Source organism: Methylococcus sp. EFPC2, from assembly GCF_016925495.1.
Classification (GTDB): Bacteria; Pseudomonadota; Gammaproteobacteria; order Methylococcales; family Methylococcaceae; genus EFPC2.
Genome location: NZ_CP070491.1, coordinates 230,120 through 345,462, shown reverse-complemented (window position 1 = coordinate 345,462; position 115,343 = coordinate 230,120). Strand labels below are relative to the sequence as shown.

104 protein-coding genes, 1 tRNA gene, 2 pseudogenes, 1 CRISPR repeat array and 1 riboswitch (2 of these 109 running past the window's edge) are annotated in these 115,343 nt (G+C 61.0%); of the genes and pseudogenes, 54 read left to right on the top strand and 53 right to left on the bottom strand.

Translation table 11 applies throughout. The features are described from left to right. From csb2 to JWZ97_RS01480, 7 genes are all read left to right on the top strand, one after another. Positions 1–815, top strand: the 3' portion of a protein-coding gene (gene csb2 / locus JWZ97_RS01510; protein ID WP_205432937.1) for a type I-U CRISPR-associated protein Csb2. Its footprint begins 490 nt before the window's first position; only the last 815 of its 1,305 coding nucleotides appear in the window; its start codon lies beyond the left edge, outside the window; its stop codon occupies positions 813–815. Between the two features lie 142 nt (positions 816–957). Continuing rightward, a CRISPR array of direct repeats spans positions 958–1,277; the repeat unit is 36 nt; unit sequence GTTACCGCGCTCTCTTCGGGGAGCGCTGCGTTGAAG. An 86-nt stretch (positions 1,278–1,363) separates the two neighbouring features. Continuing rightward, positions 1,364–3,739 (top strand): type I-U CRISPR-associated helicase/endonuclease Cas3, encoded by a 2,376-nt coding sequence (gene cas3u, locus JWZ97_RS01505; RefSeq protein WP_205432936.1) that lies wholly within the window; start codon positions 1,364–1,366, stop codon positions 3,737–3,739. After that, positions 3,736–4,572: a hypothetical protein gene (locus tag JWZ97_RS01500; RefSeq protein ID WP_205432935.1), complete on the top strand. Its 837-nt coding sequence runs from the start codon at positions 3,736–3,738 to the stop codon at positions 4,570–4,572. Before cas3u ends, JWZ97_RS01500 begins: the two co-directional genes overlap by 4 nt. A 56-nt stretch (positions 4,573–4,628) precedes the next feature. Then, on the top strand, positions 4,629–5,894 hold the full coding sequence (waaA, locus tag JWZ97_RS01495; protein WP_205432934.1) for a lipid IV(A) 3-deoxy-D-manno-octulosonic acid transferase: 1,266 nt from the start codon (positions 4,629–4,631) through the stop codon (positions 5,892–5,894). Positions 5,895–5,995: 101 nt separating this feature from the next. Next, a complete protein-coding gene (locus JWZ97_RS01490) occupies positions 5,996–7,453 on the top strand; it encodes a mannose-1-phosphate guanylyltransferase/mannose-6-phosphate isomerase (RefSeq protein WP_205432933.1) in 1,458 nt (485 codons plus the stop codon). A 107-nt stretch (positions 7,454–7,560) separates the two neighbouring features. Continuing rightward, positions 7,561–8,652: a redox-regulated ATPase YchF gene (gene ychF / locus JWZ97_RS01485; protein ID WP_205432931.1), complete on the top strand. Its 1,092-nt coding sequence runs from the start codon at positions 7,561–7,563 to the stop codon at positions 8,650–8,652. 233 nt (positions 8,653–8,885) lie between these two features. Next, positions 8,886–10,160, top strand: coding sequence for an HD-GYP domain-containing protein (locus JWZ97_RS01480; RefSeq protein WP_205432929.1), 1,275 nt, complete (start codon positions 8,886–8,888; stop codon positions 10,158–10,160). Between the two features lie 5 nt (positions 10,161–10,165). Here JWZ97_RS01480 and JWZ97_RS01475 read toward each other — a convergent pair whose 3' ends face one another. Next, the gene (locus JWZ97_RS01475; protein ID WP_205432927.1) at positions 10,166–11,434 is read right to left on the bottom strand and encodes a dicarboxylate/amino acid:cation symporter; all 1,269 of its coding nucleotides are present in this window, start codon (positions 11,432–11,434) and stop codon (positions 10,166–10,168) included. Between the two features lie 335 nt (positions 11,435–11,769). Here JWZ97_RS01475 and JWZ97_RS01470 point away from each other — a divergent pair, with 335 nt between their 5' ends. Together JWZ97_RS01470 and JWZ97_RS01465 are read left to right on the top strand one after the other, a co-directional pair. Further along, a complete protein-coding gene (locus JWZ97_RS01470; protein WP_205432925.1) occupies positions 11,770–12,024 on the top strand; it encodes a SemiSWEET transporter in 255 nt (84 codons plus the stop codon). A gap of 97 nt (positions 12,025–12,121) precedes the next feature. After that, entirely contained in the window at positions 12,122–13,366 is a 1,245-nt protein-coding gene (locus JWZ97_RS01465) for an acyl-CoA dehydrogenase family protein (protein ID WP_205432923.1), read from the top strand. Here JWZ97_RS01465 and JWZ97_RS01460 read toward each other — a convergent pair. The 18 genes from JWZ97_RS01460 to JWZ97_RS01375 all read right to left on the bottom strand — a co-directional run bounded on the left by JWZ97_RS01460 (position 13,260) and on the right by JWZ97_RS01375 (position 36,582). Next, on the bottom strand, positions 13,260–16,691 hold the full coding sequence (locus JWZ97_RS01460) for an EAL domain-containing protein (protein WP_205432921.1): 3,432 nt from the start codon (positions 16,689–16,691) through the stop codon (positions 13,260–13,262). The two genes, JWZ97_RS01465 and JWZ97_RS01460, sit on opposite strands and share 107 nt — an antisense overlap. A 5-nt stretch (positions 16,692–16,696) precedes the next feature. Next, positions 16,697–17,128: a response regulator gene (locus JWZ97_RS01455; RefSeq protein ID WP_205432919.1), complete on the bottom strand. Its 432-nt coding sequence runs from the start codon at positions 17,126–17,128 to the stop codon at positions 16,697–16,699. After that, the gene (locus JWZ97_RS01450; RefSeq protein WP_205432917.1) at positions 17,125–19,479 is read right to left on the bottom strand and encodes an MASE3 domain-containing protein; all 2,355 of its coding nucleotides are present in this window, start codon (positions 19,477–19,479) and stop codon (positions 17,125–17,127) included. The genes JWZ97_RS01455 and JWZ97_RS01450 overlap by 4 nt, the downstream gene beginning before the upstream one ends. A gap of 213 nt (positions 19,480–19,692) precedes the next feature. Beyond that, positions 19,693–20,988 (bottom strand): APC family permease, encoded by a 1,296-nt coding sequence (locus tag JWZ97_RS01445; protein ID WP_205432916.1) that lies wholly within the window; start codon positions 20,986–20,988, stop codon positions 19,693–19,695. Then, positions 20,985–21,785: a protein-L-isoaspartate(D-aspartate) O-methyltransferase gene (locus JWZ97_RS01440; protein ID WP_240342425.1), complete on the bottom strand. Its 801-nt coding sequence runs from the start codon at positions 21,783–21,785 to the stop codon at positions 20,985–20,987. The genes JWZ97_RS01445 and JWZ97_RS01440 overlap by 4 nt, the downstream gene beginning before the upstream one ends. Positions 21,786–21,810: 25 nt before the next feature. After that, entirely contained in the window at positions 21,811–22,590 is a 780-nt protein-coding gene (locus tag JWZ97_RS01435; protein WP_205432915.1) for a Mut7-C ubiquitin/RNAse domain-containing protein, read from the bottom strand. Then, positions 22,583–22,804 (bottom strand): GDCCVxC domain-containing (seleno)protein, encoded by a 222-nt coding sequence (locus JWZ97_RS01430; RefSeq protein WP_205432914.1) that lies wholly within the window; start codon positions 22,802–22,804, stop codon positions 22,583–22,585. Before JWZ97_RS01430 ends, JWZ97_RS01435 begins: the two co-directional genes overlap by 8 nt. Positions 22,805–22,975: 171 nt before the next feature. Further along, a complete protein-coding gene (locus tag JWZ97_RS01425) occupies positions 22,976–25,099 on the bottom strand; it encodes a glycosyl hydrolase family 57 (protein ID WP_205432913.1) in 2,124 nt (707 codons plus the stop codon). Between the two features lie 432 nt (positions 25,100–25,531). Further along, the gene (locus JWZ97_RS01420; protein ID WP_205432912.1) at positions 25,532–27,139 is read right to left on the bottom strand and encodes a type I restriction-modification system subunit M; all 1,608 of its coding nucleotides are present in this window, start codon (positions 27,137–27,139) and stop codon (positions 25,532–25,534) included. After that, positions 27,136–28,062, bottom strand: a complete 927-nt coding sequence (locus tag JWZ97_RS01415; RefSeq protein WP_240342424.1) for a YhcG family protein — start codon at positions 28,060–28,062, stop codon at positions 27,136–27,138. The genes JWZ97_RS01420 and JWZ97_RS01415 overlap by 4 nt, the downstream gene beginning before the upstream one ends. Before the next feature lie 97 nt (positions 28,063–28,159). Continuing rightward, complete coding sequence (locus JWZ97_RS01410) at positions 28,160–28,534, bottom strand: DUF1016 N-terminal domain-containing protein (protein ID WP_205432911.1); 375 nt, start codon at positions 28,532–28,534, stop codon at positions 28,160–28,162. Then, positions 28,531–28,875 carry a hypothetical protein gene (locus JWZ97_RS01405; protein WP_205432910.1) on the bottom strand — a complete coding sequence of 115 codons (345 nt, stop codon included), beginning with the start codon at positions 28,873–28,875 and terminating at the stop codon, positions 28,531–28,533. The genes JWZ97_RS01410 and JWZ97_RS01405 overlap by 4 nt, the downstream gene beginning before the upstream one ends. Further along, positions 28,872–30,026, bottom strand: a complete 1,155-nt coding sequence (locus tag JWZ97_RS01400) for an AAA family ATPase (RefSeq protein WP_205432909.1) — start codon at positions 30,024–30,026, stop codon at positions 28,872–28,874. Before JWZ97_RS01400 ends, JWZ97_RS01405 begins: the two co-directional genes overlap by 4 nt. Next, positions 30,023–31,351: a restriction endonuclease subunit S gene (locus JWZ97_RS01395; RefSeq protein WP_205432907.1), complete on the bottom strand. Its 1,329-nt coding sequence runs from the start codon at positions 31,349–31,351 to the stop codon at positions 30,023–30,025. The genes JWZ97_RS01400 and JWZ97_RS01395 overlap by 4 nt, the downstream gene beginning before the upstream one ends. After that, positions 31,341–34,325 carry a type I restriction endonuclease subunit R gene (locus JWZ97_RS01390; protein WP_205432905.1) on the bottom strand — a complete coding sequence of 995 codons (2,985 nt, stop codon included), beginning with the start codon at positions 34,323–34,325 and terminating at the stop codon, positions 31,341–31,343. Before JWZ97_RS01390 ends, JWZ97_RS01395 begins: the two co-directional genes overlap by 11 nt. A 423-nt stretch (positions 34,326–34,748) precedes the next feature. Then, on the bottom strand, positions 34,749–34,988 hold the full coding sequence (locus JWZ97_RS01385) for a hypothetical protein (protein WP_205432903.1): 240 nt from the start codon (positions 34,986–34,988) through the stop codon (positions 34,749–34,751). Between the two features lie 9 nt (positions 34,989–34,997). Continuing rightward, positions 34,998–35,300: a phosphatidylinositol-specific phospholipase C domain-containing protein gene (locus JWZ97_RS01380; protein ID WP_205432901.1), complete on the bottom strand. Its 303-nt coding sequence runs from the start codon at positions 35,298–35,300 to the stop codon at positions 34,998–35,000. 427 nt (positions 35,301–35,727) lie between these two features. Continuing rightward, complete coding sequence (locus tag JWZ97_RS01375; protein ID WP_205432899.1) at positions 35,728–36,582, bottom strand: PA4780 family RIO1-like protein kinase; 855 nt, start codon at positions 36,580–36,582, stop codon at positions 35,728–35,730. A gap of 120 nt (positions 36,583–36,702) precedes the next feature. Between JWZ97_RS01375 and JWZ97_RS01370 the strand changes: the two genes are divergently transcribed. From JWZ97_RS01370 to JWZ97_RS01360, 3 genes are all read left to right on the top strand, one after another. Continuing rightward, positions 36,703–37,149, top strand: coding sequence for an archease (locus tag JWZ97_RS01370; protein WP_240342423.1), 447 nt, complete (start codon positions 36,703–36,705; stop codon positions 37,147–37,149). 21 nt (positions 37,150–37,170) lie between these two features. Further along, positions 37,171–38,601, top strand: coding sequence for an RtcB family protein (locus JWZ97_RS01365; RefSeq protein ID WP_205432897.1), 1,431 nt, complete (start codon positions 37,171–37,173; stop codon positions 38,599–38,601). Between the two features lie 237 nt (positions 38,602–38,838). Next, a complete protein-coding gene (locus tag JWZ97_RS01360; RefSeq protein WP_205432895.1) occupies positions 38,839–39,273 on the top strand; it encodes an NUDIX hydrolase in 435 nt (144 codons plus the stop codon). An 89-nt stretch (positions 39,274–39,362) separates the two neighbouring features. Here JWZ97_RS01360 and arsB read toward each other — a convergent pair whose 3' ends face one another. From arsB to JWZ97_RS01340, 4 genes are read right to left on the bottom strand one after another with little or no spacing between them, the layout of a single operon-like run. After that, positions 39,363–40,469, bottom strand: a complete 1,107-nt coding sequence (gene arsB, locus JWZ97_RS01355; RefSeq protein ID WP_205432893.1) for an ACR3 family arsenite efflux transporter — start codon at positions 40,467–40,469, stop codon at positions 39,363–39,365. Positions 40,470–40,489: 20 nt separating this feature from the next. Continuing rightward, complete coding sequence (locus JWZ97_RS01350) at positions 40,490–40,978, bottom strand: arsenate reductase ArsC (RefSeq protein WP_205432891.1); 489 nt, start codon at positions 40,976–40,978, stop codon at positions 40,490–40,492. Next, positions 40,975–41,418, bottom strand: a complete 444-nt coding sequence (locus JWZ97_RS01345; protein WP_205432888.1) for an ArsI/CadI family heavy metal resistance metalloenzyme — start codon at positions 41,416–41,418, stop codon at positions 40,975–40,977. The genes JWZ97_RS01350 and JWZ97_RS01345 overlap by 4 nt, the downstream gene beginning before the upstream one ends. A 41-nt stretch (positions 41,419–41,459) precedes the next feature. Next, positions 41,460–41,801, bottom strand: coding sequence for a helix-turn-helix transcriptional regulator (locus JWZ97_RS01340; protein WP_205432885.1), 342 nt, complete (start codon positions 41,799–41,801; stop codon positions 41,460–41,462). A gap of 711 nt (positions 41,802–42,512) precedes the next feature. Beyond that, positions 42,513–42,597, top strand: a riboswitch (cyclic di-GMP riboswitch). Positions 42,598–42,674: 77 nt separating this feature from the next. Here JWZ97_RS01340 and JWZ97_RS01335 point away from each other — a divergent pair. After that, positions 42,675–44,432: a S8 family serine peptidase gene (locus JWZ97_RS01335; protein ID WP_240342422.1), complete on the top strand. Its 1,758-nt coding sequence runs from the start codon at positions 42,675–42,677 to the stop codon at positions 44,430–44,432. Between the two features lie 282 nt (positions 44,433–44,714). Continuing rightward, positions 44,715–45,539: a choice-of-anchor N protein gene (locus tag JWZ97_RS01330; protein ID WP_205432882.1), complete on the top strand. Its 825-nt coding sequence runs from the start codon at positions 44,715–44,717 to the stop codon at positions 45,537–45,539. Positions 45,540–45,646: 107 nt separating this feature from the next. Here the strand turns inward: JWZ97_RS01330 and JWZ97_RS01325 are convergent, their stop codons facing one another. The 7 genes from JWZ97_RS01325 to JWZ97_RS01295 all read right to left on the bottom strand — a co-directional run bounded on the left by JWZ97_RS01325 (position 45,647) and on the right by JWZ97_RS01295 (position 52,956). Next, positions 45,647–46,921 (bottom strand): isoprenylcysteine carboxylmethyltransferase family protein, encoded by a 1,275-nt coding sequence (locus tag JWZ97_RS01325; protein ID WP_205432880.1) that lies wholly within the window; start codon positions 46,919–46,921, stop codon positions 45,647–45,649. A gap of 896 nt (positions 46,922–47,817) precedes the next feature. After that, positions 47,818–48,231, bottom strand: a complete 414-nt coding sequence (gene arfB / locus JWZ97_RS01320) for an alternative ribosome rescue aminoacyl-tRNA hydrolase ArfB (protein ID WP_205432878.1) — start codon at positions 48,229–48,231, stop codon at positions 47,818–47,820. A 119-nt stretch (positions 48,232–48,350) separates the two neighbouring features. Continuing rightward, a complete protein-coding gene (locus tag JWZ97_RS01315) occupies positions 48,351–48,734 on the bottom strand; it encodes a YajD family HNH nuclease (RefSeq protein WP_205432876.1) in 384 nt (127 codons plus the stop codon). A gap of 34 nt (positions 48,735–48,768) precedes the next feature. Then, a complete protein-coding gene (asd, locus tag JWZ97_RS01310; protein WP_205432874.1) occupies positions 48,769–49,632 on the bottom strand; it encodes an archaetidylserine decarboxylase in 864 nt (287 codons plus the stop codon). 176 nt (positions 49,633–49,808) lie between these two features. After that, positions 49,809–50,960 (bottom strand): alanine--glyoxylate aminotransferase family protein, encoded by a 1,152-nt coding sequence (locus JWZ97_RS01305; RefSeq protein WP_205432872.1) that lies wholly within the window; start codon positions 50,958–50,960, stop codon positions 49,809–49,811. A 46-nt stretch (positions 50,961–51,006) separates the two neighbouring features. Continuing rightward, positions 51,007–51,975 (bottom strand): hypothetical protein, encoded by a 969-nt coding sequence (locus JWZ97_RS01300; protein ID WP_240342614.1) that lies wholly within the window; start codon positions 51,973–51,975, stop codon positions 51,007–51,009. 9 nt (positions 51,976–51,984) lie between these two features. After that, positions 51,985–52,956 carry a D-glycerate dehydrogenase gene (locus JWZ97_RS01295; RefSeq protein WP_205432870.1) on the bottom strand — a complete coding sequence of 324 codons (972 nt, stop codon included), beginning with the start codon at positions 52,954–52,956 and terminating at the stop codon, positions 51,985–51,987. A gap of 404 nt (positions 52,957–53,360) precedes the next feature. Here JWZ97_RS01295 and JWZ97_RS01290 point away from each other — a divergent pair. Beyond that, positions 53,361–53,447, top strand: a tRNA-Leu gene (locus JWZ97_RS01290). A gap of 180 nt (positions 53,448–53,627) precedes the next feature. Then, a complete protein-coding gene (locus JWZ97_RS01285) occupies positions 53,628–54,848 on the top strand; it encodes an integrase arm-type DNA-binding domain-containing protein (RefSeq protein ID WP_205432866.1) in 1,221 nt (406 codons plus the stop codon). A gap of 7 nt (positions 54,849–54,855) precedes the next feature. Here JWZ97_RS01285 and JWZ97_RS01280 read toward each other — a convergent pair whose 3' ends face one another. Then, positions 54,856–55,056: a hypothetical protein gene (locus JWZ97_RS01280; RefSeq protein ID WP_205432860.1), complete on the bottom strand. Its 201-nt coding sequence runs from the start codon at positions 55,054–55,056 to the stop codon at positions 54,856–54,858. A 309-nt stretch (positions 55,057–55,365) separates the two neighbouring features. On the opposite strand from JWZ97_RS01280, the gene JWZ97_RS01275 reads away from it, so the two are divergent. From JWZ97_RS01275 to hsdR, 13 genes are all read left to right on the top strand, one after another. Continuing rightward, positions 55,366–55,986, top strand: coding sequence for a hypothetical protein (locus JWZ97_RS01275; protein ID WP_205432858.1), 621 nt, complete (start codon positions 55,366–55,368; stop codon positions 55,984–55,986). A gap of 145 nt (positions 55,987–56,131) precedes the next feature. Further along, the gene (locus tag JWZ97_RS01270; protein ID WP_205432856.1) at positions 56,132–56,470 is read left to right on the top strand and encodes an AlpA family transcriptional regulator; all 339 of its coding nucleotides are present in this window, start codon (positions 56,132–56,134) and stop codon (positions 56,468–56,470) included. Between the two features lie 296 nt (positions 56,471–56,766). Then, complete coding sequence (locus tag JWZ97_RS01265; protein WP_205432854.1) at positions 56,767–56,952, top strand: hypothetical protein; 186 nt, start codon at positions 56,767–56,769, stop codon at positions 56,950–56,952. Between the two features lie 72 nt (positions 56,953–57,024). Continuing rightward, positions 57,025–57,396, top strand: a complete 372-nt coding sequence (locus JWZ97_RS01260) for a hypothetical protein (RefSeq protein ID WP_205432852.1) — start codon at positions 57,025–57,027, stop codon at positions 57,394–57,396. Continuing rightward, positions 57,383–57,742: a hypothetical protein gene (locus JWZ97_RS01255; RefSeq protein WP_205432851.1), complete on the top strand. Its 360-nt coding sequence runs from the start codon at positions 57,383–57,385 to the stop codon at positions 57,740–57,742. The genes JWZ97_RS01260 and JWZ97_RS01255 overlap by 14 nt, the downstream gene beginning before the upstream one ends. Beyond that, positions 57,739–59,634 carry a hypothetical protein gene (locus tag JWZ97_RS01250; protein WP_205432849.1) on the top strand — a complete coding sequence of 632 codons (1,896 nt, stop codon included), beginning with the start codon at positions 57,739–57,741 and terminating at the stop codon, positions 59,632–59,634. Before JWZ97_RS01255 ends, JWZ97_RS01250 begins: the two co-directional genes overlap by 4 nt. 1,015 nt (positions 59,635–60,649) lie before the next feature. Beyond that, positions 60,650–60,955 carry a hypothetical protein gene (locus tag JWZ97_RS01245; protein ID WP_205432848.1) on the top strand — a complete coding sequence of 102 codons (306 nt, stop codon included), beginning with the start codon at positions 60,650–60,652 and terminating at the stop codon, positions 60,953–60,955. 15 nt (positions 60,956–60,970) lie between these two features. Beyond that, positions 60,971–61,207 carry a hypothetical protein gene (locus tag JWZ97_RS01240; protein WP_205432847.1) on the top strand — a complete coding sequence of 79 codons (237 nt, stop codon included), beginning with the start codon at positions 60,971–60,973 and terminating at the stop codon, positions 61,205–61,207. 23 nt (positions 61,208–61,230) lie between these two features. Then, positions 61,231–61,473 (top strand): AlpA family transcriptional regulator, encoded by a 243-nt coding sequence (locus JWZ97_RS01235; RefSeq protein ID WP_205432846.1) that lies wholly within the window; start codon positions 61,231–61,233, stop codon positions 61,471–61,473. 205 nt (positions 61,474–61,678) lie between these two features. Then, complete coding sequence (locus JWZ97_RS01230; RefSeq protein WP_205432845.1) at positions 61,679–65,131, top strand: hypothetical protein; 3,453 nt, start codon at positions 61,679–61,681, stop codon at positions 65,129–65,131. A gap of 53 nt (positions 65,132–65,184) precedes the next feature. Continuing rightward, the gene (locus JWZ97_RS01225) at positions 65,185–65,835 is read left to right on the top strand and encodes a PBECR2 nuclease fold domain-containing protein (protein WP_205432844.1); all 651 of its coding nucleotides are present in this window, start codon (positions 65,185–65,187) and stop codon (positions 65,833–65,835) included. 109 nt (positions 65,836–65,944) lie between these two features. Beyond that, positions 65,945–66,661 (top strand): hypothetical protein, encoded by a 717-nt coding sequence (locus JWZ97_RS01220; protein ID WP_205432843.1) that lies wholly within the window; start codon positions 65,945–65,947, stop codon positions 66,659–66,661. 211 nt (positions 66,662–66,872) lie between these two features. Next, complete coding sequence (gene hsdR, locus JWZ97_RS01215; protein WP_205432842.1) at positions 66,873–69,221, top strand: EcoAI/FtnUII family type I restriction enzme subunit R; 2,349 nt, start codon at positions 66,873–66,875, stop codon at positions 69,219–69,221. A gap of 79 nt (positions 69,222–69,300) precedes the next feature. Here the strand turns inward: hsdR and JWZ97_RS01210 are convergent, their stop codons facing one another. Then, positions 69,301–69,633: a GIY-YIG nuclease family protein gene (locus JWZ97_RS01210; RefSeq protein ID WP_205432841.1), complete on the bottom strand. Its 333-nt coding sequence runs from the start codon at positions 69,631–69,633 to the stop codon at positions 69,301–69,303. A 104-nt stretch (positions 69,634–69,737) separates the two neighbouring features. Between JWZ97_RS01210 and JWZ97_RS01205 the strand changes: the two genes are divergently transcribed. The 6 genes from JWZ97_RS01205 (at position 69,738) to JWZ97_RS01180 (ending at position 75,273) form a co-directional block, all read left to right on the top strand. Further along, entirely contained in the window at positions 69,738–71,228 is a 1,491-nt protein-coding gene (locus JWZ97_RS01205; protein ID WP_205432839.1) for a class I SAM-dependent DNA methyltransferase, read from the top strand. Between the two features lie 181 nt (positions 71,229–71,409). Continuing rightward, on the top strand, positions 71,410–71,598 hold the full coding sequence (locus tag JWZ97_RS01200; RefSeq protein WP_205432838.1) for a hypothetical protein: 189 nt from the start codon (positions 71,410–71,412) through the stop codon (positions 71,596–71,598). Between the two features lie 348 nt (positions 71,599–71,946). Then, the gene (locus tag JWZ97_RS01195) at positions 71,947–72,135 is read left to right on the top strand and encodes a hypothetical protein (RefSeq protein ID WP_205432835.1); all 189 of its coding nucleotides are present in this window, start codon (positions 71,947–71,949) and stop codon (positions 72,133–72,135) included. A gap of 181 nt (positions 72,136–72,316) precedes the next feature. Beyond that, positions 72,317–73,891 carry a restriction endonuclease subunit S gene (locus tag JWZ97_RS01190; protein WP_205432833.1) on the top strand — a complete coding sequence of 525 codons (1,575 nt, stop codon included), beginning with the start codon at positions 72,317–72,319 and terminating at the stop codon, positions 73,889–73,891. Beyond that, on the top strand, positions 73,881–74,153 hold the full coding sequence (locus tag JWZ97_RS01185; RefSeq protein WP_205432829.1) for a hypothetical protein: 273 nt from the start codon (positions 73,881–73,883) through the stop codon (positions 74,151–74,153). Before JWZ97_RS01190 ends, JWZ97_RS01185 begins: the two co-directional genes overlap by 11 nt. An 85-nt stretch (positions 74,154–74,238) precedes the next feature. Further along, the gene (locus JWZ97_RS01180) at positions 74,239–75,273 is read left to right on the top strand and encodes a hypothetical protein (RefSeq protein WP_205432827.1); all 1,035 of its coding nucleotides are present in this window, start codon (positions 74,239–74,241) and stop codon (positions 75,271–75,273) included. Here JWZ97_RS01180 and JWZ97_RS01175 read toward each other — a convergent pair. Then, positions 75,200–76,060, bottom strand: a complete 861-nt coding sequence (locus tag JWZ97_RS01175) for a LexA family transcriptional regulator (protein WP_240342421.1) — start codon at positions 76,058–76,060, stop codon at positions 75,200–75,202. The genes JWZ97_RS01180 and JWZ97_RS01175 overlap by 74 nt on opposite strands. A gap of 47 nt (positions 76,061–76,107) precedes the next feature. Here JWZ97_RS01175 and JWZ97_RS01170 point away from each other — a divergent pair, with 47 nt between their 5' ends. Then, positions 76,108–76,749 (top strand): SOS response-associated peptidase, encoded by a 642-nt coding sequence (locus JWZ97_RS01170; RefSeq protein WP_205432825.1) that lies wholly within the window; start codon positions 76,108–76,110, stop codon positions 76,747–76,749. 465 nt (positions 76,750–77,214) lie between these two features. Then, a complete protein-coding gene (locus JWZ97_RS01165; protein WP_205432823.1) occupies positions 77,215–78,435 on the top strand; it encodes an IS256 family transposase in 1,221 nt (406 codons plus the stop codon). 48 nt (positions 78,436–78,483) lie between these two features. Here JWZ97_RS01165 and JWZ97_RS01160 read toward each other — a convergent pair whose 3' ends face one another. From JWZ97_RS01160 to JWZ97_RS01110, 11 genes are all read right to left on the bottom strand, one after another. Beyond that, a complete protein-coding gene (locus tag JWZ97_RS01160) occupies positions 78,484–78,675 on the bottom strand; it encodes a hypothetical protein (RefSeq protein ID WP_205432821.1) in 192 nt (63 codons plus the stop codon). Positions 78,676–78,709: 34 nt separating this feature from the next. Beyond that, positions 78,710–79,981, bottom strand: a complete 1,272-nt coding sequence (locus JWZ97_RS01155; RefSeq protein ID WP_205432819.1) for a serine hydrolase — start codon at positions 79,979–79,981, stop codon at positions 78,710–78,712. A gap of 9 nt (positions 79,982–79,990) precedes the next feature. Further along, on the bottom strand, positions 79,991–81,136 hold the full coding sequence (locus JWZ97_RS01150) for a YbdK family carboxylate-amine ligase (RefSeq protein ID WP_205432817.1): 1,146 nt from the start codon (positions 81,134–81,136) through the stop codon (positions 79,991–79,993). Further along, positions 81,133–82,398 (bottom strand): cation:proton antiporter, encoded by a 1,266-nt coding sequence (locus JWZ97_RS01145; RefSeq protein WP_205432813.1) that lies wholly within the window; start codon positions 82,396–82,398, stop codon positions 81,133–81,135. Before JWZ97_RS01145 ends, JWZ97_RS01150 begins: the two co-directional genes overlap by 4 nt. A 57-nt stretch (positions 82,399–82,455) precedes the next feature. Beyond that, a complete protein-coding gene (locus tag JWZ97_RS01140) occupies positions 82,456–82,842 on the bottom strand; it encodes a hypothetical protein (RefSeq protein WP_205432809.1) in 387 nt (128 codons plus the stop codon). Between the two features lie 21 nt (positions 82,843–82,863). Continuing rightward, positions 82,864–85,254, bottom strand: a complete 2,391-nt coding sequence (locus tag JWZ97_RS01135; RefSeq protein ID WP_205432807.1) for a sucrose synthase — start codon at positions 85,252–85,254, stop codon at positions 82,864–82,866. Continuing rightward, positions 85,251–87,419 (bottom strand): HAD-IIB family hydrolase, encoded by a 2,169-nt coding sequence (locus JWZ97_RS01130; RefSeq protein WP_205432805.1) that lies wholly within the window; start codon positions 87,417–87,419, stop codon positions 85,251–85,253. Before JWZ97_RS01130 ends, JWZ97_RS01135 begins: the two co-directional genes overlap by 4 nt. An 83-nt stretch (positions 87,420–87,502) precedes the next feature. Continuing rightward, on the bottom strand, positions 87,503–87,868 hold the full coding sequence (locus JWZ97_RS01125; protein ID WP_205432804.1) for an STAS/SEC14 domain-containing protein: 366 nt from the start codon (positions 87,866–87,868) through the stop codon (positions 87,503–87,505). 45 nt (positions 87,869–87,913) lie between these two features. Further along, positions 87,914–89,083 (bottom strand): cation:proton antiporter, encoded by a 1,170-nt coding sequence (locus JWZ97_RS01120; RefSeq protein ID WP_205432802.1) that lies wholly within the window; start codon positions 89,081–89,083, stop codon positions 87,914–87,916. Between the two features lie 35 nt (positions 89,084–89,118). Next, complete coding sequence (gene clcA, locus JWZ97_RS01115; protein ID WP_205432800.1) at positions 89,119–90,582, bottom strand: H(+)/Cl(-) exchange transporter ClcA; 1,464 nt, start codon at positions 90,580–90,582, stop codon at positions 89,119–89,121. A 3-nt stretch (positions 90,583–90,585) separates the two neighbouring features. Beyond that, complete coding sequence (locus tag JWZ97_RS01110; protein WP_205432798.1) at positions 90,586–90,816, bottom strand: DUF2490 domain-containing protein; 231 nt, start codon at positions 90,814–90,816, stop codon at positions 90,586–90,588. Positions 90,817–91,260: 444 nt separating this feature from the next. Here JWZ97_RS01110 and JWZ97_RS01105 point away from each other — a divergent pair, with 444 nt between their 5' ends. The 7 genes from JWZ97_RS01105 (at position 91,261) to JWZ97_RS01075 (ending at position 97,977) form a co-directional block, all read left to right on the top strand. Then, complete coding sequence (locus tag JWZ97_RS01105; RefSeq protein WP_205432796.1) at positions 91,261–91,824, top strand: MarR family winged helix-turn-helix transcriptional regulator; 564 nt, start codon at positions 91,261–91,263, stop codon at positions 91,822–91,824. 304 nt (positions 91,825–92,128) lie between these two features. Then, positions 92,129–92,374, top strand: coding sequence for a hypothetical protein (locus JWZ97_RS01100; protein ID WP_240342420.1), 246 nt, complete (start codon positions 92,129–92,131; stop codon positions 92,372–92,374). A gap of 30 nt (positions 92,375–92,404) precedes the next feature. After that, on the top strand, positions 92,405–93,640 hold the full coding sequence (locus tag JWZ97_RS01095; protein ID WP_205432794.1) for a cation:proton antiporter: 1,236 nt from the start codon (positions 92,405–92,407) through the stop codon (positions 93,638–93,640). Positions 93,641–93,652: 12 nt separating this feature from the next. Next, the gene (gene nhaD, locus JWZ97_RS01090) at positions 93,653–95,098 is read left to right on the top strand and encodes a sodium:proton antiporter NhaD (protein ID WP_205432792.1); all 1,446 of its coding nucleotides are present in this window, start codon (positions 93,653–93,655) and stop codon (positions 95,096–95,098) included. A 68-nt stretch (positions 95,099–95,166) separates the two neighbouring features. Next, entirely contained in the window at positions 95,167–95,802 is a 636-nt protein-coding gene (locus JWZ97_RS01085; protein ID WP_205432786.1) for a DUF502 domain-containing protein, read from the top strand. A gap of 553 nt (positions 95,803–96,355) precedes the next feature. Further along, positions 96,356–97,609, top strand: a complete 1,254-nt coding sequence (locus tag JWZ97_RS01080; RefSeq protein WP_205432785.1) for a ferredoxin reductase family protein — start codon at positions 96,356–96,358, stop codon at positions 97,607–97,609. Further along, entirely contained in the window at positions 97,609–97,977 is a 369-nt protein-coding gene (locus JWZ97_RS01075; protein ID WP_205432782.1) for a cytochrome b5-like heme/steroid binding domain-containing protein, read from the top strand. Before JWZ97_RS01080 ends, JWZ97_RS01075 begins: the two co-directional genes overlap by 1 nt. Before the next feature lie 67 nt (positions 97,978–98,044). Here JWZ97_RS01075 and JWZ97_RS01070 read toward each other — a convergent pair whose 3' ends face one another. The 4 genes and pseudogenes from JWZ97_RS01070 to JWZ97_RS01060 all read right to left on the bottom strand — a co-directional run. Beyond that, the gene (locus JWZ97_RS01070) at positions 98,045–98,539 is read right to left on the bottom strand and encodes an SDR family NAD(P)-dependent oxidoreductase (protein ID WP_371822554.1); all 495 of its coding nucleotides are present in this window, start codon (positions 98,537–98,539) and stop codon (positions 98,045–98,047) included. A gap of 68 nt (positions 98,540–98,607) precedes the next feature. Next, positions 98,608–98,721: pseudogene (locus JWZ97_RS20280) on the bottom strand (glucose 1-dehydrogenase); the annotation flags it as partial. A 29-nt stretch (positions 98,722–98,750) separates the two neighbouring features. Then, on the bottom strand, positions 98,751–99,146 hold the full coding sequence (locus JWZ97_RS01065) for a cupin domain-containing protein (protein ID WP_205432780.1): 396 nt from the start codon (positions 99,144–99,146) through the stop codon (positions 98,751–98,753). Between the two features lie 203 nt (positions 99,147–99,349). Beyond that, positions 99,350–99,877 (bottom strand): annotated as a pseudogene (locus tag JWZ97_RS01060) (beta-class carbonic anhydrase); the annotation flags it as partial. Positions 99,878–101,083: 1,206 nt separating this feature from the next. On the opposite strand from JWZ97_RS01060, the gene JWZ97_RS01055 reads away from it, so the two are divergent. The 10 genes from JWZ97_RS01055 (at position 101,084) to JWZ97_RS01010 (ending at position 110,892) form a co-directional block, all read left to right on the top strand. Next, complete coding sequence (locus JWZ97_RS01055) at positions 101,084–101,398, top strand: PadR family transcriptional regulator (protein ID WP_205432778.1); 315 nt, start codon at positions 101,084–101,086, stop codon at positions 101,396–101,398. Further along, positions 101,395–102,000 (top strand): DUF1700 domain-containing protein, encoded by a 606-nt coding sequence (locus tag JWZ97_RS01050; RefSeq protein ID WP_205432776.1) that lies wholly within the window; start codon positions 101,395–101,397, stop codon positions 101,998–102,000. The genes JWZ97_RS01055 and JWZ97_RS01050 overlap by 4 nt, the downstream gene beginning before the upstream one ends. Before the next feature lie 10 nt (positions 102,001–102,010). After that, positions 102,011–102,859 (top strand): head GIN domain-containing protein, encoded by an 849-nt coding sequence (locus JWZ97_RS01045; RefSeq protein WP_205432775.1) that lies wholly within the window; start codon positions 102,011–102,013, stop codon positions 102,857–102,859. Positions 102,860–102,966: 107 nt separating this feature from the next. Beyond that, the gene (locus JWZ97_RS01040; protein ID WP_205432773.1) at positions 102,967–104,175 is read left to right on the top strand and encodes an efflux RND transporter periplasmic adaptor subunit; all 1,209 of its coding nucleotides are present in this window, start codon (positions 102,967–102,969) and stop codon (positions 104,173–104,175) included. After that, entirely contained in the window at positions 104,172–107,249 is a 3,078-nt protein-coding gene (locus JWZ97_RS01035; protein WP_205432772.1) for an efflux RND transporter permease subunit, read from the top strand. Before JWZ97_RS01040 ends, JWZ97_RS01035 begins: the two co-directional genes overlap by 4 nt. Positions 107,250–107,419: 170 nt before the next feature. Next, positions 107,420–108,754: a TolC family outer membrane protein gene (locus JWZ97_RS01030; protein ID WP_205432771.1), complete on the top strand. Its 1,335-nt coding sequence runs from the start codon at positions 107,420–107,422 to the stop codon at positions 108,752–108,754. Between the two features lie 12 nt (positions 108,755–108,766). Then, the gene (locus JWZ97_RS01025; RefSeq protein ID WP_205432770.1) at positions 108,767–109,123 is read left to right on the top strand and encodes a hypothetical protein; all 357 of its coding nucleotides are present in this window, start codon (positions 108,767–108,769) and stop codon (positions 109,121–109,123) included. Between the two features lie 3 nt (positions 109,124–109,126). Then, positions 109,127–109,666, top strand: coding sequence for a D-glycero-beta-D-manno-heptose 1,7-bisphosphate 7-phosphatase (gmhB, locus tag JWZ97_RS01020; protein WP_205432769.1), 540 nt, complete (start codon positions 109,127–109,129; stop codon positions 109,664–109,666). Beyond that, complete coding sequence (locus JWZ97_RS01015) at positions 109,629–110,414, top strand: 1-acyl-sn-glycerol-3-phosphate acyltransferase (RefSeq protein ID WP_205432768.1); 786 nt, start codon at positions 109,629–109,631, stop codon at positions 110,412–110,414. Before gmhB ends, JWZ97_RS01015 begins: the two co-directional genes overlap by 38 nt. Beyond that, complete coding sequence (locus JWZ97_RS01010; protein WP_205432767.1) at positions 110,401–110,892, top strand: phosphatidylglycerophosphatase A; 492 nt, start codon at positions 110,401–110,403, stop codon at positions 110,890–110,892. Before JWZ97_RS01015 ends, JWZ97_RS01010 begins: the two co-directional genes overlap by 14 nt. On the opposite strand, the gene JWZ97_RS01005 is transcribed toward JWZ97_RS01010, so the two are convergent. The 5 genes from JWZ97_RS01005 to mnmA all read right to left on the bottom strand — a co-directional run. Next, positions 110,880–111,503: a PilZ domain-containing protein gene (locus JWZ97_RS01005; RefSeq protein ID WP_205432765.1), complete on the bottom strand. Its 624-nt coding sequence runs from the start codon at positions 111,501–111,503 to the stop codon at positions 110,880–110,882. The two genes, JWZ97_RS01010 and JWZ97_RS01005, sit on opposite strands and share 13 nt — an antisense overlap. Positions 111,504–111,548: 45 nt before the next feature. Continuing rightward, positions 111,549–112,850 (bottom strand): replication-associated recombination protein A, encoded by a 1,302-nt coding sequence (locus JWZ97_RS01000; RefSeq protein ID WP_205432764.1) that lies wholly within the window; start codon positions 112,848–112,850, stop codon positions 111,549–111,551. A 6-nt stretch (positions 112,851–112,856) separates the two neighbouring features. Then, complete coding sequence (gene lolA / locus JWZ97_RS00995) at positions 112,857–113,480, bottom strand: outer membrane lipoprotein chaperone LolA (RefSeq protein ID WP_205432763.1); 624 nt, start codon at positions 113,478–113,480, stop codon at positions 112,857–112,859. A 97-nt stretch (positions 113,481–113,577) separates the two neighbouring features. After that, the gene (gene purB / locus JWZ97_RS00990) at positions 113,578–114,936 is read right to left on the bottom strand and encodes an adenylosuccinate lyase (RefSeq protein ID WP_240342419.1); all 1,359 of its coding nucleotides are present in this window, start codon (positions 114,934–114,936) and stop codon (positions 113,578–113,580) included. 23 nt (positions 114,937–114,959) lie between these two features. After that, positions 114,960–115,343: the 3' end of a tRNA 2-thiouridine(34) synthase MnmA gene (gene mnmA / locus JWZ97_RS00985; protein WP_205432761.1), read on the bottom strand. The gene runs 714 nt beyond the window's last position; 384 of the gene's 1,098 nt are visible here — the last part of the coding sequence; its start codon lies off the right edge, out of view; the stop codon is at positions 114,960–114,962.

The window sequence follows — 115,343 nt, the reverse complement described above, 5'->3', positions numbered from 1 at the left end:
TACCGACCGCGGGACGATATCAGACCCTGGAGCGGGACTACCTCCGCGGCCGTTGCTCCGCGAGTCTCGATCCCGCGCAGCCCTACCGCTGGCTAGCCGGCGACGCGCCGGCGACGGCGCAGACCGGTCCTTGGGGCAGGCTGATCGCCCTGCGCACCAAACCCTGCGACATCCGCAGCGCCGCCCACCTGGCCGAGGGTTTGCGCGCCGCCGTGCTGGCGCGGCTGGGGGACGACGCCCCCGCGCAAATCCACGGTCACGGCACGCACGATCACGTCGCCTGGCTGGCCCTGCCCCACATCGGCGGCGAGCACGGCGACGGCTCGGTGCTGGGCGTCGCCGCGCTGCTGCCTGCCAACATGGAACCGGAAGCGGAGCGCGCCTTGCTCACCGCGCTGGCCGGCTTGCGCGGGATACCCTTGCGCGGCCGGCGCATCCCGGTGAGCCTGCCGGCCCAAGCGCTGGCGACCCTGCAATCCGCCACCTGGTCCCGGCCGTCGCGCCTTTGGGCCAGCGCCACTCCGCTGGTGTTGGAACACCGGGTGGGCACCGATGCGCGCCGGGCCGTTGCCCAGGCCATCGCCCGCGCGGGCTATCCCCGGCCGATACGGGTGGAAAGCGGCGTGGTGCCTTATCTGCGGGGAGCCGTGCATGCCAGCGAGACTTATCCGCGCCGCGAACACGACTTGCCCCGGCGCCATGCCCTGGTCGAGTTCGCCGAGCCGGTCACCGGCCCCTTGCTGGCCGGCGGCGAGCGCTATTTCGGACTGGGCCTGTTCAAGCCCCTGCCCTTTGCGCGCACCGGGAATGACTGAAATAGGCGGGAAGTTTCGCGCAGTCCGAAATGCAGTCCGGGCGCGGCAGACCGCGGCCGGGTGATGGTCGGCAACCCTAATACGCCGGCTTCGCGAATCTGCGGCAAAATAACCAAGCTTTCGGAGCATTTGGACGATGCCGGTTACCGCGCTCTCTTCGGGGAGCGCTGCGTTGAAGGAATTTCTACTCGGCGCTGGATTGGTCGCAGAGATGTTACCGCGCTCTCTTCGGGGAGCGCTGCGTTGAAGCCTGGGCCAACCAGGCCTTGTTCGCCGCACTCGGCGTTACCGCGCTCTCTTCGGGGAGCGCTGCGTTGAAGCCGACTGGCAGGCCCGGCCGCGCCGGGTCAGCCGCGTTACCGCGCTCTCTTCGGGGAGCGCTGCGTTGAAGGCAGGGCGAGCAAACCGACCACGGCTCCGCCTGGCGTTACCGCGCTCTCTCCGGAGAGCGCTGCGTTTCCCCGTTCCGGTTCACTCGTATCGAGGCTCGCCTCCGGGCATAATTTCCGCCAAACGGACGCAACCACTCACAAGGAAAGCCGCCCACGATGACCGCCGCCCCCGCCTTCTTCGACTGGTACCAAACGCTACGGGACCGCGCGCCCTACCCCTGGCAGATCCGCCTGGCGCAAGCGCTGGCGGACGGCCACTGGCCCGACAGTCTTAGCCTGCCCACCGCCAGCGGCAAAACCACGCTGCTGGACACCTGGGCCTGGGCGCGAATCCGGAGTTTCCCCGGCGTTCCCACCCGGCTCTATTGGTGTGTGGATCGCCAGGTGGTGGTGGACCAAGTGGCGCGCCAGGCGGAAACGTTGCGCACGGCAGTGCCCGGCTTGCAACTGGCCGCGCTGCACGGCGGGCTGGACCTTGACGACCCCGGCGTGACCGACCCGCTCGCCCCGGCCGTCATCACCACCACGGTCGACCAATTGGGCTCGCGCCTGCTGTTCCGCGCTTACGGTTCGTCCCGGCACGTCGCGCCCATCCATGCCGCCCTGGCCGGCAACGACGCCTTGCTGGTGCTGGACGAGGCCCACATCGCGGCGCCTTTCGCCGCCCTGCTGGAAAGCATCGCCCGGCTGCGCGCCGACGGCTTGGGCTTGCCCTGGCGGACGCTGCTGCTCAGCGCCACGCCGCGCGGCGGCCTTGGCTTTGCCCTGGACGAAACCGATTACGCCTGTGCGGCCCTGCGGCAAAAGCTGGCCGCGCCCAAGCTCGCGACCTTGAGGGAATGCTCCCGCGAGGCGCTGGTGCAAACCCTGTGCGAACGGGCACTGGCGCTGCGCGCGGCCGAAGCCGGCGTGGTGGCCGTCGTCTGCAACCGGGTGCGTACCGCCCGTCAGGTGGCGGAAGCCTTGGCCGCCCACGGCGAAACGTGCCTGATCACCGGGCGCATACGCCGGCCGGATCGCGAACGCCTGCTGGCCGAATTTTTACCCCGCCTGGAAGCCGGTGCCCGCGCCAAGGGCCGGGCGACCTTGTTCGCGGTGGCGACGCAAACCATCGAGGTCGGCGCGGATTTCGATTTCGACGCCCTGGTGACGGAAAGCGCGCCGCTGTCCGCCTTGCTACAACGCGCCGGGCGCGTGAACCGGGCCGGCGAATTGCCGACAGCGTCCATCGAGATCGTGCATGCCAAGTCGGCGCGCGAAATCGACCCGGTCTATGGCGACGATATGAAAACCGCCTGGAACTGGCTCACGGCGCGGGCCGGCAAGTCCAGACAACTCGACCTGTCGCCCCTGGCCTTGCGCGATGCCGAGCTGCCGGCGGAAGCGGAACCGGATTATCCCATGCTGGGTTCAGCGGACCTGCGCTTGCTGGCGCAAACCAGCACTGCCGCCACTATCGACATCGCGCCCTGGCTGCGCGGTTATGCCTCCAGTGCCGAAGCGGCCATCGTCTGGCGCGCCGACATGCCGGCCGATCCCACCCACTGGGATGCCTATTTGCGCGCCTTGCCGCCGGCAAGCCGCGAAACCCTGACCCTGCCGGTATGGGAACTGAGGGAATGGCTGAACAGCCGTCACCCAAATCGTCCCGTCGCCCGTTGGGACGGCGACAACGGCCGCGTCAGCCCCGGCGCCGAAACGAGGCTACACGCCGGCGCCACGCTGATCGTCCCGGCGAACTACGGCGGCTGCGATGCCTGGGGTTGGGCGCCGGATAGCGGCGAACCGGTGAGCGACCTGGGCGACACGCCGTTTCGCACCCGCATACACCCGGCCCTGCAAGCGGAGGCCGCCGATTGGCTGGCGGCCTACACCCATGAATGGGAGCCGATCGACGATGACGAGTTGCTGGCCTTGGCGGGCATAAGACCCGAGCAATCCTGGCGCCTGCAGGATTATCCCGGCGGCGTGGCGGTGATTTACGGCGCGCCGGAACCGGAAAGGCTGACCGGCGTGGAGGTCGGGCTGGACGAACACTCGCGCGGGGTGGCCGAGTACGCGCGCCGATTCATCCCCCCGGTTTTGAGCGACGACCTGGCCGAGGCGGTCTGCCGGGCGGCGCTGTGGCATGACATAGGCAAGGCGGACGATCGTTTCCAACTGGCCCTGGGCGCCACGGGCATGGAAAAACTCGCCAAATCCCGCGCGCGCAGCCGCGAACAAGCCCGGCTGGCCCGGTCGCTATCAGGTTTGCCCGCCGGCTGGCGCCACGAAATCGCCAGCGCGGCCGGCTTGGCCGCGACGGATGAACTGATCGGCTATCTGGTGGCCACCCATCACGGCCGGGGGCGTTGCTGGCTGTCCGCACGCCCCGACCCGCAGCATTGGGCGGCGGCGGGCGGCGCAAGCTGGGCCGACCGCTACGCCCGCTTGAACGAGCAGTTCGGCCTTTGGGGTCTTACCTATCTGGAGACACTGGTGCGGCTGGCGGACTGGGCGCGCTCGCGGGCCGAAGCCGAGGGGGCTGCATGATCGAGCTGAGCGGTCTGAACATCACCAATCCGCAAGCCCAACTCGCTTCCTTCGGCCTTTTACGGATCGTCGCCTCGCGGGGCAAGCCGTCGGCCACGCTGCATTGGCGGGAAAGCGACGGGAGTGCCTGTTTGGCCGGCCTGTCCTGGGGGGACTTGCTGGGCGTGCTCGGCGACTATCTCGTCGACCGTGAGCGAGCCCCGGAATTGAACTGGGCCGACACGATCAAGGGCTACCTCCGCGAGCGCTACCGCGAGCAGATGCGCACGGCCAACGCCGGGGAACGGGAATGGCTGGAGGCTTACTGGTACGAAGTAGCGGGCAAGAAAGGCGTGAGTTTGGCCGAAACCAAGCTGGACATGACCGCAGGCGGCCTCAAACTCTTTGCGGCAGTGCGCAAACTGCTGCCTGTCGTACGGGCAAGTTTGGAAACCAGTGTACGGGAAGCCCTCCTCGGCCCCTGGCTCAACGCCGATAACGTCGGCTCCCTGGGTTGGGACCCCGGAGCGCTGAAATCCGGCGCGACCGTCGCCGGCGGCAAAGCCCCCACGTCGGCGAAAGATGCCACGGTCGTGGCCGCCATGTGGCTGGCCTTCGAAGCTTTGCCGCTGTTTCCGGCTCGCTGGCTGGCCGAACTAGGCAAGTTCGACGAAGTTATCTGGGTATTGCCTCATCGCCCGGCAAGCTGGGCCGGACTGCGTGAAATGCAGTTGGCAGGGGTGCGCATGGATGTCGAAGACCTCCGCGCTCAGGGGTGGTCCCGCTGGTCTGTCGGCATCACGCGCAACGGCAAATTCGGGTGTTTGCTTCCGCCGACGCCGCATCGGAGTTGACCGCTTAATCGCTAGCCGATACGGTGCCCGCTGTCTCTCGCAAGAAGTCCGCGCCCATGCGTTTAGTCTATTCCGCCCTGTTCTACTCGTTCACTCCTTTCATCCTGGGCCGGCTGGCCTGGCGGGGGAGGCGCTTGCCGGAATATCGCGAACGCTGGGCGGAGCGTTTCGGTTTTTATGCGGGGCCGGCGCGCCAGGGCTCGATATGGCTGCATGCGGTTTCGGTCGGCGAAGCGGAGGCGGCGTTTCCATTGATTCGTGAGTTGCAGAAACGCTATCCCGATCGCCGCGTCCTGGTGACCACCACCACGCCCACCGGCTCTGCGCGGGTGCGGACGGTACTGGGCGATTCGGTCGATCACGTCTATCTGCCCTACGACATGCCCGACGCGGTCGGACGTTTTTTCGACCATTTCCGGCCCGCGCTGGCGGTGGTCATGGAAACCGAGATCTGGCCCAATCTCTACCATGGTTGCGCGGAGCGCAAAATCCCTCTGGCCATTGCCAACGCCTGTCTATCGGAAAGATCGGCGCGCGGCTACGCCCGCCTGCCCGCGCTGACGCGGCCCAGCCTGCACGCCGTCCGCCTCATCGCCGCGCAGACCGAAGCCGATGCGGCCCGTTTCCTGAGCCTGGGCGCGCGCCCGGAAAGCGTCATCGTCACCGGTAACCTGAAATACGACATGGAACTCCCGGCCGACCTGGCCACACGAGGGGCGGCCTTGCGGGCTGAGTTGTTCGGCGCGCGCCCGGTACTGATCGCGGCCAGCACGCATGACGGCGAGGAGGCGCAGGTGCTGTCGGCTTTTGCCCAGTTGCGCGCGCGTTTTCCCGACCTCCTGCTGGTCCTGGTGCCGCGCCACCCCGAGCGCTTCGACCCCGTACATGCACTCGCAGTGGCGGCGGGCTACAGCGTGACCCGACGCAACGAACATTTGCCGGCGTTCGATGCGGATATCTTCCTGCTGGACACCCTGGGCGAACTGCGGCTGTTCTACGCCGCCGCCGACGTCACCTTCGTCGGCGGCAGCCTGGTGGCCGTGGGTGGCCACAACCTGCTCGAGCCCGCGACCCTCGGAGTGCCGGTGCTGTTCGGCCCGCATACCAACGAGATCTGGGAAATCGCCACCGCCTTGCTCGAAGCCGGCGGCGCGGTGCAAGTCGCCGATGCCGGGGAGTTGGCGGCGCAGGCGGAACGGTGGTTGGCCGACGATGCGTCGCACAGACAGGCCGGCGAGCAGGCCCGCGCCGCCGCCGAATCGGGACGCGGAGCGCTGGACCGTACCGTCGCACTCCTGGTCGAGCTGCTGGATACGGCCTGAACGGACTTGCTGACCGTTTGGTTGCGGGGGAAGCGCTCGGCTATACTGGCGCGCGTTTTGATAACGGATCCCCACGCCCAGCCCAGGAGTTTTTTCCAGCCATGACGCTCATCGTTCAACCGGTCATACTCTCGGGTGGTTCCGGCACCCGGCTTTGGCCTTATTCGCGCGAAGCCTATCCCAAACAATTTCTGACCTTCGTCGGCGACAAGACCCTGCTGCAGGACACCGTTGCCCGGGTGGCGGACATGGAGGTGGGTGCCGGGATCGGCTTGCGTGCGCCTTTGGTCGTGTGCAACGAATTGCACCGCTTCCTGGTCGCCGAACAATTGCGCCAGATGGGCTATGACCATGCCGGCATCGTGCTGGAGCCGGCCGGCCGCAACACCGCGCCCGCGCTGACCCTCGCCGCGGCGACCGCCCTGGCGGCGGGCGACGATCCCATCCTGGTGGTGATGCCCTCGGATCATCATATCGAAGACACCGCCGGATTCCGCCAGCGCCTGCTCGACGCCGCGCAACGCGCGGCGGACGGCGCGGTGGTCACGTTCGGCATCGTGCCCGACAAGCCCGAAACGGGCTATGGCTATATCCGCAAGGGCGCAGACCTCGGCGGCGACGCTTACGAGCTGAACGCCTTCGTGGAAAAGCCCGACGCCCTCACCGCGGCGAGCTATCTGGCCACCGGCGACTATTTGTGGAACAGCGGCTTGTTCGTGCTGCGGGCATCGGTATGGCTGGAACAGATACGCCGCTTCCGCCCGGACATCGCGCAGGCTTGCGAACTGGCCCTCACCCAGGGCAAACGCGACGGCGACTTCATCCGCGCCGACAAGGCCAGCTTCGGGGCCTGCCCCAGCGATTCCATCGACTACGCGGTGATGGAAAAACTCACCGGCGGCCAGGGCGCTGTGGCGGCCGTGGTCCTGCCGCTGGCCGTGGGCTGGTCCGATCTCGGGTCCTGGCCGGCGCTCAGCGATGTGCGCGAACAGGACGCCGACGGCAACGTGACGGTGGGCGACGTGTTCCAGAAAGACACGCACAACTCCCTGCTGTATTCGCAAAACCGCTTCCTGGCGACGGTGGGCGTGTCCGACCTGGTCGTGATCGAAACCACCGACGCCGTGCTGGTCGCGCACAAGGACCACGCGCAGGACGTCAAGGCCGTGACCGATCACCTGAAACGCTCATCGCGCCAGGAACATATTTACCACGCGAAGGTGCATAGGCCCTGGGGCGACTATCAAGGCATCGATCACGGCTCGCGCTACCAGGTCAAACGCCTGACCGTGAAACCGGGCGCCCAGTTGTCGCTGCAACTGCATCACCACCGGGCGGAACACTGGGTCGTGGTCAAGGGCACGGCTAAGGTCACGCGCGGAGAAGAAAGCTTTTTGATCACCGAGAACGAGTCGACCTATATCCCGCTGGGCGTCAAGCACCGGCTGGAAAACCCCGGCACGATACCCTTGGAAATCATCGAGGTGCAGTCCGGCAGCTACCTGGGCGAAGACGACATCGTCCGCTTCGAGGACAACTACAACCGCATCGAATCCTGATGCTCCGGCCGCGCAGGGCGCGGCATACATCGGCGCCCGCCGGCTGCAAGGCCAGCGGGCGCAATTCGTTTCACACCCTTAATCTTTATCATCGCGAGTAATACAACATGGCGCTCCACTGCGGCATCGTCGGCCTCCCCAACGTCGGCAAATCCACCCTCTTCAACGCACTGACCAAGGCGGCCATCGCCGCGGAAAACTACCCCTTCTGCACCATAGAGCCCAACACCGGCGTGGTACCGGTGCCGGACCCGCGCCTGGATGCACTGGCCGCCATCGTCAAACCCGAGCGCGTGCTGCCCACGGTCATCGAATTCGTCGACATCGCCGGCCTGGTCGCCGGCGCCTCCAAGGGCGAAGGCCTGGGCAACCAGTTCCTCGCCCACATCCGTGAAACCGAAGCCATCGCCCACGTGGTGCGCTGCTTCGAGAACGACGACGTGGTGCACGTGGCCGGCCGGGTCGACCCGGGTTCCGACATCGACGTGATCCACACCGAGCTGATCCTGGCCGACATGGCCTCGGTGGAAAAAGCCCTGCAGCGCGTGCTCAAGAGCGCCAAGTCGGGCAACAAGGACGAATTGCGCAAGAAGGAAGTGCTGGAGCGTCTGACCGCCCATCTCGACGCCGGCAAGCCGGCCCGCACCGCGGGACTGGACGCCGATGAACAAGCCTTGATCCGCGACCTGTTCCTGCTCACCATCAAGCCGACGATGTACATCGCCAACGTGCAGGAAGACGGCTTCCACGACAATCCGCTGCTCGACCGCGTGCACGCCATCGCCGCCGAGGAAGGCGCCATGGTGGTGCCGGTCTGCGCGGCGCTAGAAGCCGAAATCGCCCAGCTCGACGAAGCCGACCGCGACGAATTCCTGAAAGAAATGGGCCTGGAAGAACCGGGACTGAACCGCGTGGTGCGCGCCGGCTACAAGCTGCTGAACCTCAACACCTACTTCACCGCCGGGGTGAAGGAAGTGCGCGCCTGGACCATCCCCGTGGGCGCCACCGCCCCGCAGTCCGCCGGCGTGATCCATACCGACTTCGAGAAGGGCTTCATCCGCGCGGAAGTCATCGCCTACGACGACTTCATCCAGTACAAGGGCGAACAGGGCGCCAAGGACGCCGGCAAATGGCGTCTGGAAGGCAAGGAATACGTCATGCACGACGGCGACGTGGTGCATTTCCGCTTCAACGTCTGACCCGATATTCGGCGGTCCGAGAGCACTCCGCTTTACCGCCTACGGCCGATGCAAGGCGACGGCACCTGAATCTCCCAGACAGGTGCCGTCCATCGGCGATTTGCCGATTCCGCGAGTCGGCTCTATTTTTTTGTTGATCCGCGTGCCGTCGCAGTACGCGTGAGTTCCAAACCCGTGCTGGTCCTGGCGGGCCTCGCCTAGCCGGCCCCGCCCAAGCTCTCGAATTCCGTGCGATGAAAAACAGCCTGCCCAACGAACGCTACTATCTGCGGCACCTGTCGGAAATGAGCCGCGAACGCGAGATTCAGGTGCACGAAGACATCCGCAACAGCAACGGCTTGGCCCTGCTGGGCAAGGGCGAACGCATAAACGCCGAGAAAATCGACCGGATACTTCAACACAAACTGCTGAAACCGATCGATCATTCCATCCTCATCGCCGACGCCGTAAACAGCAGCGTCCTGGTCCAGGGCGCCCGGCGCGTGATGGACAGCTCGAGTCCTTTGAGCGAGGTATTGCGCAGGGTTGTGGGTGCGGCCAAACTGGCTTCCCACCTGGGGCGCCTGCCGCTCGAACCGATGGTGGCCAACAAGCTGACCACCATGCAGGCCCAGCTGCCGGACATATTCGAGCACAGCCTGGAATCCGCCTGCCTCGCGATCGCGCTGGGCAAGTTGTGCGGTGCGAGCGAGTCCGAACTGGATGCCATGGCGGGGATCGGCCTATTGCACGACATCGGCAGCCTGCATCTGGATACCGCGCTGTTTGAAACGGACGCGCATTTCACGCCGGAGCAATGGCGTCAAATGCACGCGCACCCGGTCATCGGTTTTTTGATCCTGAAGTACGGCCCCAGAAATTACCGCGACCTCACCGTGCCTGTCCTGGAGCATCACGAACGCATGGACGGCAGCGGTTACCCCCGCAAGCTCGACGGGGCCGATATCAGCCGACTGGGCCGTATCGCCGCGGTCGTCGAGGTCGTTCTAGGCGTATTGCAGAAACATCCCCTTCATCATTTGTCCGTCGTGATGAAAGCGCAGGACGGCAAGCTCGACGACAGCGTCATGCAGGCGCTGTTGCGCACGCTGCGCCGCTCCGGAGACTACGGCGATGCCGCCCATAACGGCAAGGTTGGCCGAACCGAGCTCGACTCGCTGTGCTCCGTATTGAGCCTGCTGCTCGCCGAATGGAATCGTTTGGTGCAGGAGCTCGAAGCGGACGGAACCTGCTCGTGCCAGGTATTGGGCGGGCAAATGGATAAAGTGCATCTGTTGCTAAGGCAAACCGGATATTCGGACGACTATCAGCAATGGCTGAGCATCATCGCGACGGATGCGGAAAGCACGAGCGAGCTGTTCAGCGTGTTGCATGAAGCTTTTTATTACGTCCGCCAGGCCATACACTCCGCCGTTCGAGAAAACCAGGCGACTTGCGCAGCGCGCATGGACCAACTTTTCCATTTTCTTGACTTGGCCGAAAAGATATTCGCGTCCCTGGATCACTAGCCGCCTCATCTCAAGGCCTTTTCCCAGCGACTCACCACGGCTGCGGCCACGCTATTGCCCAGCACGTTGGTGGCGCTGCGCCCCATGTCCAGCAATTGGTCGATGCCCAAGAGCAGCAATAATCCGGCCTCGGGTATATGGAACATGCTCAGGGTAGCGGCGATGACCACCAGCGAAGCCTTGGGCACGCCCGCCACGCCCTTGCTGGTGAACAACAACACCGACAGCATCAGCAACTGGTCGCCCAGGGGCATGTCGATCCCGTAGGCCTGGGCGATGAACAGCACGGCGAAAGTCATATACATCATGCTGCCGTCCAGGTTGAAGGAATAACCCAAAGGCAGCACGAAGCCGCACACCCGTTCCTCGCAACCGAAGCGTTCCAACTGCCGCAACAGCATCGGGTAGGCCGCCTCGCTGCTGGCGGTGCCGAAGGCCAGCAGCATGGGTTCGCGGATGTGCCGCAAGAGCGAGCCGATACGCCCACCCAGAAACAAATAGCCGGCCAGCCCCAGCAAGCCCCATAACAAAAACAGCCCCAGGTAGAACTCGCCGATGAAAAGGCCGTAGGTGCCGAGCACTCCCAGGCCCTGCCTGGCGATGACGGAAGCGATGGCGGAAAACACCGCCACCGGCGCGAAAGTCATCACGAAGCTGGTGACTTTGAGCATGATGTGACCCAAGGCATCCAGGGCCTTGACCATGGGTTCGGCCAACTCGCCCAACTGGGCGCAGGCCACGCCGAAAAAGATGGAAAACACCACGATCTGCAGGATTTCGTTCTCCGCCATGGCCTCGGTGATGCTTTTCGGGAAGATGTGGGCCACAAAATTGCCCAGCGTAGGCTGGGCCTTGATCAGTCCCGTGTCGGCGCCGACCGGCGGGATGCTCAGGTGCATGGCCTCACCGGGCGCCAGCAGGTTCACCAGCAACATCCCCAGCAGCAGGCTGAGCACGGAAGCCGAGAAAAACCACAAAATCGCCTTGCCACCGATGCGGCCCACCGCCCGGCCATCGCCCATTTTCGCCATACCCACCACGAGGGTGGCGAACACCAGCGGGGCGATGATCATCTTGATGAGCCGCATGAAGATATCGGTCAGCACGCCCAAGGCTCCGACGACACCGGCCAAGATCGGATTTCCGGCCGCCTCGGCCCCGCCGAAACTCAGGTTGAGGGCTTCCCCGACACCTATGCCTGCGACCAGGGCCAGTAGCACGTAGAGCGTTTCGCGGTTGGGTTTGTGGGTGTGGCTCGCGCTATGGGTGGGCATGAGAGAAGCATCCATGTAAGAGTGGAGGACGAACCGCTAAGGGAAACACTGGTTGCCGCGTTTTCCCTTAAAACAGTTGGACTTCGTGCGGTAATTTCGGGCGGACCGGCGCGCCGCGATATTTTGGAGCGCCTGATTATTCCTGCGCGGCCGCGCGCCGGCAAGCCGGGCTCGTCCCCGCCTCCGTGGTGCCGTACGCATCGATGCGTCCTCGTGCGCCCTGGCCATACTCGTCGTATCATCGCGGAACAAGACGCTTGTACGGCATCATCGCCCCATGCCTCCCCGACCGGGACGGCTTGCCACATCCCTACGACCCACTCACCCGGAAGACCATGCAATCCAACGACCTGCTCGGCATGCTGGCGGGAACGCTGACCACCGTGTCGTTCGTTCCCCAAGTCATCAAGACCTGGAAATCCCGTTCGGCCAAAGATATCTCCTATGGCATGTTTACGCTCTTCAGCCTGGGCGTGCTGCTCTGGCTCGCTTATGGCCTGACGATACAGTCGACGCCTATCGTCGTCTCGAACCTGGTCACGCTCATCCTGGCCCTCGGCATCATCCTGATGAAGGCCTGGTTCAAATGAGCGCCTTCCTTCGTCGGCGGTCCCTGACGACGTGCCCCGCCACGCGATAAACCCGCGGGCGTTGAACAGCGCTTTCCCCGTCCGGCAACACGCATCCATGCCTCTCCCCCTGCATCACACACCGGATCACACCATGGACGAGCACTTGTCACCCGAAATCTCCGCGGCCTTGTTCAACGGCGTAGAAACGCTGCGGCCGCTGGCCGGCCGCGACGAATTCGATCCGGCGGTTCCGGCGGCCTTGGTGCGGGCGGGCCTGCACCTGACGCCCGTTCCCCGCTCGGCCGGAGGCTTGGGCGCCGGCTTGCGGGCGGCGGTTTCCGTACTCGCCGCACTCGGTGCCGAGGACGGCTCCGCCGCCTTGGGCCTGGCCATGCACTTCCATACCCTGGGCTCGGCCGTGCAGTCCGGCCTGTGGCCGGAACTTCTCCTGCATACGCTGCTGAGCGAGGTGGTCGATAGCGGTGCGCTGATCAATCTTGCCGCCACGGAAGCCAGGGGAGGCAGCCCGGCGCGCGGTGCATTGCCGGACATGACGGCGATAAGAACCGAAAACGGCTGGACGTTGAACGGCGAAAAACACTGGACGACCTGGCTGCCAGCCCTGCGCTATGCCGTGGTCACGGCCCGCTTGCTCGATACCGGGACGGCATCGCAGGCGACCGAGTCCGAGATAGCCACCTACTTGCTGGACCTGCGGGCACCGGGGGTCGAACGAATACCGGCATTCGACGCGCTGGGCATGAGGGCTTCGGCGTCCGGCACTCTCAGGCTCAAGAACGTCCCCGTTCCGCCGGATCGGCTCATCGCCTCGCGCAAGAACGGCACGCCGGCCGCCGATCGCCCCTGCGCGCTGGCCTGGTTCGGACTCTGCATCGCCGCGGTTTATCTGGGGGTGGGCGAAGGCGCGCGCCAGACGGTGACGCGCTGGGCCCTGGCGAGAAAACCCGGAGACGGTTCCACTCCGGTCGCCGATCTGCCGTTGATCCGCGCCCGCCTGGGACGCCTGGATGTCGAACTGCGCACCGCCCGCATCGTGCTTCAGGACGTCGCCGCGCGCTGGGACGGGGCCGCGCCACCGGAACGCGAGAACCTGCTGGCCGACGTTGCCCTCGCCAAACTCAAGGCCACTCAGGCCGCGGCTTATGCCACCGACGAAGCCTTGCGCATCGCGGGCGGTCCCGGTTTCTTGTGCGGCAACATCGAACGGGCATTCCGCGACGCCCGCGCCGGACTCATCCATCCGCCGCTGGAAGACCTTGTCTACCAGGATCGTGCCCGCTTGCTGCTGGCGCGGGCGTCGCCCGGCAATACCGGCCGGCCGCCGCCAGGAAGCGGGTGAATTCGCCGGCAGGAATCGGACGGCTGCAGAGATAGCCCTGATAGGCGTGGCAGCCGCGGTGCGCCAGGAAATCGAGCTGCTCCTGGGTTTCCACGCCTTCCGCCAGGACCTTCATGTTGAGGCTGCGCCCCATGGCGATGATGGTGGCGGCGATTTCCATGTCGTTCTTGTCCGCGGGTATGTCGCGCACGAATCCCCGGTCGATCTTGAGCTCGTCTATGGGGAAACGCTTCAGGTAAGCGAGAGAGGAATAACCGGTACCGAAATCGTCGATGGACAAGCTAACGCCCAGCGCCTTGAAACCATGCAGCAGTTCGATGGCCGATTCTCCCTGCTCCATGATCATGCTTTCGGTCAATTCGAGCTTGAGCCAGGCGGGCGGAAGACCGGTCTTCGCGAGCACCTCGGCGATGTTGTCCACCAGCCCTTGTCCACTGAGTTGCCTGACGGACAGATTGACCGACAGGGTGAGCGGAGACAGACCGGCGGCTCGCCAGGCCTGAGCCTGGGTACAGGCCGACAACAGCACCCATTCGCCCAGCGCCGCGATCAAGCCCGTTTCTTCTGCTACCGGAATGAAGCGGAGAGGCGAGATCAGGCCCTCCACGGGGTCTTGCCAGCGCACCAGGGCCTCGCAACCGATCAAGGCACCGGTCGAAATGTCGATCTGGGGCTGGTAGTGCAGGACGAATTCGCCATTGGCCAGGGCGCGCCTCAGCCTGACTTCCAGATTGAGTTTGTCGTTCGCCGCCTCGCTCAGGGCGGGAGTGTAAAAACGGTAAGTGTTCCGGCCCTGTTCCTTGGCCTGGTACATGGCGACGTCGGCATGCTGGATCAACTCCGTGACGCCGCGGCCGTCGCTCGGATACAGGCTGATGCCTATGCTGGCGCCCACATAGACTTCGCTCGCGTGCGGCAAGGCGAAAGGCTGCTCCAGGAGCTGGATGATGCCGAGGGCCGCGTTTGCCGCCTCTTCGGCCTGCTCGACTTTCTCCAGCACCAGCAGGAACTCGTCGCCGCCCCAGCGTCCCAGGGTGGTGTCCAGGCTCGGCACTTTTTCGCGCATGCGCTGGGCCAAAATGGTCAGGAGTTGATCGCCCGCGGGATGGCCGAGGCTGTCGTTGACGTTCTTGAATCGGTCCAGGTCGATGAACAGCACCGCGACCCGATGGCCGAGCCGCTCCGCCTGCTCCAGCGCATATTGCAGCCTGGACTGCACCAGCGGGCGATTGGGCAGATCCGTCAGCGGATCGAAATGGGCCAGGTGTTCCAACTGCTCCTGGGAACGCTTGAGCTGGCTGATATCGGTCATGGCGCCCACGTAATGGCTAGGCGCTCCCTTGTCGTCGTAAACGGTGCTGACGGTGAGCAACTGCGGGAAAAGCTCCCCGTTTTTCCGGCGGTTCCAGACTTCTCCCTGCCAATGGCCGGTCGACTGGATAGCGGACCACATGGCCTGGTAAAACGCCGAGTCGTGGCGGCCCGACTTGAACAAACGGGGATTTCGTCCGACTACTTCGGATTCGGCGAAACCCGTGATCTCCAAATAGGCGCCGTTCACCGCCAATATGCTGGGCGTCAGATCGGTGACGATCACGCCCTCGCGCGTGCTGGCGAAAACCGCCGCCGCCTGCCTCAAGGCGGTATCCGAGTTCGCGCGCCGCACCGCCAGGCTGGTGAGGCGGGCAAACTCGTCGACCAGATCCAGATCTGCCTGAGTCGGCGAGCGGACATCCGAGTAATAGATGCCGAAGGTGCCGAGCACCCGGCCGCCTTCGTCCTTGAAGGGAATCGACCAGTTCGCGCGCAGCCCGGCCCGTTCGGCGAGCGGCGCGAAGGCCGCCCAGCAAGGATGGATGCGTATGTCCTCGACGATGACCGGCTCGCCCAAAGCCGCCGCCAGGCCGCAAGAGCCCACGTTGGCACCCGGATTGAAGCCGCTCACGGCCTCCCGGTAAAAATCCGGCAGGCTGGGACCGGCCGCCCGATTGAGCAGTCCGGTCAATGGATCCATCAGGAGTATGGACACGCGCATGTCCGGACGGATATTTTCCAGACCCACGGCGACTTCCTTAAGTATCTCGGGCAAGGGAGCGTTGGCGACCAGCCGGTCCAATACCGCCATGCGGATAAGCTGCACCTGCTCCGCCTGCTTGGTCGCGGTCACGTCGCGCCAGACGCCGATGGCCTCCGCGGTGTGATTTCCCCCCGTCTGCGGCAACAGTAATTCGTCGTCCAGCCAGTGCACGGCGCCGGCGCTGTCCAGAAAACGATACGTTTGTTTCAGATGTCCCGTCGCGGACAGGGCGGCCAGATGGGAATGGACGGCGTCCCTGTCGTCGGGATGCAGGTTCCGAGACCACCACCCCGGGCACAAGGCCTGTTCCGTCGTATAGCCGAGGATGGCGGCGACGTTCTCGCTGACCCAGGAAACGACCGCTTGCCCGCCCTCCAGCCTCAGGGTGTACAGGATGACCGGGCTGGCCGCGAGCAGGCGGTTGAGCCGCGAGGTGGTTTCTTCCAGTTGCGCGCGCTCCCTGACCAACTCGCCTTCCCTGTGCACCTTTTCCAAGGTGGAGGGCAACTCGTGCAGGTACTCGTCGTGTTTGGAAATGTAATCGTCGACGCCCAGATGCATCGCCTGGGCCGCGATGGTTTCGCTGCCCTGGCCGGTCACCATCACGATGGGGATCGTCAATCCGCGTACGACCCGCAGCATTTTGACGGTTTCCAGGGCGTCCAGGCCGGGTAGCCGGTAATCCAGCAGGACCACGTCGAAATCGGCGCGAAGGTCCGGCGAGAGCGGCAAGCGATCCAACACGTCCGCCGCCGCCCGGACCACCGTCAAGCGTATGTGCGGAGCGCGCCGGGCCAGATGTCTGCGGGTCAGGTCCGCATCCATGGCGTTGGGCTCCGCATAAAGCACGCGGATGGGCCGGCTCTTGCGCGCGGCCGCCTCGCGGTTGCGCAACAAGGCATTGCGGAGGGTCGCCGGCAAGGCATGCAGATTGTCGACCGACTTGGTCACATAGTCGTCGGCTCCCGCTTGCAGCGAGGCGACGGCCGCACGCTGGTCGCCGGATCCGGTCAGCATCACGGTGGCGATCGGGATCTGGCGCTCGCGTATCTCGGCCAACAATTCAAGGCCGTTGCCGTCCGGGAGCGTGAGATCGATCAGGGCGAGATCGTAGCCTTGATCGAGCGCGGCCTTGGCCGCCGCGTAGCTGGAGACGTTGGTCAATTCAATATCGGGTGCCCGGCGGGCGATGATGCGGCGGGCAAGATCGGCATCGACGGGATTGTCTTCTACGTGAAGTACGCGCATGAGGCCTACCTTGGCGTCCGGTTCAAGAGGCACCAATAGAGTTCTATCTGGCGGGCCACATCGAGGAACTTATCGAAATTCACCGGCTTGACGATGTAAGAGTTGGCACGGTGACGGTAGGCCGTTTCGATGTCCTTATCCTCGCTCGACGAAGTCAGCACCACCACCGGCATATCCTGGCTGACGGGATGGGCGCGCAGGCGCTGCAATACTTCCAGACCGTCTATCTTGGGCAGTTTCAAGTCCAGAAGGATCACCAAGGGCCTGGGCTCGCCCTCCTCCCAGCGCGGTATCCAGGCGAGCGCTTCCGCGCCGTCGCGGGCGACCTCGATGGGATTGGCCAGTTTGTTGCGCATGAATGCCCTCAGCGTCAGATCCAGATCCACCGGATTGTCTTCCACCAACAGGATGGGGCGGTTCAAGCATTCCGTCGTCATTGCGGCAGCTCCAGAAAAAATGCGGCACCCCGGCCGGGCGCGCTGTCGGCCCACACTTGCCCTCCCATGCGCTGCACGGCCTTGCGGACGATGGCCAGGCCTATGCCGGTACCGGCGTAGTCTTCGGCGCGCTGTAGTCGCTGGAACATCTCGAAGATGCGGTCATGGAATTGCATGTCAAAGCCTATGCCGTTGTCTTGCACCGAAAGTGTAAGCTTGCCGTTGGCGATCCGCCCGCGTATCGCGACCGTCGGGGACTGGCTGTCGCGGGTGAATTTCAGGGCGTTGTCCAGCAGGTTCCGCAACACCATCGCCAGACCGTCGGGATCGGCGTGGGCACTGAGTTCGCCCAGGTCGACGTCCATCCGCACGCCGCGCGCCGCTATCTCCTCTTGCCGCTCCGCCAGCAGGCCGCCGACCAGCCGGTTCAGATCGACCGCCGCGTCGCCCATGGCCCGCCGCTCCATGCGGGAATAAGCCAGCAGATCGTCGATCAGCTCGCTCATCTGCGCCGCCCCTCGCCGGACGTAGCCCAAGAATAGCCGGCCCTCCTCGTCGAGTTGATCGAGGTGGTCTTCCAGCAGCAGCCGGCTGTATCCGTCGATGCCCCTGAGCGGCGCTTTGAGATCGTGGGAAACCGAATAGGTAAAGGATTCCAGCTCCTTGTTGAGCGCGGCGAGACTGGCCGTACGTTCCTCGACCCGCTGCTCCAACTCGGCATTCAGCCGCAGTATCGCCGCCTCGGCCTGCTTGCGCTCGGTGATATCGTTCACGACCGCGATACGGGCGGTGCGTCCGTCGAAGATCAGATCGTGGGAGCGCGCTTCGACGGGAATGACGGTCCCGTCCTTCTTCAGGTGGCGCCATTCGCCGACGTAATTCAGGCCCGACAGGTGGCTGGCGAGTTCGGCGATGCTGCGTTTTTCGTCCTCGGGATAAAGGTCGGGCAGGCGCATGGACAAAAACTCATCCCGGTCATAGCCGTAGCTTCGAAAGAAGGCTTCGTTGGCGGCCAACAGATTCAGGCTGCCGCGTTCGTAGATCAATATGGGCGCCGGATTGCTTTCGAAGAGCCGGCGATAGCGCAACTCGCTGTCCTCCAAGGCTTTACGGTATTCGTGCTGCTGCGTGACGTCGCGGGCGATGCCGAGCACGCCCACCAGTTCGCCATCCTCGGTCAGCATGGGTGTTTTGATGGTCGAGAACAAGCCGCGGTAGCCATCGGCAGTGAATGTCAGCCACTCTTCGTTCTGACTGGGTTTTCCCCGCCTCATGGCGGCCATGTCGTGACGGCGGAAGGAGTCGGCGAGTTGCCGATCGACGAAATCGTAATCGGTTTTTCCGACGATGTCGGCCTCCCTGGCGCCAAAAAGACGTTCGAAAACCGGGTTGCAGAACAGATAAACCCCGGCGGGATCCTTGAGCCAGACGAGATCGGGAATGGTGCCGACCAGGGTGTGCAGGCGCGTGCGCTCGTCGGCGAGTTGCCGGTAAGGCCTGGACACGCCTGAGACGAACAGCGCGCGGTAAATCATGAAATAGGCGACCGCCTTGTAGACGTGTCCCAGCAGATTGAATACGTCGGTGACATCCGCGTACAAAGTGAAGAACATTTCCGCCAGACCCTGCACCCAGGCGGCCGCGGCCAGCCATTCCAACTCCGATCCGCGTGACGCGCGGTGCTTGAGGAACAGCAACACGGATGCGCCGAGGTACATGCCGGTGACGCCATACTCCGCGCCGATTTTGAAAGGCGTCAGCCCCTGTCCCGGAATGAAGGTGCGCGGCAACCAGGCGCCATGGAACAAACCTACCCAGACGACCCCGAATGCGAGGGCGAGGGCCGAAGCGAGCGCGCAATAACTCGCGGCGGCAGACCAGTAACGCGGACGTGACAGCGCCACGGCCAGGAGGATGAACGCGGACGTATAACGTGCGGCCAGCCAGAAATTGATCGCCTTCTCCGGACCGCTGGCCGTCACGAAGTCCGGCATACCGGCATAGGACAGGGTGTGCGCCATATCGATGAGACTCACGGCAAGAAACCCGGTGCCGAGCAGGATCGAGTGGCTGTTCCGATCTTGTTGCCGCAGGTTCCAGGCCAAACCGAACACCATGGCCGAGATCGCCATGGAGACGAATTCCAGCGCGGTGTGCAGCGGAAGATAGTCGGCCGGCGTGGTGAACAATCTTTCCGACGGCAGCCCGTAACCGAAGATCAGCAGCAGACTGAGCCCACCCACCCAGATCCGGGGATAAGGCGGACTGATATTGGATGCGCTCACGACGATATCGACATCCTCCAATCGATACGCCGGCTTAAGCCAAGTCAAGAGTCTGTTCCGATTCATGCTGTATCCATAGTCCATGATTCCGTGTCGTTGCCCGGGCGATCGAGCGGAGCTCCACCGTCACTTGCCGTGCGGCAGCCGAAGCGGTCCGTGCGTCTGCGACAAGAAGGCTTGCGCCGGGACTTCGTCGTGAAGGTGCCGCGGCCGGCCTCCAGAGTTTAGGAGAAACCGGTTTGCCCGATGCCGACCGGGAGCCGGAACGGTCTCGCCGGACTAATCGGCGGTGACAGCGGGTGCCGGACGGCTGAGCCGCCAGTTCAGCCAGCCGAGCGCGAAGGTCAGCAGCCCCCACAGGCTTTCGAGCGGTTGCCGCCAGACCGTGGCCGCCACCATCCAAACCACGCCGGCCAGGAACACCGCCGGCACCAGCGGCCAGCCGGTGACGGAAAACGAGGGGCCATGCCGCCATTTCGTACACATGAGGCCGATCACCGCGGCCGCCGTGGACAGGCCGAGGGTGAAACCGATATAGGTCAGCAGGCTGCGAAAAGCCGTGCTCCACAACAAGGCGAGAGCCAAAGCGCATTGCAGGGCGATGGACGCGCGGGGCGCTGCGATGCCGCCCTGGAACAGGCGGGGCAGATAGCCGTCCTGGGCCATGCGGGCGTAGACCCTGGGGCCGGCCATCATCAAGGCCGAAGCGGAAGTCGCCAAGGCCAGCGCCACCAGCGCGGCGACGGCATCGGCGCCCGCCTGCCCGCCCAGTGCCAACGCGGCGATACGCGCCACTTCCGTCTTGCCGGCCAATTCCGCCGCAGGGGCCGCGAACAGGAAAGCCGTATTCAGAGCCAAATACAGGGCGGCGACCAGGACCGTACCGGTCAGCAAGGCACGCGGCAGCACCCGCTCCGGCTCGACCACTTCGGCGGCGATATAGACCGCCGCATTCCAGCCGGCATAGCTGAACGACACCCATACCAGGGCCAAAGGGAATGCGCCCGGCTCTCTGTCGCCGCTCAGCGAAACCCGCCAGTCGGCGTGCGGAAGGTGCGGCGCGGCGTAGGCGACGAATGCCAGCATCAGCAGGACGTTCAGCGTCACCGCAAAATTCTGCAGCCATACGCCGCCGCCCGGGCGGATCGCATGGATAGCGGCGCAGGCGCACAGCAAGACCGTGCCCGGCCACAAGGGCGAACAGCCGGGCAGCCAGGCCTTGACGTATTCGCCGAACCCGAATGCCGCCGCGGCCAATGGCGCGGAGAATCCGACCAGCAGCGACACCCATCCGGCCATGTTGCCCGCCGCCGGATGCAGCATGCGCGAAAGGAAAAGATATTCCCCGCCCGACTCCGGCATGCGCTTGACCAGATCACCGTAACTCAAGGCGCCGCAAACGGCCAGCACCCCGCCCAACAGCCAGGCCGCCAGCACCGCCCAGGGCGACTTCAGATCCTGCAGCAACAAACCGCTGGTGGTGAACACCCCAGTGCCCACCATGCTGGCGACCACCAGCGCCGTGGCGGTGTACAAGCCCAGCGTGCGGGACGGAGCCGCCGCGCTCGACGTCACGGGGTCGTATTCCGGATTTCTCCGGTCATCGGCACGAAACGCACCGGCAATATGGCCTCCTGCTCCAGTTGCGCGCCGTGTTTCCTCAAGAGATAAAGCGTCTGCACCAGGCTCCCGCCCACAGGGATAACCATGCGGCCTCCGTCCTTCAACTGGTCCACTAGGGGTTGAGGCACCCGATCCGGCGCACAGGTCACGATGACCGCATCGAAAGGCGCGGCTTCCCGCCAGCCCCGATAACCGTCGCCATGGCGAACCTTGACGTTGCGGTAGCCCAGCCGGGCCAGGTCGATCTGGGCGCGCTCGGCCAGTTCCTCGACGATCTCCATGCTATAAACCTCGGACACCAGGCCGGACAGGATCGCCGCTTGATAACCGGATCCGGTGCCGATCTCCAGCACCTTGTCGGTCGGTTTGGGATCCAGCTTTTCGGTCATGAAGGCGACCACATACGGTTGCGATATGGTCTGGCCATAACCGATGGGCAAGGGGCCGTCGGCATAGGCGACCTCGCGGAGCTCCTCCGGGACGAACTCGTGCCGCGGCACCGAGGCCATCGCCTTCAACACGCCGGGATGCTTGATCGCATCGCGGGTTCCGTCCAGCTGCTGTTTGACCATGCGGGCACGCGCCGCGGCATAGTCGGGATTTTCGTTTTCCAAACCTATGCCCTCCGAACACACCAGCAACAACAGGCAGCCGACCAGACCGAAGCCGAGGCGCTTTCGATGCCGCGCAGAACCTGTGTTTTGGCCAAGTGCGAAGCCGACGAACGACGAATAACGATACTTCATCATGGACCTCCGAACGGACGCCGCGGATTCAAACCCGGTCGGATGCCATGATAAACGGCCGGCACCAGCGCCGCATGTTTTCCACGTGCGAACCCTCCCAATAGACCTTGGCGCAGTCCGAACAGCGGTAAAAGTGCTCGTAATAAAGCCGGGTCTTCGGCTCCAGCCGGTCGAGGACCTCGGCCTTTTCGACCGGAGCCAGCAGCCCATTGCACGCCAGGCAACGAAAAAACGGGCGGATCTGGCCGTATAAATCGAAACGCCGGAGCACTTCGCCAGTTTGTTCGTCGGCATGCACCGAGCGCACCCAATAGCCATGGCTTATCCGCTTGGCGAAGAGCAGGCGGCGGTCGCGCGTCAGAACGATGCGCTTCTCCCGCACGGCGATGTCGACGATTTCCGCATCGTGGTAGCGGTTGTTGTACAAGGCGTCGAAGCCCAGCAGACGCAGACGACGCGCCAGCTTGCCCAGATTCACGTCGAGCACGAAGGCGGTGCGGCGCAGCGGGTGTTCGCGCAACCTGACCAGCGGCGTGATGTCGAAACTCTCGAAGACCGGATAGACCGCCACCCGATCGCCTGCTTGCAGCCGGTAATCGAAACCGACCGATTCGCCGTTCACGACGATGAGATCGACCTCGGTGTGGGGCACACCCAGCGCTTCTATCGGATCCTTGATGCCAGGATGGCCGTCGAAGCGGTAGTCCACCGTCTTCTTGCGGCGGTCCGGCGGCAGGAAGTCGTTCAGTTCCTCGTAGAAACGGAACTCCGCGGCGTGTTCACGGGACCTGGTCGAAAAACTATCCACAACAGCCGCCGGATTTTCCGTGCTCCTGCACCGGCGGGCAGGGCACCGAACCGTAGGAACAGAACACACAGCAATCGCCCGGCAGCGGTCGGAGCAGAGTCTTGCAGTTCGTGCATTCGTAATAGAACTGGCAGGCATCGGTCGGCATGGTTTCCGGCTGAGCGTAACCGCAGACCGGGCAGGTGATCGTCGACTCAAGGATGACGGCATTCATACTGTTTACATAGCTGTCGGCGTAGGCTGGAATGACCGTAGGGAATTCCAGCGGTTTGCGGCTATCGCTGGAATTCGCTGCCGCTCATTCCAGCCTACAGGAAGAGGGCGCCTCATGGTTACCCTTGCATTGATGACTCGCTGACAGACTGGGTTCCGGGCCCGGCGCGCGTCACGCCAGGTAAATCCGCTCCAGCGAACCCCGGCTGACGTTGCCGCACGTATCTTCCGCCTCGATGTAATAACGCACGTCGCCCGCGCCGGCCGGCAGTTCGGCGGTCAGATAATCGGCCGTGAGCGCAGCGCCGGTCTGGCTGGGATAGGGACCGTGGTTGCGCAGGGCGATGCGGGTTTCGTGACGGCCCTCGCGCAGCACCAGGTCGACGCGCTTGAGTCCGGACACATCGGCTACGAAGGTATGCACGGTGCCAACATTGGGTGCGTCGAGCAAACAGCCCTGGCCCCAACGCTTGCCGCCCGGATTTTCCGGCGTCACCCAGGGCGGGAAGATGGTCGGGCCGCTGCGGTCGTGGCCGGCCCCGCGCAGGCCGTCGAGCACCGGCTTGAGCAGGCCAAAGCCGGCGTTCGCCGCGTTGGTCACCTGTTGATCCCAGATATGCTGGCCGGTCCAATACCAGTAGCAGCTGGTTTCGGCGGTGAGCATCAGACGCACGGCTTCGGCCAGAAAGGGATGATCTGGCTCGCAGTCCTCCAGGGTGTGCACGGCATTCTGGAAAGCGGTCAGCACCGCCCAGGAATTGAGGTCCGGCGAATAGGGCTGGTCGTAGCGGCTGAACCACTTCATGAACTGCGGATCGCCGTTGTCGGCGCCGCTCCAGGAGCCCGGCTCGATGTGCACCACGCGCGCCGGATCGGGCGGGAAGCGCTGCAGATAATCCTCCACCGTGCTCAGCTCGAAGCGACCATCCTGCTTCAGCCATTCGACCAGCGCGCCGGTGTTGTGATGGTAATAACTGTCCGCCCCGCCGCCGTGGTTGTCGCCGTCGGAATGCAGGATGAAGAAAGGCGGATGGGCGGGATCGTAGCTGCCGGTCTCGACGATGCGGTCGTAGACCTGGCCCAGCACCGCCGGGTATTGCAGCGCGCCGTAACCGCCGCGCGCGTCTTCGTTGCCGATGTAGCGTTCGGCCGGCACGGCGACGATCTTGTGTACCTTGCCGTCCGGGTCTTCGTAGCCCACGTATTCGGGCCGCAGCAAGCTTGGCGAAATCTTCGATCCGGCCCAGATATTCTGCAATTGCAGCCAGTCGTCGACCGCCGGATTGGTCTGCTCGGCCGCGTTGGGCGGCAGCATGCCTTCGTTGATCCCGGCATAAGGGTAATCGCGGCAGGCGCGGTAACGGTGGATGGAGTCGTACATCACCGCCGACACGCCGGCTTCGACCAGCGCCGGGATCATGCGGACATGAAACGCCGTTTCCGGCGGAAACAGCACGCGCGAGGCCTCGGCGCCGAACGTGCCGCGTATGACTTCCCGGTGCCAGATGATTTGCCGAACGATGTCCCGCCCCGGTATCAAGGGCATCAGCGGATGAAAGAATCCGAATCCGCTGAACGCAATGCGTGGATGGCCCAGCGCCGTCCTGGCGCCGGCCAGTCCGCGCAGCGGGCCGTTCCAGCCGGCATAGCGCCCGCCGCACAAGCCTTCCACGGCACAGCGTTCGAGCTGCTCGATCAGCGAACCGCTCCAGCTGGTCGAAAGCCCCGCGTGCGGCAACCCCCCATCTATGTATTGCCGCACCGCAGCCGGCACGAAATCGGTGTAATTGCCCACCCGCGAGCCGAAGATGCCGTCCTTCTCGCCGTCCCAGTAATTGCGGTCGGTGGTGTTGTAATAGGGCTGGTGCATGTGTTTGTGGATGCCGAAGTAGACCTTCACCTCGGCGCCCCCGCTCACCGCCACGCGAATTTCCGCCGCCGGCTTGGCCGGCACGAGGAGCCGCAATTCGCGAAACTCCTTGACCCAGTCGTCACCCGAAGCGCGGCCCAGATCGGCCAGCTTGCAGCCTTCGACCTGCACGCTGACCCGCCCGCCCTCCAACACCCCCGCCGGCACCGACACGACATAGAGCCATGCCCCGTTGGCCTGCTCCTCAGCCCGTATCGCCGGGCCGTTGAACAGCTTCTGCTGGCCCTGGCCATGCAGAATCAACTGCGGAAAAGGAATCTCCCCGTCCGCGGTGAAGCGAAGCTCGAAAGCCGGGTTTTTGCCATCGGCTACGCAGGGGATTTCGGTAGGACTCTCGATAGAGAGAAAACGGGAAAACAATGCCATCGCATACTCCGTCGTGGGTGGGCCGTTGCGCTTGTCGGTCGGTGACGAGCTTAACAGAGCCCCACGACGCCGGTCACTCGGCCGCTCACCCTTACGCCAGGTGAGCCTCCATCCTCAACCAGAAGCCGGCATATCCGCGGTGGCACGCATCGGTGACATGCCGGTCACGGCTTACAGCAAGGCTGCGTAATCTGGCTCCATGAGAGCCATGGCCAGGATCAAAAAATGGTGAATAATTGAAAGCAGGACTTAGCACTTAAATGAATGCCTGCAATTCGGCCTTTGCTGTAATTGGTGCATCTCTTGCGCTACGGCAGCTATGTGACAAATTACAGTCGGTGGCTGTACAGAGGGTTGAAAATCCCATTGGGTCGGGTTTTATGTCCTGTCCTGTCCTGTCCGGCCCCTAGCTTCACCACTTGGATGCACTCCTCACGGCAAAAGCGGTAACCCCAGCTCCTTGAGAAAGGCGTTGTGTTTATCGAGTGCAGCTTTCCTTTGCTGCTCCAGTGACACCAGTTCGGCGTGGACAGAGGCCAAAACGACCTCCTCTTCAGCCTCCGCCGTGCTGACATAGCGCGAGATGTTCAGGTTGAAATCGTTCTTCTCGATTTCTTCCATGCCTACCCGCCGCGAGTAACGCGGCTCTTCCTTGCGGAACTGATAGGTGCCGATGATCTTGTCGATGTGCTCGGGCAGCAATTGGTTCTGCCGCTTCCCTTTCTCGAAGTGCTCGGCGGCGTTGATGAACAGCACGTCGTCCGGCTTCTTGCACTTCTTCAGCACCAGGATGCAGACCGGAATGCCGGTGGAAAAGAACAGGTTGGCCGGCAGGCCGATCACCGTGTCGATATGGCCGTCCTTGAGCAGCTTGGTGCGGATGCGCGCCTCGGCTCCACCACGGAACAGCACGCCGTGGGGCAGGATGATGGCCATCACGCCGTCCTGCTTGAGGAAGTGGAAGCCATGCAGCAGGAAGGCGAAATCGGCGGCGGACTTGGGCGCCAGCCCGTAGTTCTTGAACCGCACATCCTCACCCAGCGCCTGGTTCGGCTCCCAGCGGTAGCTGAAGGGCGGATTGGCCACCACTGCGTCGAACTTCGGCATCCTGGCCGGATTCGTCTCGCGCAGCAGGTCCCATTCGTTCAGCAGGGTGTCGCCGTGGAAGATTTCGAACTCGGAATCCTTCACCCCGTGCAGCAGCATGTTCATGCGCGCCAGGTTGTAGGTGGTGATGTTCTTTTCCTGGCCGTGAATCTTGCCAATGCCGTGCGGCCCCATGCGATGGCGCACGTTCAACAGCAGTGAGCCCGAGCCGCAAGCGAAGTCCAGCACGCTGTCCAGGTGCGGGCGTGGACCCTCCGCCGGTTCCTGGCTGTCCAAGGTAACAATTGCGGAAAGGATGCTGGAAATGGGCTGTGGCGTATAGAACTCGCCCGCCTTCTTGCCCGAGCCGGCGGCAAACTGGCCGATCAGGTATTCGTAGGCATCGCCCAGCGCATCGCTGTCGGTACTGAATTGCGTCAATCCCTTGGCGATTTCGCTGATGATTTTGCACAAGCGGGCATTGCGTTCGGTATAGCCCTTGCCGAGTTTGTCGGAGGCCAGGTTGATCTCCGAGAACAAGCCCTTGAAGGTGCTGGCGAAGGACTGGTTCTCGATGTAGTCGAAACCCTGCTGCAGTGTGTGCAGTAGTTCATCGTCCTGAGTTCGGGCCAGCTCGGTGATGTTGGTCCACAGGTATTGGGGCTCGATCACGTAATGCACCTTGCGGCGCATCTGTTTTTCAAATTCAGGGACATCCGCAGCGTTATCGAAATACCAGAACGACAGGGGGCTGAGCCGATCCTCAGGCTCCAACTCCGGATAGTCCGGTCCCAGTTCCTTCTTTGCGGCGGCTTCGTAGTTATCCGACAGATAACGCAGGAACAGAAAGGCCAGCATGTAGTCGCGGAAGTCGTCCGCGTTCATGGCACCGCGCAGTTGGTCGGCAATGGCCCAGAGGGTCTTGCCCAGCTTTTGTTTTTCGAGTTCGGTCATGGGGTTTCGTTTTCGTCACGAAGGTCTTTTTGATTTTCGAGGGCTTCGCGGTCACGCTGCAGTTCCTGCCGCAGCTCTTCCTCACTGGGCAACACCAGACGGTATTTGCTGGCGAAGAGTTGTTCGCTGCCGTTGAGTACGGAATAACGCACCACCGACTGATCCTTGCTGCCGCACAGCAGAATGCCCACCGTCGGGTTGTCGCCCTCGCCACGGCGCAGGTCGTCGTACATGCGCACATACATGTCCATCTGCCCCACGTCCTGGTGCGTGAGCGGGCCGGTTTTCAGGTCGATCAGCACAAAGCACTTCAGCAGGTAGTTGTAAAACACCAGGTCGATGTAGAAATCCTGCGTTTCGGTGCTGATGCGCTGCTGCCGGGCGACAAAGGCAAAGCCTTTGCCAAGCTCCATCAGGAATTGCTGCAGCTTGTCCATCAAGGCCGTTTCCAGCGTGGCTTCGAGCAGGCGGCCGGTACCAGGCAGCCCCAGAAATTCCAGCATCACCGGATCGCGTACAAAGGCGCGCGGCGATTGCTCCAGTGCGCCAAGATTTGCCTGCGCTTCCGCGCTCACGGCCGCCTTGTCCTGGCTCAACAACAGCCGCTCGTAATACAGGCTGCCGATCTGCCGCTCCAGCGCCCGCGTACTCCAGTTTTGGGCGACGGCCTCCTGCACATACCACTGGCGGGCCTCTGCGTTATCCACCCGCAGCAGCAGGCGGTAGTGCGTCCAGCTCAATTCGGAACGCAGTGCGTTCCAATTCGGGAACATGGCGTAAAAGGCGCGCATATTGCGCAGGTTGCGCTCCTCAAACCCCCGCCCAAACTCCGCCGACAGCAACTGCCCCAACTGCGCAAGCAGCCGCAGCGTGTCCCACGACGTGCTGTGCCTAACGGCGTTCCCTACGCCGCACGGCCGCACTTGCGGGACGGTTATTGCCTTCGGCGCCCCAGCCGTCCCCCGTCGACTCGCTCCAGCGACCTTAGAGCCGTCGCCTCCGCATCGCTCCGAGATGACTCTACGGCCTGTTCGGGATGCCTTGCAGGTCACCTACGGACGCAATAAAGCCTGCGCCCTGCGGTGCCCCGCCCGGCCCTGGGCCTTCTGGGGGGCATGGAAAACATCCCGGTCTACCCGCTGCGCGGCTGACCTTTGTTTTCCAGCGCTGCCCATAGCTTGCCCGCTGCGTGCCGCCTTGCTCGAACTCCACAATGTGCCGCCCAACGTGCCAATAGGTTTGCACCTGCACCACATCCGCCGCCCGCAACACCTGCTGGCGCGAATCGGCAATGAGCTGACGCAGGGTGCCGAGCAGAGGCGCCAACCCCTCGGCGGGATTGGCCGGCGTGGCATTCTCGATATCCACCTGTTGTTTTTGGTTCTTCTTCGTCATGACGTGACTCTCTCACCAGCCCGAACCAGCGAGGATTTCCCGGTGGTTACTTGACGGGTAACAACGATGGAATTTGCTACACGCTGTGTAGCAAATCGACTGCTGGCACAGCGTTTTCCGCTCCACGGTTTGTGACTTGAACTGTCAAGCATTCCTTGACAGTTGCCATGCAACTTAGGCAAAGGCCATTCTCTGCACACTGTATAGAGAATGGGAAGCGGCGCGATGGCCAGCATGCCGGATCGTGCGCGCCGATAATTCTGGCCATCGGCGGCAGTTGTCAACCAACAGTTGCTAACTGAAATTTCCTCTTCGTCGATGTAAAGAACGACTTCCGTCATGCGGATGTCTCCTCATGTGCCGCAGGAAACAGTTCCGGATTGAAGGGGTAGCGATTCAGGAAGTCGTGGAGAATCTTCCGGAAGTAGCCCTTGTTCTCGTCCAGCATCTGCTGGGGCTCGAACAATGAATAGTTGCCGTGGCTCAGGATGTTGATCAGGCGGGTGTGCAGGATGCCGTCCGGATCATCGTCGTCCTGCTTGATGCAGACCGAGAAATTCTTGTGGCCGTGAAAGCTCGCCGTCTTTTCCAGAATGGTGCGCAGCATGTTGAAGTGGTGGGTGAATAGCCGGTCTTCCTGGGCCGCCTGATACAACTCGGCCAGGGCGGCGACGTGGTGGAAGAACGGCGTGTCGCCCGTTTCCTCCCGCAGGACGTAGCCAGTGCTGGTCGAGTTCTTGTTGACGAAATACTTGCGGGCCTTGCCCAACTCGTTGCACAGCACATTGAAGAACAAGGTGTGGTGCGTCGAGATCACGGTCTTGAGCTTGCTGTCCGGCCGCTTGAGCAGTTGCGCAAGATGGTTGGCCACGGCAATGGCGTTGTGTTCATCCAGCGAGGAAATCGGGTCGTCGATGTAGACGTACTTCACCCACCGATAAGCCTCGGCACCGTCCAGCGCCAATTGCACGATGGCCAGGAAGAAGCACCAGACAAAGATGTTTTCCTCGCCGCGCGATACCTTGATGTTGTCGATGACCTCCCCGTCCACCGTGCGCGAGAAACGCACCGCCCATTCCTGCGTGTCGATGCGGAAATCGAAATCCGCATAGCGTTGCAGCAGCGGGCGGATGCGGTTGTCCATCTCCAGCTCGGCCAGGCCGGCGAAGAAACGCGAGGCCGCATTGAGCGTAAGCCTGCGGTCGCTGTCGCCGTCCAGGTCGTTGTCCCAGTGGAACAGGTCTTCGGTGAAGGCGTTGAAGTAGAGCGTGTCGCCTACGGTCTCGGTGATCGTCAGCGTTTGCCCCGCATGATCACCGACTGAAAGAGGGCGTTTGATCGTTTTCTTGCCCGCATCCTTGAAGGCCATCGACAGCCGCGTCTTGCCGGTGCCATTGTAGGCATAGAGCAGGACGGTCTTCTTGTTCTCCAGTTCGCCGCGCAAATGGGCGGCCAGCGCGGGCAAGTCGGTGAAGGGCTGGCCCGGCTTCATGCCTGCGCCTCGTCCAGCACCGGGAACAACTGCTGCATCAGGCCCTGCTTGTGAGTCTTGAGGGCATCGATCTTTTGGCTGTGGGTGGTGATCAGGTCGTCGAGGGACGACAGACAGTTGGCGATTCTTTGTTGTTCGGCTTCCGATGGAAAACTGACCGGGAGAGCTTTGATAATGTCTGCGTTGAGGTTCTGAACTCCACTCCCAGCGGCGTTATTGACAAAGTAACTTTGGCTGTTGGGTGTCGCGATTGAATAAAAAATGAAATCTCTGTCCGCTTTCTTGGTGATGTCCGTAATGGCGATCCAACCGTCATGAATGCACGTTTCAATCTGAAGAATGTAGGGTCGTCCGAAACTCATTGAGTTTGAGAGAATCAAGTCTCCAGGTTTGACGACTCTGGTCTTGTTAAGTGCTTCAGGTCGGACTTTCTCAGCGGTTCGAGTGACGTATTTTGCTTCTTTATCCACATCACCAATCTTGAGCCAGTTGAGTCCGTCCGCAGCCATGGTGATAAAGCCATCAATTGGGCGTGGTGAACCGCCTCGAACGACTTCGGATAAGCCGCCCAAGATAGCGTTGTTCCATTTCCCCGCATCCCGAAACTCCGGAAATCGTAGCCGAGGCACGGTTTCGCCTTCGCGGGGGAAAAGCTGCTGCATCAGGCCCTTCTTGTGGGCCTTGATGGCGTTCAGTTTTTGGGTTTCCGCCGTGATTAGGTTGTCGAGGGAAGACAGGCAGTCGGCGATCTTTTGTTGTTCGATGAAGACGGCAGGAAGCGGAATCAGGAATGACCTGATCTGCTCAAAGTTGAGCCCTTGCCGATTGCCGCCAGCTTGGAAGCTGTCGATCTGTTTCTGCCCATCGTGGGAGATTAGATACTGGTTAAGAAAATAGGGGCTCAATTCGTCAGGTTTGACACGAATAATGCAAACGTGCTGGTTGACGTTGCCTCCCTCAATTCTTGCATCAGCAACCGCACTCCTTCCAATTGACGCACCAGTGATGTTGAGGAGCACATCAGAGACGTCGATCTGCGTTGAGCTAAATGAGCTGTGAGTTTCTTCGTCAATGAAGGCGACATCGTCCAAAAGCAATTCTCCCCAGCCAATGTTTTGACTGCGAACGAAGGGACGACCTGACTGTTTGTAATTCTTCTCGCCACCTGTCGGCGTGATGCCGCTTCCGACTTTTTTGGTTTTTGAACCGAGCTTTTCACCCGTCCATCCCTCCGCATTCCGAAACTCCGGAAACCGCAGCCGTGGCACCAGCGCCGACTTTTTCTTGCTCTCTTCTCCCATCGCGCCCGTGTCCTTACTGCTCATACGCACTCAACCCCGAAATCTCGCGCCCCTGCGCCAACTTGTGCAGCAGCGGCGTGAGGTCGTCCACCAGCGCCAGTTCCGCTTGGGTGCGTGCCTTCCAGCCCAGCCCCAGCGGGGCCATGAGGTCGCTCAGGCGTTCACCGTCGAAGATGCGGCGGCGGAGCACCTCGTCCACAAAGGCTTGCAACGCGGCGGCGTCCAGCCCGTGCTTGGCGGCAATGCCGGTGAGTTCGCGCGCTTTCTTCTCGGCCTTGAAGCGCTCGTAACCGGCGCAGATTTCCTTTTCTTCCAGTTTCTCGCCCAGCGGCAGGCTGCGGATGTATTCGGCAATGTCCTCGCGTTCGTCGATGAATTTGGCGTCGGCCTGGATGAGGCCGATCAGCTGCTCGCGGTTCATCGTGGTCCTGCCGGGCTTCTGCGCCGTCATCCGGGCGATCAGGCCCATGATGTAGTCGTAATCGATGAGGCTGGAGGCGAACAGCACGAATTCGAAATCGAGCTGCTGCACCGCTGGCGGCGCCTGCTCGCCTTCTTTCGCCTGCTGCTCTTTCAGGCGCTTGGCGGTTTCCAGATAGGTGCTGCGGAAGCTCTGCAACTGGTCCTGCGGCAGGATGGCTTCCATCCGCGCCTTCTGCTCCGGTTCGAGGTCGGTGTATTGGTCGAGTTGGGTCTTGAGGCGCTGCACTTCCTTGAAGCGGTTGACGAATTCGATGCGCGCCGTGTCGCCCTTGAGGTTGTAAACCTCCTCGGGTTCGCAGACCAGGTTCTTCTTCTCCATGAAGCGTTCCATACCCGCGACGGCGGCCTCGTATTTGCGCAGCACTTCGGCGGCCGGCTCCACCAGCCAGATTTCGCGCGCGTTGGCTATCTTCTCGCCGGAGAAGAGCGCGATGGCTTCATCCACGCCCTTCTGCTGCTGGCGGAAGTCGAGCACGTTGCCGTAGGGCTTGCTGTCGTTGAGCACGCGGTTGGTGCGCGAGAAGGCCTGGATCAGGCCGTGGTGCTTGAGGTTCTTGTCCACGTACAGGGTGTTGAGGTACTTGGAGTCGAAGCCGGTGAGCAGCATGTCCACGACGATGGTGATGTCGATCTTCTGTGTGTGCGGCAGGTCGGCGTTGGGATACTGCTGATCCTTGATGCGCTTTTGCACGTCCTGGTAGTAGAGGTCGAACTCGGCGATGCGGTGGTTGGTGCCGTAGCGGGTGTTGTAGTCGGCGATGACGCGGGTCAGTGCCGCCTTCTTGCCTTCCGGGTCCTGCTGGTTGTCCGCCTTTTCCTGCGGCAGGTCTTCCTGTATCTGCTGCACGTCCTTATTGCCTTCGGCGGGTGGGGAGAAGACGCAGGCGATATTGAGCGGCGCGAAGTCCGGGTTCCGTGCCCGCATTTCATCCTGCACGGTCTGGAACAGGCCGTGGTACTCGATGGCGTCGTTGATGCTGGCGGTGGCCAGCACGGCGTTGAATTTGCGGTCGGCGGTGGCGGCGTCATGCTTGGCCAGGATGGCCTCGATCACCTTGCGCTTGGCGAGGGCCTCGCCGGGCTTGGGCTGCTGCTTGCCTTCGGGCTTGTAGTAATCGACATGGAAGCGCAGGACGTTGCGGTCTTCGATGGCGTGGGTGATGGTGTACTGGTGCAGACAGCGCTGGAACAGGTCGTCGGTAGTGCGGTAGCTGGCCTGCTGACCTTCGATCTGCTGATAGCTGGCGTTCTGCTCGAAGATGGGTGTGCCGGTAAAGCCGAACAGCTGGGCGTTGGGGAAGAACGCCTTGATGGCCTTGTGGTTATCGCCGAATTGCGAGCGGTGGCATTCGTCGAAGATGAACACCATGCGCTGCTTGCGCAGCGGCTCCAGGCGTTCCTTGTAGTTGCGCTTGTTGCCGCCGCCGTTACTGTCATCGAGCGCCAAGCCCAGCTTCTGGATGGTGGTGACGATGACCTTGTCGGCGTAGTCGTCGGAAAGCAGGCGGCGCACCAGGGTTTCGGTGTTGGTGTTTTCTTCGACGCAGTTTTCCTGGAAGCGGTTGAATTCCTCGCGCGTCTGGCGATCCAGGTCCTTGCGGTCCACCACGAACAGGCATTTGTCGATGTCCGGGTTGTCCTTGAGCAGGGTGGAGGCCTTGAACGAGGTCAGCGTTTTTCCTGAACCTGTGGTGTGCCAGATGTAGCCGTTGCCGCAGTGCTGGTGGATGCAGTCCACGATGTGCTGCACGGCATAGATCTGGTACGGCCGCATCATCAGCAGCTTTTGCTCGCTGGCCACCAGCACCATGTAGCGGCTGACCATATGGCCCAGGGTGCATTTGGCGAGGAACTTGTCGGCGAAGGCATCCAGGTGGGTGATCTTCTTGTTGTCCTCGCCGGCGAACTGGTAGACGGGCAGGAAGCGCTCGTCGGCGTTGAAGCTGAAATGGCGGGCGTTGTTATTGGCGAAGTACCAGGTATCCGCGCGGTTGCTGACGATGAAGAGCTGGATGAAACAAAGCAGGGTCTTGCCGTAACCGTTGCCGGGGTCGGTCTTGTAATCGACGATCTGCTGCATGGCCCGGCGCGGGCTGACGGCCAGGGTTTTCAGTTCGATCTGCACCACCGGCACGCCGTTGATGAGCAGCATCACGTCATAGCGGTGGTGGCTGTTGTCGGTGTTGATGCGTAGCTGGTTGACGACTTCAAAGTGGTTCTTGCACCAATCCTTGATGTTGACCAGCGTGTAGTTGAGCGGCGTGCCGTCGTCGCGCTCGAAGGCATTGATGTTGCGTAGCGTTTGGGCGGCGTTGTAGACATCCGGCGTGATCACGCCGTCGAGCAGGCGCTGGAATTCGCTGTCGGTGAGCTTGACGCGGTTAAGCGCCTCGAACTTTTCGCGGAAGTTGGCCTCCAGCGCGGCGCGGTCTCGGATGTCGGGGCGGTAGGTATATTTGAGGTCGCCCAGCTTGGCGATCAGATCCAGCTCGATCTGGCTTTCCGTGGTTGTCATTTCACTGGTCCGAGACTTGCTAGTTGCAATCTTGTAGGCGGCGGAGTCTAGCAGTACACGACGAGACGGCCAATACTCGGGTTGATGGCTGAGCCCCGGGTTTCCCAGACATATCTGAGTGTCTCATTGAAACTCAAATTCTGCCGCATCAGGCCACGTACCCGGGGGCAACTTTGGCCGAAATCCGCTCTTTCAGAAAGGAGGCGGTGTTCACGTGACGGGCGTTGACGACAGGGGCAGGAATGCAAGCCGCTGCCGGGACGGCGTAGAGGCCGTTCCGGTCGACCGATCATGATTGCTTAGGCGGCAGGGATTACACGGGGCATCCACTCCGGCTGGCGGATGGCTTCCCGCATTTACTCCCGACCCGGGCGGAGACAGGCCGGGAGAATTTGGCGGTGGTTGCGGCATGCCAACCGGGGCTCACGGCTGGTTGAAGCCGATCACGAGGTCGATCAATGCCTTGCCGGGAAAATCCGACTGTACGAAGCCCAGACGGGGATACGGTCCCGGGTTAAGCCCGACCGCCGGACCGAAGGTCGGGTTGTCGCCGCTGTATTCCCAGAACAGGCCGGGAAATCTTTTCTTATAGTCATCGAACGTGTTTTCCAGCAGACGCGTGTTGTTGACCGACGGCAGGGTCCTTTCCTCCTGCATCGACATGTAGACCGTTTACTTCGGATGCTGGACCAAGAAGGTCTTCAGCGTAATCAGCACCTGGCTGAGCGATACCCGCTGATATATCGGTCCATGGAAAATCAGGCAGGAATTGTTCATGTGCTGGCAGCGGATATCGATCCCCCGGATGCCGGCCATCAGCTGCGTCATCAGGCTCATCGACTGGGTCTGCGCCAAATCGCCCCCGTAAAGCGCCATGCTGTCATGCGTCGCGGGCACCGACAGCCCGGACAAACGGCGCTCGTCCGGCAAGGCAGCCATCCAGTCAGGATTGCGCGCGCCAACGTACGCGCTCAAAAGCGCAACTCCGGTGCCAATGGGCCGTCTATACGCAAGCCATTGTCTTGATGAAGTATTTTTATGCGCAACCGTTGGATTGGGTTTCGCAACGGCAGCTTTTTTGACGGTGTTTCGTAGAGTAACGGAGTCTCGCCGATATCGCAGATGGCGATCGACGGAACAGGAAGTGGACAGGCACGCCCGATTCGCTCGTCGCGGATGCGGCCGATGGCGATGGTGGGCGGTACGTTATCTCAGAAGCCGGCGGTGTTTTGATGGCGAGCAGACCGAGTGCTGGTGCCGTGGTCGGCTTGCAGTTCAAGGTGCCGACGCCGCCCGCTTTCAGTGATGACCGGCCGCGCCTTTCGCCTTGAGGATGTGGTCGGCCCTTCCGCGCCCGTGTTCAACAGGCCACGTCCCGGAGGCGACTCTAACCGGCCGGAAATTACGGCAATTCCGCAGCCTGCAGGTAACGTTGCCTGGCCTCGTTTTCTTTGCGGGCCGCATCGATTTCCCGCATCACCCCGCGCACGTCGGCCGGACGGGTGTCATGCTCGAAATAGCCGGTTAGATTCGCTTCCGGGTGCAGATCGCCGCTCTGGTAGAGCTTCCACATTTCCTTGCCGTAATCCGTGCCCAGCAGTTCCGGGGCGTAGCGGCCGAAATAGGCAGCCATGTTGCCGACGTCCCGTTCCAGCATGCGGCGCGCGTGATTGTTGCCGGCGGCGTCGACGGCCTGGGGTAGATCGATGATGACCGGCCCCTCGGCGCCGACCAAAACGTTGTATTCCGACAAGTCGCCGTGCACCAGCCCGTCGCAGAGCATGCGGACGATCTGCGCAATCAGCACGTCGTGATATTCCCGTGCCTGCTCCGCCGTCATGTCCAGATCATTCAAGCGAGGCGCCGGATTGCCGTCGGCGTCAGTCACCAGTTCCATGAGCAAGACGCCATCGACGAAGAGATAGGGCCGCGGCACCCTCACACCCGCGTCGGCGAGGCGATACAAGGCGGTCACTTCGGCATTCTGCCAGGCCGATTCCTGCTCCCTGCGCCCGTAGCGGCTGCCTTTCTCCATGGCGCGGGCACGGCGGCTGTTGCGTACCTTGCGGCCTTCCTGATACTGCACGCTTTGGCGAAAACCGCGCTGCTCGGCTTCTTTGTAGGCCTTGGCGCAGCGGACTTCGGTGCCGCAGCGGACCACGTAGACCGCCGCTTCTTTGCCGCTTTTCAGTGAACGGATGACCTCGTCGACGAGGCCATCGTGGATTAGGGGTTCGATTCTTTTAGGGGTTTTCATTAGCCTTATTATGCACCGACGCGGGAGTGAGGCCGAACCCGGCTCATAAATAGCATATGGGCGCTGGCATTCGAGCGGTTTTCATAAATACTGTGTGATGTCCCGTTGGAAGGTGCTTCCATGATGACCGTATCGAAAACCGACGCCGATAGCGTGGATTGGGAGTTGTTCCCCCATGTCGCCGACATGGGCGTGCGCGGTTTCGGGCAGAGTATGGAAGAAGCTTTCCAGCATGCCGCGCTGGCGCTGACTTCCATCATCTGCGAGCCTGAAAACATTCATCCTGAGGTCGCGGTGGAGATACGCTGCGAGGCGCCCGACGAGGAATTATTGCTGGCCGACTGGCTGAATGCGCTGGTCTACGAGATGTCCGTGCGCAAGATGCTGTTCGGCCGTTTCCGGGTGGCGATACGAGGGAATAGTCTGGCCGCCACCGCTTGGGGCGAGGCCGTGGATCGCGAGCGGCATCAGCCGGCGGTGGAGGTGAAGGGGGCCACTTATACCGAGCTCAAGGTCTTACGCGAGGCGGGCGGCCGCTGGGTCGCCCAGTGTGTGGTGGATGTCTGATTCTCAATCGGGGGCATACCTATGGACACCAGCCGCTTCGAACGCATTTCCGAATTTGCCTGGCGCATCGCCCAGGTTCCGCCCATGCGGGTCCCGGCGGTCATCTACGCCGACGAGGAACTGATACGCGGCATGGACGACAAGGTCTACGAGCAGGCGGTCAATGTCGCCTGCTTGCCGGGCATCGTCGGCGCGAGCTATGCCATGCCCGACGCCCATTGGGGCTACGGCTTTCCCATCGGCGGCGTGGCCGCCTTCGATGCCGACGAAGGCGGCGTGGTGTCGGCCGGCGGCGTCGGCTTCGACATTTCCTGCGGGGTGCGCACGCTGACCACGGGACTGCGGCGCGAGCAGATCGAGCCGGTCAAGCAGGCGCTGGTCGATTTCCTTTATTACACGGTACCCGTCGGCGTGGGCAGCCGCGGCCATATCCACCTCGACAAGCACGCCATGGATGCCATGCTGCGCGGCGGGGCGGTCTGGGCGGTCGAGCAGGGCTGGGGCGAGGCGCGCGATCTGGAGCGCATCGAGGAGCACGGACGGATGCAGGGCGCCCGGCCCGAGGAGGTTTCCGACCACGCCAAGGAGCGCCAGCGGGAGGAAATGGGCACGCTGGGGTCCGGCAACCATTATCTGGAAGTTCAGGAGGTGGCCGAAGTCTTCGATGCCGAAACCGCCGAGATCTTCGGTATCCGCGTCGGCGATATCGTGGTGACCATACATTGCGGCTCGCGCGGGCTGGGCCACCAGATCGGCACCGATTACCTGAAGCGTATGCAGATCGCCGCGCAGCAGCACGGAATACGGCTGCCGGACCGCGAACTGGCTTGCGCGCCGATAAACTCCGATGTCGGCCAGAGCTATCTGGGCGCGATGCGCGCCGGCATCAACTGCGCGCTGGCCAACCGGCAGATCATCACCCATCTGGCGAGGAAGGTGTTCGCCGAGGTTTTGCCGGAAGCCCGGCTCGACCTGCTCTACGACGTCTCGCACAACACCTGCAAGCTGGAGGAACATCGGGTCGATGGCCGGCGCCGCCGGCTCTACGTGCACCGCAAGGGAGCGACGCGGGCTTTCGGTCCCGGACATCCCGAACTTCCGCCTATCTTCCAGAACACCGGCCAACCGGTGCTGATCGGCGGCTCCATGGGCACGGCCTCCTACATCCTGGCCGGCGAGGCCACCGGCGAGATGCGGTCGTTCGCCTCGGCCTGTCACGGCGCCGGGCGCGCCATGAGCCGGCATCAGGCCACTCGTACCTGGCAAGGTCGCAAGGTCATCGACGATCTGGCGGCACGCGGCATCCTGGTCCGCAGTCCTTCCCAGCGCGGGGTGGCCGAGGAAGCGCCCGGCGCCTACAAGGACGTGAACGCGGTGGTGAGGGCGGCGGATCGGGCGGGCCTCGCCCGCCTGGTGGCGAAGCTGGTGCCGGTGGTCTGCATCAAAGGCTAAGCGGGGCGCCATGACGAGACCGGCGCGCGGCTTCGGGCCGCCGGGGCCCGGTCGCCAATCGGCCAAGGCCCCGCCTTATGTTAGGCTTAGCCCTAACGGCCCCCAGTTCCTGCGGCCTTTTCCGCCGACCGGGCACGCCCCAGGTTATTTCAACTCACCAAGCCGACTGCTGGAATCCGCCAAGGTTGCAGCCCACGACGCCCGCAGAGCAGACGGCACACATTCCGCAACAAGCCTATGAGCAGACCGATCACCCCTAGCCTGGCCGCCGACGCCATCATCGAACTGACCGATAGGCCCGGCTCCCCCATCGTGCTCATCGAACGGGCATTCCCGCCGCTGGGCTGGGCGATACCGGGCGGTTTCGTCGATGTCGGCGAAACGGTGGAGCAAGCGGCCATCCGCGAGGCCAAGGAAGAAACCGGCCTGGACGTGCGGCTCATCGCCTTGCTGGGCCTGTATTCCGACCCGCGCCGCGATCCCCGCGGCCATACCGTCACCGCCGTCTACGTGGCGCGCGCGACGGGCGTACCCAAAGCCGACGACGATGCCAAGCATGTTTGCGTGGTGTCGCTGGACGAGTTCCATCAGCCTTTGGCCTTCGATCATGCCCTGGTGCTCGACGATTACCGGCGGTTCCGTTTGAGCGGGCAGCCGGCGCCGTTGCGCTAGCCGGGTTCGAGCATGGGCCGTACAGCGCGGTCGGCCCATGATCCTGCGCGCAAGCTGCCGGCATACCTGGGCCGACGGCCACACAGGGATCAGTGCGCCGGCTCGGCCTCCTTAAACCATCCCCGCGTTCGGTTGCATACCGAGCACACGGTCAGCATCACCGGCACTTCGACCAGCACGCCGACCACGGTCGCCAGGGCGGCGCCGGATTCCGGTCCGAACAGTGCGATGGCGGTGGCCACCGCCAGTTCGAAGAAGTTGCTCGCGCCGATCAAGGCGCCCGGCGCGGCGACGGCGTAGTTCACCTTGAACAGCCGCATCAGGCCGTAGACCAGCGAGGAATTGAAATACACCTGGATCAGGATGGGGACGGCGATGAGCGCCACGTGCAGCAATCGGCCGGTGAGATTGTCGGCCTGGAAGGCGAAAATCAGCACCAGGGTCAGCAGCAGCGCGGAGATGGCGACAGGATGCAGGCGCGGCAGGAAGACTCGTTCCAGCCAAGCATTGCCTTTCAGGTTCATCAACAGTTTGCGGGTCAGCACGCCGGCGGTGAGCGGGATGACGATGAACGCGATTACCGAGTAGAGCAGCACGTCGAACGGCACTTCCAGCCCCGACGCGCCGGAAACCAGAAATTTCACGATGGGCGCGAACACCGCCAGCATGATGAGGTCGTTCACCGCCACCTGTACCAGGGTATAGGCGGGATCGCCGTCGGTGAGATAGCTCCACACGAATACCATGGCGGTGCAGGGCGCAGCGGCCAGGATGATGACGCCGGCCGTGTATTGATCGGCATCGGCCGTGCCTATCCAGGGCGCGAAGATATGTTTGAAAAAAAGCCAGCCCAGCAGCGCCATACCAAAAGGCTTAACCAGCCAGTTGACGAACAGGGTAATCAGCAATCCCTTGGGATTGCGGCCCACATTGAGAACTGAGCCGAAGTCGACCTTCAGCATCATGGGATAGATCATCAGCCAGATCAGCACGGCAATGGGCAGGTTGATGTGCGAGACCTCCATCGCCCTCAACGCGGCGACCGGTTCGGGCAAGGCCTTGCCCACAGCCACGCCGACCACCATGCACAGAGCCACCCAGACGGTGAGGTAGCGGTCGAACACGCTCAAGCGCTTGGGCTCGCAGACGGCCGGCCAGGATTTAGGCGTGCTATCGCGCAATGCCTGTTTGTTCATGATCTTGTTCCCCGTTCCTCTTAGGATTCGGCGCCAATACGATCCAATGCTTCGGCCAGTTCGGCCTTGGATAGACTTTCCAGCGGCAATGCCAACAACGCCCGGATGCGTTTTTCCAGCGCCACGTAAGTCGCCTCGAAAGCGGCTTCGACGACTTCGCGGCTCCCCGTCACATGGGCCGGATCGGGCAGGCCCCAATGGCCGCGCACCGCCGCTCCCAGATAGACCGGGCAAGCCTCCCCCGCCGCCGCATCGCAGACGGTGACGAGGATGTCGAAGAGCGTGCCTTCGAATTCGTCCCAGGACTGGCTGGCATAGCCCTCGGTCGACAACCCGTGACGAGCCAGAGTCGCCAAGGCGTTTTCGTTGACCTTGCCGACGGGATGACTGCCGGCGCTGGACGCCCGCAATCGGCCGGCACCGAGATGGTTGATGAGCGCTTCGCCCAGGATGCTGCGACAGGAGTTGCCGGTGCAGAGCACCAGGACGTTCAGGGGTGTGCGCGTCATGCCGGGGCCTTGGGACTGGATGGGGGACAACAGGCGGTAGCCGGATCGATCCGAATCACGTTGTCCGCGCCGAACATCGGAATGCGATCCAGCGTATGGAAGGCCTCCCAGGCGATGCCCTGAGGATCGACGGACCAATACTTGTCCGACTTGGCATAGCAGCAGGCGCTCTGTTTCTGTTCCTCGACAGGCAAGGCGGCAGCAGCCAGACCGCGTTGCACCGCTTCCAGCTCGTCGTCGGACTCGACCTGCAACCCCAGATGGTCCAGCCCGCGCTTGCGACCCCGCGTGGAGATAGCGAAATTGACGCGCGGATCGTCCAGCATCCATTTGGCGTAATCGGCTTCGCGCACCGCGGGTTCGGCCTGAAACATTGCGCTGTAGAAGCGGATGTTTTCAGCGAGATCGTCGACCGCGATGTGTACGTGGAATCTCTTCATGACGGGTACTCCGTTTCGAGTGAGGTGAATTGGGTAGTCGATCAGGTGACGGGCTCGTCGCACCGCGTGCAGTCAGCAAGCGCGCCGGGCGCGCAAGGAGCGCCGTTGCAGCAGTTCTCGGTGAGGAAACCGATCAGCTCATTCATGGCGTGAAAATTCGCAGTGTAAATGACGTAGCGGCTTTCCTGGCGGGAGGAAACGAGCCCAGCGTGAGTCAGTTCCTTCATATGGAATGACAAGGAAGACGGCGCGATACCCAGCGCTTCGCCGATTTTACCGGCGGACAAACCTTCCGGGCCGGCCTGCACCAGTAAACGGAAGACAGCCAGCCGGGATTCCTGGGCAAGTGCTGCGAGGGCGGTGACGGCGGATTTGTTTTCCATGTTTCAATGATTATCGAAATGTTTGAAGGATGCAAGCCGGAAGAATGGAGTCGCCGGCTTGCGGAACAGCCGAGGTGCTGAATCGGACGATCTGCGCTCACACCTGTGAGTTAAAGACGACCGTGTAGGCCCAGGCACTTAGGACTTCCTCAAATCGCCGCAGCCTGTTGGCAGGCCAACGCTGGCCCCAACGGTTTTCCCTGAGCGCAGTTCGGCGCCCGGCTCCGTCATGTGTTTTGGTATTCCGAACGACACTGTCGCCTGAGCCCGACGGAACTGGAGCGATATTGTCTTCTTGCGTCCGGTGTTCCTGCATGGGGAGGCTTGATGGCCCCACGTCACGCCCAGCTATTCCTCCTAGACCCCATAGATTTCCTTACGAAACTCGGCAGTGGCCTGGCAACGATAGAACACTTGGCACGCCATATGCTAATGTAATCAGGATTTTACGTACCCCAACGCGCGGCCCGCCTACGGAGTCAGTCCGGGCGAGGCGCACGGCAAGGCTATCTCTGACATCAAGAGAAATAATTGCTCAATACAATGACATCGCCGACAGAAGCCGGAGCAGGCATCGTGCGCCTTGAAAAGTTCGTCGCTTTGAGAGCCACGTCACAATGCCCGTTTCACAGCCCCATTAATCTTCCCCACCAAAGGAACCAGACATCCCCCCGCACCGGAATGGATAACCGGCGACCGAGGGGATTGATGACCTGAAAAAGGCAAAACCACCGAAAGGTGGCGACGCAAAGTTACCGGTCTACGGGAGAAATCCTACGACAGCGGGATTGCCAGCGATCCACCGCAAGCATTGCGGTCCCTCTGTGCGATACGCCGGATTTCCCAAAAATTCAACGCAGAGAGGATATGACCATGAACTCTAGAACCAACCAACCCATTTCCGTCTGCCTTGCCGCCGCGGTCTCCGCGATACTAGGGCTTGCGTTCGCCACCACGGCGGACGCGGCCCCGGACAAATGGGCGGAAGGCCGCATCCTGGTCCAGCCGCGTGCGGGTCTACCGGATGGCGAGTTCGACGCTATCTTGAGCAAACACGGCGCACGCTCACAAGGTCGCTTACCGCAACTCGACGTGCATGTCGTGGAAGTACCGGCCAAAGCGGAGGCGGCCATCGTCAAGGCCTTATCGAAGAACCCTCATGTAAAGTTCGCAGAGCTGGACGGATTAATTGGTCCTAACCAAACGACCCCAAACGACCCGAAGTTCCCGAACGCTTGGCACCTGGCCAAGATTCAAGCGCCCACGGCGTGGGATGCTAGCAGAGGGGCGAACGTCACCGTCGCTATTCTGGATAGCGGCGTGGAAGCGACGCACCCCGATCTGGCCGGCCAATTGCTTCCCGGCTGGAATGTGGTGAGCAACAACGGAGACACCTCGGACACCCGAGGGCACGGCACGGCCGTCGCCGGCACGGTTGGCGCGGCTAGCAACAACAGCACCGGTGTTACCTCTGTTGCATGGAACGTCAAGCTCCTGCCGATCCGAATCACTAACAGTGCCGACGGATTCGCCTACTACAGCGACATCGCCAAGGGCCTCACCTGGGCCGCTGACAACGGTGCCGACGTGGCCAATATCAGTTACGAAGTCAATCAGGTGTCTACAGTCACCTCGGCCGCCCAATACATGCGCGGCAAGGGGGGCCTCGTAGTCGTTTCTGCCGGAAACGGCAGCACCGATCCCGGCTATGCCGATAACCCTTATATCATCAGTGTTTCCGCGACCGATACCAACGACACCAAGGCCAGTTGGTCGAACTACGGTAGCTATATCGACGTGGCGGCCCCTGGCAATTACATTTGGACAACCAGTCCGGGCGGCGGCTACGGGCAATGGTACGGCACGTCCTTCTCCGCACCGACCGTCGCGGGCGTAGTCGCACTAATCAAGTCTGCCAATCCGGCCCTCACCCCCGATCAGGTCGAAAAGGTGTTGGAAGTTTCGGGGGACGATATCGCCGGTACGGATTTTTACCCCTACTTTGGCTGGGGCCGGGTCAATGCGGCGAAAGCCGTACAGTTGGCGTCGCAGACCCAGGCCACGGATACCCAGGCGCCCAGTGTCAGCGTCTTCTCGCCGACGGCCGGCACGACCGTAAAAGGCTTGGTGAGCGTAGACGTCAACGCCGCCGACAACGTGGGCGTCGCGCAAGTAGCGCTCTACGCCGGCAGCCAGCTGGTCGGAACCGATACTGTCGCGCCCTATCAGTTCACCTGGGATTCTAGCCTGGTTGCAGACGGTAATGCCACGCTCACCGCCAAGGCCTACGACGCCCAAAACAACCAAGGCGTTTCCAGCGGCGTGACTGTGACGGTGGACAACGTCGCCAATGTCGCCGATACCACGCCGCCTACCGTGACATTCGTCTCTCCCGCGAACAACAGCAATGTTGGGACCAAGGTCACGATCTCGGTCATAGGACAAGACAACGTCGTGGTAGCTTCGCTCAAGCTGTATATCGATGGCGCCCTGAAGAGCACTGTTACAAGCGGAAGCATGAGCTACACCTGGAATACCCGAAATGTGGCCAAGGGCAGCCACACGCTTAAGGCGGTGGCCACGGATCCGGCCGGCAATCAAGCCGCGGCGACCGAGACGATATTCAAGTAGCTGATATTAGAAGTTAAACCTAACCCCCGAAAAAAGCCGGCTCTGCCGGCTTTTTTCATGTACGCGGATCGCACGAACTTTTCTATCGACCATGCACATGGTCCTTAAGTCGGCTGGACCATCGCTAGCAAACACAGGCAGGCTGTCAGAATTTTTTACATTTCTGCCAAAAATCGCATGATGCCCATCAAATATTAATAACTATCAATGCCTTATATTCATGGCATGGACTATGTATATTTCTTACTGCGATCCGTCCGTGATGCTAACGAGGAAAAATTTATGAACGCAAAATATTTAAAAAGCGCATTCCTGGCATGCAGCCTACTTGCCGCCGGGACCGCGCAGGCTATCCCCGAACTCCAACTTTATCTTGAAGGCGCCACGTATGACGGTGGTAGTGAAACCTGGGTTCTCAACGGCGGCCCACTACGTCTTTGGGCGATTGGCAACGTGGCTGGTCCTGGTAACAAAGGATCGATTTTCGACGTAAAGCTTTCCATCGCTTACGCCGATGGCTTGGCTCCAACCTTTACGCTGACGCCGTCGACGACAGGCGGATTGGGCGGCTTCACCGATCCCTCGACCCCCGGTGCAGCCGTATTCAGTCAAACCGTCACCAACGGGTCCGCCCCATTGCTGGGCGACGGCTCGTCTCTCCCGACGCATGGCATTTATGGATCAGGGACCGACTGGACGGAGTTTAAGCTGGGTGACTTCACGCTCACCGACTCGCCGATAGGCGATTTCATTACCAGTTTCCCGACGCCTGGTGCGGGTGATGCCAATAAGGCCCAAATCAATGTATATGACATTGCCATCAGCGGCGTCGCAGCAAACACGCCGTTCCACTTCGATCTCTACGATCATTATTTCACCCAACAAAATGATGCCAAATACATAAATGCGCCATTCTCCCACGACGCTGGCGGTACTAGCGGAACGACCGGAACGACCGGAACGACCGGAACGACCGGGACAACCGGGACAACCGGCCAAACCGGAACTACCGGCCAAACCGGCCAGATTCCCGAGCCTGGTATCATCCTGCTGTTCGGGACGGGGCTATTGGGTCTCGCTTTCTCAAGCCGACGTGTAGCGAGCTGAACCTAAATGTCCTGTAAAAAAGCCCCGCCACTAGCGGGGCTTTTTTGTAAGGCTCCAATCGACAAAACCGCTTAGGGATCTCGCCCTGATCAGCGGCCTTTCCCGACTCACACTAGCCCCGGAATGAAGCGGTATTTGACCCGTTCGCAATAGCGGCGGTAATCCGGGTCCAGCCTCAAGTGTCTTTCCTCGGTGATGGCCCGCAGGTAATAGACCCCGTTCCAGACCAGCAGAAACAGATATTGCCGCGGGTCCGAAAAAGTCGTCAGGCCGGACGACCAGGTCGCTAGGACCTTCGCGGTGTAAGCCGGGTGGCGGACAAACGCATAGGGTCCACGGGTGATGATGCCTCGGTGGGTCAGGTTGCTGAACCTGAGGCCGAAGGCCAGAGTCGCCGAGACATAAATGCCCCATAACGCAATCGTCATGGCTTTGAGTCCCATGTCAATCCAATCCGCCTGCAAATAGGGATTGAGTGTTGTACTCATGCTCTTGAACGGTAGATAAATTCCGGAAACCTGATTGAAGGGCGGATAACAGGCGAGTGCGACGCCCCAACCCAACAAAGTCGGCTCCACGCTCTTCGACCGGTTACCCAGCCAGCGTGAACTGCAGGCATACCCGAGCATGCCTACCCCCACGTCGATGCAGAAAATCGTGTGAAACATCGCCCAATAAGCGTGATCGAAAACGGTTTTTTTCAGGATGGACTGGCCTTCGGCCAACTGAGACAGCACTGTCGACAGGTGCTGACTCAGCCCGGAAGATTCCTCAAAAATGAAATTCACCATCAGGGGAAGGAAGAACAGTTTGACAAGCAAATCGCGAAACGACACCTTAACGCGCCGATTCGCGAGGGTCCGTCTCAACGACCGTGATCGCCAACGAAGCACGGCGAGAGATAAACCACGGGCCAGCAATAGGATGTTGAACAAGGGATCGCTACGGTCCTCGAACCGGTGCCCCCGAAACAGATTGGTCAAAAGAATGTAAGGCGGTCCAAGAACCAGAAAAGCGGAAAACACATAGGCACTCAGTGTTCGCCAAGGCTCGAAAAACTTGGATTGATAATAAGGATGTCCGAATGAGAGAATCAGTATCGTACCGAAGAAGACTATACCGGCCAGCCATCGCCAGCAGGCGGTCCTTATCGCCCAGCCCAAGGGCGAAACCACCGGCCGCCGACCAGCCTTGAGGGCGCGGGCCATCGGAACCAGCCAAACCGACAGCAAAGCCAAGGCCGTTAGGGCCCAGAGCGCCTCCATCTGCGTCCAAAGCCATGCGGTGCCCGAATAAACGTCATCGGAGAAGAACAGATAGCGGCCCTTCCTCGCCAGGAGATAGGCGGCGAACAGACTCGCAGCAAGGACCAGGGTTGTCATGCATCTCGCCAGCCAGTGTTTCGCCAACTCCCAGGTGACCATCACCTGAAAACACAGCAGTAGCGCAAACAGGATGTCATAGTAACTTCGTGGCACTGACGGGAGCGAGAACGTCGCTGGCAGCCACCATAGGGCATGGATGATATCGGGGCCTCCGTTATTTAAGATATCAGCCCTGAACAGAGCGTAAAACGCCATCATTCCAGCGAAAAACAAACCGCCGACCACTCCCGTGGACATACTCTGGCAGCCCCGCCTCACGTCAAAATTGACCGTTGACGGTATTTTGTCTCTGCTCAAATCAATCATTTGGGCTTCCTTAACTAGCAGTCTAAAGGCTTGAAATTATAGGCTGCGTGCTCGAATCCTATAACCTCATCGGCTGGACACGGCGCGCCCGCTGGTAACCTGGCGGGAAACGGGGAGGCATAAAAAGATTACACATCCTTATTTATTTGACCTCGCACCGCGCTGTCGCCCTGATCGGCCATGAGGTAGTAACGTTCAGTCCTATCGACCGGGATGGTCGGCTAACCCAGCACCTCCTTAAGAAAAACCTGTATTAGCCCACATCCAGCATGAGAGATAAAATCACAAGCTATTGATTTTTTATAATTACTCATCCATCTCCCGGCGGGAGAGGGATGTTGCAGATAACTATTTTTTCACTCTTAATAACAATAACGTGGCCCGGTGGCAGGGGCGACCGGCCGAGTTCCAAAGCCGAGTGGTCTCAGCCCTTCAGGCTGTAAAATTTTCTGACAGCGATTTACCTATAATAGATGAGACTGTGAATTCTAGCCGTAAACAACGATCGATGATGCCGGAGCAAGGTGACCGATTTAGGCTGATTTCCAGCATCGGCGGTCAGGCAATTTCAAAGTCCGCAGGATGCGCTAGTCGGGAGGCCGACTGCGCAAGGCTTTGAGTTGCCCGTGCTTGCTCTTGCTGCCCAGCCGCCTTTTCTGCGAACTGCGGGTGGGCTTGGTGGCTTTGCGGGCCTTGCGCGTCGCACCCACGCTTTTGACCAAAGAATGCAGGCGTTCCAGGGCATCGGCTCGATTCACCTCCTGGCTGCGATGCTGCTGCGCCTTGATGACCACGCAACCGTCGCCCGAGATGCGTTGATCGCTCAGTTGCAGCAATTTTTCCTTGTAGAACTCCGGCAGCGAGGATGCGCGGATGTCGAAGCGCAGGTGAACCGCGGAAGAAACCTTGTTGACATTCTGTCCGCCAGCACCCTGCGCGCGTATCGCCGTCAACTCGATCTCGGCAAGAGGAATGGCGACCTGATTGGAGATGCTGAGCATGCTTGCTTGGACCCAGGGGGCTGGTATGGAAGCGGGCTTCAGTTCGCGACGGGGCGCTCGATCGTGGGCTGAGCCCGCTCCCACCGATAATCGCTCCGCCGGAGAGTCGCGAACCGCGATTATTTGCCGCCTTTGAGCAGGTCGCCCAGACCGGCGAACGCCTTGAAGGTGGTATTGCCGTCCTGCCGCGCGCCGGCCTTGTCCTTGGCCGTAAGGTCGGCCGTGAGATAGCGCTGATGCTCATTGTCATGGCAGTAGAGACACAGCAACTCCCAGTTGCTGCCGTCGGCCGGGTTATTGTCGTGGTTGTGATCGCGGTGGTGCACGGTGAGCTCGCGCACATTCGCGAGGGTGAACTCGCGGGCGCAACGGCCACACACCCAGGGATACATCTTGAGCGCGCGTTCGCGATAGCCTCGCTCACGCTCTTCCCGGTCGCGGCGGGCTTCGGCGACGACGCGGTCGAGCTTGTTCAGATCGGGACTGGTTTTCTTGGTCGGCATGTCGTTACCTCTCGTTGTTACGGCCGGTTGGGGGTTACACCGTGTGGCGGTAGCCCAAGGCTTGTCCCATGCGCACCTTGTCACCCTCCCCCAAGTCTTTTCCCCAGTCCACAGCATCCTTGCCGAACAGGACGACGATGGTGGAGCCCATGTTGAAGCGGCCCATTTCGGCGCCCTTTTCCAGGCGGGGCGCGTCTTCGCTGTATACCCAGGTGCGGATTTGTGACGCTGTGGGGGGCGTGACCACACCGTGCCAGACGGTCTCGATGCTGGCCACGAATATGGCGCCGACCAGCACCAGGGCCATGGGACCGACCTCGGTGTCGAACACGGCGACGACGCGTTCGTTGCGGGCGAACAGATTGGGCACGAAACGCGTAGTCGCCGCATTGACGCTGAACAAGCGCCCGGGCACGTGGACCATCTCCCGCAGGGTGCCGGTCAGCGGCATGTGCAGGCGGTGATAATCGCGCGGAGACAGATAAATGGTGGCGAAATGGCCGTCGCGAAATAGCTCGCCGCGCGCCGGATCGCCGCCCAGCAATTCGGTGGCGCTGAAGCTCTTGCCCTTGGCCTGGATCAGGCTATCGTCGGCGATCCGGCCGATCTGGCTGATCGCGCCGTCGGCAGGGCATAGCAAGGCACCGGGCTCCGCCGACAGCGGCCGTGCGTCCGGCTTGAGCGGCCGGGTGAAGAAGGCATTGAAGCTGGGGTAGGCGTCTGGATCAGGCTCCAGGGCCTCGCTCATGTCCACTCCGTATATCCGGATGATGTTGCGGATGAAAGCATCTTTCCACAGCCGGTTTTCGCAGCGGGTGAGATGGTGCATCACGCGGGATAGCGGATGATGCGGCAGGATGTATTGCGGCAGGGAAACGAGAGCGTCGCGTAGACTCAAGACTGTGACTCGCTGGTTTGGTTATATGGGGCGGCTTGGAACGAGCCGTAGGCCGGAAAGCGCTCCCTCGCGCGCAGAGCTGATTTGTGAGAGCGGGCTTAAAGCCCGCTCCACCCACGCCTCATCCATGAGGTGCAAGAGGCCACCGGCCATCCCGCACCCCGTCCGAACGAAGATCAATAACCCTTTTCGATCAGGACTTTCTGCGCCGCCGCGACGGCCACGCCGCGTTCGATCGGCGCATTGAGCTCGGTCAGCGTGGCTTCCAGCGCGCTCAACGCGAAGATCACGTTCTTCGCCGTGGCGCTGTGGCCCATCAGGCCGAAGCGCCAGATCTTGCCGGCCAGATCGCCCAGGCCCGCGCCGATTTCCAGGTTGTAACGGTTCAGCAGAGTGCTGCGCACTTGCGCATCGTCCACGCCGGCCGGAATGGTCACGGCATTGAGCTGCGGCAAACGGGAGCCTTCCGGCACCACGTAGCTCAGTCCCAGCGCCTCGAAGCCGGCGCGCAAGGCCAAATGCAGGTCGTTATGGCGCTTCCAGGAGTTCTCCAGACCTTCCTCCTGCAGGATGACCAGGGCTTCGTGCAAGCCGTACAAGGCGTTGATCGGCGCGGTGTGGTGATAAGCGCGCTTGGTGCCGCCGCCCCAGTAGCTCATCACCAGGCTGAGGTCGAGGAACCAGCTCTGCACCTTGGTCTTGCGGTTCTTGATGACTTCGACGGCACGCTCGCTGAAGCTGACCGGCGAGAGCCCCGGCGTGCAGGACAAACATTTCTGCGAGCCGGAATAAACGGCGTCGATCTCCCATTCGTCGACCTTGAGCGGCGAACCGCCCAGCGAGGTGACCGCGTCGACGATGACCAGCGCGCCGTGCGCATGCGCCAGGCGGGCAATGGTTTCCGCGTCGGAATTGGCGCCGGTGGAAGTTTCGGCCTGCACGAAGGCGACCGCCTTAACGCCGGGATTAGCCTTCAGCGCATCTTCGATCTTTTGCGGATCGACCGGCTGGCCCCAGGCGTCCTGCACGATCACCGGCGTGGCGCCGACGCGCTCGACATTCTCCTTCATACGTCCGCCGAACACGCCGTTGATGGCGACGATGACGGTGTCGCCGGGCGAGATCAGGTTGACGAAAGCGGTTTCCATGCCGGCGGAACCGGGTGCGGAAACCGGCAGGGTCAGTTCGTTCTTGGTCTGGAAAGCGTATTGGAGCAGCGCTTTCATCTCGTCCATCATGCCCACGAACAGCGGGTCCAGGTGGCCTATGGTCGGGCGGGCCAGGGCTTCGAGGATGCGCGGGGGTACGTCGGAAGGACCCGGTCCCATCAAGGTTCTCACGGGCGGGTGAAATGAAGTTATGGTCATAGCGTGATTATGAGTTGATGTGTATGGCGGTGAATTGATGATGTTCGTCCAGGAACAGGGTCAGGTCGGCACGTTCGGGCATTTCGGCTAGCATGTGCCGGGTCAGGCGTTCGTAGTGCATGATGAAACGCTTGAGACCCGATGAGTCCATGATACGGTGTCGGCCGGACGGCACTATAGTCGCGGCCAGTTTTTCTTCCTGCAGGCTGCGCCATTCGTAGACGCTTTCCATGTTCGGAACCTTGAGCATGATCAGCCTGTCCAGGCGGGCGAACAGCTCGGCGTATTCGCCTTTCAGTTCCTCGTTGACAAAACGGCGCCAGACGCCGTCGACGTCTTCCCGCGCTTCGAGTTCATTGAGCGCGGACTGCAATTCCGCATCGTCCTGCGGTTTCGCTCCCACGCACCAGCCCTCGAAAATCACCACGTCGACCGGACCGGCCAGCACGGACCATTCGCTCGACGGAAGGCGGTCGTCATGTGCCTTGTCGAAAGCTGGTATCGCGACGGATGAGCCCGCCGGATCGACCAGCGCGGCCAGCGTATCCAAGCCGAGTTGGACATCGTGGGTGCCCGGCACCCCGCGGGTGACCAGCAAGGGGTGTACTTCGCGGCCCAGTTTTTCGCGCTCGGCGCGGGTCTTGTAAATGTCGTCGATGGAAAAGCCGGCGACCTTGTAGCCATAACCTTCCGTCAGAATGAGCGACAGCAATGCGCTCAGCGTCGACTTGCCCGAACCCTGAGCGCCGTTGACGCCTAGAACGAAAGCCCTGCCTTCTTGCTTTTGCCGATGGACCCAGGCGGCCAATGGGATGTAGACGCGCTTGAGCGGCTCGGCCAAACCCGCATCGAGTTGCAGCTCCCGCATCCGGGCGAGCAGCGCCGGGCGCAGGCGGTTGGCCAGGGCGGCGTAGTCGTCCGCACTCAGAACCGACTGCTCGGTCGGCCAGAGCGAGGCTTGCATGCCGAGTTGCATGGTCAAGGCTTATACCACCTTGTCGCGCGGCACTTGGCCGGCGAAGTATGCGCTGAGGTTTTCGACCACCCTCAGCCCCATCGCAGCGCGTGTTTCTTCCGTGGAACTCCCCATGTGGGGTAACAGCACGACGTTTTCCAGCTCCAGGAAGCCCGGATTCACATGGGGTTCGCCTTCGTAGACATCCAAACCGGCGCCGGCAATGGTTTTGTTTTTCAAGGCCCGAACCAGCGCGTCGTTGTCCACCACGTCGCCGCGTGCCGTGTTGATCAGGAAAGCGCCAGGCTTCATCAAGGCCAGGCGCTCGGCATCGATGAGGTGCCGGTTTTCCTTGCTGCCGGGGCAATGCAGGGAAACGAAATCGGCCTGCTTCAGCACCTCTTCGATGCTGGCGCAGGGCTTGGCGCCCAGATCGCGGCAGACCTCGTCCTCCGGCGGATGGGGGGTGTAGAAGATGACCGGCATGTCGAAGCCGTAATGGGCCTTCTTCGCCAATGCGCGGGCGATGCGGCCGAAGCCGATCAAGCCCAGCGTCTTGCCGGTCACCTTGGTGCCGATCAGATGGGTCGGACGCCAGCCGGCCCAGTGGCCGGAGCGCACTTCGCGTTCGCCCTCTCCCGCCCGGCGCGCGACCATAAGCATCAGGGTCACGGCGATGTCCGCCGTGCAGTCGGTGAGCACGTCTGGCGTGTTGGTCACGGTGATCCCGCGCGCCATGGCCGCTTCGATATCGATATGGTTGTAACCCACGCCGAAGTTGCCGAGCATGCGCGCGCGCAAGGGCTCCGCGCCCAGCACCTCCGCAGTCAAGGCATCGGTCACCGTCGGCAGCACCGCGTCGTGATGGCGCAGCGCGTCTTTCAACTGATCCGCGCTCAACGGCACATCGGCTTCATTAAGCGTGACATCGAACAATTCCCGCAAGCGTGCCTCAACGGCGGCCGGCCAACGGCGCGTGACGATTACTTTGGGTTTACTCATGCGGTGCTGGGCGAAACTCGTACGGGTTGCGAATTCTATCGGTTCGGCGGATGCGGACTAGCTTCGTCAAGTCCGCCCGTTCCTGCTGGGCCAGGAACGAAAAATTGGGGCGGCACCTATTTTCGGACGGCACATCCATGGGCGCTGGGCACGGATTCCGGGAAAATCGCAGAACCGGGAACGAAAAGAAGATTGCGGCCGGGCATGCTCATCACCTCGGATTCTTAAAGGCGTCAGATGAATATCGCGGAACAGCGGCCCGCATGACACCCGGAATCAGGGTGCAAATCGGCGTAAATCATGCCATAGCGGAAGTACGCCCTTCAAGCAAGCACCCTCGGACGCACGCGTAATCCGACAAGGCTAGCGTCGCAAATAAAATGCCGTTAGAATACGCGGACTCTGCCGAGGTGGCGAAACTGGTAGACGCATCAGACTCAAAATCTGACGGGGGTGACTCCGTGCCGGTTCGATTCCGGCCCTCGGTACCAAATAGCAATATCAAGCTACACCAAGCAACACCAAAACCCGCAAGTCATAGGGCTTAGCGGGTTTTTTATTGTCTCATTCAGCACCATGGACTAGCATCCAATACCATCATTCGTGATGGTACTTATGCTGGTATCTGCCTTGATGGTATGGCCGATACCATCAAATCAAGGGGAACGCCCATGCTGCAAGACATTGAAGCCCGCAAGGCCAAGCCGGCCGAAAAGCCCTACAAGCTAACCGACGAGCGAGGCCTTTACCTCTTAGTGAATCCCAACGGCGGCAAGCTGTGGCGCATGAACTACCGCCACTGGGGGAAACAGAAAACCCTATCGTTTGGCATCTATCCCGATGTAAGCCTTGCCGTTGCTCGCACGAGGCGCGATGAAGCCCGGCAACTTCTCGCCCAAGATATTGACCCCGGCGTTCAGAAGAAAGCCGCCAAAACGGCCGGCGCCGAACGGGCCGCAAATAGCTTTGAAACCATCGCTCGCGAATGGCTGGCGATTAACCGGGGCAAATGGGTAGAAACTACGCACCGCCACATTAGGGAACGGCTGGAAACTGGGCTTTTCCCTTGGATCGGTGCCAGGCCTGTTGGCGAAATCACAGCACGCGAGTTGCTGGCCGCTTTAAATAAAACGGTCGAGCGGGGCCGTCTGGATACGGCGCAACGGATACGCAGCGATGCCGGACGGGTATTTCGCTATGCCGTCGCGACCGGCCGGGCCGAACGGGACCCTACCGCCGACCTAATCGGTGCCCTGCCGCCCGCCAAGACCAAGCACCGGTCCACCATCGTGGATCCCAAGGCCGTGGGAGAACTGCTGCGGGCCGTTGACGGCTATTCAGGATCGCCGATCGTGCATGCGGCGCTGAGACTGGCTCCGCTGGTCTTCCTCAGGCCTGGGGAGCTGGCGGCTGCGGAGTGGAACGAATTCGACCTGGATGCTGGAGAGTGGCGCATCCCGGGCGAGCGCATGAAGATGAAAGGCCGCCATATCGTCCCCCTGTCGGCTCAAGCGGTCGTCATCTTGCGAGACCTGCACCCGCTCACAGGAAGCCGCCGCTATGTGTTCCCCGGCGTGCGCAATCGCGACCAGCACATGAGCCGGGAAAGCGTGCGGGCCGCCCTAGTGCGTATGGGCTATGGGCCGGACAGCGATACGCCCATGACTGCCCACGGCTTCCGGGGTATGGCGTCAACCTTGCTGCATGAGCAGGGCTGGCCGTCCGACATGATCGAGCGCCAGCTTGCCCACGCGGAGCGAAACAAGATCAAGGCCGCGTATAACCACGCCGAACACCTGCCCGAGCGCCGCAAGATGATGCAGGCCTGGGCGGATTATCTGGACGGCTTGAAGATCGGCGCTTCGATCATCCTGTTCCGGCGCCCCGGTTGATTGTGGCCTACTTCGGCCGGCCAAAGTCAATGAAGTACAACAGCACGATGACCAGTACCAGCGCGCCGGAGAGGAGCCAGAGCAGGCCCACGGAAAGCATGGCGATCTTGGCAACGGTATCAGGAAAAGCGTAATAGGCGGCAACCAGTAAGGCCCATATGGCAAGGTCGCGGCGTGTTGATCGTGGTTGGTGCTTGCGCATGGTCATAAGTCTATCGGTCAAGGCCATATGAGCAGCAAGAAAGCTATGCCGACCAAGCCCGCCAGCGCAAAGAGCCCGGAGAACACCCGCCTACCTTACTGTCGGCGATCAGCCACGCGCACGCAATTTGAACGGAAGAAAGTTTTCTCATCGTTCAAGGCCTAAACATCGAACACGGCCGCCTGACTGCAAGGCCCGCCCCGCCCGAACCTGATACCATCGAATCACCACGCCTAGTCCGGCCAGACGAAAACGGGACCCCTTCACCCGCTGGCGTGGTGCCTACCATGAAGGGCCGACTCTTGAAGGAAAGTTATGGCTGAAGAGGATAACCTGATTGAACCCATGGGAAAGCCACTTGATGCGGCTCGGCAGATACTCGAAACCCTTTCAGCTCTCCACTACGCATGGTTTCCCGGTAATAACGGGCAAAAATTCATGTCCGAGCTACCGGAGGTGACGGTAAGTGGGGAAGCAACCAGCGTTTATGCATCGCCTGAGGCGCTCTTTGAATCACTTTCCGCCAAGGGCTCTGTTGGGGTGCGGGCAGAGTCGTTCATGATGGCTTCTATTGCCCGCTTATATTGCAAATCGGCAGTATTTGCGGATCTGCAAGGCGACTCAAACAAAGCGTGGGCGCATGTTGGAGTGGCCTATTACTGGCTGGGTATGGCAACTGGCTCAAGCTATCCGGAGGATACTATTATCCAAGATGCAATGTCACGGTTGGCGAAAAAGGCCGCTACGGTCCGACATGCTGAAAACCGATTCATCAAGGAGCAGGCGTTAGCACACTATGAGAAGAATATGGGGATGTACAAGAGCCTGGATGCTGCTGCGGAGGATATAGCGGGCAAAGTGGTCCCCGCTAAATTTAGGACTGTTAGAAAGTGGCTCACCCAGTTCAATAAGCTTCAGTCTGCGCGGAGAGGGTAGCCTCAGCGTGCAGGGTGTAACTCCTGCCGGCACAATGGATGCCGTCCGCGTACAGTGGACGATTACCCCGTTAACGGGCTTATAAACGCAACTGTACGCCGCGAAACTACATCGCACCTTAACTGGCCACATGGAGGCCAAAGCGATGCAAAAGCACAAATCCAAACACCCCGCTCCACAACTCCCCACACGGGTCACGGCTGATCTCCGGCCTGCGAAATCACCCGCCAAACGCTCACCCAAGACCCGCGATCCCTTAGTGGATTTCGACGCCTTACCGGATTCGGGCTATGTTCGCGTGGACACCCTGGCGGCTTTGTTCGCCTGTTCAAAAAACACGGTTTGGCGGCGATCCAAGGACGGCACACTCCCTGCTCCGGTAAAGCTGGGTCCGTCTAGTACCGCCTGGCGTGTCGGCGATATCCGGGCCGTGCTGGCCAAGCTGGCCGGGGCCGCTGACGGTAGCGAAGGGGGCAAGCCATGAGCCGCCCGCGCGATACATACTTTCAGCGAAAGCTAAGGCGTGAAATCGACGGGATGTGGCGCCTGGTCGCTGCCGGCTGCCGTCCTGGCCCTCTTAGCTATTATCCGTGCCTGTCGACGGTTCTACGGGCCGCCGTGCGGCATGCGAAGCAGGAGCGGCACCCCGCCATGCGCACGCCCTTTCAGTATCGCGGCCAGTCTGGCCGAAGCAGTCGATCTGATCGGCCGTGCGGACCAGCACGCCCGCGCTCTGTTTAACGCGGCGACCGATGCCGGCCAGCAGGGAGGGCCGCAGTCATGAGCAGCCCGCAACCCAAAAAGCCCGTCAATATGGACCCCGTCGTTCGGGAGATACTCGACGAGATCGCGGCTTCCGACGGAACGGGGCAAACGCGGCTAGTGATGTTCAGAAAGGCACGTGGTTTCGCGGCCGAGCTGATTGGACACCACTCCATTCCATGCGTAATGGAGCGGATGGCATGACGCTGGACCGGGGCGACCTTACCGACATGCTCGTGGAGGCTTTCCTGGCCGGGGCGGATGAGGAGGCTAGCAATGGCTAGACCTAAGCCGCTGTACTTCGAGGCTATCAAGGCAGCGGCGATCGCCAGTCTTGAGCCGATCTGCCGACATTGGCTGCCCAATGGCAAGTGCAGCGGGCGGGAATGGCCCATCGGCGACCGATCCGGCGCCGATGGGCAAAGCCTTAAGGTCTGCCTGGAAGGCAACAAGGCCGGGGTCTGGTCGGACTTTGCCAGCGGCGACAAGGGCGGCGATGCAATCAGCCTTGTCGCCTTTGTCGATGGTGGCAGCCAGGGCGAAGCGGCCGCCTATCCAGCCAGACTGACAGCCAAAGCCGCGAACCACTGCGGATCGACGCCGGCTGAAGCCGTTGAGGACGAGAGGAGTTGCCATGTCCGGTTTTGAACGCAGGAAAAAGCACGCGCCCTACAGCCGGCAACTGAACGATGCCCGCGGCAGTATTGCTATCTTGACGGGGCGCGAAGCTTGGCGGCGGGCGGCTTCCCGTAGCTGGTTCGTCGGGCGCAAGCTGGTCCTGCCTTTCGGAGAAGACCCGGAAGCCTTCGTGTGGCCAGTGGCGGACACCAATTGCATCGTGTTCGGTTTCGGCGATCCTGAGCCATGGGAGACGCTGGACAGGCTCAGCGTGGAGCTAATCCAGTCCGGGGCGCTGTTCGTCATCTGGAACCTCGCCGAAGACGACGGGCCGGCCACCCTGTACCGTCCAGCCAGCGGAGAGGGGACGTCATGACCGGCGACACCCGAAAACCACCCGATGACAAGATTGTAATAGTCCCGCTTGACCCCCGTCGGCGCAAAGCTAAGGACAACAAGCGTTCCAGTGAGCATTGGGGCACGCGCTATAAGATCCACGAAGGGCGCATTTGCCGGGTGCAAAAGCAGGAACCGAACGACCTTCTGTTTCCCTTGTGTAATTTCGCGGCGCGCATCGCGGCGCAAGTAGAATATGACGATGGCGAGGAGACCCCAGAGCTTCGCTTCGCCATCGAAGCACAGTTAGCGGGCCGGACCTTCCCCGTGTTCGACGTCACGGCGGCAGACTTTGCCGGCCTGGGCTGGGTCACCGCACGCTTGGGGGCTGCGGCGATCGTCTACGCGGGTCAGGGCACCAAGGATCACCTGCGCTGTGCGATCCAGGAACTATCACCCGAGTTTGGGCGACGCACGATCTACAGTCACACCGGCTGGCGGCGCATCGACGAGCAGTGGCGCTATCTGCACGCCGGCGGCGCGATCGGCGCGGAGGACGTGCGCGAGGATGTGGAGGTTGAGCCAGGGCGCGGCCACATGGCCCTATACCGTTTGCCAGCACCGCCAGACGGCGAAGCGCTCAGCGAGGCCGTAAGGGCTAGCCTGGCCCTGTTCGACCTATGTCCGCAGCGGCCGGAAGTGGGCGCCTTATTGCTGGCGCTGATCTATCGGGCGGCGACAGCGCACATCGTGGCGGTGGACCACGGCGGCTGGCTGGAAGGGACCACCGGCTGTTTCAAGTCCGAGCTAGCGGCCCTTGCGATGGCGCATTTCGGCGCGTTTTCAGCGCGCGCGCTGCCGGGCGCCTGGGTCGACACGGAAACCGATCTGGAGCAGAAGGCACACGCCGCCAAGGACGCGCTGTTCGTGGTCGACGACTTCAAACCAATCGGCACGGCGACCGACATCAGCCGCTTGCACACCAAAGCCGACCATTTGCACAGGTCCGCCGGCAACCAGTCCGGACGGGGACGAAGGACAACCGATCTCAAACAGCGCCCCGCCTATCACCCGCGCGGCGTGATCCTCAGTACCGGCGAGGACTTGCCGGCCGGCGAGTCGTTACGCGCACGGCTGGCCATCGTCAGGCTGCGCAAAGGAGACGTCGACCGCGCCGCGCTCAGCCAAATGCAGCGGCACGCGGCAAACGGGTTGCTTGCCAAGTCCATGGCGGGGTTTATTCGCTGGTTGGCCAAGCGCTTCGAGGCCTTAAGGGACGAGCTACCGGCCGGGATTCAGAAAACCCGGGAAGCCATTCTCCAGGAACATGCCTACAGCCACGCGCGCACGGCCAGCGACACGGCATCGCTGGTACATGGACTCCATCTGCTGGAACAGTACGCCATCGCCACGGGCGCCATTACGGCGGCCGAGGGCTTCTTTGACCGCAGCACGGCGGCGCTGATGGAGCTGATGCAGCGGCAAGGCGAGACGCAAACCGAGGAGAACGAAGTCACGCGGTTTTTCGATCTGCTGCGATCAGCGCTCACGTCTGGCCTGTGCTATGTCGCCGACCGCATCACCCAAGGCCCGCCAGTGGATCATCCGCACGCCTGGGGCTGGTCTACCGTGGTCGACGACGAGGGTAACAAGACACCGCATCCCAAAGGCCGCGTCTGCATCGGGTGGACCAATGGCGTGGACCTTTGGTTGGACGGTAATGCCGCCTTTAAGGTTGTGCAGGAATTTGCACGTGGCCAAGGAACGTTGATTCCGGTTGGCAAAGGGACCCTCTGGAAGCGCATTTATGAGCAAGACTTGCTGATCTCGACGACGGTCGACGCGAAGCAACCCCGGCTTGCAATCAAGCAGTGGATAGGCGGCGTCGGGATCTGGGTGTATCACCTAAACGTCAACGCCCTGGAGGGATAGGGCTTATATATCTTGTATATTGTGGGAAGAGTGGGAAGAAATAAATATATATAATTATTTATCAAAAACTTATGCCTTCCCACTCAGCCTAAAAAAGTGGGAAGGTCTTCCCACAAAAGTGGGATGAAAAACGGGGAGCAGATACCCTACTCCTTCCCACTTTTCCCACTTGATTTTCGCCAATCAAAAAATGGGAAGCGCTGGAGGCCTTGCCAGCCCTGGGCTGTAGCGGTCCCTTCCCATTCTTCCCACTAAAATCACATACATACACGCACTTTATACGCAAAACGTCATAGCTATTAGTTGTAAGCCCCACCACTCACGGCTTGCGACCATTAGGGTGAGCATGTTCCGGCTCCTCCTCTTCGTCCCAAGCTGCAGGCACAAGGCGAGCGATTTGCCGTTAGCGTGTTTCGGCTATCGAGGTGACAGGCTACCTCACCGGTGCGGCGAACACCCAGCCAAGGCCGTGCCTGACGGACCCGAGCAAAGCGCGGGTCCTTCCAGGGGGGTCCCTTTTGAGGGCAGAAAGCTCGCGGAAAAGGACCAGTCACGAAATTGTTATAAGGGGGTTAGTTTGCTGATTAACTTATAAAAGCCGGCAACTTCGCTGCCGTGAGCGGCTGGTTTTGCCAAGCCCCCTGTTTTGCTACCGGGAAAACCGGGACCGCGTTCAAGTCGAATCGTATTGCTTTCGCCTGGCTCATGGGGCCTTGGACGTGCTCGGCCAGCCCGGCCCGAAGGCGCCACGCCTGGCCATAGAATCTCGGCCTGCCATCCCGGCCGGCGCTGAAACGGGGGGTATGTCTTTGCGTCTGACCGATTGAGATACCCCGGCGCGCGTCGAGCCAATCCCGCCAAGCAACGCCGTCCCGCGCGGCGACCGTGGAGATTAACACCTCTGTGAGCCGCTGAGGGACCTCAGACTCGTCATTTGCGGCGCCTCTGAGCCCACAGCAATCTGTTCTCTGTCCACGCGCGGCAACAGTACGAGAAGACCGCGGAGTTGGAGGCCTTGCGGCGTGAACTGCTGGCCGAAGGCAAAGACCCGGCGGAGGGCGATAATGGCGCGCCGGCGGCCGAGCAAGGCCCGCAGTTTTCCAAGTTTTCTACCCACTTCGGGGATCAGGCCCCACGAGGCATAAGCCATGAACAAGCCCAGCAAGCCATCGACGAATTCAGAGCCGGATTATCTGCAAGTACCGGATTGGATTTCCAAATATCCGACACCCTCGACGACGCTCTTGGACCAAATCACGGCATCAAGGGAACGGTCAAGGCTTACCTATTGCCCAGGACAGGAACCGTTGTACTTATCTGACGGTCCCTGGATTCTGTGTACGACGCGATCCAGACGCTCCGCCATGAAGTCCTTGCGCACTATGGCCTCAACCTGTTTGAGCCTGATATCAAGGCCGATATTCTGCGTCGTATCCTTCATTCGAGGGGACTGCCGGCGTTTCGGGGGCTTTTCCGGGAAGTAGAGCGGGAATATCCCAATCTCAAAAATGACGAATTCAGGATAGCCGAAGAGGTTTTCGCCAAAATCGCCACGGCGGCAGGAGCCAGTTAATTCTCCATATCGGAACCCGACCCATGAATCCAATGAATGACATCCCCAAAACAGGCTATTGCAGGCTGAGCCAGATCATCGGTGACAAAAACGCGAGGCCCACGCCGATACCCGCCCTCGTGCCGGTGTCGAAAACAACCTGGTACAAAGGCATCCAAGCAGGAATTTACCCCAAGCCCACCCATGCCGGACGCTGCGCATTGTGGCGATGGGCCGATATTAGAAGCTTGCTCGTAGCCATGGAAAAGGGCGAATCCGATCAATGATTCCCAACCATTGACGTTGGCGGAATTTGCGAAAAAATGTCGATATACGAGGGGGGGATGCCTTTGAGTCTTGGCGTGTCTATATACCCCGGATCGCGTCGGGCCAATCCAGCCCTGCAACGCCGTCCCGCGGGGAGACCGCAGAGATTAACGCCTCTGTGAGCCTCTGAAGGGATCCCAAACTTGTCGGTTGCGGCGCGAACTATTGAGCGAGAGCAAGGACCCGACGACCGGGGATACTGTTGCGCCGCCGGCCGGCGAAACGCCGCAGTTTTCCAAGTTTTCTACCCACCGGGGCCAGGCCCCAGGAGGCATAAGCCGTGAACAAGCCCAGCAAGCCATCGACGAATTCAGAGCCGGATTATCTGCCGGTACCGGACTGGATTTCCAAATATCCGACACCCTCGAAGACGCTCTCGGAGCAAATCACGGCATCGAGGGAACGGTCAAGGCTTACCTATTGCCCAGGTCGGGAACCGTTGTACTTATCCGACGGTCCCTGGATTCTGTGCACGACGCGATCCAGACGCTCCGTCATGAAGTCCTTGCGCACTATGGCCTCAACCTGTTTGAGCCGGATGTTAAGGCCGATATTCTGCGCCGCATCGTTAATTCGCGGGGGCTGGCGGGGTTTCGTGGGCTTTTCCGGGAAGTAGAACGGGAATATCCCGCTCTCAGAAATGACGAATTCAGGATAGCCGAAGAAGTCTTCGCCAAAATCGCCGAGGATACGCCGGGGCCGCTCCGGCAGTGGTTCGACCGGCTGCTGGCGAAGATCGCCCAAGGCCTGCGCGCGATCGGCCTGCTGAAGGGCCGGGTGACGAAGGCGGAAATGCGCGCCCTGGTGGCTTCCATCGCCGAAGGCATCCGCCGCGGTGCGCCGCAAAGGACTTTCCCGGCTTCCAATCAGGCGCAGTTTGCACGGGAGTTGGGTGAGCTGCCGGAACCTTTGCAGGAGGAGTTCGCGGCGCTGCGGAACCGTTACGCCGGTACGCCGGGGTGGCTGAAGGCGCCGAACGGGGCGCCTTCGAAGCTGAACGAAAACCAGTGGCTGATGGTGCGGACGCCGCGCTTCAAGGCGTGGTTTGGGGATTGGGAGGGTTTGCAAAATCAGCGGTTTTTGGAAAGCAAACCGATTGCGGTCATGAGCGGCAACGAGGTTCCGCAATTCGCCAAGCTGAACCAGTTAGCGCACTGGGTAGGCGAACACTGGAAGGCCAAGGGTGGGGTTGCTGAAAGCCCGGCCCTGGGAAAGGTGGCGCTGGATTATCACGCGGCCAGTTCATCCATTGCGCATGGCATGAGCGCGGTCAAGGGGCAGGCGTTTTATTTGGTGCCGGAGGCAATCGAGAAAGGGCGGGTCTTGGGGCTGCTGGAAAAGAGCGAACCCACCGATCCGGATGCCTTCTTGATTGGGGCGCCCGTCAAGATCGGTGAACGTGACTACAAGCTTTATGTGGAAGTGCGGCGCGACGTGAACATGCAGCGGATGTATGTCCATGAAGCCGTTTTGAGAAGACCCCTGGAGACGTTCAATTATGCTGCCGCATCTTCTGAAAAGAAGGCAGAGCCACGCATCGTCTTGCCAGGGGCAATCAGAACACTAGCCCAATCCGTTGCCGACGTCAATCCGGACGCCGTGTCCAAGCTCGTGGACGAGAACGGCGAGCCGTTGGCCGCCGGCGTCGATGCTTTCGCCTCGAATAATCCGGATATCCGCTTCCTCACGTGGCCGGACGAGTCTTTGCAGCAGGAGTTCGCGGCGCTGCGGAGCCGTTACGCCGGTACGCCGCAGTGGCTGAAGGCGCCGAACGGGGCGCCTTCGAAGCTGAGCGAACAACAGTGGCTGATCGCCAGGACGCCGCGCTTCAAGGCGTGGTTTGGAGATTGGGAAAAGGCGGCGGCGATAGACGAGTTAGTGAAGGGCGCTCCGGTTGTCATAAACGGCAACGAGATTGCGGACTTCACTGAACCGCTTGATATGAAGACGTTAAGGATCAAGGCCCGCGAATATGGCGATGAGCATGTGGCCGGCAATTATCAGAACGAATCTAGCGGATTGCGAATCGAAGTCCGCCATCACGGAATCAAGGAAGCTGTGAGCCATGGAGGTGGACCGGACAAACTTAAAGCGATTGCGGCGATCCCCGATGTTTTGAGACGTGGGCAAGTAGTTTACAACGGCGTCAATCCAAAAAATCCGCAAGGCCGTTTGGTTGTGATTTCGGCGCGGGTAAAGATTGCCAGGGAGCTTTATGTGGTTTCGGCGGGAGCGCGGGAAGATGCGAATGGTCGCTTGTTCTACGACCATGAGTTATTGGATGTAAGGCGCGCCGAAGGGCTTTCATCACAACCGGGGGAAAGGCCGAAACCAATTCATCCCGCACCTACATCGACGCACCTTAACGACTATTATAGACAGTTCATCGCACAAGAAGTGCCCGCCTCGAAGGGAATCGTTGAGCTAAAGGAGGTCAGCGAAGCGGCCGGTGAATCGGGCACGGACAGCTTACAAGAAGCTCTCGGCCACCCGCCTGCTACCGCCTCGCTTAATGCTATTAGACATCGCGGAGAGCAGGAGTTCAAGGGTGTTGAGATCAGCGAGGCGGCCGGTGAACAGAGGGCCATGGATCGGTTGCCCGAAACAGTGGGCGCCTCTCCTGCTACCGCCTCGCTTGATTTCATTAGACATCATGGGTGGCGGGCGTTCAAGGGCAAGGCGTCCAGGGTGCTGGACGAGAACGGCGAGCCGTTGGCCGCCGGCGTGGATGCTTTCGCCTCGAACAGTCCGGATATCCGTTTCCGCATAGTCCCGGCAGAGGCCAGGGCGCAGTTGGGGGAATTCGGCACGGCGCTGCTGAAGGGGTCGACCGCGGGCCGGGCGGTGTTGCGCGGGGCGCGCCAGTTTTCGGAAACCGTCAAGGATGTGTCGCTGGGGGCGCTGACGGTGCGCCAGGTGGCCGAGTTGGCGCGCGGGGTGCTGCCGGTGCTGCAGCGGCGTTTCGTGCCGGCGATGCAGTTGCGCGAGGCGGAGGCCTCGAACCTGCGGGCGCGGGCGGCCAATGACGTGTTGATGCCGTTCGATGCGCTGACCCGCAAGGACAAGCCGGTGGCCGACCGGCTGGCCGAGTTGCTGGTGGATGTGCGCCTGGCCGGGGTGGACCCGTCCGTTCCGTTCGCTCATTTGCGCGAGCCCAAAGAAATGCGCAAGCGCATTCATGCCTTGAGCAAGCTGCTGCTGGGCGCGCCTAACGCCTCGCAGCAAGCGAAATGGTTGCGCGAGCGGGAAGACCTGAGCCGGGCCATTCCCTTCGAGTATAAGCGCAAGAAAGCCTATCAAGGCCTGAAAGACCGCTACGAGGCCTTGCCGGAGCCGGCGCGGACGGTCTTCCAGGCCGATTTGAAGCTGATGCAGGATTTCGGCGTGTGGCATCACGAGGCGCTCAAGGATATGGGACGCATCGAGGACCAGCCGCTCCGCGATGCGCTGAATCAGGCGCGGCTGATGGGGTCCGACGCTGCCCTGGTGGACCAGGCGATACGCCGGAAAGGCCGGGTAATTACGCAGGCCAAGGCGATCATGCGCCACGGCGCGCGGGATTTTGCCGCGCGGGCGATCAACGAAGCGAACATCGCCTATGTGTTCGTACCTGGGTGAAACCGGATGGAAACGCGGGTCGGAATGCCGAGCAGGCAAAGCAAACAGCGGAATTGAGTGACGAAACATTGCGTGCCGGCCTGGAAGCCGATGCAGCACCGTTTCGTGAACTGCCTAATAGCGAGGAAGGATGGAAAGCGGAGTTCGGCGCTGACGGCATCGTGGAAACGCTGGACGGCCCGGTCAAGACCGGCGAGAACCAGCATCACAAATTTCAGAACAATGGCCGACATCTGGAATTTGGCCAGATACGCCCGACTCTGGAACAGCCCTCTCTGATTGTGGAAACACCGAGGCCGAAGGAAGGCGCCGATAGGCAAACCGCCAAGGTTTACATCAAGGCCTTCACGGCGCCGGACAAGACGCGATATTTCGTGTCGGTCACGGTATTGCAGGGAAACGTGGAAGTCTCGATCAGCAGCCACCTGAAGCGGCTTGGGCGGATTGGGGAAACGGTAAGAAGCGGGAAGCTCGGATATGCGGCCACTGCCTTCACAAACGCCGTCACGCCTGAGCAGTCGAGCTATCCCGCCGCGGTAAAGCAGCCTGACGGGGCTTCTTCCGCTTCGAGTATAGCAGGACAGAAACCCGCCCAGGCGCCGACGGCCACCGAATTCCTGAAAGGTCATCCGGTCGTTGGCGTGGTCGGCGAGCGCAAGCCGATGGCGGAATTGAAAACAAAGGGTTCACTTAACGCTGGCTAGTCCATTCAGCCGATCTCCATCTGCTCGGCCATAATGGGACGAAGTCCTGCCTGCCAACCACCGCACTCGGCGCGGAATTTGGGGGCGTATTCCTAGGCGGAGAACATAGGTGCTTTCCATTTACCTGATCGGAGCCGCGGCGGTCGGTGTCCGCCTCGGATGGCATATGGCCTTCCGGTTGGACGTGTTCGACTGGCATTACGCGAAGGGCGATATCTGGACATCGCTGATCTTCAAGACGTTGCTGTGGCCATTGCTTTTGCTCAGGCCTGCCTGCTTGTTGGCCCCCCATCCTCTGTTCATCGAGGACAGCTTCTGCTTAAAAATTGCGGCCTCGCAACGCGAGTTGGCGAACCTGCGAACGAACCCGCCCGAGTGCGGCGCATGGGTCCGCTATCGTCAGGGGCAACACGGTTATGAGGAAAGCCACGGCGAACTCATCTTTCACGCCGCGGACCTCGAGGCTTTTCTGCGAGCACAAATCTGCATCGACCCGAGGCGTGATGGAGAGGACGAAGGCGCCATCTTGAATTGGCTACAACGGCGCGACGACAAACGTCTTGAGCCCACCAACGTGCCGACGGCATGGCCGCGATTCCGGTTCGTGGCGGATCACTACGTCCGCCAGGGCAAGGCCGAGGTGAAATGCCTGAAATGCGATGAGATCGTTCCGCACAGCCAGTTGGTTTTCCGGGACGATGTTGGAAAGGCCGGTTGGAACCTCAACCGCGTAGTATGCCCACGCGGCCATTCACTTCTAGTCGTAGAGCGTATCCATCTGTTGATGTGTTCCGAACCGAAGATCAATCATTCAGCAAAGCGGTAGGACAGATAATTCAAGGTCGAAAATCGGCCATCCCGTTCCTGCGCCCCTCAAGCCATCAGACGAGCGCTCTTCCCGTCATCTTCCGACTGGCCTCTACCAGCGGGCACTGCCATATGGGCTGCGTTGTCTTACACTTACACCCCTCTTGAAGTGACCAGACCACGCAAACTTCCTAGCCCCTCGGCTTTTAGCCGGGCTGAACCCCTGAACGATGGACAAGAAGCAACTCACCGAAACGGATATCCGCACCAAGTTCATCACCCCGGCGCTGGTTGAGAAATGGGACCTGATGTCCCAGATTCGGGAGGAGTTCTATTTCACCAAGGGCCGCGTCATCGTTCGCGGGAAGACGGTCAAGCGCGGTGAAGCCAAGAAGGCCGACTACGTCCTCTACTACAAACCCAACATTCCTATCGCGGTCATCGAGGCCAAGGATAACCACTATTCGAACGGCGCGGGAATGTCCCAAGCCTTGGAATACGCCGAAATCCTCGACGTGCCGTTTGCCTACAGTTCCAACGGCGATGGCTTTCTTGAACACGACCGCACCGGCAACAGCGCCACCGTAGAGCGGGAGTTTCCCCTCGATCAATTCCCCTCCCCCGGCGAACTCTGGGCGCGTTACTGCGCCGCCCAGGGCTACACCGAGACCGAGCAAACGGTCGCCACCCAGAATTACTACGACGACGGCTCCGGCAAATCGCCGCGCTACTACCAGCTCATCGCCATCAATCGCACCGTCGACGCCATTGCTCGCGGCGAGAATCGCATCCTGCTGGTGATGGCCACCGGCACCGGCAAGACCTACACCGCGTTTCAGATCATCTGGCGGCTTTGGAAATCCGGCGCGAAGAACCGGATTTTGTTCCTGGTCGACCGCAACATCCTGGCCGACCAGACCAAGACCAACGACTTCAAGCCGTTTGGCCAGGCGATGACCAAGATCACGAATCGCACGGTCGACAAGGCTTACGAAATCTATCTGTCGCTCTACCAGGCGGTTACCGGCACCGAAGAAGAGCAGAACATCTACAAGCAGTTCTCGCCGGATTTCTTCGACCTGGTCATCGTCGACGAATGCCACCGCGGCAGCGCGGCGGACGATGCCGCCTGGCGCAAGGTGCTGGAGTATTTCGGCTCCGCCACCCAGATCGGCCTGACCGCCACGCCGAAGGAAAACGAAGAGGTGTCCAACATCGAATACTTCGGCGATCCGATCTACACCTATTCGCTCCGCCAGGGCATCGCCGATGGTTTTCTCGCTCCTTATAAGGTCATCCGCATCGGTCTGGACAAAGACCTTGATGGCTGGCGGCCGGAAGCCGGGCAGACCGACAAATACGGGCAGCTCATCGAGGATCGCGAATACAACGACCTCGACTTCGACCGCAACCTGATCCTGGAAAAGCGCACCGAGCGGGTCGCCGACAAGATCACCGAATTCCTCAAAGCCCACAACCGTTACGCCAAGACGATCGTTTTTTGCGAGAACATCGATCATGCCGAACGCATGCGGCAGGCCCTGGTCAATGCCAACCCGGACTTGGCCGCCGCCAACAGTCGTTACGTCATGCGCATCACCGGCGACAACGACGAAGGCAAGGCGCAGCTCGACAACTTCATCGATCCGGAATCGACCTACCCGGTTATCGCCGCCACCTCGCGGTTGATGGCCACCGGCGTCGATGCCCAGACCTGCGAACTCATCGTGCTGGATCGCCGCATCAACTCCATGACCGAGTTCAAGCAAATCATCGGCCGCGGCACCCGCATCAACGAGGATTACGGCAAGCTCTACTTCACCATCATGGATTTCAAGCGGGCCACCGCGCTATTCGCGGACCCGGATTTCGACGGCGATCCGGTGCAGATCTACGAACCCGGCCCCGACGAGCCGCTTGATCTGCCAGACGATGGCGACGACTATCCCTCCGGCAATGGACCAAACGAACCCGGGGGAACGGGCGAGCCCTCACCCGGCGAGCCCGGTGGTCCCACCAAATACTACGTGAACGATGTGGAAGTCACCGTCGCCACCGAGCGCGTGCAATATCTAGACGCCGACGGCCGACTCATCACCGAATCGCTCAAGGACTACACCCGCAAGACCGTGCGCAAGGCCTACAGTTCGCTCGACGCTTTCCTCAACGCCTGGAACGATGCCGAGCGCAAGCAGGCCATCGTCGACGAGTTGGCAGGACAGGGCGTGTTCCTGGATGAACTGGCCGAACAAGTCGGCCGGGATTACGACCCGTTCGATCTGGTCTGCCATGTGGTTTTCGACCGGCCGCCCCTGACCCGCCGCGAGCGGGCCGAGCAGGTGCGCAAGCGCGATGTGTTCGGAACATACGGAGACACCAGCCGTGCCGTGCTCGACGCCCTGCTCGACAAATACGCCGACAGCGGCATCCGCAGCGTGGAATCCATGGACATCCTCAAGGTCGACCCGCTCAGCCGATTCGGCACCCCCGTCGAAATCGTCAAACTCTTCGGCGGCAAGCAGAACTATCTGGCCGCCATCCGCGAGTTGGAGGTCGCCCTGTATCGGGAGGCGGCATAGGAAAGGACGGATAATGAAGGTAGAAGGATGAGCGAGATGGCTGGATGTTCCTTTTCGACTCAAGCCGAAACATGCGTCGTCACCCCGGCATGGATTGCCGGGGTCCAGTGCCCAGGGAGGGACTGGCCAAATCGGGCCACAAATCTCGCCACTCTGGATTACCTTGCTCTATGAGCCGCAGTTTCGCTCGCCGGTCCCATTTCTTGAGCTGCTTTTCCCGCAAAATGGCCGATTCCATTCGCTCGTGAACTTCATACCAAACCAGGTCATGCACGGCATAACGCTTAGTAAATCCATCGGCAAGCTCCTGTCGATGCTCGGCAACGCGCCTCATCAGATCGGAGGTCACGCCAACATAAATGGTACCGTTGCGCCCACTGGCAAGGATGTAGACACATGGAAGCTTGCTCATAACCGGCAGGCTATCACATCCCTGTGTCCTGGATTCCGGCACTCCATGCCGGAATGACGTCATACCCTGGACAGGCTTCTATTTTCGACTTTCATATTTAACCCATGCCCAACGTTTCCAACCTCGTCAAATCCATCCAGGACATCATGCGCAAGGACGCCGGCACCTACGGCGATGCCCAGCGCCTGGAACAGCTCGGCTGGATGTTCTTCCTGAAGATCTTCGACGACCGTGAGAAGGAACTGGAACTCCTGCGCGACGACTACCGCTCGCCTCTCCCTGAGCATCTGCGCTGGTCCGCCTGGGCCGCCGATGAAGAAGGCATCACCGGCGATGCCTTGTTGGACTTCGTCAACAACACCCTGCTCCCGCGTTTGAAATATCTCAGCGGCGGTGCGGGGGACCGGCTGACGACCCTGATCCGCACCAGCTTCGAGGATGCCAACAACTACATGAAGAACGGCACCCTCATGCGGCAGGTCATCAACCGGATCAACGGCATCGACTTCAATGCCACCGACGACCGCCACATGTTCGGCGACATCTACGAAAAGCTGCTCAAGGACCTGCAATCCGCCGGCAACGCGGGCGAGTTCTACACCCCGCGCGCCGTCACCCAGTTCCTCGTTGAGCAGGTTGACCCGCGCCTGGGCGAAACCGTGCTGGATCCGGCCTGCGGTACCGGCGGCTTTCTGGTCTGCGCCATCGAGCATTTGCGGAAACAGGCCAGGACCGAGGCCGACGAGCAAGCCATCCAGGACTGCTTCGCCGGCATCGAAAAGAAGCATCTGCCCCATGTGCTGTGCATGACGAATCTTCTCTTACACGGCATCGACGTGCCCTCCAACGTGCCCTCCAACGTGCGCCACGACAACACCCTATCCCGCCCGCTGCGCGACTGGTCGCCCAAGGAACGGGTGGACGTCATCGTCACCAATCCGCCCTTCGGCGGCATGGAGGAAGACGGCATCGAGGCCAATTTCCCCGCCGAGTTCCGCACGCGCGAAACCGCCGACCTGTTCCTGGTGCTGCTGATGAAGATCCTCAAGCCCGGTGGCCGGGCCGGGCTGGTGTTGCCCGACGGCACCCTGTTCGGCGAAGGCGTGAAGACCCGCATCAAGGAAGCCCTGCTTACCGACTGCAACCTGCACACCATCGTTCGCCTGCCCAACGGCGTGTTCAACCCCTACACCGGTATCCGCACCAATTTGCTGTTCTTCACCAAGGGCCAGCCCACCACCGAGGTCTGGTACTACGAGCACCCCTATCCGCCCGGCGCCAAGAGCTACAACAAGACCAAGCCCATCCGCATCGAGGAATTCGAGCCGGAACGGGCCTGGTGGGGCTCGCCAACAGACGGCTACGCCTCGCGGGTGGAAAACGAACAGGCCTGGCGCGTCTCCATCGACCAGATCAAGGCCGGCAATTACAACCTGGACCTGAAGAACCCGCACAATCCCGACGAGGGGCCGGGGGACGTGGACCATCTGCTGCCGGAATACGAAAAGCTGCTGGTGCAGATCGCCGAAACCCGCGCCGCCTTGAAGCGGGAACTCCATCACGCCCTGACTGCCGCCGCCGGAACCGACGCATGAGGCTGGAGACAATCTGCGGAGCATTCCTGCCGTCAGCCGGTGCGACGAATTCCTCCGACCGTCACCCCGGCAGGGATTGCCGGGGTCCAGACGTCATGGATGACATCAGCCTCTCACTTCCCTGTGATCTGGATACCGGCATTCCCTGCCGGGATGACGATCTACCGACCTCGATTCGTCCATGAATCTGGAAACCTTTTTCGAAAAGTTCGATCTGTTCGCGGATGCGGCGGATGCTCCCGGCCGTCACCCCGGCAGGGATTGCGGGGGTCCAGAAGTCACGGATGACATCAGCCTCTCACCTCTTTGTGATCTGGATACCGGCATTCCCTGCCGGTATGACGACCTACCGGCCTCGCTTCGTCCATGAACCTGGAAACCTTCTTCGAAAAATTCGAGTTGTTCGCGGATGCTCCCGCCCGTCACCCCGGCACGGATTGCCGGGGTCCAGACGTCACGGATGACATCAGCCTCTCACCTCTTTGTGATCTGGATACCGGCATTCCCTGCCGGTATGACGACCTACCGGCCTCGCTTCGTCCATGAACCTGGAAACCTTCTTCGAAAAATTCGAGTTGTTCGCGGATGCTCCCGCCCGTCACCCCGGCACGGATTGCCGGGGTCCAGACGTCATGGATGACCTCAGCCTCTCACTTCCCTGTGAACTGGATACCGGCATTCCCTGCCGGTATGACGACCTACCGGCCTCGATTCGTCCATGAACCTGGAAACATTTTTCGAAAAATTCGAGTTGTTCGCGGACACGGTGGATGCTCCCGACCGTCACCCCAGCAGGGATTGCCGGGGTCCAGAAGTCATGGATGACATCAGCCTCTCACCTTCTTGCGATCTGGATACCGGCATTCCCTGCCGGTATGACGATCTACCGACCGCGATTCGTCCGTGAACCTGGAAACATTTTTCGAAAAGTTCGAGCTGTTCGCGGATGCGGCGGATGCTCCCGACCGTCACCCCGGCAGGGATTGCGGGGGTCCAGAAGTCACGGATGACATCAGCCTCTCACTTCCTTGTGATCTAGATACCGGCATTCCCTGCCGGTATGACGACCTACCGACCTCGATTCGCCCATGAACCTGGAAACCTTCTTCGAAAAATTCGAGCTGTTCGCGGATGCGCCGAGTGCTGTGGCGAAGATTCGGGAGTTGGTGCTTAGCATGGCTATTGAGGGCAAGCTTACTCAGTGTCCGACCGCCATCAAGGATTGGGTATGGGTAAAGATGCGCGACGTTTGTGCGCAAATTACGGATGGCGAGCATGCGACCCCTCACCGAACCGAGGAAGGAGTACCGCTCGCAACCGCCAAAAACGTCCGCGATGGCTTTCTTGACCTTACGTACACAGATTTCGTCGCCCCCGCGACGGCTGAAAAATGCTGGAAGCGTTGTAAACCTTGTCACGAAGACATTTTGATGGTCTGCGTCGGCGCGACAACTGGGCGAGTTTGCTTGGTCAAAAATCCCCCGGATATCGTGCTTGTTCGTAGCGTCGCACTTATTCGTCCGAATACCGAAAAGATAGCCCCGCAATATCTGAGTTTGTTCCTTCGCAGCCCCATGGGCCAATCGCAAATATGGAGAAACGTGAAACAAAGCGCTCAGCCATGCCTGTATCTTGGCCGGATGAGCGAATTTACATTGCTACTCCCGTCCCTTGCCGAACAAAAGCGGATCGTGGCGAAAGTGGACGAGTTGATGGCCTTGTGCGATCGACTGGAGGCACAGCAGAAGGAGCGGCAGGAAAAGCACGCCGCGCTCGCCCGCGCCTCCCTTGCCCGCTTCGCCGAAGCCCCCACCCCGGCCAACCTCGATTTCCTGTTCCACAAGTCCTACGACATCACCCCCGCCGACCTCCGCAAGACCATCCTCACCCTCGCGGTGCAAGGCAAACTTATCCCGCAGGTCCCGAATGACGAACCAGCGGCTGCCACGTTTGCGAGACTGGCAACCAGCGCCAGTGAAACCGGCGACGACGACCTACCCGAATGCTGGCTATCGGTTCCCCTTGGCAAACTTGGCGAGTGGAGAGGAGGTGGAACGCCAAGCAAATCACGACCCGATTTCTGGTCGGGAGAGCTGCCATGGGTTAGCCCGAAGGATATGAAGGTGCAGCGAATCGAGGACGCACAAGACCATATCTCACATACTGCCGTTGAAAGTTCTGCAGTTCGCATCATTCCGCCTGGAAGTCTTCTCATGGTTGTTCGAGGCATGATCTTAGCGCGTTCGTTCCCTGTCGCTCTAACAATGCGGGACGTTGCAATCAACCAAGATATGAAGGCTTTGTTGCCATTCGAATCTGACACAACGGAGTTCTTATTGCTGGTACTTCGAGCCCTTGAGCCAAAGGTTTTAGCTGTGATTGAGCGATCAACCCACGGAACCTGCAAACTGGAAACCAAGGTTCTCCACAATTTAGGTATACCGCTCCCACCCCTCGCCGAACAACGCAGAATAGTCGCCACAGTCGACCAACTCATGGCCCTAGTCGACCAGTTGGAAACCCAGCTCGCCGCCTCCCGCGCCAACGCCGCGAAACTCATGGAAGCCCTCGTCGCCGAATTGACTGGCAGCGGGCAATCAAGCCAGACCCATTCCGCAACTCGTAAACCAATGAGGCTCGAGGAAGCCGCCCATGCCTGTTAAGCACGCCATCTGGCGAGTTGGCGACGAACCCTGTTTGGAGATATTGAAGCATGCCGCCCACTATCGGCAGTTCGCCGATGATCCGGACAAAGCCGAATATTTCGTGCGTATTCAATGGCTCGATGCGGTCCCGGAGGCTAAGGCTGTCAATGAGGTTGGACTGTTTGGCAACCAGAACAGCGTCTGCCAGCCGACTACGCCCAAGTGGCGGCATACAGTGGAAAGGCTAAAGGCCTATTTTCCGAAATGGGATCAATCGTAAAGATATTCGGCGGTTGGAATAACAGCCACGAACCACTTGGTGCCACAGTGAATTCCATATGGGCCGTTGCGATGGGCAGCCGGATATGAGCACAAACCCCGAAATTCTTCGCGGTCTTCGCCACGTCGTTGTCTACGCGTGGCCCGGCGGAGCATTTCCGCCTGCGGCGGATTCTCCAGCCGACATCACCTTGCTGCGGGCTGCCAATACGGCAATGAAACGGAAAGCGGAAGGCGTAACCGACGCTTTCCTCTTCCTTCTTTGGGTTACCGGAGATGGCAGCAAGGAAGCGGAAGCTATCAAGGCGTATGGATTTCCCGAAGCCACCGTAGAGGCTCTTGGCGCGTCATGCGACGACATCGAAGGCGGCCCCGACCCTCGTGAATTAGAGGAGCATACCTCCGCCCGCATCGCCAAATGGCTCGCCAGGGAGCATCCCGGCGCGCTTGCCTATTTCGGAGACGAATACAATGCGATGGATTTTTGGTGGACAGGCGTGGAGTATGACGAAAACCTTTTCGACTGGCCTTTTGAGCCGGAGGAGTTGGCACTCCAGTTACCCGACACGCATTACTGCACGGCGCATACCTGGCTCGCGATAGTCGGACACGCGATGAAAGTCGGTGCAATGCAGGAGACAAATCCTCATAACCTGGGACAGCAGCGGGCCGCCGCCATAGCCGCCACGCTTTGCGAGTGGTTGCACGGGTTCGAGGGAGCGAGTGGAAATTCGTGTAACACCTTCGATCCGAATTCCACGGCACGGGCGCTGGGGATTTCCGAATTCTTTCTTGGGTTCGAGGCGGCCCGAATATCGGACGCCGACCTCGAAGATTTTTGCGATACCCACGAGGAAGACGTTGACGGACTAAATGGGCGCGCATTGGCCCTGATTACCTCCGAACTTCGGGGAGAGCTACGAGCGGGATTATCCGAATATTTCGGTGGCGATAGTGCTCTATTCTGGGCTCTGCATTCGGCGATCTGGCCTCACTTCGATCACCCGATGATCGATGCTGTGGATGCTCTGCTTAACGTGCAAGCCTTTAATGATATGGCCGAGCTCGAAGCCCCTTGGATGTTTGTGAGCTTCGGGTGGTGTGACTCGGCCGATTTGTGAAAGTCCGCGTAACTCTGAATGGCGCAGCGTATTCGGAGGAATGTAAGGCCCCGAGCGGCCGGCTTGGGTCGGCAGTTCTTGAGTACCGCGAAAGGATCGGCCGGCGGTTCCGCGAAAAATCCAGACGGCGGCAATGCCTAGGGTACGGCTGATGGGACAACTGGTTCCGTCCCCATCCTTGAGTCGGAACATTCAAGCAAGCGACTTTCCACGTCGCACAAAGTTGTTCGCGTCGATCAAGGCGAACATGCGACGAGCCGGCTTCGCGGAGACTATGGACAACGTTGGTCACGACACCCCAGATCACCAGTTGGCTTTCCTCGTTGATAGGGATCGGCTGATAGTCGGGGTTTTCCGCCAGGAGCGCGATTTCGTTATCGAGATGATATAGCCGCTTCACGGTCAACTCGCCGTGAATCTCGGCGATGACGATGCTGTTGTGCTGGGCGGTGAGCGATTTGTCGACCACCAGCAAATCGCCGTCGTGGATGCCGACGCCGATCATCGAATCGCCCTGCACCCGCAGGAAGAACGTGGCTTCCGGGCGCTTCACCAGATGCTCATCCAGCGACAAGGTACGTTCGATGTAGTCATCGGCCGGCGAAGGAAACCCGGCGGAAATCCGCGACAAAAACAGCGGCTGATAGGTCGGCTGGCGCAATTGATCGAAGGAGCCGAGTACCACCGCGTTACCGCGGTGCGGTTTCGGATCAGGGGTCTGGAGATAGGTGATGGACGGAGGCATGGCGGGCAACCATTGAATCGTCGGGAAGGCGAGTGTATACAAAATCCCCTGCTCCCGTCTTTCGCAAAATCAGCAGCGCGGTCCCGTCCATGTGTAGCAACTACATTCCGGCACCCCGGTCGATCTTCTTGACCGCCTTCCGTTGGGAAGAGCCGACTTTCGATTACCCGCAGGAAAGCTATGTCAGCTACCGGGCGCCGATCCGGGTGATCGCACCAGATTCCCAGGCAGCCGAGTTACGGGAGGCCATGTTCGGACTGGTCCCGTTCTGGTCGAAAGACACCAAGATTGCCCGTCATACCTACAACGCCCGCTCGGAGACCGTGGCCGTAAAGCCCAGTTATCGCGATCCTTGGAAAAGTCGGCGATATGCCCTAGTGCCGATGGCAGGCTTTTACGAGCCCGATTACGCAACCGGCAAGCCGATCCGTTGGCGCATCGAGCGGCAGGATCAGGAGGTTTTCACCGTCGCAGCCATCTGGGATTATTGGCGACAGCCTGATGGTACCGGTCTGACCAGCTTTTCCATGTTGACCATCAATGCCGACCGGCATCCAGTCATGGGGCGATTTCATGCACCGGGCGACGAAAAACGCTCCCTGGTCATCGTGCCACCGGAACACCGGGAATGCTGGTTAAACGCCACGACCAAGGAAGCCGGAGAATTTCTGCGAGCCATGCCAGCCGATGAATTCACCGCCAGGCCGGATCCACGACCGCCCAGGAGTTGAGCGGCGGGGTGAAGTGAATTGAACCGCTAAGGGCGCTGGTATCCCTTGACCGGTGTTCCGGTCGCGACTTACCGGCTGTGCTGCTGTTGGTCTGCGACTCGGCGAGTGTACGCTTATGTGGTTGCGAGCAAATGGTGGAGCGACCCAACGCTGGCGATGGCGTCATGTGATCTGGAATGGCGGCTCATTGGGGCACTGCCGCCGCACATATCAAGTGGCCCTCCGACTCCTGCTCGGCCTCAACGGCCATTCATGTTTGCCGATGCCTGACGTTCGGGAACGTCAGCTTTCCTACGGTTCGGCCGAGCAGTACGTACCCAAAAGAGACGACAGGGGCTTGTTGGTCAATGCCAGGTTACAGCAGGTAAGCGGGCAGCCTATTTCCCACAAGTAACGGGACTGTAAATTGAACTGTGTAACTGCTCTTTGACAGACTGGCGGCACGCCGCCTCTAGGAGCAGAAAAATGGCCCTCAATCCCGAAACACTGGACGAATTGCTGAAGGACTGCAAGACCCCACAAGACGTGGATGCGCTTTACTCGCAGTTGCTGCAACGGCTGATCAACCGCAGTCTCGATGCTGAGATGGAGGTGCACCTGGGGTACGAACGGCACGCGAAAAACGCGGCGGGGCAGCCTCGCGGCAACACCCGCAATGGCAAGGCCAGCAAAACGGTCAAAGGGACGTTTGGCGAGTTGGAAATCGAAACGCCTCGTGACCGTCAGGGTAGCTTTGAGCCGCAGTTAGTGCAGAAGCGCCAGGTGCGTCTGGCGGGCCTGGAGGACAAGATCCTGACGCTCTATGCCAAGGGCATGACCACACGGGATACTGAGCAGGCGCTGGGGGATTTATACGGGGTCCGTGTGTCGCATACGGTGATCTCGCAGATTACCGATGCGGTGCTGGAGGAAGTCCGGAGCTGGCAGAATCGGCCGTTGGAGGCGGTGTATCCGATCGTCTGGCTAGATGGGCTCGTGGTGAAGACCCATCACGGCAAGCAGGTCGCGAACAAATCGGCGCATGTCGTATTGGGCGTCAATCTGAAGGGCGAGAAGGAAGTGCTGGGCGTGTGGTTGGCCGAGAACGAAGGGGCGAAGTTCTGGCTGAGCGTGCTGACGGAGTTGAAGAACCGAGGGGTTCAGGACATTTTCATTGCCTGTATGGATGGGCTGAAGGGGCTGCCGGAAGCAGTGAACGCGGTGTATCCACGCACCCTAACCCAACTCTGCATCGTGCATCTGGTGCGCGCCAGTCTGCGCTATGTGACGGCCGCTGACAGCCAGGCGGTGGTGGCGGCGCTCAAGCGGATCTACCAGTCGGTCAGTGCGGAGGAAGCGGCGCAGGAACTGGACGCCCTGGAAGCGGAATGGGGCGACAAGTACCGGGCGGTGATTCGAATCTGGCGCGGTCACTGGGATAACATCATTCCGTTCTTCCAGTTCCCGGCGGAAATTCGCAAGGTGATCTACACCACCAATGCCGTGGAATCGCTGAACATGAGCTTGCGCAAGCTCACCCGGAATCGGCGGATATTCCCCAACGACGAGGCGGCCTTAAAAGCCTTGTACCTGGCGATCAGCCAGGCGGCACGGAACTGGAAGCAGATCCACCACTGGAAACCGGCCTTGCAGACGTTCCAAATCCTCTTCGGAGAGGACCGCGTGCCCGTAGCGGCACTGCCGTGATAATCACGCAGTTACACAGTTTGGTTTACAGACTCCAAGTAACCAGCACTAAAGGTCGATATCGGCGTCTGATCCGCCGAACGCGAGGAATATGGAATTTGATAACCCAATGGATCCCAGAATAATCACGAAGACATACAGCGCACCGCTCCCAATACCAAACGGAACGTTGAGGTCGAATAAAAAAATCACCGCAATGAGCAGCGAACAAATCGCGAGGTTGCTGAGCTTTGATTTCATGTGCAGTGCTGCGACTGTCACCCAACGCGCGAGATCACTTGACCGGTGATTGATCGAACCGGTGGCGGCCGATGGCCGACCACAGGCTGCGCAGCGACGCCAGAGCCAGGGGCGAGTAGTCCTTGGGAACGGATGCGAACAGGGCGATGACCAACTTGCGGTCGAAATCGATCAGCAAGCTGTTGCCGAAGGGGCCGAGGATCGCCGCTTGGTGGAGTTGTCCCTGGGTGGCGAAACGATATTTCCACCCGAATTCCGCGCCCAACTCGTGCAGCACCTCCGGCGCCGGCTCGCGCTTAGTCTCCGCTGAGGCGAGGGACTCGGCGAACCAGTTCGGCACCACCTTGCTCGGGCCCTTTTTGGCGCGGGCCTGAATCATCGCCATCCCGAAACGAGCGAAGTCGCGTAGCGACAAGGCCAGTCCGTCGGCCAAAGCGGTTCCGGCCGGATCCGATGCCCAGAAGGCCTCGTGCTCCGCTCCGATCCCCGCTAGCACGGACTCGCAGAATTTGTGCGAGACCGGTTGTTTGCTGACCTTTTCCAGCACCCGGACCAGCAGTTCCCCTTCGGGACCACCGATTTCCAGCGCCGGCGGTTCGGTAGTTCGCGGCCAATCCGCGCGGCTTCTCAACCAGCTGCCGACGTCGTGGGCAACCGGCACATCCGCGGCGGTCTTCCACCCGGAGGCGGCAAGCCAAAGTCGGCGATCCTCGCTGGACCAAACCAGTCCGGTGCGATTATCCAGCAGCCGTTGTACCGAGATCTTGCGCAAATTCGCCTGCTTGGCCAATTCCGGCAGCGCGCGGGCCAGCGACTGTTCTCGCGACAATTGGCCGGCCTCAGCCGCATCGGCCAGCATGGTGGTCAGGATCGGCCGGCTGGCCTGCAGCAACAGCCGTGGCGAACTCGGCGAAAACCCCGGTCGATAGTGTTCGAGCAGGACCTCATCGCCCTGGAGCACCAGGATGCCGTCGGCGTACAGCCGGACATCGAGCAAGACCCTTAGCGGCTTTTCGGCGCCGTCATCGGGATCGACGGCCGTCGCCCGATCGAGGTCGATGGGTGTGGACGAGACGACCAGGTCGCTGGGCTTCGCCAGGTTGCGCATGACCGTGCCCGGCATGAAGCGGCGCGGAGACTCCAAACCGACGCGCAGATGCTCGACGGCGAGCCAGTCGCCGCGAGTCACCATGGCGTTGGCGGACTGTACCGGGGTTGTCGAGCGGTAGTCGCAGGTCTCCTCTGCCACGGCCGTCGTCGTAGACCAGATCAGGATGGTAGTGCTCGCTATCGACCGATAGAGCATGGCGTTACCTCAGGGGCTGGTTGGTGACGAGGGTCGGGCGAACAGCGCGACTGCCGAATGGACTACATCGTTGTAGCCGCCAAGCTTCCGGAATTCCTCCCGTAGCCAGTGCGCGCCGTTGAGGCTGTGCCGAACCGCTTCTTTTAGTGCAGCGATTTCGCTGCGACAACCGAGATGATCGGCGTCCTCGTCAATCGCGGTCAGCGTCAACATCAAGTCATCACGCAGCGATACACGGGTACGCAAGTAAGGGTCCGCGAGTACGCCGTCGAAACCGTAGCGACAAGCCTGGAACTTGTTGAAGCGGGCCACGAGCTCCTGCAGTTGCGGATCGATCGTCGGTTCGACGCGCAATAAATGACTCGCCAGGCATTGGGCGAATGCCGCTAGCCCGGCAGCCCGCTCGATCGTCAACGGGGTGTCGCAGACTCGAATTTCCACGGTCCCGTACTCCGGTTTGGGACGAATGTCCCAATACAGGTCCTTGATGCTCTCCGCCACCCCGCAATCCTTCAGCATCTCGAAATAAGCCAGGAACAAGTCCCAGCTGGTTACGGCGGCCGGTGCCTGTCCGCTGAGCGGAAACGCGGATACGGCCGACAGCCGGGACGATGCAAAGGCGGTATCGGTGCCGTTCTGGAACGGCGAGGAGGCGCTCAGGGCGATGAAATGGGGAACATAGCGCTGCAACGCATGGGTTAGCCAGATCGCCTGGTCGCCGGATTGACAGCCGATATGAATGTGCTGGCCGAACACGGTGAACTGCTTGGCGAGGTAGCCATAACGGGCATGGATCTGCTCGAAGCGCTCACCGGGACAAATGCGCCGTTCCGGCCAATGGTGGAACGGGTGGCTGCCGCCACCGCAGACCGCCACGTTCTGTTTCGCGCATTGGTAAACCAGAAGCTCACGCAAGACCGCCAAATCCTCGCGGATACCGGCGATATCGGAACGCGGCCGGGTGTTTATCTCGATCATGCTCTCGGTGATCTCCAGCTTCACCTCTCCATGCTCGGCGTCGTTGCGGAGCCCGGCCAACAGATCGCTGGCCGCCCGCGTCAGATCGAAGTCCCGGTTGGAGATCAGTTGCAGTTCCAGTTCAACGCCTAGGGTGAGGACACCACTCGGCGCAAACGTTTCGATGGCTCCGCTCATCCGATCCCCCCATTGCGCGAGCGCTCTTCGTCGGTTTCTCCGGCCTTGACGAAGGCCAGCTTGCACAGGACGGGACCGACGAATTCCATCAAGGCCGCAGCGAACAGGGGCAACGCCAGCGCCGGCCTCCCGAATTCGGGATAAAGCGCGGCGAGTTCCATGGTCATGAACACCGCGGTCGAGGACAGCGGCAGTATCCCTAAGGCCACCAGCAAGCGCTTGGATCGTTCCAGATCGGCCCCGCCCCCGTAGAACACACCCGCCAGCTTTGCGGCGGCGCGCACGAGTAACAAACCAAGGGCCTGCAGGCCGGCGAGCAGCGTAAAGTCCCGCCAGGGCAGCGAAGCGCCGGTGATCACGAACAGCACGATGGCGAGCAGCCAATGGCCTTGCGGCAATTCGGTGTAAGCCAGGATCTTGCCGCGGTCGAGGAAAGCAATGGCGGCCCCCATGAGGAACAGGCAAAGAAATACGGGGACGGCGATCATGCGGGCGATGCCCACCGCCAAGAGCGCCACGGCAACCAGCACGAACACCTGGGCCAGGGATTTTTTGGGCAGCAAGCCCCCGATCAGCAGACAAAGCCCAGCGGTCAGGATGGCGACCACCAACGAACCCAAGGACACCCACAAAGGATGGACCCAGGCGTTCAACCAATCGTCACTGTGCTCAGCATGGATCAAGCCCAGCACGACGGTGAAAACGACGAAGGACAAAGCGCAGTTGAGGGACGTGTAGAGTATCGTGCGGGAGGCTACCTGGCCCTGGGCGCGGGTTTCCTCGGCGGTCAGCAGCACCACCGCCGGCGCCGATGCCATGGTAATGGCCGCCGCCGCGCCACCCCAAGCCGGGCTCAACCCGACTAACAGGCACGAATAGGCATAGACGGCAATAAACGACAGCGAAGCCTCGATGGCGGCGGTGCGCAGCAAGCCAGGATTGCGGTGCAACCAGCGCAGATCAAGGCGGCGGCCGATTTCCAGCAATAACAGACCCAAGGAGGTATCTGCCAGCGGCCGCGTGACCGCTAGGGATTCCACCGTGATCCAGCCAAAAAAAGAAGGCCCGAACAGGGTTCCGGACAGGACATAGCCGACGATGCGTGGCAGGCGCAACGAGCGGTGCAGCACCTCGCCGATGATCAGACCGCTCACCAGCAGCAGGCTGAACAGCGCCAAGGGGTCGGCCTGATCCGGGAAGGGCGGCAGGAAGATCAGCCGCTCCTGTTGTTCCTCCCAGACTGAGCGCAGCCAGTTCAGCATCGGGCGACTCCTCTCGGGATGGAATAATCAGACTTCACAAGAGAATTCCGGCCAGCCCTAATTCCTGGGATGCCCATCTAACCAATCACCTGGAATTTTCTTGACAGGAATTCCTTCAATTTGGTCCGGGTGGGAGGTTTTCCCGGTATTGCCGACGTTGGCATCACCATTGTGGTCCGTCGGCAAGTTTTCGGCGGCAAACGTTGGCGACGACTCGGCTGTCGCGTTCCGTCGTCCAGTGCCAAACCCCACAGCATCGGTCAAGGGCAGTTGCGGCTCGACTCGTGCCAGAGGGTGGTTTTCGTTGGCAGGCATACGAGATTGCTTCCTGTTCGAGCCGTCGCCACCGTGATGGAATGACGTCGACGCCGTGCTGGGCTGAGCCCCAGTTCCGGCCCATTGCAAGGCCGACAAAAAATAGAGAGCGATGATCGGGTTCGTCATGTTGTAAGCTCCAACGTGTACTCATTCGTGCTGAATTGCCCTGGCCAGGGGCCGAAACTGCAGGTGATAGAACATATCCAGATAGCGCCGGGTTTCCTGCCGCTCCAGGTCGCTGACGTATTTCCAGAAGCCGAAGATGCGCGCCAGCGTCATCAGGCGCTCGGCATAGATTTTCCAGGTGTAACGCTGCTCGATGCGGGCCAGTGCGCCGGTGGAAATGCGGTCCCATTCCCGCGGGTTGGCGGCGCAGTGTTCCAGGAAATCAGCGATGACATCGGCCGTGGCAACCCCGTCGTTGGGATCGATATGAAAGCCGGAGCGCTTGTGCTGGATGATTTCGGAGGGACCGCCGTGGCAGGTGGCGAAGGTCGGCAGTCCTGAGGCCATGGCTTCTATGACGGTGAGGCCGAAGGCCTCGAATAGGGCCGGCTGCACGAAGATGCCGCGGCCATCGGCGACGTAGCGGTAAAGCTCCCCGCTCATGTTCTTGTCGAGGCGGACGCCGAGCCAGCGGACTTCCTCGTCCAGCCGGTGATGATCCATCAGCTCGTGCATCCGCTGGATCTGGGCGCGCTCCTCGTAATCGTCCGACCCCTCTTGGGAAATACTGCCGCCGATCACCAGCAGATTGGCGTATCGGCGCAGTCTCGGTGACGCTCCGAAGCAGTCGATCAGTCCCGTGAGGTTCTTGATGCAGTCCAGGCGTGCGAGACTGAAGATCAGGGGTTTGGCTTTGTCCGTCAGACTGCCGCGCGCCAAGCCGGGCGGCTGCTCCCCGTATATCAGCGCCTCGATCTCGGGCCATAGGCCCCTGAGCCGGCGATCTGTTTCCGAATAGGGAAAGTACACCTCGGCATCGGCGCCCGGCGAGACGATGTTGAACTTGGGATCATAAAGCTCGATGCCGTTGAGCACCCGGTAAAGCCCAGGCATGGTGTAGCGGCAGTAGCTTTCGTATTGACCGATGGTGTTCGCAGTGCCGGCGATTTCCTGATGGGTGCTGGTGATGATGAAGTCGGCCGAATTCATCGCGATGAGATCGGCGGTGTACTGGCAGGCGAAGTGGTAGCGCTCCTCGTTGTGCCGCCAGTATAGGGCGGAGTACAGATACTTGGTCTTTTCCAGCGCATGGGCGATGTTGCACTGAGTCACCCCCAATCGGCGGCCCAGCAGCGAGGCCACCAGATTGCCGTCGGAATAGTTGCCGATGATCATGTCGGGACGGCCGCCCAACTCGCCCAGTACCTCGTGCTCGACGTCGCGAGAAAAGCGTTCCAGGTAGGGCCAGACGGCGAATCGGGAAATCCACTGGGGCACGATCTCGCCGTTCGTCTTACGAAAGGGCACGCGCAGGATCCAGGTGTTCCGGCAGCCTGCGACCTTTTCCAGCCGCTGATAGCAGGTGGTGCCCTGAGCATCCGGAATCAGCCGGGTGGCAATCAGGATCTTCGGCTCCACCTCGACGCCTTGCCGGACCAGACGCTCCCGCATCTCTCGTTCCAGGGCACGCGCCTGGTCGAGGATGTAGACCACCTGGCCACCGGTGTCCGGCCGTCCCAACACATTGGCCTGTCCGAAATAGCCGTGCGGAGACAGGATCAACAGGCGGGAGATCATGGGGATGCGCGCCAGAAAGGCTTCCAGAGCTGCGGCGGCGGGCGCTTCCAGGATGTCCTGGAGCAGGCTCATGGTTTCGTCGATGCGGCCGGCCGTGTCGCCCCAACCAGCGGCAAATCCCAGCTTGCGCAGCGTCTCGCTGCATTCGGCCCAGGGTTTGGAGGGATCCTGCCATTCCAGCCAGGCCAGACCCTGCCGGAGGGCGCCGCGCAGATCCTTGCCGCTGTCGAATCGGGTTTGGAGCATCAGCGACTGACCATCGATGGCGTGCAGGCTGAGGAAACGCAGCAATTCGCCTTCCGCTTCCGCCGGAGTGCTGAACAGACGGCTGGCCAGCTGGCGGTTGAGGAAGGTCATGCCCTGACCGATGCTGCGCGCGTCCTTGAGCTTGGGGAATTCTCGGTTGAAGGGCCCGAAGTCGATCTCCAGGGTCTCTTCGGGAGGCAAATCCACATCGGCGCACGCTTCCTTGAAGCGGAGGTAGTCGGCGACTTCGATGGGCTCCAGGGCTAGTTGTTCGAAGTGTATGCGCAAGTAATGCCAGGTCGCGACGCTCTCGCGGATCGTGAAATAGGCCCAAGGTTCGACGAGAATCGCCTCTTCCATGCGGCATACGACGGAGCGGAGCGCCGCGTCTGCCAAATCAGCGCGCTCGGTTTCCCGGCACAGCGAGTCGTGAATCCGGACCAGATCGGATTGCAATAAATAGGTCCGGCTTTCTGCGAACAACCGGCGCAGCAGCAGGTAGGTCGCTTCGCGATGGGACTGGGCGAACTGGATGAGGCTTTCGATCATGCGTTATTCCCCTCAATCATGGTCGCCGCGGCATCCGCAAAACGGTAATGATGGATTCCTGCCAGGATGCCAAGCGCATAGGGGAATGGTGCGAAATAGACCCGATGCTGCTCGCGCAAATGTTCGAGCTCCCCGCTGTAGTTGCTGACAATCACCCCGAGGGTGTCGCCGACCATCATCTCCACGTCGTTGCCGGAATCGCCGGCAACCAGGAAGCGTTCCAGTGGCAGGCCGAATTTATAGGCCAGATAGCGCACGGCATGGCCCTTGGACGCCCGCAGCGGCAACACGTCGAGAAACTGGTTGTGGGAGTAAATCAGACTGGCGTGCAGGCGTCTTTCCCGCAGCCGGTTTTCGATGTCCGCCAGTGCCGGCATGCGCTGGGGGTCGACCCGATAGCTCAGCTTGAACTCCCGCTGCTCGCTACGCTTCTGCAACCTGAGGCCTGGCATGTTCTGCAGCGCTCCGGCGAGATCGTTCCGCCGCCAGAGGTGGCGGATGTAGTGAGACCAACCCTCGTCGCGGCTCAGGTCCGGGCCGTAATAGATTTCGCTGCCGACCGCAGTGATCAGGACATCCGGGGTACGCACACCCCATTGCCGGAGTACCTTGGCGGCACTGTCCACGGTGCGGCCAGTGGCTATGCCGAAGCCGACCTCCGGCTTGCCGGTCAGCCATTCCAGTAGCTCGGACAATCCCTGGCGGTCACCCAGCAAGGTATTGTCGATGTCGGAGATCAGCGCCCATTGCGCGAGGGGGAGAGGTGGGCGTTCCAGTCCCGAAGCGAGGGCGAGGCTGCGCCTTCGCGTCTTGCGGGTTCGGTGGAGCAGCCGCCCGACGTTCTTCAGGTAGGCATCCACATGGGCGGGCCAACTGTAGTGTCGCACCACGCGACGCTTTCCCGCCTTTGACCACGTCTTCCATCGGCGCGAATCGCTCAGGGCCTCGCGCAGGGTCGCGGCCATCGCTTTCTTGTCCAGCGGATCGATCAGCAAGCCATTGCCGCAATTGGCCAGGATATCTCTGGGGCCGCCGTCCTGTGTGGCGACGATGGGGAGGCCCGACGCAGCCGCTTCCAGCAGGGTTAGGCCAAAGGGTTCGGTCAGTGCCGGATTGACGAACACCCCTCCGTGGCGTGCGGCAAAGCGATAGAGCTGCGGCACGTCCTCTTGGGCATGCCGCTTGGGCAAGGCCACCTTGCCGTATAAATCGTATCGGTCGATGGCCAGCAACAATTCGGTGACCACCGCCGCCTGGGTTTCCTCGAGGTCACGCAGATCGCCACGGTGTCCGGCGAGAATTACCAGATTGGCCAGCTCTTGCAGGGCTTCGTCTTCCCCGTAGGCCTCGATCAGGGCCAGCAAATTCTTGCGCGGTGCCGGTCGGCTGAGGGTCAGAATCATCGGCTTGCACGGTTCGTGCAAAAACCGGTCAATCATAAATTTCACCCGGGGATCAACAGTCTTTGCGCCGGCGGCGGAAAAACGCGTGAAATCAATACCGGGCGGCAAGACCAGGCAGCGTTTTGGGTTGAACCGCTGGTACATTCCGTACTGCTCGTCGCGCTCCTGCGTCGTGCTGGTGATGATCAGGGCCGCATGCTCGAGCACCTGCTCCTCGGCCGCGATGCGCCGGGCGAAATTGAACTGACGGTCGATGGCGGTGGCTTTGCGGCCACTGTCCAACAGGCGCTGACGCTTGCAGCGCCCCAGCGAATGGCCGGTATGAATCTGGGGCACCCCCAACAATTGCGAGAGCTGGTAGCCCACATAGCCGGCGTCGGCATAATGGCTGTGGATCACGTCCGGCAACTGGCCCTGCTCGCGTAGGAAGTGCAAGACGCGATCCACCAGTTGATCCAGGTGATTCCACAACAGCTCCTTGCGCAAATAGCGCTTGGGGCCGAACGGCAGTCGCAGAATGCGTGCGTTCGGGCCGAGGACTTCTTCGGGTTCGGCATAATCGGGGCCGACTGCCGGATCCTCGATCAGTCGGGTCAGCAGATCCACCTTTCTCACCTCGGGGTGAAAACCCAGCGCCCTAGCCAAATCCAGCACATAGGTAATCTGGCCGCCGGTATCGGCGTCCCGGCCCAATTCCGGATCGTGTCCGCGAATTAAGCCGTGGACACTGATCATGAAGATGTACAAGGGATGTTTTTGCATGGCGTTACAGTCGATGGAACTCAGCGTTCACTGTCCCCGAGGACCGCGCCACGGCCACCGGACCGGACAGCATGCACGCTGCATTAGAGGTCTTCCCGCAGCCACGCCCAAGCGACTTCGGCTTCGGACACATCAAAATAACCAACGGATGCCGAGGTGAAGGGTTTGCACACCCTGGCCATCCACTCTTCCCACTTCCGGTCGCCCACGATGGCGATGCGGTAAAAATCCGAATAATGACTCGCGGCAAATTTGACGTCGTCCCAGGCAGCGTGCAGGTCCCAGCCTTGAAAGTCTTCTTCAAACTGCACGAAAAGACGGATTTCGCCCTCGGTCGCCACAGCGGCGTCCACCGCGGGTACAAAGATCTTGTAATCCTCGTCGTGGAGTTTTCCACTCAATTTGAAAGCGAGGATTCTTGATGAACCGGTCTGAAGTTGCTCGATCATGGGTTGCTCCCCTTCGGCTGACTTTTAAAAACTCGCAAGCTGCTCTCACCACCAGGGCTGCTTCCTGACCCTGTCGGCCAGGATGGGAAACAAGAACACGGAAATCATCCCGGCGCTGACTAGGACCGCGGCTCGATCCGGCGCCATGAGCCCCGAGGACACACCGATTTCGGTGATGATCACGATCAAGGGCAGGCCGGTGGCTGAATAAAGGGCAAAGGGCAATCGATCGGCCGGCGGCAGGTCCTGTTGATAGAGGAAAACGGGCACTCCCCGAACCAGGATCAGCAGACCCAAGAGGGCGATAATCTGGACCGGAACCAAGGGGCTGGCCCACAGCGCCCCGACATCGAAGCGCATGCCGGCGACGATGAAGAAGAAGGGGATGAGAAATCCGTAGCCAATCGCGTCCAGCTTTTGGCGAAGCAGCATCCCCCTTTCGCCTTTGCTGGCGAGCCCGACCACCATCCCCGCCGCAAAAGCGCCCATCACCACATTGAGACCGAATTTGGCGGCCATGGCGACCAGCAGTGCTTGCAGCATGATACAGAGCCGGACCGGGAATTGACCGCTACTTTGCATGGTGTGCGCCAGCGCATCGATCAGTTTGGAGGATCGAACTCGAATGGCCCCATATGCCGCGAGAAAGGCAATCCCGAGAAAGATCACGATGAAAAAGGTGTGAATCACAGTGCTGTGGGTCGGAATCAACAACAACGAGATGATCACCAAAGGACCGAACTCACCCATCGCCGCGGCCGAGAGCACCTGTTTGCCAAATTCGGTGTTCAACACGCCTTCATCCCGGAGAATGGGCGCCAGGACTCCTAGCGCGGTGGTGGACAAGGCCACGGCAAACAATATCGGCGGCGCCTGGATGAGACCGATCGCATGCACGAAAAACATGCAGACCATAGCCACGGCGAATGAGAGTAACCAGCCTCCGATCGCCAAGGCCATCGGTCGGCCTTGCATTTCCCCGAGATCGATTTCCAGCCCCACCATGAACAGGAGAAAGGTCAGGCCGAGCTCTCCCAGCATGCCCACCAGGCCGTCGGGCGTGATCAGGTTGAAGAGATGTGGCCCGATGAGGATACCCAGTAGGATTTCCACTACGACCACGGGCATACGAAAGCGTGACGGTAGTTCGGCGAGCAAGGGCGCAAGGGCAGCGGCAAACGCGATGAAGAAAAGTTCTAAGCGGAAGGTTTCCATGGCGACCTCATCTCTTGTTCTTAACGTGACAGCGACTACGATCGAATGCGATCAATAACTCGTTTGAAGCGATCCTTCCTCCAGTCGTTCTCCAATAAGGCTTCGTAGAGCGGCAGGCTCCCGGCCCAATCCGCCACCAGCAGAGCGGAAAAACAGGCGATGAACAACGGAAGGATCAATGTGTAATTGCCGGTCATCTCGATGATCAGGACGATCGCGGTCAAGGGCGCGTGGACCACGCCGGTAAAGTACGCCGCCATGCCCACCACCGCGAACAACCTGGAATCCACGTTCAGTTCCGGAAGAAACAGTCGAATCGTCTCGCCGACACCCCAGCCCAGCAGGGCGCCGAGTACGAGAATCGGGATGAAGAGGCCGCCGGCGGCACCGGAACTGGAACTGCCGATGGTCAAGATGAAACGGATCAGGAAGAACAGGGCCACGGCTTCCGGGGGCAAGGCGCTCCCTTCCAGCATCCCGTCCACGAAGTCCTGCCCGCTTCCCAACAACGTCGGAAAACGCCAACCGACCACCGTCACCATCGATGCCAGAATCAGCCACCAGGCAAGTCGAGGCCAGGACCGCAGGCCGATGAGGCTCTGTGCCGTCAGCAGCGACCGGTTGAACAGAGCGCCGAGCAAGGCCGACAGTATGCCCACCGGCACGAACGCAGGCAGCAGAGTCAGCGGCGGGCTCCCGGCACTCGCAAGATGAAAGGTCGGATACTGTCCCAGTACGGCACGGCAAACCATGTCGGCCGCCAGGCAAGCGACCGCCGTGGTGAAGAATTCCAACGAGGCGAAGCGCCATTCCAATTCTTCGAGTACGAAAACCAATCCCGCCAAGGGAGAATTAAAGGCCGCAGACAATCCGGCGCCACCACCGGCAGCCAACAAGATCGGCCGGTCTTCAGAGTGTTTCCCCGGCCACAGATTCGCCACCCCCTGGCCGATTGCGCCCCCCATGTGGACGCTGGGACCGCCCCGTCCGAGCACCAAACCGCCGGTAACACCCACGACCGTGCTGACGAACTTGACGATCAGCACCCGCAACCAGCGAAACGGGCGGCGTCCTTGGAGCACGATCTTCAAATGCGGAATGCCGCTACCCGCGGCCTCCGGCGCAATACGGATAACCAGCGTTGCTGAAAGCATCACGCCGATCAAAGCCAGGCTCAACACGATCGACGGCCCCCATTCCGGGTACCGACGTGCGAAATCGAGGATGCGATTGCGGAGGAGTTCACCGTAATCCAGCGCCAGATGGAAACAGACCGCGACTGCGCCGGTGAGCAGACCGATCAAAATGGCTTGCGCCATGAGTCGGTGCCGATGTCGACTCAAGGGCGTCGAACGACCACGTGCCCATGCCGGCTTCTCCCGCCTGGAGGCGTTCAACCTGGAAATCCAGAGATGTCGGTCGGTCTTCCCGTAGTCCTGCAGCGGTGTCAAACCGTTTCCTTGATATTCGACCCTCGCAACGTCGACAACCGGCGCCATGCGTCATCCAGCCAATCGGTCAGAACTGATACGATCGATGAACTTCCAATCGCCGAACGCGGTGTTGTACAGGAAGTCCTCATAGGGTCGATTCTCTTGGTAGGAGAGCTTATCCAAGGGATGAATCCAATCATGGACGTAGCCAAGCCAGACACTGGCATGCTCGTTCAGTGAATACCCCAACTGCGCAAACAGCAGGTTTTCCGAAAAACCGGAACCCTTGTGAGCTGTCATCTCTCCACCGCCCTTGATTCATGATCTGCCAGCGAAAATCCCGCAAGGTTGGAGAAAGGTCGCCAAGACTGCCCGACAGGGTGACGGAGTCCCAGTTACCGGCCATGTTATTGGTAGTCGCTCCGCCGGGTTGTGCATAAGTGATAGCAATGAGCGGCAGCACTTTCAACGAGTGAGCAAATGGCGTATTCATTCAGTTCCTCAGGTCAAAAACTGTTGGCCATCCGCACTGCTGATGGCATTCTAAGCACCAATTCATATTGCCGCAAACAATGTTTGCGAAAACATATAAGCACGGAGAATGCCAGCTGCTTTTACTACAGTAATACAATAACTTATAGCTAGTTGTTCGATTTGGATAGTCTTAACTGGAGGTTGAAATGAACCAGCCATTGCGGAATTCGCCGGAGATCATCACCTCTTCAACTCTGAAAGCTGGTGCCTATGAAGCGTAATGTCGAGAAAGCCAGCCCCGCGGAAACGGTCGATGCTCCAGATTCAAGTGCCTGGGCGTATGAAGTGCTGAAACGCTTCCGACTGATCTTCAAGGCGGTCCAACAACATTCGCAATGGGTGGAAACCCGTTGTGGCGTGACCAGTGCCCAACTATGGGCCTTGTGGGAATTGTCGAGAAGTCCGGGACTACGAGTGACCGAACTGGCCAAGGCCATGTCGATCCATCATTCCACGGCCAGCAACCTGCTCGACAAGCTGGCCAAGAAAGGCCTGATAAGGAGGGAACGGGTCAGCGAGGATCAGCGAGTCGTCACGGTGACTTTGACTCCGGAGGGGCGGGAACTCATCGGGCAGGCACCGGCGCCAGCCCAGGGCATTCTGCAACATGCGCTGTTCTGCCTGCCCGATGCCGTACTCCACTCCCTAGCCAAAGATTTGGATGCGCTCGTTAAAGCGATGGAGCTCAATGATGACGAAGCCGCCATGGAACCGCTCAATCCGCTTCCCAAGACCACACGAAGGGGTGCAAAGCGGCAGGACTCTAATGAATGACCGCACAGCATCAATCCGGGGGACCGATCTGGCCGCCTCTTGATGAGGTGCAAATCATCCTTGCCCAAAGCGGCTGATTGCGGGCTCGCGGCTTATTGATTCAGGTCATTGCCGCTAACCATCGACAGTCAAGCCTTTTCTGCAAGTCCAAACAAAATTCCCTCCACCTTCGGTCGATGAGGTATGCCATGAACACCGGAATCAATGCGTTACTGACCGTCGTCTTAACCCTGGGAATGCTGGCGAGCTGTGCGCAACCTAATCCTCACCCCATGGTTATGAGTGTCGCCATTCACAACGCGCCATGACCCCGGCCGACCATCGGTCGCTGGCCGAGCATTACCAACAGGCCGCGAAGGCTGCCGTGGCCAAGGCCGAGGAGCACAAGCAACTTCTGGATCAATACAAGGCGAAAAGTTACCGGTATGGAAAGCGGGCCGAGTCGTTGGAGTCCCATTGCGAGGCCTTGATTCGCTTATACCAGCAGGTTGCAAAAGCCCATGGGGAGATGGCGCAGATGCACCGGCAGATGGCTATGGAAGCCCATTGATATCCGCCCCGCACTCGTCAGAAAGTATTTGTGGAACCCCAGGCCGTTCATCAATTCTTCTTGCAGCTGATGGTGATGCTGCTGACGGCCCGGCTCTTCGCCGAGCTGTTCGCGCGCCTGCAGAGCCCGCCGGTGGTGGGGGAACTGTTGGCCGGCGTCATTCTAGGTCCCAGCCTGCTGGGCTGGCTGGAGCCCAGCCAGGTCATCAGGCTGCTGGCGGAAATCGGCATCATCCTGCTGCTGTTCGAGGTGGGCCTGGAGACCGACATCCGCCAGTTGGCGAAAACCGGCTGGCAAGCTCTTCTGGTCGCCGTCAGCGGTCTGGTTTGGCCATTTTTCCTGGGATTCGGACTCAGCCACTGGCTGTTCCAACGCAGCCTGCTGGAGGCCCTGTTCGTCGGCGGCACGCTGACGGCCACCAGCATCGGCATCACCGTGCGGGTGCTCACTGACCTGAAACGCCATCACAGCCGGGAGGCCCAGGTGGTGCTCGGTGCAGCGGTCATCGACGACATCCTGGGCGTGGTACTGTTGGCGGTACTGTACGAATTCTCTCGCGCCGGCGCGGTAGACTGGGGCAATGCCGGCAAGGTGATGGGCTTCATCGCGGTGTTTTTCCTGCTGGCCCCGGTCCTGGCCAAGCTATTCTCCCTGGTGATCCGCCGCTTCGCCCTGATCAGCCAGACCGACGGCCTGATTCCCACCCTGATCGTCTCGCTGGTACTGTTCTTCGCCTGGCTGGCTCACGCCATGGGAGCGCCAGAACTACTGGGCGGATTCGCCGCCGGACTGGCGTTTTCCCGACGGTTTTTTCTGCCCTTCGGTTTGGCCTTACGCAGCGATCCGGCGTTTTCCGATCGCATCGATGCCCAGATGCGGCCGATCGTTCAGTTGTTTGTTCCCATTTTCTTCGTCATGGTTGGATTGTCTCTGAATCTGCGCGTCATCGATTGGGGTTCATCGTTTATCTGGTCTTTTTCCCTGGGCCTGTTTGCCGTTGCCGTGCTCGGTAAAATGCTGGGCGCATTACTCGTTCGAGGTGGTTGGGCTGAGCGCTGCGCCATCGGCATCGCCATGGTTCCCCGGGGCGAGGTTGGGCTGATCTTTGCGGAACTCGGACGGACATCGGGCATTCTGAACAACGAAATCTACGCCGCGCTGATCATCGTCATCGCGCTGACAACCTTGCTGTCTCCGATGTTGCTGAAATCTTTTTACCGTCGGTATATGCCGCACGTCCCCGTGCTCGGCGAGTTACCACAATAGGAGCATACATACATGCGTGTCTTGAAGACCCCTCGTTACCTGCTAGTGGTCGGTACGGGGCTCAGTTGTTGGCCATTGCGGTTACTGGCGTCCGAAACGCTTTCGAATCCCCTTGATTTGAGCATGCATCCCGTCGGCTATATGGCGTTAGCCTTGTTTGGAATCGCCTATGTGTTCGTGGTACTTGAAGAGGTGCTCGAACTGCGTAAATCCAAGCCTATGATGCTTGCGGCGGCGCTGATTTGGGTGGCCATTGCCCTGGTTTACAAATCACACGGTCTTTCCGACGTCGCCGAGGCCGCTATCCGGCACAACGTCATGGACTACGGCGAATTGCTGCTGTTCCTGATCGTTTCCATTGCTTACATCAACGCTATGGAAGAGCGGAGAGTCTTCGACAATCTGCGCGCCTGGCTCATCAATCGGGGCTTCGGTTACCGCCAATTGTTCTGGGTGACTGGTAGCCTCGCATTTTTCATTTCCTCCGTATCCAACAACATGACCACGGCCATGCTGATGTGTGCGGTGGTGATGGCGGTGGGCAAAGACAGTCCGAAGTTTGTCGGTATCGCCTGTGTCAACACAGTGGTTGCCGCCAACGCCGGCGGCGCGTTCTGCCCATTTGGCGACATCACCACGCTGATGGTCTGGCAGAAAGGGTTCATCGAGTTCTGGACATTTTTTAAACTATTCGTCCCTTCTGCGCTCAATTTTCTTATCCCCGCGGCACTCATGTATTTTGCCGTGCCCAAGGGTCGACCGGCCCCGGTCCTGGCCCGAATTAGCCTGCAGCGAGGTGCGAAAAGAATCGTACTGCTGTTCCTGCTGACGATACTCACCGCGGTCGGCTTTCAAAATGGCCTCCAGCTTCCGGCTGCCGTCGGCATGATGGCGGGATTGACCTATCTGCAATTGTTCGGCTATTACCTGCACGTTACCCATCGCGACGAACCCGAAGTTGGCGTCGATCCGATGATCGGTGAAGAGATCGCACAGTCCGATGCCGAGACTACCTTCCGTTTCGACGTGTTCCACCATCTGGCCCGTATGGAATGGGATACCCTGCTGTTCTTCTACGGCGTGGTCCTGTGCGTCGGCGGCATGAATTTCATCGGCTACCTCAACCATTTGTCGGACTTCCTGTATGGAGAACTCGGCGCCACGCCCGCCAACGTCCTGGTGGGTGTGATTTCAGCCCTGGTGGATAACATTCCGGTGATGTTTGCCATCCTGTCCATGCATCCCGAGATGTCCACCGGGCAATGGTTGCTGGTGACCCTGACCGCCGGCGTCGGCGGCAGCCTGCTCTCGGTGGGTTCCGCTGCCGGGGTGGCCCTAATGGGGCAGGCCAAGGGAGTTTATACCTTCATGACCCATCTGAAATGGGCGCCGGTCATCGCCTTGGGCTATCTCGGAAGCATTGGGGCACATTTTCTGATCAATTCCGAAATGTTCTGAGAAACTGTCGAGATCAGATTCCAGAATCCAACCTTTATCCAAACGACCAATAACAATGGGGTAGCAGCGTGAAAAATGTCGCTCGAAAATATTTGGATTATTTTCTCTTGGGCGTGCTGTCAGCCGTTCCGATCTTGGTCGTGGTGCAAATCGTCGTGGTTTTCGAACGGCTATTGCGGGATATATTTCTTAATGTTCATGGCTACTACGAAAATTACTGGATAACAGGGCTCTTGTTCGCCGTCACCATCCTGGGATTGAGCTATTTCGGTTACCGCATTCGCTCCGGAAAGACTTATGTGATCTTGCTGCTGGAATCGTACCTGGAGAAACTGCCGATACTCAGCACCGTGTATCGGGTCACCAAAAAACTGATCGGCATTTTTTCCGGCGATGGCCAAACCAAGCAACGCGAGGTCGTTTATGTGGAATACCCCAAGGACGGAGTCTGGGTGCCGGCTTATGTGACCAATCAAGTCGGGGAGCTTTTCGTCCTGTATGTCCCTACGTCGCCCAATCCCACATCGGGGTTCACGGTCATGGTGCACGAATCCAAGGTCGTTCGTTCCTCCATGACATTTGAGGAGGCTTCCAGCTTTGTCATCAGCGTCGGCGTCGATTTTCCGAAGGCCCAGGATGCGGCGGTAAAGCTGCTCTCGCTGGACGAGAAAAACCGACTGTTGAACACTGAGGAAAAGAGTTGAGCGAAAGGGGTAAATGGAGTCGTACGAATCAGCCCCCACTGAGCAATTCGGGCTCGCTCCCGGTCCAGTACCCAGCCAATGGCGCTCACCAATCGCGACGGACCCTGCTTGGGCGTTAGGGGCACGGACTGTTCCAACTTGCAGTGCCGTCTGGACCGAATCGCGGCGGTGATGACCGCCAAGACGAGCGATCCGAACTCCTTCAGCCGGAGAATCAGACATGCGAAAAGTGATTGCCTTATTGGTTATACCGCTGCTGTTCTCTCTCGTTGCCCCTGTCCAGGCACGAGGGCCATGGCGGGCCAGCGAGTCGAATACGCGGGGCTGGCAACTCATGACACCGGCAGAGCGCATCGATCACCAATCCAGAATTCGCAGCTTTACAACCTATGAGGAGTGCCTAGCCTATCAGGTGAGCCATCATCTACTCATGGAGGAAAGAGCCAGACAGCGGAACCTGGCACTGCCTGGCGGTGGACGGGACTTCTGCGAGCATCTTAAGCGCGGAAAAGACTCCCGGCAGAACGCCGATTGATCGAGAAGGCAACGCTGCATGCCCACGCTTCGCTGGTTTTCGATCCCGCTGCTGACCCTGGCCGGTATGGCAGGATTCGTCTATTGGGCGTTTCCGGAAGACCTATCAACTGGGCGTACCCTGGGTATTGCTTTGGGATGGGCAGGGTGCGGCCTTCTGCTTTCCAATCTGCTGCTGATGCTGAGGGAAGCCCGACTGGCCCGGTGGCTCGGGGGCCTGGAAAGAATGTATCAATGGCATCACTGGACCGGGATGGCCGCATACATCTTGCTATTAGTACATCCTCTTGCGCTCTCCGCTGATGCCTGGATGGAATCGCCTGCCCTGGCTTGGGAGACCTTGTCTCCATTCAACGAGAACTGGCCGGTGTGGATGGGATGGCTTTCGCTGGTGTTACTGATGCTGGGATTGGCAGCCACTTTCGAGAGACGCGTTCCCTATCGGACTTGGCGTGCGCTCCACGCCGGGTTGGGGTTAGCTGTTTTGCTCGGACTGGTTCACCTTGTCCTGCTGGGGATCGACGAACCGGTCCTGCCGATTCTGGGGTTTGCCGCCCTGTTGTTGGGCTGGCGCGTTATCCGGGGCGATTTTGGGGTCGGCGCTCGACCCTACGTCGTAAAATCGGCAGTTCCCGTTGCCGACGGCATGGTCGAAATTTCCTTGACGCCCCTGGCAGACGCGGTGAAAGTCACACCGGGGCAGTTTGTCCTGGTCGCTTTCTTCGAAGGAGCAAGTTTCCGGGGCTGTGGCGAATTTCATCCCTTCACCGTCACTTCGGCTGGCGTCGATCACCTAATTCGGCTCGGGGTCAAAGCCCTGGGGGATTGCACACGACACATACAGTCCATCGAGCCAGGGGTCATGGCTCGGGTGCAGGGCGCATACGGTGCATTTCTTGCCGGCCAGCCAACGACACCTCAGTTGTGGGTGGCTGGCGGGATCGGTGTAACTCCCTTCCTCGCACTGTTGCGGTCGGGGCCCGTCACGCAGCCGACGACGCTCCTCTATCTCTATCGTGCCGAGAGCGATGCCGCTTTCCGGGAAGAGTTGCGGGTCCTGGCCGAGGCAGACCCGCGACTTGACTTGCAGGCCGTGGCCACAGGCAACGAACTGCCGGACCTGAATTCTCTTCTGCCCGATGCGCAACGACTCGCCGGATACGAGTGTTATCTGTGCGGGCCGCCGGGAATGATGACCGGCTTGACGCGAGCCCTGCGCCATCGCGGAATTCCTGCACGCCACATCCATTTTGAAAACTTCGAGTTTCGATAGTGCTCCGACTTTATTTATCTGCCACCGTCGTATTCTGGCTGCTGGTGAGCGCCTTCTGGGCTGGTAGTCTGTGGCAACTCCCTTCCCAGGAAGGCACCGCCGTTTCTGCCGATAAAGCCATTTCTCCGACAGAACTCGTCAAGCATGCGCTTCCGGGAAACTGCTGGATGGCCATTCGTGGCAGCGTCTACGATCTGACGGCTTATCTGCCCGAGCATCCTTCGCTGCCGGACATGATCGAGCCTTGGTGTGGAAAAGTCGCGACCGAAGCCTACGAAACAAAGACCAAAGGGCGTCAGCACTCCAGCTATGCTGACGAACTACTGGCCAAGTATCGGATCGGATCCCTCGCGCAAACTAAACCATAGTAATAGCGCGGAGTATTTTTCCGGCATTTTGCCATCGAGGGTGACCAACGGTCTCAGAATGGCTCCTTTACGGCCGCAAGTCGAGTTCTTGCGTCCGGGCGCTGTTGTGCTGGCAGTGCGGTTGCCAGTAGATTTCTGCGATGGCTTTCAGTTGTAGCAGGCCGTCCTCTCCTTTAGTGCTGACGAACTGAGCGAATTGACCCCGTGCCCGGTCGCCGTCGATGATGACGTGGGCCACATGGATGCCCTGCGGCCCGAATTCACGTGCCATGCCTTGAGCCAGTGCCCGCAAGCCTGCCTTGGCCGCGGCGAAGCCCGTAAACGGGGGGCAGGCGCGCAAATAGGCCGGGGCACCGGTAAAAAACAGGCTTCCTTGCTGTCGGGGCAGCAGGTGTTTGACGGCCTCCTGCCCCACCAGGAAACCGGCCAGGCAATTCTGCCGCCAGAACTGCTCGAACAAGTTCTGATAGGTCTCCAGCAAGGGAGCGCTGGTGTTGCGGTCGACGTTGCAGGCGACGACTTCCAGGTCATGAAACTGAGTGGCCAAATCGAACAGCCGCACGACATTGCTTCCACGGTGGCGTCAGCTACGACGGCCGTGGCCAGTCCTCCAGCGGAACGGATTTCGCCGGCGATGCGTTCCAGGTTTTCCGCAGTACGTCCGGTTATGAAGACATGGAGACCTTCCCGGGCGAAGCGCCGTGCCAGGGTGGCGCCCAGTCCTCGACTGGGCGCGACACCCACGACGACGGCGGATCGATTGCCGTGACCAGTCACGAGCCACCTTCCGATTTTGGTGGTGCGAGTTCGAAGATGACGATTTCCGCATCGCCTCCGCCAACGCTCTCAACGGTCATGGCCGCACCGGTCTCCCAAAAGACATCGCCGGGTCCATAAACCCGGCTTTCACCGGCGTCTTCGACTCTCAGTTTTCCCTTGAGCACGTAACGCGGACCGGGCCCGTCATGGGTGTGCACCGGCGTTTTGTAGCCGGAGGGAAACTGGACACGAATGAGTTTGGTCGTAACCGAATTGGACGGGAGGGTCACGGCTTTCTCCAGTAGCAGTTCCCTGGACAGCGCTGGCTGAAATTCTTCGGCGTGGGCTGAACCGAATAAAGTACAGGCGGACCACAGGCCAAGGCCCCATTTCAGATAGATGTTGTTCATGGGATGGTCCTCCGAAAAAAATTGAAGTGTATCTGTACGAATCAAAAGTGCCCAAGCACACAGGGATGCCCCGCCAATTTCAACCGAGCCGGCTCTCGAATGATTATCCCATACCGAACCGCATCCAAGCTTGGCGCGAAGAAATCCCGCAGGGCAACAAGAATATCGCAGCCCCGCGGATCCGTGCGGAAGCGCCGGCTGATCTAGCCTGCCTTGCCAACCTGGGTGGCGGCAGGTACTTCGATCAACTTGCCGGACCTCACGTCGTAGATGTAGCCGTATACCGGAATGTCCGACTGCACGGGGGGATGATTCCGTATGCTCTTGACGTCCTCCAGTATGCTTTCCTCCTGGTTCTTGATGGTCAGCCAATTGATATATTTGCCATCGGTGCAGCCCGATCCTTCGCCGCAATCATGCCAGCCTGAGGCACTCGATGGAAGCAGTCTTCAGAAGGCTGCTGGACAACAGATCGCCCATGATTTCGTTGGTGAAAGCTTCCATGCCGCGGTCGGTACGGTCGATGACGAACCACTCGCGGGTCGCCAACAATTTGTAGGAAATGACGAGGGAAGCAATCGCATCGTCGCTGGCGCGGCCGCCGGCGTTGCGGATAAGTGAACTTCGCCCTCGCTGAGGCCCGCGTATTTGGCCGGATCGAGGCACGCATCGATGCAGGTCAAAATGGCAAACCGTCGGCCGGGCGGCATGGGCAGATCGCCTTTAGTAAAATCTCAAGGTCGATCCCGCCAGCGACAATCGCAACCGGACGGATTTTTTCGCTGGCTTCCATTTTTTCATTCTCAGTCTCCTATGCCGGTGGAATAGGGAATTGAAACTGCCTCCGCAACGAGCCGGTCATAATTTCTGAGTCAGCTCAGGGGCTGACAGTTGTCATTCACGGATGCGGATCCACAATCAGCTTTTGGCTGATTCCGCCAGTTCCCGTTTCACTCCCGTTACCTGCCATTCACGGAAATTTGAATCCAGGGCTGAGTGTCAGCAATGGCCGACGACGTGACCTAGGCCGTATATGGGGGAGGGTCGGCTACCTGGGTGCAGGCGACATTCAACTGACCGCCGCGAGGAACGGACGAACGGCTCAATTTGGCCGTAAGCCTCCGTTGAATTTGTTTGTTTGTTTGTTTGTTTGTGGTAAAGCTTAAATTGTGCGGCATGTCGCCTACGTCGATTGAACCGATGGGAATTCGGTTATCCCAACGGCTGATGGCGTGGGCAATGGTGACATGGATGATCGGTGTCTTCCCACCTGCGATGGTCGCCACCATCCGGTTTCAACTTTATTGCGTCTCGGTGTCCACAAAGGCAGAGGATCGGCCTGGAGGCGTCAAGCGGGCACACATTTCGACAGAGGGACCAAAAACGACGCAATCCAGGGTAAGCGGCGCGGCCGTGATGGTATATTTGATGGTATCCTGAAAATCGTGAAAACAGGAAACCTGAAAATACAGGGATTTCATGGCTTAATTCGATGACGGCCCTCGTACCAAATCGATAGATCGAAGAAGCCCTGAGGCTTCCGCGAAACCCGCAAGTTTAACGACTTGCGGGTTTTTTATTGCCCAGAAGAAATCCGCCCGCGCTAACTTCGCAAAATGGGCGCAAGTCTTGGTCGATGCCGAGATGACCACCGCACGGCTGGATCGCCCTCGGCCACATGGACCACGTCTAGCGATAGCAGTCTCCCGCTGAACCGTCCGATGAAGTCTCCGACGCCCATACCGTTGGTATCCGTCTCGAAATCCCCCTGAACCGATCCGGCCGGAACTCCCGCCCGCTTACCCCCGCCGGACGAAAAACCGCGACGACGGCCGATCTATCGTCACCAGAAAATATTTATTGCAAGGTACCTTGCATAGCAAGTTACCTTGCAATACACTCTTTTCCACCATGAGACATGCATCCACCCAACGACCATGAAGACTCAGCTCAAAAAAGGCGCGCTCGATATGTGCGTGCTGGCCATCCTGGCCGAGGGCGATCGCTATGCCTACGACATCGTGGCGCAGTTGGCCGGAGGGCTGGACATGAGCGAAGGCACCATTTACCCGCTGATGCGGCGTTTGCAGAACGAAGCCTGGGTGACCACCTATCTGGTGGAATCGGATTCGGGTCCACCGCGCAAGTATTACCGCCTGACCGAGGCGGGCAATCTGCGCTATCTGGACATGCGTCGGCAGTGGATCGAGTTCACCGGCGAGGTGGACAAAATTCTGGGAGTACGGAAATGACCCGATTGGAATATCTACAGGCACTCGAACGTGCCTTGGCCGGTCTGCCGCCCGCCGAGGTGGCGGAACTGCTGGCCGATTACGAACAGCATTTCGCCGACGGCCTGGCCTCAGGCCGCAACGAAGCCGATATCGCCCTAGGGCTGGGCGATCCGAAAAAAGCGGCAGCGGAGCTGCGCGCCGTCACCCGCATGGAAGCCTTTCAGCGCGAAAAAAGCCTGGCCAGCCTCGGACACCTGATCTTCGCGCTGGTGCTGCTGTTGGTCTTCAACCTTTTCCTGGCCTTTCCCATCGTCGTCTTCGCCTCGCTGCTGCTCGCGTTCTATGCGGTGGCCGTGGCGCTCTACGTCGGCGGCATCGTGGTCACGGCGGTCGGATTACTGGAGGCGACATTGAATGTTCCCGTTCCCTGGCTCGTCACTTCCGAACCCGCGGCGCTTACCGGCATCGAGTTCATCCTGGGCGGCATAGTGCTGTTGCTGCTTAGTCTGTCGGTCAGCCGGTACGCGCTGATAGGCGCAGTCCATTACGTGCGGATGAACGCGTCATTACTACAGAAAAGCCGGGAAGTCGAAACCGGCGACATCCATTCGACCAAATAGGGAGACTGCCATGCGAACCTTGATAAATGTGGGCCTGGCGTTGCTGGCATCGGCGGCCGTACTGGTGGCCATCACCTACGTCACGCTGAGGATCAACGGCCCCGCCCCGGGTGCCGCAGGAAATGGCTGGACTACCACCTTTTCGACGCGCTCCGAGGACCAGGGAAGCGAAGCCCGGACCATAACCCCGGAGGTCGTCAAGCTCGAACTGGACGGCCCTGTCGAGCTGACGCTCAAGCAGGGCCCGGTTCCGGCGCTGACGGTACGGACCGACAAGAGCTGGCTGCAACGCGTCGTCAGCGAGCAGGAGGGCGACCGTTTGCGCCTCGGCTATCGCGGCCGCGAGGGCTGGCATATCTACCTGGGCTCCACACCGACCGTACGGGCCGAGCTGGTATTGCCGGCGTTGGAAGAACTGGTGTCCAAAGGCTCCGGCGACTTCGACGTGAGCGGCTTTTCTGGCGAGCGTTTGAACCTGGTGCTGAAAGGCTCGGGAGACCTGAGTTTCAACGGCCAGTACCGGCAGATATTCGCAAAACTGGCGGGCTCCGGCGACATGAAGCTCGATGCGCGCGACGCCGAGAATCTGGACGTCGAATTACACGGCTCAGGCGACATTACCACGCGAGGCCATAGCCGGACATTGAAGGCCGAGCTGAAGGGCTCCGGCTCACTGCATGCCCAACACCTGGAGGCCGACGCCGTGGAACTCGCGCTGAGCGGCTCAGGCGACGTCACCGTGTACGCCCGTCTATCGGTGGACGTGAGACTCAACGGCTCGGGCTCTGTGGACATCTATGGCGACCCGGCCCAACGCAACAGCCGAGTAAACGGCTCGGGCAAAGTGAGCTGGAAATAGCAAGAGGACAAGGCCCGGTCGCCGGACGGTTCTCCCCCGGCGGCCACATCGAACGATAGCGGCAACCCGTTACATTCCATCGTTAGCAAGATACTTAGGAGGGACTCATGACTCACGGAAAGCTGATTTTATTGACTCGGCCACGCGCTCTTCCCGAGGGCGCCGAAGGCCGGAACGCGACAGGCACGACCCGTAAGGGCCTGGTGAAATTTTGGGCCGGATTAGTCATCGTCGCCGCCGCCCTGATTGTGGGTTTAGGCATCAAGGCGAGCCGCAGCACCGCCGCTCCGGCCGCGCCCGCAACCACGGTCACCGGCCGCCCGGCCCTGAGCGTGACGGCCGTACAACCTGAATTGCTCGATACTCCACGCGCCCTGTCCGCCAACGGGTCGGTCGCGGCCTGGCAGGAAGCCGTGATCGGCGCGGAAGTCAGCGGTTTGCGCCTGATCGATATTCGCGCTCAGGTGGGCGACAAGGTGAAGAAGGGGCAGGTCCTGGCGATCCTGGATGAGACGCGGGTTTCCGCCGACATCGCCCAAGCCCGCGCCATCCTGGCAGAAACGGAAGCCAACCTGGCGGACGCCCGCGCCAACGCCGAACGGGCCCAGCGGGTGATCAAGTCGGGGGCCATGAGCGCCCAACAGGTGGGGCAATACCTCACTGGCGAAAAGACCGCCGAAGCCAGGGTGCAATCGGCCAAGGCCCAGTTGGACCTGCAGTCCTTGCGCCTGCGTCACACGCGGGTCGTTGCCACCGACGACGGCGTGATCTCGGCGCGCAACGCTACACTGGGCGCGGTGCCCGCAGAGGGCCAGGAGTTGTTCCGGCTGATCCGCCAGAACCGCCTGGAATGGCGGGCGGAGGTCACGGCCGACGAGTTGCTCAAGATCAAACCCGGCCTCGACGTCACGGTCGCGGTGCCCGGCGCCGCCAGCGTGGGCGGCAAGGTGCGGGCGATCGGCCCCACGTTCGACGACCAGAACCGCAACGCCCTGATCTACGTGGATCTACCGCAGGGTGAACAGGCGGGATTGCGACCCGGCATGTTCGCCCGAGGCGAGTTCCATCTGGGCGCCAGCCCCGCGCTCACGGTGCCTCAGGACGCCCTGAGCCTGCGAGAAGGTTTCAGCTACGTGTTCCGCTTGGGCGAGACCCGCGGCGCTGTGGCCAAGGTCAGCCAGATCAAGGTGCAACTGGGCCGGAGGGCCGGCGAACGGGTGGAAATTCTGTCCGGGCTCGATCCGCAGGATCGCCTGGTTGCCAGCGGCGCTTCTTTCCTGGGTGACGGCGACAGCGTCAAGGTGGTGGTGAAATGAACGTCTCGGCCTGGTGCATACGCAACCCCATACCCTCCCTGATGCTGTTCGTGGCCCTCAGCTTCGGCGGGTTGGCGAGTTTCAAATCCCTGACGATACAGGGCAACCCGGACCTGGACCTGCCCATCATCTTCGTCAACTGCAGCCTGCCCGGCGCCTCGCCGCCGCAACTGGAAACGGAAGTGGCGCGCAAGATCGAAAACTCGCTCGCCAACCTGCAGGGACTCAAACACGTCACCACCAAGATACAGGACGGCAGAGTCAACCTGACCGCGGAGTTCCGCCTGGAGAAACCGGTGCAGGAAGCCCTGGACGACGTGCGCTCCGCCGTATCCAGGGTGCGCTCCGATCTGCCGGCGGAACTGCGTGACCCGGTGATCTCCAAGGCGGAAACCAGCGGCGAGGCCATCCTGGTCTACACCGTCGCTTCAGGCCAGTTCGACGACGAAGCCCTGTCCTGGTTCGTGGACGACACCCTCACCAAGCGCCTGCTGGCCGTGAAAGGGGTCGGCGCGGTGAAGCGGGTGGGCGGTGTCAGCCGGGAAGTCACCATCGCCCTGGATCCGGTCAAGTTGCAGGCGCTCGGCGCGACCGCCGCCGACATCTCCCGCCAATTGCGCGAGATACAGCGGGAAAGCGCCGGCGGCCGCACCGACCTGGGCAGCGGGGAACAGGCCGTACGCGCCCTGGCCACGGTCGCCTCGGTGGATGAATTGCGGACCGTGGAACTTGCGCTGCCCAACGGCCGGCATATCCGCCTCGACCAGGTGGCCACGGTCAGCGATACCGTGGCCGAGCCCCGCTCATTGGCCTTGCTCGACGGCAAGCCGGTGGTCGGCTTCGAGATCACCCGCAGCCGGGGCGCCGGCGAAGTCGAGGTCGGCGTTGGCGTGACCCAGGCGCTGGCCGAACTGAACGCCGCCCATCCCGATCTGCGGTTCACCGAGGCGCTCAATTTCGTGAAGTCGGCAGAGGAAAGCTACCAGGGCTCCATGAGTCTGCTGTACGAAGGGGCGCTGCTGGCCTTGCTGGTGGTCTGGCTGTTTCTCCGCGACTGGCGCGCCACCTTCATCTCCGCCCTGGCCTTGCCGCTGTCGGCCATCCCGGCTTTCCTGGGCATCGCCGCATTCGGCTTCTCGCTCAACTGGGTGACCCTGCTGGCGCTGTCCCTGGTGGTCGGCCTGCTGGTCGACGATGCCATCGTCGAGGTGGAAAACATCATCCGCCACCTGCGCATGGGCAAGACGCCCTATCAGGCCGCAATGGAAGCGGCGAACGAAATCGGGCTGGCGGTGATCGCCACCACGTTCACGCTGGTAGCGGTATTTTTGCCTACCGCCTTCATGAGCGGTTTGCCCGGACTGTTCTTCAGGCAGTTCGGCTGGACCGCGTCGCTGGCCGTGCTCGCCTCGCTGGCGGTCGCCCGCATGCTGACCCCCATGATGGCGGCTTATCTGCTGAAAAATCACTACCGTCCTCTCGCAGAAGAACCCCGCTCCATAGCCGCCTACGTGAAAATAGCGGCCTGGTGCCTGGACCACCGCAAGACCACCCTGGCCGGTGCGGCGGCGTTTTTCGTGGGCACCTTGTGCGTCGTTCCGATGTTGCCGAAAGCCTTCGTTCCACCGTCCGACGATGGCCAGATCAGGGTCCAACTGGAATTGGCGCCCGGCGTTTCCCTGGAGCAAACCCGGGAAGCGGCGGAGTCTGCACGCGCGCTGGTGGCCGGCGTGCCCTACGTGAAGAGCGTCTACAGCGCCATCGGCGGCGACGTGCGCAAAGCCACGCTATGGGTCACGCTGACTCCGAGGAACGAACGGCCGGTAGGCAAACCCGACATCATCCGGAACATTCGCCAACTCATGCCGGCCTTGCCCGGGGTGCGGAGCCGGGTCGGCGGGGGCGGGGAACGTTACGTGCTGGTGCTGAGCGGCGAGGATGCCCAGGTCTTGGACATGGCGGCCACTGCGGTGGAAAAAGACCTCAGGAGCATCCCCGGCCTCGGCAACATCGCCTCCAGCGCCGATCTGGTCCGCCCGGAAATCGCCGTGCGGCCCGATTTCGCCCGAGCCGCCGATCTGGGCGTGACCACCGCCGCCATCGGGGAAACCCTGCGCATCGCCACGGTCGGAGACTACGATGTCTCCCTGCCCAAGCTCAACCTCTCCCAGCGCCAGGTGCCGGTGGTGGTCAGGCTGGCCAGCGACGGCCGGCGGGATCTGTCGGTGCTGGAGCGTCTGGCCGTCCCCTCGGCGCAAGGCGGCTCGGTCCGGGTGGGCCAGGTGGCCAGGCTGGAACTTTCCAGCGGCCCGGCGGTCATCGATCGTTACGACCGCGCCCGCAACGTCAATTTCGAGATCGAGCTAGCCGGCCAGCCGTTGGGCAATGTCGTCCGCGCGGTGCAGAATCTGCCCAGCATCCTCAACCTGCCCGCAGGCGTCAAACAAATTACCCAGGGCGACGCGGAAGCGATGAACGAGTTGTTCGCCAGCTTCGGGCTCGCCATGGCAACCGGGGTTTTGTGCATCTTCCTGGTACTGATACTGCTGTTCAAGGATCTCACCCAGCCCTTCGCCATCCTGGCTGTGCTGCCCTTGTCCTTCGGCGGCGGCTTCGTGGCCCTGCTGCTGGCCGGCAAGGCATTTTCCCTGCCGTCCCTGATCGGTCTGGTCATGCTCATGGGCATCGCGACCAAGAACTCGATACTGCTGGTCGAATACGCCAGCGTTGCCCGCCGGGACCACGGCATGAGCCGCACCGATGCCTTGCTGGACGCCTGCCGCAAACGCGCCCGCCCCATCGTGATGACCACCCTCGCCATGGGCGCCGGCATGCTGCCCGTTGCCTTGGGGCTGGGCTCGGTGGACGGGGCATTCCGCAGTCCCATGGCCATCGCCGTCCTCGGCGGCCTGGTGACCTCCACGGTGCTGAGCCTCCTGGTGATACCGGTGGCCTACGCCTGCCTGGACGATTTCAAGACTTACGTCCAGGGGCTGGGCCGGCGCTCTGCGGCATCGCGTGGAGCCGTCGAATGCGACGCGCTATTGGCAGCCCCCCGGCCGCTAGGCGAATAAGACTTAAGCCATGGGCCGGAAACGGCACGAACAGGCTTTATCTACGGACGGCTGCAGGCTCAACTTAACGAAATCTAAGCTAATTGGAGACAACGATGTTTTACAATAGGAGCGCGCGGGGCTACTCGTCGCGAAAGGAATTTGGACTGAACACCCGCAGACCGCAGAACATGAAACTCCCACTCGCACTTTTGTCCGCGATGCTCGTTTTCGCGATGCCCGCAGCGAGCGCGCAGGATCTGTTGGCTATCTACGACCTGGCACTGCAGCAGGATCCCAAACTGCGTGAGGCCGAGGAGACGCGCAACGCCGCACTGGAGAACAAGCCGCAGAGTCTGGCCCGACTGCTGCCGACGCTGTCGGCCAGCGCCGGATTGAACCGAAACTCGGTGCTCTCCAAATTCGACACGGGCAGTGGGCAAGCCATCATCGCCGGCGGCCGCAACATCGGTTTTTGGAACAGCAACGCCACCCTCAACCTGACCCAGCCTATCTATCATCACGACATGTGGGTGCAACTCAGCCAGGCCGACAATCGGGTCGCCCAGGCCGAAGCGGATTACGCGGCGGAGCAGCAGAACCTGATCGTCAGGACGGCCAACGCCTATTTCGGCGTGCTGCTGGCCGAAGACAACCTGAGCTTCGCCCATGCCGAGCGCACCGCGATCGAGCGCCAGTTGGATCAGGCCAAGGCGCGGTTCGAGGTCGGCTTGATCGCCATCACCGACGTCAACGAAGCGCAGGCCGGATTCGATCAGGCCCGCGCGGACGAGATCAAGGCGGAAAACGAACTGGACAACGCCCGCGAAGCCCTGCGTGAGATCATCGGCCCCTACGAGGGCAATCTGGCCGGACTGGTGCAGGAAATTCCCCTGCAAACACCGGAACCGCAGAAGCTGGAGGATTGGGACGCGCGCGCCCAGGAGGGCAATCTCACTCTGATCGCCGCGCAAAACCGGGCCGAGGTGGCGCAAAAAGGCATAGACCTGCAATTCGCCGGGCACCTGCCCACCCTCGACCTGGTGGGGTCCGCCGGATTCACCGATACTAACCGACTGCGCGGCATTGGCCAGGAATCCCAAATCATAGGCATGCAGTTCAAAATGCCCCTGTTCGAGGGCGGCGCGGTCAACTCGAAGGTCAGGCAGGCCCGCCACGAATTCGCATCGGCGCAGGAAGCCGTGGACCGCCAGCGCCGGGCGGTGACCCGGCAAGTGAAGGATGCCTTCCGCGGCATCGTATCCTCCATCGGCCAGGTGAAGGCACTCAAGGCCGCAGTGGTGTCCGCGCAAAGCGCCCTGGAAGCCAGCGAGGCGGGCCTCCAAGTCGGTACGCGTACCATGGTCGACGTGCTGGCCACGCAGCGCAATCTATACCGCACCGAACGCGACTATGCCAAAACCCGCTACGACTATATCCTAGCCAACCTGAATCTCAAGCAGGCAGCCAGCATGTTGCGCCACGAAGACGTGGAACTGATCAACCGCTGGCTCAGTCGAGGCTGACCCCTACCCGTCATGAAACCTATCGCCCTTACCTTGCTGATTGCCCTGCCGCTGCTGCTTGGCCCGCTGCCCGCCGCTCACGCCGCCTTATTCGGCGCGGATACCTACCACGAATGCTTGCTCGACGAGCTGGATGAGGTGGAGACCGACGAAGCGGCGGTGCTGATCGCCAACGAGTGCCTGATGGCCTTCCCGGACATGAAACTGCCGGAAAAATCGTCGTCGCTGCTGCTCGGGCCGGACGACAGCGAGGAATGCATAGAAAAGTACGCGGCGGAACACCCCAGCAGCGTGGCGGCCGCCATGATCCGCGAAGCCTGTTACCTGCTGTACCCGACCCTATCGCCGGAAGAAAAAGAAGCGCTCTGAACCATGTCCTGGATCCTGCTCGACCGCGACGGAGTCATCAACGAAGACTCCGATGCCTATATCAAATCCCCCGATGAATGGGTGCCGATACCGGGCAGCCTGGAGGCGATCCGGCTGCTCAACCAGAACGGCTACCGGGTAGCGGTGCTGACCAACCAGTCCGGCATCGCCCGCGGCCTGTTCGACCTCGCCACGCTGGAGCGCATCCATGCGAAGATGCGCGCGGCGACCGAGGAGGCCGGCGGCCATATCGAGCATATCTTCTACTGTCCGCACGGTCCCGAAGACGGCTGCGCCTGCCGCAAGCCGGCCACCGGGCTGTTCGAACAGTTCGCCGGCAAATACCGCGCGGAGCTGGACGGACTGCCGGCGGTGGGAGACTCCCTGCGCGATCTGCAAGCCGCCGAGCGCGCCGGATGCAGCCCCATCCTGGTGGAGACCGGCAAAGGCCTGCGCACCCTGAAGCGCAACCCGGAACTGGACGTTCCCTCATTTTCCAATCTGTATGAAGCCGCTCAATACCTCCTCTACACCCAAGGCTGACGGTTTGGTCGCCATCCGCTCCGCCGTATTTTTCCTCGGCATGACGATCGCGACGCTCGTCGTCGCGCCGCTGATTCTGCTGGCCAAACCATTCGCCTTCGCAACCCGTTATCGCATCGCGCAGGGCTGGGTGAAGTTCAATCTCTGGTCGCTGAAAACCGTGTGCGGTCTGAGCCACACGGTGGAAGGACGCGAAAACATACCCGACCGCTGTGCGGTGATATTGTCCAAGCACCAGTCCGCCTGGGAGACCATAGCCCTGCAGGCGATATTCCCGCCCATGGCCTTCATCCTCAAGCGCGAGTTGCTGAAGATCCCGTTCTGGGGCTGGGCCATGGCCGCGCTGGAACCGATCGCCATCGACCGCGCCGCCAAGACGGCCGCTCTCAAGCAGGTCTTGCGGGACGGCGAGGCGCGGCTGCAGGCCGGGCGCTGGGTGGTGATCTTCCCCGAAGGGACACGCGTGGCGCCCGGAAAACGCGGGCGCTACAACGCCAGCGGCGGTTTGCTGGCGAGCCGGGTCGGCTGCCCGGTGGTGCCGGTCGCCCACAACGCCGGCGAATTCTGGCGCCGCAATGCCTTCATGAAATTTCCCGGGGTCATCAAGGTGTCCATAGGCCCGGCCATCGATGCCGCTCAACTGAGCGCCGCGGAGGTCAACAAGCTGGCGGAGGACTGGATCGAAGCCAAGATGGCGGAGATTTCCAGCGTCGGGACCGAAGCGGCGGCGTCGCATGAAGTCGAATAAGCGCCGCGCCATTCCGCCCGCGCTGGTATTGCGCAATCCCATCTGCTTCCTGGCCTTCGGCTTCGGTTCCGGCCTGGCCCCGAAAGCGCCGGGAACCTTCGGCACGCTGGCGGCGGTGCCGTTCTATCTGCTGGCGTCCGGCCTTCCCCTGCAGGCTTATCTGGCACTGGTGATATTGGCGTTCGTCGCCGGCGTCTGGCTGTGCGGGCGATGCGAAAAAATCATCGGCGCGGAAGATCATTCCGGCATCGTGTGGGACGAATTCGTCGGCCTGTTCGTCACCTATATCGCCGCGCCGGTCACGCCTGCCTATGTCGTCGCCGGATTCTGCCTGTTCCGCCTGTTCGACGTATGGAAGCCCTGGCCCATCGCCTGGTTCGACCGGCGCGTGCACGGCGGCCTGGGTATCATGCTCGACGATGTGCTGGCCGGCATCTACGCGGCCCTGGGCTTGGCCGTTTTGCGCTATGGGTTCTGAGATCCCGCATCGGCGGTATCCGCCTGATTGCGGCCGCGCAGATGGCGCATTTGCTTGCGGACCACATGGCGTATGAGCAAATCGCGATCCTTGTCGACGAGCTCGACGAAATCCACGGCAACCTGGTATGCGGGCAATTCTCCCCGCGTCTGCTGCGAGTAAACCACCCGGCCGCGCGCCTGCACCCCCACCATTTCCGGCGGCAACACCATCTTCAGCTCGAGCAGGCTGCCCAGCGCATAGTTCTCCTCCGACTCGAAAGCCAGCCCCGATGCGCTCAGGCTGACCCTCCGGGTGGGCTGGCGGCTCAGCTCGGGGTCGGTCGCCAGGATCGCGCGGGCGACCAGATCGATCTTCTGCTCCAGCACCTGGAGGAATTCGGCGACAGGGGGATAGTCGCGCTCGATGCGGCGCATCTGGCTGCGCGATTCCAGGGTCAGCAGGTCCAACTCGGCGGTCAGCGAAAACGTGTCCAGTGAAGGCTCGGCGTTATCCAGCGGCAGATTCAACTCGCGCGGATCGATCTCGCGGAAGAACAGGATAATGTTGTCCTCGATACGGAAATAGCGACGGCGTTCGCCATTCGCTGTATAGGCTGGCTCTGAACTCACGGGCGCACCTCAATGTATGGGATTTTTGGCGGCATCATCCGATTTCTAGCGACTTTTATCCAGTTGCTTCAGCCGCTCCAGCTTTTCGGCGATCTTGATCTCCAAACCCCTCGGCGCCGGCCGGTAGTATTCCCGCCGCCCGAGAGCCTCGGGAAAATAGTTTTCCCCGGCGGCGTAGGCGTCGGGCTCGTCGTGTGCGTAACGGTAGGCCTTGCCGTAATCCAGCTCGCGCATCAGCTTGGTCGGCGCGTTGCGCAAATGCACGGGAACGTCCAGGCTACCGGTCGCCGCGGCATCTTGGCGGGCCGCCTTGTAGGCCATATAAACCGCGTTGCTCTTGGGCGCACAAGCCAGATAAACCACGGCCTGGGCGATGGCCAGCTCGCCTTCGGGGCTGCCCAGGCGCTCCTGCACGTCCCAGGCGTTGAGCGCCAGTTCCAGCCCACGCGGATCGGCGTTGCCGATGTCTTCGGAAGCCATGCGCACCACGCGGCGCGCGATATATCCCGGATCGCAGCCGCCGTCCAGCATGCGGCACAGCCAGTACAGCGCGGCATCGGGGCTGCTGCCGCGCACCGATTTGTGCAGGGCGGAGATCTGGTTGTAGAAATCCTCCCCGCCCTTGTCGAAGCGGCGCACGCCGCCGCCGGCCAGCACCTGACGGGCGATATCCTCGGTCACCACGCGCCCCTCGTCCGGCAACAAGTCCGAAGTGATCTCCAGCAGGTTCAGCAGCTTGCGCGCATCGCCGTCCGCCGCGCCGGCATACCAACGGCGCAATGCCTCGGGAAATTCGAACGCGGTCCGTCCCAAGCCGCGCACCTCATCGTGCAGGGCCCGTGCTATGACCTGCATGAGATCGTCCTCGCCCAGGCTTTTCAACACATAAACCCGCGCCCGCGACAACAGCGCGTTGTTCAATTCGAAGGAAGGGTTTTCCGTGGTGGCGCCGATGAAATACACGGTGCCGTCCTCGACATGCGGCAGAAAAGCGTCCTGCTGCGACTTGTTGAAGCGGTGGACCTCGTCCACGAATAAGATGGTGCGGCGATGCTCTTCTCCCAGGACGCGTTTGGCTTCCTCGACCGCGGCGCGGATTTCCTTGACGCCCGACAGCACGGCCGACAGGGGCAGGAAATGGGCGTCGGCATGATGGGCGATTACACGAGCCAGGGTGGTTTTACCGGTGCCGGGCGGCCCCCAGAAGATCATGGAATGCAGCCGGCCCGCCCGGATGGCCTCGTACAAGGGCTTGCCCGGCGCGATCAGATGGCTCTGGCCTATGTACTCGTCGAGATTCTGCGGCCGCAGCCTGTCCGCCAGCGGCTTGTGATCCAGTTCGGACACGGGCGGCTATTTCTCCTCGAACACGTCCACGCCCTTGGGCGGAACGAATTCGAACAGGCCGGGCTCCAGGCGGGCGCCGGTCTGGACATTGCTGAAATAGATACGGGTGAGCTGGCCGAAATTGTCGCTCAACTCCATGCCGGCCAGATTGTCGCCGTTCAGGCCGATCAGCACGTATTTGAAGCCGCTGTCCTCGTCCTTGGGCACGAGCTTGAGCCAGTACAAGCCATCTTCCAGGCCCTGGCTGTCGATGACGAAGTTCTTCTCCAGCGCCACTTCGCCGGTCAGCAGCAAGGCCGGCGTCGAACCGATGGCCTGGTTGAGCTTCTTGGCCGTCACCTGTTCCAGGTCGACGTCGTAGAACCAAACCTTGCCGCCGCTGGCAACGATCTCCTGCTTGTACGGCGTGCGGTAATCCCAGCGGAACTTGCCGGGCCGCTGCAGATAGAACACGCCGCTGCTTTTCCGACCCGGCTCGCCTTTCTCGCTGACCATCACCTGACTGAAATCGGCTTTGAGCGTGCCGGCTTTACCCAGGAAGGCGCGCAGGTGACGGACGCCTTCATCGTCGGCAAAGGAGGGATTCATCACTCCCCATAGTAATAACAAGCGTGCGGCGAATTTGAACATAAAGTTTCCCTTGAGTTGGGGGTCGTGAGACCTGAAACGGCTGGATGTCGAGAGCCCAAGCGGCCCTCGCAGTGCCCGCTTCCTGCGTCTAATAGGCCTAGATGCGCCCCGCCAAGCGTTCCGCCAATCCCGTGTAGGCTCTCGGGGTCAATGCCAACAGACGCTGTTTGGCTTCATCCGGTATGGCCAGCTTGTCGACGAAGCGCCGCAAGTCTTCCGGCGTCACCCGCTGTCCGCGCGTCAGCTCCTTGAGCTTTTCGTAGGGCTTCTCGATACCGTAGCGGCGCATCACGGTCTGGATAGGCTCGGCCAGCACTTCCCAATTGGCGTCGAGATCCGCGTCCAGCACTTCCGGATTCAGTTGCAGCTTGGAAATGCCCTTGAGCGTGGACTGAAGAGCGATGAGCGTATGGGCGATGCCGACGCCGATGTTGCGCAGCACGGTGGAATCGGTCAGATCGCGCTGCCAGCGCGAGATCGGCAGCTTCTCGGCCAGATGGGCCATCAGAGCATTGGCCAGGCCTAGATTACCCTCGGAATTTTCGAAATCGATCGGGTTGACCTTGTGCGGCATGGTCGACGAACCCACCTCGCCCGCCACCGTCTTCTGGCGGAAGAAGCCCAGCGAGATATAGCCCCAGACGTCGCGGTCGAAATCGATCAACACCGTGTTGAAACGGCTCAGGGCGTGGAAGAACTCGGCGATGCTGTCGTGCGGTTCGATCTGTATGGTGTAGGGGTTGAACGCCAGCCCCAGCGATTCGACGAAGTTGCGCGCAAAACCTTCCCAATCGACTTCGGGATAGGCCACCGCATGGGCGTTGTAATTACCCACCGCGCCGTTGATTTTGCCCAGCAACTCGACCCCGGCTAATTGATTGCGCTGGCGTTCCAGCCGGGCGGCGACGTTGGCGAACTCCTTGCCTACGGTCGTCGGCGTCGCCGGCTGACCATGGGTGCGCGACAGCATGGGCTGGGCCGCGTATTCGCGCGCCAGCGACTTCACCGCCTCGATCAGCTTGTCCAATTCCGGCAGCAACACCTTTTCCCGCGCCTCGTTCAACATCAAGGCGTAAGACAGATTGTTAATGTCCTCGGAGGTGCAGGCGAAATGGATGAACTCGCTCACCGCCGCCAGTTCCGGCAGGTCGGCGATGCGCTCCTTGAGGAAATATTCGATCGCCTTGACGTCGTGATTGGTGGTCTTCTCGATCACCTTGACGCGCTCGGCGTCGGCCGGGGTAAGGCCGGTCAGTATGCTTTCCAGCCGTTCGTTGGCGGCGGCGCTCAAGGGCGGCACCTCCGCGATGGCCGGCTCGCTGGCCAAGGCCTGCAGCCAGCGAATTTCCACCAGCACGCGGAAGCGGATCAGACCGTATTCGCTGAGTATGGGACGGAGCGCGCCGGCCTTATCGGCGTAGCGGCCGTCGACGGGGGAAAGATTGGTTAAGGTCATGATTTTGATGGCGTTGAGAGAATTCAGTAAGCGGATGAATTAAAGGTCGACTCGATCACCCCGCCGCCCAGGCATTCTTCATCCCGGTAGAACACCACCGACTGACCCGGCGTCACGGCGCGCTGAGGCTGGTCGAAAATCACGCGGCAGCGGCCATCGTCGAGCGGCTCGACGGTGCAGGGCTGGTCGGGCTGACGATAGCGGGTCTTGGCGGCGCAGCGCAATGAAGCGGTCAGGAAGCGATTATCCACCCAATCCAGGGTGCCGGCTTCGAGCGCGTCGGAAAACATCAAGGGATGGTCGTGACCCTGGCCGACGATCAACACGTTGCGCTCGAGATCCTTTTGCAGCACGTACCAGGCCTCCTGGTCCGCACCTTTGACGCCGCCCACGCCGAAGCCGCGGCG

Excerpts from the sequence above, each read along its gene's own strand:
- JWZ97_RS01370 (WP_240342423.1), top strand. The coding sequence starts at position 36,703 with ATGATGACCGTATCGAAAACCGACGCCGATAGCGTGGATTGGGAGTTG.
- JWZ97_RS01255 (WP_205432851.1), top strand. The coding sequence starts at position 57,383 with ATGTCCGGTTTTGAACGCAGGAAAAAGCACGCGCCCTACAGCCGGCAA.
- JWZ97_RS01500 (WP_205432935.1), top strand. The coding sequence starts at position 3,736 with ATGATCGAGCTGAGCGGTCTGAACATCACCAATCCGCAAGCCCAACTC.
- JWZ97_RS01235 (WP_205432846.1), top strand. The coding sequence starts at position 61,231 with ATGAATCCAATGAATGACATCCCCAAAACAGGCTATTGCAGGCTGAGC.
- JWZ97_RS01325 (WP_205432880.1), bottom strand. The coding sequence starts at position 46,921 with ATGACAACCCTGGTCCTTGCTGCGAGTCTGTTCGCCGCCTATCTCCTG.
- JWZ97_RS01210 (WP_205432841.1), bottom strand. The coding sequence starts at position 69,633 with ATGAGCAAGCTTCCATGTGTCTACATCCTTGCCAGTGGGCGCAACGGT.
- JWZ97_RS01365 (WP_205432897.1), top strand. The coding sequence starts at position 37,171 with ATGGACACCAGCCGCTTCGAACGCATTTCCGAATTTGCCTGGCGCATC.
- JWZ97_RS01400 (WP_205432909.1), bottom strand. The coding sequence starts at position 30,026 with ATGAAGCCGGGCCAGCCCTTCACCGACTTGCCCGCGCTGGCCGCCCAT.
- JWZ97_RS01150 (WP_205432817.1), bottom strand. The coding sequence starts at position 81,136 with ATGAGCGGAGCCATCGAAACGTTTGCGCCGAGTGGTGTCCTCACCCTA.
- JWZ97_RS01300 (WP_240342614.1), bottom strand. The coding sequence starts at position 51,975 with ATGCAACTCGGCATGCAAGCCTCGCTCTGGCCGACCGAGCAGTCGGTT.
- JWZ97_RS01120 (WP_205432802.1), bottom strand. The coding sequence starts at position 89,083 with ATGGAAACCTTCCGCTTAGAACTTTTCTTCATCGCGTTTGCCGCTGCC.
- JWZ97_RS01145 (WP_205432813.1), bottom strand. The coding sequence starts at position 82,398 with ATGCTGAACTGGCTGCGCTCAGTCTGGGAGGAACAACAGGAGCGGCTG.
- JWZ97_RS01305 (WP_205432872.1), bottom strand. The coding sequence starts at position 50,960 with ATGGGACCGGGTCCTTCCGACGTACCCCCGCGCATCCTCGAAGCCCTG.
- JWZ97_RS01045 (WP_205432775.1), top strand. The coding sequence starts at position 102,011 with ATGCGAACCTTGATAAATGTGGGCCTGGCGTTGCTGGCATCGGCGGCC.
- JWZ97_RS01390 (WP_205432905.1), bottom strand. The coding sequence starts at position 34,325 with ATGACAACCACGGAAAGCCAGATCGAGCTGGATCTGATCGCCAAGCTG.
- JWZ97_RS01170 (WP_205432825.1), top strand. The coding sequence starts at position 76,108 with ATGTGTAGCAACTACATTCCGGCACCCCGGTCGATCTTCTTGACCGCC.
- JWZ97_RS01110 (WP_205432798.1), bottom strand. The coding sequence starts at position 90,816 with ATGACAGCTCACAAGGGTTCCGGTTTTTCGGAAAACCTGCTGTTTGCG.
- JWZ97_RS01050 (WP_205432776.1), top strand. The coding sequence starts at position 101,395 with ATGACCCGATTGGAATATCTACAGGCACTCGAACGTGCCTTGGCCGGT.
- JWZ97_RS01055 (WP_205432778.1), top strand. The coding sequence starts at position 101,084 with ATGAAGACTCAGCTCAAAAAAGGCGCGCTCGATATGTGCGTGCTGGCC.
- JWZ97_RS01345 (WP_205432888.1), bottom strand. The coding sequence starts at position 41,418 with ATGAAGAGATTCCACGTACACATCGCGGTCGACGATCTCGCTGAAAAC.
- JWZ97_RS01420 (WP_205432912.1), bottom strand. The coding sequence starts at position 27,139 with ATGACCGAACTCGAAAAACAAAAGCTGGGCAAGACCCTCTGGGCCATT.
- JWZ97_RS01025 (WP_205432770.1), top strand. The coding sequence starts at position 108,767 with ATGAAACCTATCGCCCTTACCTTGCTGATTGCCCTGCCGCTGCTGCTT.
- arfB (WP_205432878.1), bottom strand. The coding sequence starts at position 48,231 with ATGCTCAGCATCTCCAATCAGGTCGCCATTCCTCTTGCCGAGATCGAG.
- JWZ97_RS01490 (WP_205432933.1), top strand. The coding sequence starts at position 5,996 with ATGACGCTCATCGTTCAACCGGTCATACTCTCGGGTGGTTCCGGCACC.
- JWZ97_RS01440 (WP_240342425.1), bottom strand. The coding sequence starts at position 21,785 with ATGATGAAGTATCGTTATTCGTCGTTCGTCGGCTTCGCACTTGGCCAA.
- JWZ97_RS01465 (WP_205432923.1), top strand. The coding sequence starts at position 12,122 with ATGCCTCTCCCCCTGCATCACACACCGGATCACACCATGGACGAGCAC.
- JWZ97_RS01450 (WP_205432917.1), bottom strand. The coding sequence starts at position 19,479 with ATGAATCGGAACAGACTCTTGACTTGGCTTAAGCCGGCGTATCGATTG.
- waaA (WP_205432934.1), top strand. The coding sequence starts at position 4,629 with ATGCGTTTAGTCTATTCCGCCCTGTTCTACTCGTTCACTCCTTTCATC.
- JWZ97_RS01015 (WP_205432768.1), top strand. The coding sequence starts at position 109,629 with ATGAAGCCGCTCAATACCTCCTCTACACCCAAGGCTGACGGTTTGGTC.
- JWZ97_RS01035 (WP_205432772.1), top strand. The coding sequence starts at position 104,172 with ATGAACGTCTCGGCCTGGTGCATACGCAACCCCATACCCTCCCTGATG.
- JWZ97_RS01030 (WP_205432771.1), top strand. The coding sequence starts at position 107,420 with ATGAAACTCCCACTCGCACTTTTGTCCGCGATGCTCGTTTTCGCGATG.
- JWZ97_RS01100 (WP_240342420.1), top strand. The coding sequence starts at position 92,129 with ATGACCCCGGCCGACCATCGGTCGCTGGCCGAGCATTACCAACAGGCC.
- JWZ97_RS01480 (WP_205432929.1), top strand. The coding sequence starts at position 8,886 with ATGAAAAACAGCCTGCCCAACGAACGCTACTATCTGCGGCACCTGTCG.
- JWZ97_RS01040 (WP_205432773.1), top strand. The coding sequence starts at position 102,967 with ATGACTCACGGAAAGCTGATTTTATTGACTCGGCCACGCGCTCTTCCC.
- JWZ97_RS01065 (WP_205432780.1), bottom strand. The coding sequence starts at position 99,146 with ATGAACAACATCTATCTGAAATGGGGCCTTGGCCTGTGGTCCGCCTGT.
- JWZ97_RS01295 (WP_205432870.1), bottom strand. The coding sequence starts at position 52,956 with ATGAGTAAACCCAAAGTAATCGTCACGCGCCGTTGGCCGGCCGCCGTT.
- JWZ97_RS01430 (WP_205432914.1), bottom strand. The coding sequence starts at position 22,804 with ATGAATGCCGTCATCCTTGAGTCGACGATCACCTGCCCGGTCTGCGGT.
- JWZ97_RS01160 (WP_205432821.1), bottom strand. The coding sequence starts at position 78,675 with ATGAAATCAAAGCTCAGCAACCTCGCGATTTGTTCGCTGCTCATTGCG.
- JWZ97_RS01315 (WP_205432876.1), bottom strand. The coding sequence starts at position 48,734 with ATGCCGACCAAGAAAACCAGTCCCGATCTGAACAAGCTCGACCGCGTC.
- JWZ97_RS01205 (WP_205432839.1), top strand. The coding sequence starts at position 69,738 with ATGCCCAACGTTTCCAACCTCGTCAAATCCATCCAGGACATCATGCGC.
- JWZ97_RS01425 (WP_205432913.1), bottom strand. The coding sequence starts at position 25,099 with ATGGCATTGTTTTCCCGTTTTCTCTCTATCGAGAGTCCTACCGAAATC.
- JWZ97_RS01130 (WP_205432805.1), bottom strand. The coding sequence starts at position 87,419 with ATGCAAAAACATCCCTTGTACATCTTCATGATCAGTGTCCACGGCTTA.
- JWZ97_RS01105 (WP_205432796.1), top strand. The coding sequence starts at position 91,261 with ATGAAGCGTAATGTCGAGAAAGCCAGCCCCGCGGAAACGGTCGATGCT.
- JWZ97_RS01080 (WP_205432785.1), top strand. The coding sequence starts at position 96,356 with ATGCCCACGCTTCGCTGGTTTTCGATCCCGCTGCTGACCCTGGCCGGT.
- JWZ97_RS01265 (WP_205432854.1), top strand. The coding sequence starts at position 56,767 with ATGAGCAGCCCGCAACCCAAAAAGCCCGTCAATATGGACCCCGTCGTT.
- clcA (WP_205432800.1), bottom strand. The coding sequence starts at position 90,582 with ATGGCGCCGGTTGTCGACGTTGCGAGGGTCGAATATCAAGGAAACGGT.
- JWZ97_RS01190 (WP_205432833.1), top strand. The coding sequence starts at position 72,317 with ATGAACCTGGAAACCTTCTTCGAAAAATTCGAGCTGTTCGCGGATGCG.
- JWZ97_RS01185 (WP_205432829.1), top strand. The coding sequence starts at position 73,881 with ATGCCTGTTAAGCACGCCATCTGGCGAGTTGGCGACGAACCCTGTTTG.
- JWZ97_RS01475 (WP_205432927.1), bottom strand. The coding sequence starts at position 11,434 with ATGCCCACCCATAGCGCGAGCCACACCCACAAACCCAACCGCGAAACG.
- JWZ97_RS01285 (WP_205432866.1), top strand. The coding sequence starts at position 53,628 with ATGCTGCAAGACATTGAAGCCCGCAAGGCCAAGCCGGCCGAAAAGCCC.
- JWZ97_RS01275 (WP_205432858.1), top strand. The coding sequence starts at position 55,366 with ATGGCTGAAGAGGATAACCTGATTGAACCCATGGGAAAGCCACTTGAT.
- JWZ97_RS01195 (WP_205432835.1), top strand. The coding sequence starts at position 71,947 with ATGAACCTGGAAACATTTTTCGAAAAATTCGAGTTGTTCGCGGACACG.
- JWZ97_RS01260 (WP_205432852.1), top strand. The coding sequence starts at position 57,025 with ATGGCTAGACCTAAGCCGCTGTACTTCGAGGCTATCAAGGCAGCGGCG.
- JWZ97_RS01470 (WP_205432925.1), top strand. The coding sequence starts at position 11,770 with ATGCAATCCAACGACCTGCTCGGCATGCTGGCGGGAACGCTGACCACC.
- hsdR (WP_205432842.1), top strand. The coding sequence starts at position 66,873 with ATGGACAAGAAGCAACTCACCGAAACGGATATCCGCACCAAGTTCATC.
- JWZ97_RS01280 (WP_205432860.1), bottom strand. The coding sequence starts at position 55,056 with ATGACCATGCGCAAGCACCAACCACGATCAACACGCCGCGACCTTGCC.
- JWZ97_RS01165 (WP_205432823.1), top strand. The coding sequence starts at position 77,215 with ATGGCCCTCAATCCCGAAACACTGGACGAATTGCTGAAGGACTGCAAG.
- JWZ97_RS01350 (WP_205432891.1), bottom strand. The coding sequence starts at position 40,978 with ATGACGCGCACACCCCTGAACGTCCTGGTGCTCTGCACCGGCAACTCC.
- JWZ97_RS01200 (WP_205432838.1), top strand. The coding sequence starts at position 71,410 with ATGAATCTGGAAACCTTTTTCGAAAAGTTCGATCTGTTCGCGGATGCG.
- JWZ97_RS01270 (WP_205432856.1), top strand. The coding sequence starts at position 56,132 with ATGCAAAAGCACAAATCCAAACACCCCGCTCCACAACTCCCCACACGG.
- lolA (WP_205432763.1), bottom strand. The coding sequence starts at position 113,480 with ATGTTCAAATTCGCCGCACGCTTGTTATTACTATGGGGAGTGATGAAT.
- JWZ97_RS01135 (WP_205432807.1), bottom strand. The coding sequence starts at position 85,254 with ATGATCGAAAGCCTCATCCAGTTCGCCCAGTCCCATCGCGAAGCGACC.
- JWZ97_RS01140 (WP_205432809.1), bottom strand. The coding sequence starts at position 82,842 with ATGACGAACCCGATCATCGCTCTCTATTTTTTGTCGGCCTTGCAATGG.
- JWZ97_RS01360 (WP_205432895.1), top strand. The coding sequence starts at position 38,839 with ATGAGCAGACCGATCACCCCTAGCCTGGCCGCCGACGCCATCATCGAA.
- JWZ97_RS01125 (WP_205432804.1), bottom strand. The coding sequence starts at position 87,868 with ATGATCGAGCAACTTCAGACCGGTTCATCAAGAATCCTCGCTTTCAAA.
- JWZ97_RS01155 (WP_205432819.1), bottom strand. The coding sequence starts at position 79,981 with ATGCTCTATCGGTCGATAGCGAGCACTACCATCCTGATCTGGTCTACG.
- JWZ97_RS01405 (WP_205432910.1), bottom strand. The coding sequence starts at position 28,875 with ATGACGGAAGTCGTTCTTTACATCGACGAAGAGGAAATTTCAGTTAGC.
- JWZ97_RS01335 (WP_240342422.1), top strand. The coding sequence starts at position 42,675 with ATGAACTCTAGAACCAACCAACCCATTTCCGTCTGCCTTGCCGCCGCG.
- JWZ97_RS01330 (WP_205432882.1), top strand. The coding sequence starts at position 44,715 with ATGAACGCAAAATATTTAAAAAGCGCATTCCTGGCATGCAGCCTACTT.
- JWZ97_RS01460 (WP_205432921.1), bottom strand. The coding sequence starts at position 16,691 with ATGCGCGTACTTCACGTAGAAGACAATCCCGTCGATGCCGATCTTGCC.
- arsB (WP_205432893.1), bottom strand. The coding sequence starts at position 40,469 with ATGAACAAACAGGCATTGCGCGATAGCACGCCTAAATCCTGGCCGGCC.
- purB (WP_240342419.1), bottom strand. The coding sequence starts at position 114,936 with ATGACCTTAACCAATCTTTCCCCCGTCGACGGCCGCTACGCCGATAAG.
- JWZ97_RS01375 (WP_205432899.1), bottom strand. The coding sequence starts at position 36,582 with ATGAAAACCCCTAAAAGAATCGAACCCCTAATCCACGATGGCCTCGTC.
- nhaD (WP_205432792.1), top strand. The coding sequence starts at position 93,653 with ATGCGTGTCTTGAAGACCCCTCGTTACCTGCTAGTGGTCGGTACGGGG.
- cas3u (WP_205432936.1), top strand. The coding sequence starts at position 1,364 with ATGACCGCCGCCCCCGCCTTCTTCGACTGGTACCAAACGCTACGGGAC.
- JWZ97_RS01385 (WP_205432903.1), bottom strand. The coding sequence starts at position 34,988 with ATGTCGATGCAGGAGGAAAGGACCCTGCCGTCGGTCAACAACACGCGT.
- JWZ97_RS01250 (WP_205432849.1), top strand. The coding sequence starts at position 57,739 with ATGACCGGCGACACCCGAAAACCACCCGATGACAAGATTGTAATAGTC.
- JWZ97_RS01410 (WP_205432911.1), bottom strand. The coding sequence starts at position 28,534 with ATGACGAAGAAGAACCAAAAACAACAGGTGGATATCGAGAATGCCACG.
- JWZ97_RS01395 (WP_205432907.1), bottom strand. The coding sequence starts at position 31,351 with ATGAGCAGTAAGGACACGGGCGCGATGGGAGAAGAGAGCAAGAAAAAG.
- JWZ97_RS01455 (WP_205432919.1), bottom strand. The coding sequence starts at position 17,128 with ATGACGACGGAATGCTTGAACCGCCCCATCCTGTTGGTGGAAGACAAT.
- ychF (WP_205432931.1), top strand. The coding sequence starts at position 7,561 with ATGGCGCTCCACTGCGGCATCGTCGGCCTCCCCAACGTCGGCAAATCC.
- JWZ97_RS01010 (WP_205432767.1), top strand. The coding sequence starts at position 110,401 with ATGAAGTCGAATAAGCGCCGCGCCATTCCGCCCGCGCTGGTATTGCGC.
- JWZ97_RS01340 (WP_205432885.1), bottom strand. The coding sequence starts at position 41,801 with ATGGAAAACAAATCCGCCGTCACCGCCCTCGCAGCACTTGCCCAGGAA.
- JWZ97_RS01180 (WP_205432827.1), top strand. The coding sequence starts at position 74,239 with ATGAGCACAAACCCCGAAATTCTTCGCGGTCTTCGCCACGTCGTTGTC.
- gmhB (WP_205432769.1), top strand. The coding sequence starts at position 109,127 with ATGTCCTGGATCCTGCTCGACCGCGACGGAGTCATCAACGAAGACTCC.